This window comes from Nonomuraea sp. NPDC049141 (assembly GCF_040648415.1).
GTDB lineage: Bacteria > Actinomycetota > Actinomycetes > Streptosporangiales > Streptosporangiaceae > Nonomuraea.
This window is the reverse complement of sequence record NZ_JBEZDR010000001.1, coordinates 230,687-344,055: the sequence shown is the minus strand read 5'-3', so window position 1 is coordinate 344,055 and position 113,369 is coordinate 230,687. Positions and strand designations below refer to the sequence as shown.

Here is a 113,369-nt window from a genome sequence, read left to right as displayed (position 1 = left end):
GATCCTCGGGGCGGATCTTCTCCCCGGCCTGCGGGTCGGGGGCGCCGTCGGCGCTGCCGTCGTTCACGAAGATGTCGTTGAGCGCCTGCCGATACGTCCAGACGAAGTTCGCGCCCACCCCGAACGGCAGCACGACCACGACGGCGAGCAGTCCCGCGAAGGTGCCCGCCAGAATCTGGCCGCTCTGCGGCAGGCCGCCGGGCCGCAGCACGATGAACGAGTGGACGATCAGGGCGAACCATGCCACCCCGAGCACGGCGGCGCCGGCGGCCACCCCCGTCAGCCAGCTGTTCTCCTGCAGCTCGCCCAGCAGGTTGTCGGTGCTCAGCCGGACGGCGAGCAACGCGAGCAGACCGGCCGCGTAACAGCCGAGCAGTGTCAGCCCCGTCTTACGCCACCCGGCGCGCAGATGCGCCGCTCCCGGCGCGATCACGGCGAGCGCCAGCCAGCCGAGAACCGCCCATGCCCGCACCGGTTTAGTTGCCTGCCTCACGCCATCCCCGTTTCCCCGCGAACTTCACCGTAGGCCGAATCGAGGCGGCAGCCTATGGACAGAATACGAAATATGTCTCGAGGGGAGAGTGAACATTAGTAGCCGAATAAGATTCGGTACATGTCCTTCTCCCAGATCGAGTACGGCGTGACGGACCGGATCGCCACGATCACATTGAAGCGTCCCGAACGGCTCAACGCGTTCACCTTTACGATGCGCGGAGAGTTGGTAAAGGCTTTTGACCTCGCGGATGACGATGACGAGGTACGCGCCGTCGTGGTCACCGGCGCGGGCCGGGCCTTCTGCGCCGGGGCCGATCTGAGCGGCGGCGGTGACACCTTCAGTCACCGGGAGCCTGGCGAGCTGGTGGAGGGTTCACCGCGTGATGGTGGCGGCACGGTCGCGCTGCGTATCGCCCGATCGCTCAAGCCGGTCATCGGCGCCATCAACGGCCCCGCCGTGGGCGTGGGCGTCACGATGACGCTGCCGATGGACATCAGGCTCGCCGCCGACACCGCCAAGTTCGGCTTCGTCTTCGCCCGCAGGGGGATCGTCACCGAGGCCGCGTCGAGCTGGTTCCTGCCCAGGCTCGTCGGCATCGCGCAGGCCATGGAGTGGGCCGCCACCGGGCGGGTGTTCCCCGCGTCCGAGGCGCTGGCGGGAGGTCTCGTGTCCCGCGTGCTGCCCGCCGAGGAGCTGCTGCCCGCCGCCTACGCGCTCGGCCGGGAGATCGCCGGCAACACCTCCGCCGTGTCGGTCGCCGCGATCCGCCGGCTGATGTGGTCGGGGCTGTCGGCCTCGTCGCCGTGGGAGGCGCACGCGGCCGACTCCCGGCTGATGGCCGAGCTCGGGTCCGCGCCCGACACCGTGGAAGGGGTGACGGCGTTCCTGGAGAAACGGCCGGCCGAGTTCCCGATGAAGATCAGTGAGGACCTGCCAGACGGTGTGCCGACATGGCCGGTAAATCCTTATGGTGGCTAACATGTACGACACCACCGTTCTGGCCATGCCGCCCGACTTCGAAGGCGACGTCGTGGCGACGCTGATCTCCAGACGAGCCGGTTCCCGCAGGGCGGTGCTCTACCTCCATGGCTTCACCGACTACTTCTTCCAGGACCACCTCGCCGACCACTACGTCGGCCGCGGCGTCGACTTCTTCGCCCTCGACCTGCGGAAATACGGCAGGTCGCTGCTGCCGCACCAGACCAGGGGCCTGGTCAGGAGCGTCACCGAATACTTCCCCGAGATCGACGAAGCCGTCCGGGTCATCAGGCAGGACCACGACGAGCTGACCATCAACGCCCACTCGACCGGCGGCCTGGTCGCCTCCCTGTGGGCCGACCGCGTCCGCGGCCGGGGCCTGGTGCAGGGGCTCGTGCTCAACAGCCCGTTCTTCGACCTGAACGTGCCCGCGCCGCTCCGTCTCGCCGCCGACCTGCTCAAGACGCCGCTGTCGTACTCCAGCCGGGCGTTGCCGCTGGGTGTGAGCGTCGCGTACGGCCAGAGCCTGCACCGCACCGAACAGGGTGAATGGGACTACGACCTGGAGCTCAAGCCGCTCGGCGGCTTCTCCGTGCATGCCACCTGGCTGGCCGCCATCCGCAGGGCGCAGCGGCGGCTGCACGCCGGGCTGGCCGTGGACGTGCCGGTGCTCGTGCTCGCCTCGGCCACGGGACTACGGATCCGCGACTTCGTCCCGGAAGCCCGTTCGGCGGACACCGTACTCGATCCCCGCCATATCGCCCGCTGGGCCACCGCCGTCGGCCCGCACGTCACCTGCGTGCGCATCCCCGACGGCATGCACGACCTGGTGCTGTCGGCCGAGCCGGTGCGCGAGCGGGTCTTCGCCGAGATCGACCGCTGGCTGAACGCCTTCGTCTACCAGGATCACCAGGATCACCAGGGGAAGGCGAACAAGCCGTAATAGGCCGCGGCCACCAGCAGCAGCCCCGTACCACCGAGCACGCCCGCGATCGCCACGTGCTGCCAGCGACTCGGCCGCATGCCCTCACGCAGCCCCGCCACGACCGCCGCGACCGCCGTGACCTCCTGCACCAGCATGAGCACGGCCAGCAGGCGCACCACCAGCCAGCCGGCCAGCACGGCGGGCCAGGCCCCCGCCTGGTTCACCGAGAACAGCACCAGCACCGTGATGAACGCCACCACCGAGGCCAGCAACCCCAGCCCGGTCCACGCCATCCGGCGCAACCGGCGCCTGATCGGCGGCCAGAGCCGGGCGTTCGTGTCGGCGGGAGTCTGCCGACGGCCGCGCAGGCGCACGACCATCGCGGCGACGGGACCGGCCACGTAGCCGACGGCGGCCAGGCAGATCGTCAGCCCCAGCATCGTGCCGCCCGCGTACCACGGAGCGGCCGGGACGTCGCTGGCCTCGAAGCGCTGCACCGGCGTCGCGCCCGCCACGTGCACGGCGGGCCGCGCCGTGCCGGGCAGGCCGATGATCCAGTTCGCCAGCGTCTCCAGGTAGCCGTGCGCGAACGGGCCGCCGTTGATCCGCATGGCGTGGTCGGCCTTGTCCATGAAGCGGACCGTGTACTGGTCGTTGCCCGCCACCTTGAGCGAGGTGATCAGGGACTGGCTGGACTCCACGAACGGGATGGACGGGTCCATCGTCCCGTAGAACGCCAGCACCGGCTGCGTGATCTGACGCAGCGCGGGCCGCGCGTCATAACGCAGGAAGTCGAAGCCCACCCCGCCCATCGCCCTGGTCAGCAGGTCGCGCACGCCGATCGGCGCGTGCAGGCGCTGCAACTGCTCGTTCAGCGCCCAGGCCACCTGCCGGAGCGGGGACACGTTCGGCGAGGACACCAGCACCGTGAACCCCACGTCGAGGCTCTTGGCCGCCGCGATGGGCACCACCCAGCCGCCCTCGCTGACCCCCCACAGCCCGGTGCGCTGGGGGTCCACGTCGGGGCGCGTACGCAGGTACTCCACCATGCGCAGCGCGTCGTCCGCGAGCAGCCCGAAGTCCCGGTCGCGGAAGTTGTAGCCGACCGTCCGCTTGTCGAACGCCAGCGTCACCACGCCCGCCTTGGCCAGGAACTCCGCCTGCGGCGTGAACTCGGTCCGCGAGCCGTTGCCCGACCCCGACACGAACACCATGGCCGGATGCCGTCCCGGCGTCATCGGCGCGCGGACCGTTCCGAACAGTGTCTGGCCCTCCGCCGGGATCGAGATCTCCTGACGCCGTACGGGATCCACCGCGGCGACGGGTCGCAGCTCGCTCGCGGGCTGGGGCGGGAGTGCCTGCATCGTATGATCCGCCTGGAGCGGCGGAGGGTTGAACGCGGGTGGCAGAACGTAGCCGACCGACGCAAGGGCCACCAGGACCAAACCGGCGGCGACGCTCAAGGTGCCACGGCCAGTGCGCATCGGCCTCCCCATGTGGGTGATTTGCCCGCTGATCTTTCAGCCTACTCCCGTGTTCTGTGACCCAGGGGACCACATTTGTCGGTGGGAACTGTTAGCTTCCTGCGAATGCGGATCCTGCACACCTCCGACTGGCACCTGGGGCGATCGTTCCATCGCGAGAGCCTGCTCGAGGGCCAGGCCGCGTTCGTCGACCACCTGATCGAGACGGTGCGTGCCGAGCGGGTCGACGTGGTGGTGGTGTCGGGTGACGTCTACGACCGCGCTCTGCCGCCGGTCGACGCGGTCGCGCTGTGCGGCGACGCGCTGCGCCGCCTGATGGGCACCGGCGCCCGCACCGTGCTCATCAGCGGCAACCACGACTCGGCGCGGCGGCTCGGGTTCGGCGCCGACCTGATCGACGCCGCCGGAGTCCACCTGCGCACCGACCCGTCCCGCGCCTGGGAGCCGATCGTCGTGGACGACGTCGCCTTCTACGGCATCCCCTACCTGGAGCCCGAGCTGGTCCGCGGTCCCTGGGAGCTGCCCGATCGCAGCCACACCGCCGCGCTGTCCCACGCCATGGCACACGTACGAGCCGACGCCGTGCGACACCGCCAGTCCGTCGTCCTGGCCCACGCCTTCGTCACCGGGGGAGAGGCCAGCGACAGCGAGCGCGACATCAGCGTGGGCGGGGTGGCGCACGTGCCGCTGTCGGCGTTCGACGGGGTCGACTACGTCGCGCTCGGCCACCTGCACGGCCGCCAGCGGATGTCGGAGACGGTCCGCTACTCCGGCTCGCCCCTGGCCTACTCCTTCTCGGAGGTCAACCAGAAGAAGGGGTCGTGGCTGGTCACGCTCGGCTCGACCGCCTCCACCGTCGACTTCGTACCCGCGCCCGTGCCCCGCCCGGTCGGCCGCCTGCGTGGCCTGCTGGAGGATCTCCTGACATTTCCGGAATATGACGCCTTGGAAGACCATTGGCTCCAGGTCGTCCTGACCGACCCAATCCGCCCCAAATCCGCCATGGACCGGCTGCGCGCCCGCTTCCCCCACACCCTCGCCCTCTCCTTCGAGCCCGCAGGCGGCGCTCCCGCCGCCCAGCCCGCACGGCTCAGCGGGCGCCCCGAGGCGGACGTGGCGCTCGATTTCGTCCGGGAGGTACGCGGCGAGCCTGCCGCACCTGACGAGGAAGACCTGCTAAGACAGGCGATCGAGGCATCCCGGGTGAAGGAGACGATGGCGTAGATGCGGCCGCACCGGCTCTCGCTCACGGCCTTCGGGTCCTTCCCCGGTTCGGAGACGGTCGACTTCGACGCGCTGACCGAGGCGGGCCTCTTCCTCGTCCACGGACCGACGGGTGCGGGCAAGACCACGATCCTCGACGCCCTCTGCTTCGCCCTCTACGGCCAGGTTCCGGGCCAGCGCAACAGCGCCCGCGCGCTGCGCTGCGACCACGCCCCGCCGTCCGTCGGGCCCTCGGTCTCGCTCGAGGTGTCGGTGCGCGGCCGTTTACTGCGCATCCAGCGTTCGCCGGTGTGGCAGCGGCCCAAGCTGCGCGGGTCCGGATTCACCGAGGAGAAGGCCAAGGTCATCGTCGAGGAACGGGCCGGCTCCTCCTGGCACGGCCTGACGACCCGCTCCGACGAGGCAGGAGACCTGGTGGGCGGGCTGCTCGGCATGAACGCCGACCAGTTCTGCCAGGTCGCGATGCTGCCGCAGGGCGACTTCGCCAGGTTCCTGCGGGCCGATGGGGATGACCGGCGGCGGCTGCTGGAGCGGCTGTTCACCGTGAAGGTGTTCACCCAGACGGAGTCCTGGCTGGCCGAACACCGCAAGACGGCCTGGCGGGAGCAGCAGGAGCTGCGACAGCAGGTGGACTTCGCGATCCAGCGCCTGGAGGAGGCAGCGGGCGACCTCACGCCGACCGCCATCACCGCGCCGGACGCAGTCACGGAGGCTGCCGGCTCGGACGCTGCCGTCACCGGTGTTCCGGCACCGGGTGGTGCCGTGCCGGGTGCTGCCGCAATGGACGGTGCCGCGCCAAGCACTCCCACCCCGGGCGCCGCTCTGCCGTCTGCAGGCGCCCTTTTCGATCTGCCCGCAGACCCGTCCGCTGGCCCGGACACTCCCGGCAGCCATCGGTCGGAGCGGAGGGCAGCCGCCCCGTCGGCTCCCGACACCGGCTCGCCTGGCTCCGGCACCGTCCCGCCCGGTTCCGACGCAGAGCCGCCCGATGCGGACACCGACCCGCTCGGGTGGGCCGGAGCGCTGCTCGCTGCCGCCCGCGCCGTCGTCGTCCGTACCACCGACCAACACGAGGCGGCGGGGCTCGCGCTGCGTTCGGCGCGTTCCCGCTTCGAGCAGGCGACGTCGCTGGCCGACCGCCAACGCCGCCACGCCGAAGCCCTGACATTGCGCCGCACCCTCGACGAGCGAGCCGAAGAACGCGCCGAACTCCAGGCCATCCTCGACGACGCCGCCCGCGCGGACCGCGTACTCCCGCTCATCCGAGCCGCCCGCCAGCGCGCCGAAGCCGCCGCCAAGGCCCACGCCCTGGCCACCGACGCCGTCGCCCGCGCCCACCCCCTCCTGAAAACCACCCCAACGCCCGCATCTCGTTCTTCCTCTGCGCCCACCGCCCCCTCCGACGACGACGCGTCCACCATCTCCTCTGCCCAGGCCCCCGCCGCGCACGCCGCGTACCGCCTTGACCGGCCGCGCGAAGGGTCGCCCGCAGCCGCCTCCACCCCCACCGCAGACGTGCCCTACCCCGTGGATTGGCCAGTCACCGACCCCTCCCACACACCCTCAGACGAGGAGGGCGTGTGGGAGAGCGGCTCGCGGGCGCTGCCTCGGCGGGCGAATCTGGTCGGATGGGTCGAGCCCGAGCGGCTCCGCGCCATGGAACGCGACCGGCAGGCGGAGATCGCCCGCCTGTCGGAGCTGCTCACCGAGGAGGCCAGGCTGCTGGTGGTCCGGCGGGACCTCCAGCGCGTCGAGCAGGAGCTGACCGGCCTGGCCGCCGAGGACGAGTCCGCCGCCACCCGGCTCGCCGCCCTGCCCGCGCTCGTAGAAGAGGCCGAACGGAAGCTGGCCCAGGCCCGGCTGGACGCCGCCAGAATCCCGGCGGCCGAGGCCGTACGGACCGCGGCGGCCGAGCTGATCGGCGTCGACCGGGAGCTGTCCAGGCTGGCCACGGAGCTCGACGGACTGACCCAGCGGGAGGCCGAGGTGGCCGCCGCCGACGCGGAACTGCCCGCCCGGCTGGCCGACGTCAACACCCGCCTGTCCGAGGTACGGGCCGAGGCGGCCGCCATCCCCGCCGCCGTCGCGACACTGGAAGCCGCCAAGGCCGTACGAGATGCCGCCCACCGCGGTGAGACCCTCGCCGCCGAGCTGGAGTCGGCCGCCGCCGCGCACCAGTCCCTCGTGGACCGGGCGCAGGGCCTGCGCGAACACTGGCTGGACGTACGGCAGGCACGCATCGACGGCATGGCCGCCGAGCTGGCACGCGACCTGTCCGACGGCAGCCCGTGCGCCGTATGCGGCTCCGACCAGCACCCTCACCCGGCCTCACCCGCCCCCAGCGCCCCCAGCGCCGACGACGAGCAGGCGGCGGAGAGCGCCCACGAAGCGGCCCTGTCCGAACGAGAGGCGGCCGAACGCGCACTCGCCTCCCTCGAATCCCGCCACACCGACGCCGTGTCAGCCGCAGGCGGCCTCGACCCCGCCACGGCGGAGTCCGCGACGCTCCAGGCACAGGAACAACTGGCCCGACTGGAGGCGATCGCCGAACGCGAGCCCGCCCTGGCCGCCGAACTGGACCACATCGAAACGGAACGCGAACGCGTCCGCGACCAGTCCCGCGACCTCGGCGAACTCCTCACGGCCCACCGCACCCACCGCACTCACTTCCAGGCCGAACGCACCCGCCTCGTCACCCGCCTGATCCAGAGCGGCCTCCTCGACACCTACGTCCCCACCACCGACACCGGCCGCTTGGGCACCGCCACCGGTCGCCCCACGGGGTCCGCCCAGTCCGACTCCCGAGTCGATCTCCGGACAGAGGACGAAGCTGACGGCTCAGCGCAGGGCCGGACCGATCGGGGTGTGGCCTCTGGCGAGGCGGTTTCGGTCGGCGATGGCGGGGCGGAAGATGGGTCCGACGTCTCGGCGTGGGCTCGGGCCGAGCGAGGTGCCGCCTCTGAGGAGCCGGTTCCAGGTGACGGCAGGGGAACGGAGATCGGGCCCGAGCTGGCGCCCGCCGTGTTGGCGGTGACCGAGAAGGAGCTGGAGAGGCTGCGGGCGTCGGCTGGGTTGGAGGCCGGGCTGTCGCGGGAGGCCGCCGGGCTCGGCCAGGAGCGGGTGACGCTGGAAGAGCGAGTCCGCCGCCTGAGCGCCCGCCTCGCGGCCGGCCGTACCAGACAAGAGGAGCTCAGCGGCGACGCCGGACGCCTGACCGCGCGGCTCGACAGCGCGCGCGGCGACGACTCGACGCTCACAGCCCGCCTGTCCAGGCTGAACGACGAGGCAGAGCTGCTGCGGGAGGCCCTTGACGCCACGCAGGCAGCCGTCGCCGCCGAGGCTGAACGGGTCAGGGCGGTGGAGGCGGCCGGGCGGGCGGCTCTGGAGGCGGGGTTCGACGACGTCGCCGACGTGGAGAGCGCCGCCAGGAGCGAGTACGAGCGGGAGAGCAAGGCCGAGCTGCTGCGGCGACTCGACGCGCAGCACGCGGCCGTGACCAGCACGCTGGCCGATCCCGAGCTGGTCGCCGCCGCGCAGCAGGACGTACCCGACCTGGCCGTCGCCGAGGCGGCACGCGAGGAGGCGGAGCGGGCGCACACAGCGCTGGCATCGGCCCGGGACCAGGCCGAACAGCGTGAACGGCGAGTGGCCGAGCTGGGCGCCGAACTGGCGGCGTGCATCGACCGCTGGCAGCCCGCCGCAGACCGGCACCGGCTGGCCGAGCGGCTGGCGGCGCTGGCCAGCGGTACGTCGAGCGACAACCAGTGGAGCATGAGCCTGTCGTCGTTCGTGCTCGGCGAACGGCTCCGGCAGGTGGTCGACGCCGCCAACGAGCGCCTCGACCACATGTCGGCCGGACGTTACCTGCTCCGGCACGACCTGCGGAAGACGGCCGGGGCCAGAGGGCGTTCCGGGGGCGGGCTGGGGTTGCGGGTGGCCGACGGGTGGACGGGCGTCGATCGCGATCCGGCCACACTGTCGGGCGGGGAGAGCTTCATCACGTCCCTCGCCCTCGCGCTCGGCCTGGCCGACGTCGTCACCGCCGAAGCCGGCGGGGCGGAGATCGGCACGCTCTTCGTGGACGAAGGCTTCGGCACGCTCGACGAGGACACGCTGGACGGCGTACTGGACATCCTCGACGGGCTGCGTGACGGAGGCCGGGCGGTCGGCATCATCAGCCACGTCGCCGAGCTCCGCTCCCGGGTCCCGGCCCAGCTCAAGGTCTCCAAGACGCGTACCGGATCCACCCTGTCGACGGTCGGCGTGGGCTGACGACCTCCTGCTCCGCTTGTCTCAGCGGGGGATCGGCAGCACGCGGTCGGGGTGATCCTGCTGGTACGCCTCACCATCCGGATAGATGCGCCACGAGTCGCCCGACGCCAGCAGTATCGGGCTCCGCCACGCCTCGGTCGGGAGGGGAAGCTCAACGCGCCGCAGACGTTTCGACGCGTCCCAGATCAGCAGTCCGCGTACGTTACCGAGCAGATTGATCTTGGTCGGATCGTACCGCGGATGGTCCCACAGGCCGCCGATCTCGGTATGGACGAAGCGGTCGTCGAGCCATTCGGCGAACTGCTCGCACAGCGGGCCCATGTCCGGGTCACACGGCACCGGCACTGGCTCGCCGTCGACCCAGAGCAGGGCGCCGATCCAGTTCGGTCCCTGGAGCAGCAAGGCTTGATGCCGGAGGTCGGGGGAGAAAACGAGACGGATCGTGCTCTTACCCGTCTCGTCGAGGTAGTTGAACGCGCACCGCTCGTCCGAGAACTCGAAGCCGAGCTCCCGGTAGTCGGCGGACGTCATCCCTGCCGGCAGGTCCGGGTACGTCTGCGTCCATCCGTCCCGGCCGCGCGCCGCGATGCGCCCGGCCTCGCCCATCCACGCCCACATCGACAGGGCACGCGCCGGATCCTCCCCGTCGCCCAAGGTCCTTGTGGTGAAGCGGTGCTCCAGCCAGTGCGCCAAGGACGCGGTCTTGACGGCGCCGTCGAGAGCGACCGGCGTCGGCGCGCGGCGGCCGTCGATCCACAGCAGCGTCCCGCGCCGGCCGCGGCGCGCTTCGAGCAGCACGGCCTGGTGCCGCGTGTCCGCGGAGAAGTAGACGCGGAACGTGACGCCCGCGCGGGAACGCCTCAGGTATCTGCCGTACGAGCGAAAGCCCGCGCCCACGCAGTCCTCGACGGTCAGGCCGGTCGGCGGGGCGGCGGGCTCCGCCACGGCACCGTGTCCGTGACGTGTCGCGACGGGCCCGGCGTCGTCCACCCATCGCCTCAGCGCCTCAGGGCTCATCCCTGCCAGCCGCCGCTGTCCCCGCCGTCACACCACACATCCTGGATCTCTCTGACGCTGTGAGTCCAGTGGTTCGGTCGCGCAGCGCTGCCGTGCCTATATTTCGATCTATGCCGTCCTTTCTTACGCGAAAGTCCCTCGGTGGCACGTGGGGGACCGCTCTGCTGCCACTCCGTTCCGACGACTCCATCGACTTCGCCCGGCTGGCCGACGAACTGGACCGGCTGGCCGCCGCAGGCCTGGACGGCGTGTACGCCCACGGCACGGCGGGAGAGTTCCACGCGATAACCGACGAGGAATACCAGCAGGTCAACGAGCTGCTCGCGGAGCGTTGCGCCGGCCTGCCGAATCAGATAGGCGCCAGTCACATGAGCGCCACCACGTGCCTGCGACGGGTGGAGCTGGCCCGCGAGCTCCGGCCAGGGGCCATCCAGGTGATCCTGCCTGACTGGGCGCCACCATCGCGGGCCGAGGTGGTGGCCTTCCTGGAGCGGGTCGCCGAGGTCGCCGACCCCGTGCCGCTGGTGCTGTACAACCCGCCGCACGCCAAGACCCGCCTCACGCCCGCCGACTTCGGCATGCTGGCCGCCCAGGTCCCCGCGCTGGTCGGGGTGAAGGTCGCGGGCGGCGACGCGGGTTGGTATCGCCAGATGCGGACCGAGGCGGCCGGTCTGCCGCTGTTCGTGGCGGGGCACACCTTGGCCACCGGCATGGAACTGGGTGCGGCGGGGTCTTACTCCAACATCGCGGCGTTCAGCCCGAGCGGCGCCATGGCCTGGCAGCATCTGATGCGCACCGATCCGGTGGCGGCGCGCGAGGTGGAACGCCGGATCGGCCTGTTCTTCGCCGAGCATGTCCAGCCGCTCGCCTCCGAGGGCTACGCCAACCCGGCGCTCGACAAGTTCCTCGCCCACGTCGGCGGCTGGGCGGACATCGGCACCCGGGTTCGCTGGCCGTACCGCTCGGTAGAGGAGGAGCACGCCGAGCGGCTCCGCCCGCTCGCCAGAACCGCCCTACCGGAACTGTTCCCCGCGTCGTAGAGTCTTGGACGCCTGAATGCGCGCCCACCATCATCACTTCGATCTTCGAGGTGGATATGAGAATCCGGCAGCTGGCGCCCGTCATAGCGTCTCTCATCGTGGCCTGTACGGTGGCTGCCTGCACGCCCGTGCCTCCGGAGGCCCGGTCATCACCACGGAGCGCCGCCTCGCCGGGCGATCCATCCCAGACCGAAGCGAGTACATCTCCGCCGGCTGAGTCCGGTTCGCTGCGGGTGCCGAGTATGGAGGTGGGCACCACATCCCTGCTTACCGCCGGGCCGGCCAAGGGATCTCGCCAGGTCGGTGTCATCCCCGGCGGTAAGGGGAGCGTCTGGGTGCTGTTCGACTGCCGAGGGGCGGGAAAGGCGGAGATCATCGTGGAGTCGGTGGTGAACATGCCGTTGACCTGCTTGGCGAACTCGCTTACTCCGACCCTGAACAAGCTCGATCTCAAGTCCAAGAAGGCGCTGAGTATCCGTGTTCAGGCCCCCGACTCGGTCGAATGGGCCCTGCGGGTCACGCGGTGATGCTCCAGGGAGTCAGACGAGTGTGGGGTCCGCCGGTAGGTTGTCGCCGAACGGGGTCTCGGCCAAGGGGGCCGCGAGCTGGTGTTCGACGACTTCGGCCAGGTTGGTGTCCAGGTCTGGGCCGTAGAGCTCCTCGGCGAGGTCGAGGTGCCGTCGCATCGCCTCGCGGGCGCCGTCCGGGTCGCGGTCGAGGATGTGTTCCAGGATCACGGTGTGCAGGGGTTCGCCGGCGGCGCGGACCTCGCGGTCGCTGAGGCTGCGCAGCATCAGGCCGTAGGCGAGGTCCTGGATCGCGGTGAACATCATGTGGATGACCGGGTTGCCGGAGGCCCTGGCGATGGTCTCGTGGAAAGTGAGGTCGACGCGGGCCCTGGCGTGCAGGTTGCCCGGCTGGGCGAAGAGCTGGTGGATGCGCAGCAGGTCGGTGCGGTCCTGCTTGGTGGCGTTGGTCGCGGCCAGGCCGGCGGCCTCGGTCTCCAGCATGACGCGGGCGCGCATGAGCTGCCGGGCGGTGACGCCCGCCGCGCGGGCCGCGAGGTTCATCGGTCGCATCAGGTTCTCGGCCGTGTAGTGGCGGACGAAGCTGCCGCGTTTCGGCGAGACCTCGACGAGCCCGCGTTCCTGCAGAGCCTTGAGCGCCTCCCGGATGACGGGACGGCTGACGGCGAACTCGGTCGCCAGATCGCGTTCGGACGGCAGGCGGACCCCGGGGGCCCAGCCTCCGGTCAGGATCCGGTTCTCAAGGACGGCGATGAGCGTACTCAGGTTCGTCGCCGACGCGCGCCCAGCGGTCATGCCGACCACGGTAGCGGCTGGCCGTCGGCGGCGAGTTCGATGCCGTGCCAGCACGCCCGCCCATCCGGGCCGAAGAGGTGAAGATCGGTGAGCGGCACCTGGAAGGTCGCGGGCTCTCCGTCGCGCGGTCCGGTACGGGGCGGGAGGCGGGCGACGATGGCTCGTCCGGTGCTGTCGCGCAGGTGGAGGATGCTCTCGTTGCCGAGGTTCTCCCGGTACGACACGGTCGCCGCCAGCGGATAGGCGGGCGTCCCGTCGTCGACGCGCGTGTGGACCGACTCAGGCCGGAAGCCGATCCGCACCGACTCCGGCAGGTCCGCCGGCAGCCCCTTGCGCGGCAGCCGCCACTTCAGCTCGCCGCTGGTCAGCTCCACTTCCTCCTCGGACGGGTGCACGGTGGCGTCGAGCAGGTTCATCCGGGGGCTGCCGAGGAACGTGGCGACGAACACGGTGGCCGGTCTCTCGTAGATCTCGCTCGGGGTGCCGATCTGCGCGAACTCCCCCTCGTTGAGCACCGCCACCCGATCTCCCATGGTCATGGCCTCGACCTGGTCGTGCGTCACGTACAGGACCGTGCCCTCGGTGCGGCGGTGGAACTCGATGAGCTCCGCGCGCATCTGCACGCGCAACGCGGCGTCCAGGTTGGACAGCGGCTCGTCCATGAGGTACGCGGCCGGCTCCCGGATCATGGCGCGGCCGAGCGCGACCCGCTGGCGCTGACCGCCGGAGAGCTGCCCGGGCCGCTTCTTGAGCTGGTCGGTGAGCCCGAGGGCCGCGCCGGTGTCGGCGATCCGCTGCCGGATGACGTCCTTCGGCACGCGGTGGGCGCGCAGCCCGAACGCCAGGTTGCCCTCGACGCTCAGATGCGGGTAAAGGGCGTAGTCCTGGAAGACCATGCCGATCCCGCGGTCGCCGGGGTGGGCGTGGGTGACGTCCCGCCCGCCCACGGTCACCCGGCCGGAGCTGACCGGCTCGATGCCGGCGACGATGCGCATCAGCGTGGACTTCCCGCACCCGGACGGACCGACGATCACCAGGAACTCCCCGTCCTGGACGTGCAGGTCGATGTCGGCGAACAGCACCTGCTGGCCGTAGCGCTTGGTGACCTGCTCGACGCGGATGCCGTCGGTCATCTTTTGACTCCTCCGAGAGTGAGGCCCGAGACGTAGTAACGCTGCAGGAAAGAGAACAGGACGAGCGGGGGCAGGATCGAGATGAGCGCCGCCGCGGTCTGCAGGTGGTAGACGATCCCGTGCTCACCCTCGAAGGACGACAGCGCGAGCGGCAGTGTCCACAGGTCCTGCTCGCTGGCCGCGATCAGGGGCCAGATCAGGTTGTCCCACTGGGCGAGGAACTGCAGCAGCAGGACGGTGAGCAGCGCCGGTCGCAGCAGCGGTACGGCGATGCGGAGGAAGATGCGCAGTTCGCCGGCGCCGTCCACCCGCGCGGCGTGCAGCATCTGCACCGGGATGCCCAGCGCGAACTGCCGGACCAGGAAGACGCCGAGCGCGCTGGCGGCGAACGGCGCGATCAGGCCCTGATAGCTGTTGAGCCACCCGATCTCGCTGAGCATCACGAACACCGGGATCATGACGACCGCCGGGGTCAGGGACAGCGCGACGACCACCAGGTTGAGCAGGGCGGCCCGGCCGGGGAAGCGCAGCCGGGCCAGCGCGTACCCGGCGGCCGCCGAGATCGCCACGTCGAGCACGGAGACCGCCGACGCGATCAGCACGCTGTTCATCAGGTAGCGCGGGAAGCGGCCGTCGGTCATGATCTGGCCGATGTTGTCGAACAGGGCGAACCCGTGGAACCCGAGCCCGGACAGGTCGCCGTCGTCCGGCGCGGACGCGAGCACGACCATGGAGTAGAGCGGGAGCAGCATCAGCGCCACGAAGCCGACGAGCGCCACGGCGGTGAGCGACCGGCCGATTCTCATTCCTCGTCACTCCTGACCAACGTGAACTGGGTGAAGGCGAAGATCAGCAGCACCACCAGCAGGACGATCGCGATCGCGGAGGCGTAGCCGAACCGGGAGTAGGAGAACGCGTTGTTGTACAGGTACAACGGCAGCACCTGGGTGGCGTTGACCGGTCCGCCCTTGGTGAGCAGGTAGGCGGGCACGAAGGACTGCATGGCCCCGGTGACCGCCACCACGATCACGAAGGTGAAGGTGCGGCGCAGCAGCGGCACGGTGACCAGGAAGAAGGTACGCAGCGTGCGGGCGCCGTCGATGGCCGCGGCCTCGAAGACGTTGGCCGGCAGCGCCTGCAGCCCGGCGACGAAGATGATCACGTACAGGCCGACGTACTTCCAGATGACCATCACGAGCAGCGCCCAGATGGCGTAGTCGGAGTCCGTGAGCCACGGGCGGGCGCCGACCCCGGCCGCGCGGGCGAGCGCGTCGGCCAGGCCGCCGGTCGAGTAGATCACCTGCCACAGTACGGTGGCGCCGACCAGCGGCATCACCGCGGGAATGAAGATCAGCCCGCGCAGCCAGGCCCGGAACCGCCCGGGTTTGGCCAGCGGCACGGCCACGACCAGAGCGATCACGATCGTCGGGCCCACGGCGAAGACCGTGTACAGCAGGGTCACCCCCGCGCTGCTCCAGAACTCGTCGCTCGTCACCATCTCGCGGTAGTTGTCGAGCCCGACCCATTGAGGGGTGCCGGAGAGGTCGTAGGAGGTGAAGCTCAGGTACAGGGCGGCGAGCGCGGGCAGTGCCCAGAAGAGCACGAAGTACACGATCGCCGGGGCGGCGAGGCCCGCGCCGGCGCGGGCCTCGACCGTGGTCATGGAGCGGGCTCTCACTTGAGAATCCGCCCCACCGCGTCGTCGAACGCGGTCGCGGCTGTCTTGGCGTCCTGCTTCTTGTGGATCACCGATTCGAGCGAGTCGAGCAGCGCTTTGATCGTCTCGGTCCACTGCGGCAGCACCGGGCCGAAATCGGTGTACGGGATCTGCTCCTCAAGCTGCTGGCTGGCCTTGTCGCTCGCGCTGGGCAGCTTCTGCCAGCCGGCCGTCGGGGTGACCAGGCCGGTGGCGGACAGCTGCTGGTTCACGTTGTCGCCCTCGGTGAGCCAGTTGATGAAATGCCAGGCGGTGTACGGATTTTTCGCCTTCTTGGCCACGAACCAGCCCCAGGAGTAGCCGGCGGCCACCTTCTCCTTGCCCTCCCAGCTGGGCACGATGGCGCTGTCGAAAGTCTTGCCCAGCTTGGCCTCGGGGTTGATGGCCGGGATGAGGCTCGAGGTGAACCGGCCGGACATCAGCATGGCCGAGGTGCCCTTGGCGAACAGGCCGAACGCGCCGACCGGGTCGCTCAGCTTGGGGTTGCCGAGGCTGCCGTAGTATTCGAGCGCCTTGATGCCCTCCGGCGTGTTCAGCATGCCGCGCCGGGAGCTCTCGTCGATGATCTGCCCGCCCAGCCCGCGGATCAGCGGGATGAAGTTCAGCATCGCCCAGATGTTGTCGGCGAGCTGCCACTGGAGCCCCACCTTGGAGGCGTCGGCGTTGGTGAGCTTCTGGCTGTATTCGGCGATCTGCTCCCAGGTGGTGGGGGGCTTGTCGGGGTCGAGACCGGCCTGCTCGAAGCGGTCGCGGCGGTACCACAGGTGGACGGAGTTGAAGTCGATCGGCGTGCCGTAGACCTGGTTCTCGTAGGTCAGCGCGGCGAACGCGTTGGCCTCGAACCTGCTCTTGAGCTGGTCGAGCGAGCCGGCGCCGAAGTCCGCCGGCGCCAACGGCGCGAGCTGCCCCTTCGACGCCCGCTCGGCGAGCGTCCAGGCGCCGACCTTGATCAGGTCGGGCGGCGCGCCCGTGGTGAACGCCGTGGAGAGCTTGGTGTCGAGGTTGGCGATCGGGACGTACAGCGGCTTGATCGACACCTTCGGGTACTTCTTCTGATATTCGGCGATCTTGGCGTTGAAGTACTTGGTGTTCGCGGGCTCTTCATGCATCCAGACGACGACCTGGCCCTGTGGCCCGGCCTTGCTGGAGCCGACCGGCTGCTCGGCCGACCCGCACCCGGTCAGGGTCAGCTGGCTCACTGCGCCACCGAGGGTGAGCAGGGCGGCGCCACGCAGCAGGTCTCGACGGGGGATGGCACTCATGTGTGCGGTTCCTTCCAAAACACAGGCCGTTCAGGGAACGGCGGTGAACTCGGTTACCCCCGCGTGGATGGCGTCGGTCATGCTCCGGTGCCAGGCCACGTCCTTCCACATGCCGATGAACTGCGGCCCGCAGAAGTTGCTGGTCGCCAGCGCCTCCCAGCGGCCGGTGGCCAGCGCGGCACGTACCCCGGCCTCGCACAGCTCCTTGATCCAGGCCCAGTCGCGGCCCGGCCCGTCCTTGTAGTTCACGACCGCCCAGCACTCGGTCGTCACCAGCGGCTTGCCGGCCGACCGCGACCATTCGGCGACGCGCTCGATGTGGGCGGTGAGGCCGTCGGCCCAGCGCCGCGGGTCCGCCCGGTAGAGGCGTTCCGCCGGGCCGGACAGCGCCTGGTAGGCGTGCGGGTCGAACTGGGAGTGCTCCAGGTCGTAGCCGATCTCGGTGTAGAAGCCGGTGGCCTGCGGCGTCATCCAGATGTGCGGTTCGAGCAGGTCCAGCTCGGTGAGGTCCTCGCCGTCGGCGCCGGTGGTCTCGGTGGCGATGGACAGCGTGTAGCGGTAGCGCGGATGCGCCGCGCGCAGGGTGGCGATGGCCTCGCGCGTCCAGCCCCGCACCACCTCCTCGCCCCGCGACAGGATGACGGCGTCCGGGTCGTTCCCGTACAGGAACGGCGCCCACATCGGGATCGGCCACTCGTTGACCAGGTCGACGAAGTAGATCGCGTCGGCGAGACCGGCGTCCTCGATGGCCGACAGCGTGACGTCCCAGACGCGGGCCAGGTCGGCCGCGGTCCGGATCTGGGATCGGGTGTCGAGCTCGTCCCGGCGGAACCAGGAGGACAGCGCCACCCGTAGACCTCGGGTCGCACAGGCCTGGATGAACTCCAGCAGTTCGGGCAGCACGCGCACGGACACGGGCTCGGTCGCGCCCCACGCCTCGAAGTGCCAGACGGGCAGCAGACGCCAGGTCCGCCGCGGATCGGCCGCCACCAGATGGGGGAAGGCGTCGATGCGCACCGCGTCGTAGCCGCGCTCGACGAGCTCGTCGAGCGCGCGGTCCCAGTCCTCGTACCCGGCGCCGTCCCAGCGCCGTTCGAGCCAGGAGAAGTCCCACATGGTGATCGCCAGGGGTCTGTCGGTCAACGTCATAGCCTCAACATCCGTCCCGACTGTGGTCTTACCAGATTGCAAGAGCTTTGCTGGTAGGAGCATTACTGTCAAGGGTCGATTGTTTCTTGCGGATTACTGGTCTTACCAGATAACGTCCTGGAACCATGAGTACCCGAGCGGCCGTGCGCGGACTGGAGACCATCCGTTGTTCGATTCAGCCCAACGTGCTGCTGGTGCGGCTGCACACCGACGACGGGCACGCCGGCCTCGGCGAGTCGTTCTTCGGGGCCGAGGCGGTCGAGGCGTACCTGCATGAGACCGTCGCCCCACTCCTCGTCGGCGCGCCGCTGCCCGGCCCGGAGCGGCTGCGCCGACTGCTCACCGGCCATGTCGGCTTCCAGGGCAGCGGTGTGGAGACCCGGGGCAACGGCGCGGTCGACCTCGCCGTGTGGGACCTGCTCGGCAGGACCACGGGGCAGCCGGTGTCCACCCTGCTCGGCGGGCCGTACCAGGACAGCCTTCCCGTCTACAACACCTGCGCCGGACCCGCGTACGTCAAGAACGAGCCGCGCCAGGCCGTGTCCAACTGGGGGCTGGCGACCGCCTCGCCGTACGACGACCTCCAAGGCTTCCTGGAGCGGCCGGCGGAGCTGGCCAAGTCCCTGTGGGACGAGGGGTTCCGCGCGATGAAGGTGTGGCCGTTCGACCAGGCGGCCGAGCGCACCGGCGGCACCCGGCTGGACCGGGCGGAGCTGCGGGCCGGTCTGCGGGTGCTGGACGAGATCAAGAACGCCGTGCCGGAGATGGAGGTCATGGTCGAGCTGCACGGGCTCTGGAACCTGTACGCGGCCGCCGGCCTGATGCGGGAGCTGGAGAGGTTCGCCCCGTTCTGGGTGGAGGATCCGTTGCGGGCGGACAGCCACGGCTCCTACGCGACCCTGCAGGCGGGGACGTCCGTGCCGCTGGCCACCGGCGAGACCCTGACCGGGCAGCGGTCGTTCCGCGAGCTGCTGGCACGCTCGGCGATCCGGGTGGCGATCATCGACATGGGCTGGTCGGGCGGGCTCACGGAGGCGCGCAAGATCGCCGCGCTCGCCGACTCGTACGACATCCCGTTCGCGCCGCACGACTGCACCGGGCCGATCTCCTTCGCGGCCTGCGTCCACCTGGCCCTGAGCCAGCCCAACACGCTGGTCCAGGAGAGCGTCCGGGCGTTCCAGCACACCTGGTACCAGGAGCTCGCGACCGGCCTGCCGAAGGTGGAGAACGGCACGGTGACCCTGGACGGACGCCCGGGACTGGGGGTGGAGCTCGTCCCCGGCCTCACCGAACGCGCCGACGTCACCACCCGGCTGTCCGGGACCCGGTCGTGAGCCGGCCGCTGATGAGGGCGCTGCGCTGGTTCGGCCGCGGCGACGTGCGGCTGGTCGACGCCGAGGTGCCCGCGCCGGGTCCAGGAGAGGTCCTGATCGCGGTCACGCTGTGCGGCGTGTGCGGCAGCGACAGCGAGGAGTACCGGTTCGGGCCGGTCGTGGTGCCGGTCGAACCGCACCCGCTGACCGGCCGGGCCGCGCCGCTCACCCTGGGACACGAGGTCGTCGGCGTGGTGGCGGAGGCGGGGCCCGGCGTGGCCCTTGACCCCGGCACCCCGGTCGTGCCGGATGTCGTGCTCGGCTGCGGCCGGTGCTGGTGGTGCGCCCGCGGCGACTACCCGCTGTGCGAGCGTGGCGCGGCGCTCGGGCTGCAGGCCGACGGTGGGCTGGCGGAGTACCTGGTGGCGCCGGCCGCTCGCTGCGTCCCCCTGCCCGACGGCATGCCCGCCGCCGTGGCCGTCTTCGCCGAACCGGCGGCGGTCGCGGTCCGCGCTCTCGACAAGGCCGGCGACGTGTCCGGGGCGGTGGTCGCGGTCGTCGGCGCCGGAGCCGTCGGCCTGCTGGTCGCCCAGGTGGCCAGGGCCCGTGGGGCGGCGACGGTCGTCGCGGTCGACCCGGACCCGGGCCGCCGCGCGCTGGCCCGCTCGTGCGGCCTGGTCGGCGTGGCGCCCGGCTCCGCCGTCGACGCCGTACGCGAACTGACCGACGGCCGCGGCGCCGACGCGGTGGTGGAGTGCGCGGGGCCGGCGGCCGCGGTGGAGAGCGCGCTGTCGCTGTGCCGGCGCGGCGGGACCACGGTCCTGCTCGGCGTGTCGCCGGAGCCGGCCGCCCTTCCCACCCTGAACGTGGTGCTCGGCGAGAAGCGGATCGTGGGGTCGGCCTCCCACCGGTGGGACACCGACCTGCGGGCCGCGGTCGCCCTGCTGCACGGCGGGCACGTCCGCGTCGACCGGCTGCCCACCCAGACCGTCCCGCTCTCGCAGGCCGTGGCGCGCGGCCTGGCCGACCCGCCGCGCGACGTCGTGAAGACGATCGTCGACGTGGCCGCTGAACAGTGAAGGTTCACTTGCCGACGCCCTCCGTGAGGCCGCGCAGGAACTGGCGCTGACCGATGAGGAACAGCACGATCGTCGGCAGCGCGGCCATGCTCAGCCCCGCCAGCATCACCGGCCAGTCGGTGAGCAGGCGGCTCTGCATGGCCATCAGCCCGACCGGCAGCGTCTTCAGCGAGTCATCACTGACGAACACCAGCGCGAACGCGAACTCGTTCCACGCGAACAGCGCCTGCAGCAACGCCGCCGACACCAGGATCGGCCGCGACATCGGCAGGATGACCCGCCAGAAGATCTGCGTGCTGGAGGCCCCGTCGATGGTGGCCGCCTCGTCCACGGACCGCGGCAGCTCGATCATGTACGCCCGGATCAAAAAGATAGTGAAAGGCACCCGGAAAGCCGTATAAAGCACGATCAATGCCCAGTACGTGTCGAAGAGCCCGACAGACGTCAAGAGGCGGAAGAGCGGGATCAGCGCCACAGTCGGCGACAGCAGCAGCCCGCCCAGCACCAGCAACGCCACCCCGTTGCCGAACGGCAGCCGCAACCGGCACATCCCGTAAGCGGCCCACGCGCTGATCAACGTCGTGGCCACGATCGTCGCCGAGGTGACGATCACGCTGTTGGTGAAGTAGCGGACGACACCCAGGTCCCAGGCCCGCGCCCAGTTCTCCCAGCGCAGCTCGCCGGGCAGCCCCCACGGCTGGTTGAAGATCTCCTGGTTGTCCTTGAACCCGCTGAGCACCATCCACAGCACCGGATAGAGCACGGCCACCCCGAACCCGGCCAGCAGGCTCCACCCCAGCAGCCGCGCCACGATGGTCCGCATCCGCACGGGCGTCCCAGTGCGCACCCTGGTCCCGTGCGCCGAGCCCGCCGGGCGGGTCAGGCTGGTCGAGCTCATGCGTCGTACCTCCGTCGGCGGGAGACGGCCAGTTGCGCGGCCGCGATGGCGAACGTGATGACGAAGATCACCGTGGCGATCGTGGCCGCGTAGCCCATGTCGTCCTCCATGAACGCCTTGCGGTACAGCCACGTGCCGAGCACCTGGCTGGAGTTGTCCGGCCCGCCGGCCGTCATCACCATGACCTCGTTGAACACCAGGAAGGCACCCGAGATCGTGAGGATGACCACCAGCGTGGTCATCTCCCGGACCATCGGCAGCGTGATCGAGAAGAACATACGCACCGGGCCGCCGCCGTCGACCTTGGCGGCCTCGTAGTACTCGCGGGGGATGCGCTGGATCGCCACCACGAACAGCACGGCGGTGTAGCCGACCGACTGCCACTGGCTCATCGCGATGACGCTCCAGATGGCCGACCCCTCCTCGCCCAGCCAGGCCTTGGCCAGCCGGCCGAGGCCGACGCCCTTGAGCGCCTCGTTCAGCAGGCCGTACCGAGGGTTGTAGAGGAAGGAGAACAGCACGCCCACGACCGTGATCGACATCGCGGCCGGGATGAAGTAGAGCGTGCGCAGCACCCCGCGCATCCGCCGCCCGACGAGCTCCTCCAGCAGCGCGGCCAGCACCAGCGACAACCCGCCCTGGAAGATCAGCGAGATCACGGCATAGGCGGTGTTGTTGCCCAGCGCCCGCCAGAACACCGGGTCGCCGAACGCCTCGGCGTAGTTGTCCAGGCCCACGAACCGGGGCTCGGGCGAGAAGGCGTTCCAGGAGAACAGGCTCAACCGCAGGTTGTCGGCGATCGGGTAATAGACGAACACCAGCAGGAGGACGACGGCGGGCAGCACCCAGGCCCAGGTCCGCCACCGCCTCAGCACGGTCACCCGACGTCCTTCTTGGCCTTGGCCGCCGCCTTCTGGACGCCGGCCATGACCTGCTCGGCAGTGCGGGAGCCCGACAGCATGCCCTCGACCCCGGACAGGTACGCGCCGGCGACCTCGGCGTTCGTGATCGTGTCCAGCCAGACGGCGAAGCTGCCGGCCTTGTCGATGTCCTTCAGGGCGTCGGTGAGCTGCGGGTAGGAGTTCTCGGCGGTGGCCGAGCCCTTGACCGGGCTGAGCCAGCCGATGTCCTTGGTCATCGTGGCCGCGTTCTCCTTGCTGGACAGGAACTTCAGGAAGTCGACGGCCAGGCCCGCGTTCTTGCTCTGGCCGTTGACCAGGAAGCCGTCGGGGGCGCCGGTCAGCGCGCCGGTGTCGCCGGGAGCGCTCGCCGGGGCGGGCAGGCGCAGGAAGCTCCAGTCGAGCTTCGACTTGTCGAGCACGTCGAACTCGACCGACTCCAGGTAGTGCATGGCCGCCTTCCCGTCCAGGAACTGCGCCTGCGCGGTCTCGTGCGACAGGCCGTTGGCGTCCTTGGTGCCGCAGCGGGACACCAGGTCGGCGAACTGCTTGAGCGCCGTGACGTAGCCCGGGTCGGTGAAGGCCCCGGTCGCCGGGGCGTAGTCGGTGGCCAGCGTCTTGGCGGGCACGTCATAGGCGTTCAGCTGGGTGATGAAGTGGATGGCCGCCCAGCCGTACTGGTTGCCGAAGGCGATGGGCTGCGTGCCCGCGGCCTTGAGCGTGTCGCAGGCGGTCAGCAGCTCCTCGAACGACTTGGGCACCTGCACGCCGGCCTTGGTGAAGACGGCCTTGTTGTAGGCGAGGTACTTGGCGTCGAGGTCGATCGGCATGCCGTAGTACTTGCCGCCGTACTGGAACGTCTTCAGCGCGGCCGGCGCGAACGTCGAGCCCCACGGGGTGTCCGGGCCGATGACACCGGTCAGGTCGGCGGCGAGCCCGGCCCGGACGAACTTGTTGGCGAAGTCGCCCGCCCACGAGAAGTAGATGTCCGGCAGGTCCTTCGACGCCGTGAGCACCCGGATCTTGTCCTTGTACGGCTGGTCGCCGACCTGTTCGAGCTTGATGTCGACCTTCGGGTTGGCCGCCTTGTAGGCCGCCACGACCTTCTCGAAGTAGGGCGCGTACTTCGGATCGGCGAACTTGGTGACCATCGTCAGCGTGCCCGACTTCTCCTTGGGCGCCGACAGGTCGGCCTTCGCGGGCGCTCCGGCGGAACCGCCGCCGCAACCCGCGGTGACCAGCGCGGTACCGAGGAGCAGCGCGGTCCAGCGATGCGTGTTCATGGGGTCTCCTTGGTGCTTGGCAGGGGGGCTTCGTGCCCGAAGGCGCCGTAGGAGGTGCAGGCGTGGGAGGCGTAGGCGGTGGCCGCGACGGCGAGCGCGGGCAGGTCCTCGCCGCGGGCGAGGCCGACCAGCAGGCGGGCGATGAACGCGTCCCCGGCCCCGAGCGTGTCCACCACGGCGACGGGCTCGGCCGCGCCCCAGACGACCACGTCCTCAGCGACCGCCAGGACGTCGGCTGCCCCGACGGCGGCTCCGACGGCGGTCTCGGCGGCGGTCCCGACGGCGGTCCCGGCAGATCCGGCGGCTTGGGAGACGAGGACGGCGCCGTGGGCGCCGAGGGTCACCGCCACCGTGGCCGGGCCGAGCGCCCGCACCCTCCGGGCCAGCGCGAGCGCCTCGTCCCGTGAGCCGGACGGGCTGGACAGGATCGCGATCCCGGCGTGCCGGGCATGCGCCTCGACGTACTCCCACGGGCGTTCGGAGAAGTCGAACGACAGCCGCCTGGCGTGCGCGGCCAGCTGGTCGAGCTGGCCCTCCAGGAACGAGCACTCGCCGGTGTGCACGATGTCGGCCTCCGCCAGCCGTACCAGATCGGCGGGGGAGAGGCGGAAGCGCGAGACGCCCTCGCGTCCGCCGGTGAACTTGCGCTCGCCCGCGACGAGACGGACGGTGGCGACGGCGTTCGGCCCGTCCACCGTCCGGAGTAGTGACAGGTCCACGCCCTCGGCGACCAGCGCGTCGCGCACCACGCGCCCGGCCGCGTCGGTGCCGACCGCGCCCAGGTAGCCCGACTCGGCACCCGTACGGCGGGCGTGCACGGCGACGTTGACGGCGTTGCCGCCCGGATACATGACGCCGAGGTCGGGATAGCAGTCGACGACGTTGTCCCCGACGGCCACCAGGCGAATCAAGCGTGGCTCCACACGTTCTCCTGTGACTGGGAAGGTTCTCACTCGCTTGAGTGAGAACGTTCTCAATCGCTGAGACGCATGTCAATAGCCCTCGTGAAATCCGCTACGGTGATCGCCTCTCGTCAGTGAGAGCATGATGGTCTGGACACGATCTAGCAGCCCGGGGGTGCGGATGAGCGGCAGCGCTCGGCGGAGCATGCCGTCGATCGAGGTCGTCGCCAAGGAGGCGGGGGTCTCCACCGCGACGGCCGGGCGGGCGCTCGGCGGCTACGGCTCGGTGAGCGGCAAGAGCCGCGAGGCGGTGCTGGCCGCCGCCGAACGGCTCGGCTACCGGCCCAACAGCCTGGCCCGCAGCATGATCACCGGGCTGACCCACACGCTCGGCGTCCTCGTACCCGACATCGAGAACCCGTTCTTCTCCCGCGCCCTGCGCGGCGTCGCCGACGTGGCGCACGAGCGCGGCTGGGAGGTGCTGCTGGTCAACACCGACGAGGACCTCTCGCTCGAACGCAAGGCGCTGGGCGTGCTCACCGAGCGGCGCGTCGACGGCCTCATCGTCGCGCCCACCGACACCGCCGACCGCGACGCCCTGCAGGGCGTCATCGACGCCGGGATCCCGATCGTGCTGCTCGACCGGCGCGTCCCGGGTCTCGACGCCGACACGGTCGGCATCGACAACCGCGCCGCCGCCAAGGACGCCACCGAACGCCTGCTCGCGCTGGGACACCGCTCCATCGCCTTACTGACCGGCGGCGATGAGAAGCTGCGGCCCCGGCTCGCCCGCCCGGGGCTGCGCGGCGTCGAACGCCTGGGCGCCACCACGGTCGGCGCCCGCGCGGCCGGATACCGCGACGCGTTGCTCGAGAAGGGCATCGAACCCCGGCCCGAGCTGGTCAGCGCCGAGGGTTTCCGCAGGGAGGACGCCGCCGCGGCCACCACCCGCCTGCTCGCGCTGCCCGACCCGCCGACCGCGATACTCGCCCTGGACAGCCTGCTCGCGCTGGGGGTGCTGCAGGCGCTCAAGCGGCTGGGGCTGCGCTGTCCCGCCGACGTGTCGCTGGTGGGCTTCGACGACGCCGACTGGGCCGAGGCGATCTCCCCGCCGCTCAGCGTGGTGGCCCAGCCGGTGTACGAGCTGGGGGCGGAGGCGGGCCGCCTGCTCCTGGACCGCGTCCACGGCACCGACCGCCGCCCCGTACACCGCCGCCTGCCCACCCGGTTCATCGAACGCGACTCGGCCGAGTCCGTCGGGACGAGCCCTTGAGCTCCTGAGCCACGGCGCTGCCGCTTCCATCCTCCCGACCACCGGGTTAACCTGCTGACTGAACGTCCGGTAGGTAATTCATCCAGGAGGGACCCCGCGGTGACTCCGCTACACAGCTACGTGTCCGGCCGGTGGCAGGTCCCGCCGGACGAGGGTGTGCCGTTGAAGGACGCCGTGACGGGCGAGGAGGTGGCCCGCGTCTCCGCGACCGGCGTCGACCGGGCGGCGGCGCTGGCGTACGGCCGCCGGGTGGGCGGTCCCGCGCTGCGGGAGCTGACCTTCCACCAGCGCGCCGCGCTGCTGAAGGCGCTGGCGCTGCACCTGCGCGAGCACCGCGAGGAGCTGTACGCGCTGTCCGCCCACACCGGCGCCACGCTCGCCGACTCGCGCTTCGACGTGGACGGCGGCCTCGGCGTGCTGTTCTCCTACGCGAGCAAGGCCAAGCGCGAGCTGCCCAACGACACCATCCTGGTCGAAGGCCCCGCCGAGCCGCTGAGCAAGGGCGGCACCTTCCTCGGACAGCACATCTGCACGCCGCTGCCCGGCGTCGCGGTGCAGATCAACGCCTTCAACTTCCCCGTCTGGGGGCCGCTGGAGAAGCTCGCGCCCGCGTTCGTGGCCGGGATGCCCAGCCTGATCAAACCGGCCAGTCAGACGGCCTACCTGACCACTCGCCTGGTGGAGCTGATCGCCGAGTCCGGCATCCTGCCCGAAGGGACCGTGCAACTGCTCTGCGGGGAGGCCGGTGACCTGCTCGACCACCTGACTGAGCAGGACCTGGTGGCCTTCACCGGATCGGCGTCCACCGCGCTGCGGCTGCGCCACCACCCGGCGGTGACCGGCCGCTCGGTGCGCTTCAACGCCGAGGCCGACTCACTGAACTGCTCGATCCTCGGGCCCGACGCCCGTCCGAGCACGGCCGAGTTCGACCTGTTTGTCAAGCAGCTCGTCACCGAGATGACCGTCAAAGCCGGGCAGAAGTGCACCGCGATCCGCCGCGCGCTGGTCCCCGCCGAGGTGATCGACGACGTCGCCGAGGCGACCGCGGAGCGGCTGGCGCGGGTGAAGGTGGGCAACCCCGCCAACCCGGACGTACGCATGGGCGCGCTGGCCGGCCTGGAGCAGCGCGAGGAGGTCCGGCGCGCGCTCAAGGCACTGCTGGACGCGAGCCGCCTCGTCTATGGCAGCCCCGACCGGGTGGACGTGATCGACGCGGACGCCGAACGCGGTGCGTTCCTGTCACCGATCCTGCTGCGCGCCGACGACCCAGAACGCGGCGAACCGCACGAGGTGGAGGCGTTCGGACCGGTCAGCACGCTGCTGCCCTACCGCACGGCCGAGCAGGCCGTCGAGCTGGCCGCGCGGGGACAGGGCAGCCTGGTCGGGTCGATCGTCACCGCGGACCCGGCCTTCGCCCGGCAGGTGATCATCGGCGCCGCCCCCTGGCACGGGCGGCTGCTGGTGCTGAACGAGGAGGACGCCAAGGAGTCCACCGGGCACGGCTCCCCGTTGCCCGCCCTCATCCACGGCGGCCCCGGCCGGGCCGGCGGGGGTGAGGAGATGGGCGGCGTCCGGGGCGTACTCCACCACATGCAGCGCACCGCGGTGCAGGCCGGGCCGTCCATGCTCAGCGCGTTGACCGGCCGCTGGGTGCCCGGCGCGCCCAGGGCCGACGGCGAGCACCCGTTCCGCAAGCACCTGGGAGAGCTGAAGGTGGGGGACACGGTGGTGGCGGGGCCGCGCACCGTGACCCTCGAGGACATCGAGCACTTCGCCGAGTTCACCGGCGACACCTTCTACGCTCACATGGACGAGGAGGCGGCCCGCGCCAACCCGTTCTTCGGCGGGCGGGTCGCGCACGGCTACCTCGTGCTGTCGTTCGCGGCCGGGCTGTTCGTCTCGCCCGACCCCGGCCCCGTGCTGGCCAACTACGGGCTGGAGAACCTGCGCTTCCTCACCCCGACCTTCCCCGGCGACGCGCTGACCGTGACCCTCACCGCCAAGCAGATCACCCCTCGCGAGGATGCTGACTACGGCGAGGTGCGCTGGGACACCGAGGTCACCAACCAGGACGGCGCCGTGGTCGCCAAGTACGACGTGCTCACCTTGGTGGCCAAGGGCTGACCGCGCCGGTTCAGCCGCGTCCCGACCAGCAGGCCGTGGCGCGGCTGACCGCACTGCTTGAGCCGCGTCCCGACCAGCCCGGGACGCGGCTGACTATCCGGCTTCAGCCGCGTCCGGACCAGTAGGCCGCCGCACGCTGCCACGCCGCGCTGCCGACCGCCCGGCCGAGGGCCCGGCCCTGCAGGTCGCCGGCGCGGAAGTGGATGCCGCCGTACCTGCGCGACAGCCCGGCCTCGTCGGCTGCGTCGCTGAAGGTACGCCAGCGCAGCGTCACGTCGTTCGCGGGGGTCACACCCGGCTCCACCTGCGACGAGCCCTTCGCGATCACCGTCGAGCCGCCGAACGCGTCGCCGCCGGTGAAGCGCCGCAGCACCTCGGCCGCGGCCGCGCTGAACGTGCTGTGGCCGGAGACGTACTCGGCGAACGGCGGCGTCGGGAACGTCGGCACCTGGTAGGGCACCCACGTCGCGCCGTCGATCACCCGGCCGCCCCAGGTCGCGATCTGCTGCCCCTGGTACAGGAAGCGGACCGCGGTGATCGGGCGTACCGAGTCGTAGTGCCGCTTGACCTCCCACGAGGCGATCCCGGCGTCCTGCACCGAGTTGGCCAGCGCGAAGAACATCTTCACGTCCTGGTCGAGGCTGTGCCCGTCACGCAGGGAGATCTGCTGGGCGAACAGGCACCAGTGTCCCGGCGGCGTCTCGCTGTTGGGGCCGTCGGCCCAGTATTCCGCGATCGCCTTCTGGCGGTCGGTCAGCGCGGCGGTGCCCGCCACGATCTCGGCGGCCTGCGCACGGTAGGCGGCCGTGCCGTACGTGGCGGGCGCGGGCACACCGCCGGCCAGATCGCGCGCGCGACCGCTGAAGGAGGCGACCCCGCCCCAGTGCGGCGCCAGGAACGGCGGCGTCACCACCACCCCCGCTTTGTTGCGGTACGTGAGCGGCTGCCACCGGCTCGGATCGTTGACCGTGGTCAGCGGGTCGGCGACCACCATCGGGGCATTGACCGGCGCGTAGCCGGTGGTGTCGGCGTAGCCGCCGAGCTGGTTGGCGCCGTCGGCGTGCCGGTAGTCGAGCACCGCCGTGCAGGCGGCCAGACCGGTTTGGGCCGGTTGGCTGGACTGGTCGGCCGGGTCGTAGCCCAGCTCGGTCATCAGGGCGTCGAACCCGGCCCGCTGCGCCGGATAGAGATCGACGGCCGCCTGATGGGCCGCGTAGCTGATCGCCTGCGCGCGGTTCGCCTCAGTACGCTCGGCCGCGGGCCGCCGCAGCGACCCGCCCAGCCGGGTGCCGACGGCGACCGGGTCGTAGGCGGCCCACGCGTCATAGGCGCAGGTGTGCACGGTGGCCAGCGCCCTGGCCACCAACGGCGGCCCCAGCGTGCCGCCGCGCACCGCCGCGAGCAGCGCGGTGTTCCACCTGACCACCACGTTGGGCTGCGCCGTCGTCGCCGCCTCCGGATGCGCGGGTAAGGCGGGCAGGACGAGCGCGGTGGCGGTCACCAGGGTGAGCGCGATCGCGCGTAAGGACGTCGGGACGGGCATGACAAAGTCTCCTCGCGTTGCGGGCCCCCGTGTGCCCGGTAGGGAGAGGCTTCCATGCTCGAACGCGCTTTCGAACTATCCCACCGGTAAGAGCTGCCTTCCCCTGCCTCAGGGAACCCGTCTGCCCCGGGTGATCGCGAAGTGTACGGCGTTTGACACCCCTGACGGCTAACCGCTATCTATTGGCTAACCGTTAGGGGGTGGAGCGTAAGGCGCAGCGCTGTATCGCCTTGACGACCCCAGCGACGGCTTGACGGAAAGGGAGCATGAAGTGGCATCCGGCATTCGGCGATTCATGGTGGACACGGGGGAGCCCCGTGGGTGGGTGTCCCCCAGGACAGATCTGGTGACGGCGCTGCTCGGCATCTGGTTCGGGGTCGGATTGATGATCGACGCCTGGGCGCACAGCAACCTGGCGGAGCTGGAGACCTTCTTCACTCCATGGCACGCGGTGTTCTATTCCGGCTTCGCCGTGGTCTCCGGCTGGATCATCTGGCAGGTCTGGCGCAACGTGCGTGCCGGGCGGCAGGGGTTGGCGGCCGTCCCCACCGGTTATCTCGCCGGGTTGGTAGCGATTCCCGCGTTCGCCGCCTTCGGGCTCGCCGACATGATGTGGCACACCATTCTCGGCATCGAGACGACCATCAACATCTTTTTCAGCCCGTCCCACCTCGGCCTCGTCGTGACGATGATGCTCATCATCACGACACCGCTGCGCTCGGTGTGGAACGCCCCCGACATCGGCGCCCGGCCGGCACTCGGCCGCCTGCTGCCCGCGCTGATCGGGCTCGCGTTCGCCACCACGCTGGTGTTGCTGTTCCTGTCGTACGGCGACGCCATGCAGTACCGCCCCGCGGGCATCGTCCAGGCGTTCTCCATGCTGCAGGACTCGGGCGCCGGGCCGCAGGGCGCCGGGCCGGGGGGTGTCGGCCCCGCACCGGTGGGCCCAAGCGCCGAGCGGATGGCCGCCGCGATGGTCATTACCAACGTCATCATGCTCAGCCCGGTGCTGTTCCTGGTGCGCCGCTGGCTGCTGCCGTTCGGCTCGGTGACCGTCATGTACGCGATCATGGTGCTGATGCCGGGTGCCCAGACGGGGTTCCGCAACGTGCCGATCCTGTTGTCGTTCGTGGCCGCCGGGTTCGTGAGCGACCTGCTGATCCGCCGGCTGCGGCCGTCGGGTGAGCGGCGCGCCTCCTACTGGGCCTTCGCCGGACTGTCGGCCTTCGCCACCTGGTCGCTGTACATCGGGGTCGCCTCGGCCGTGGGGGGTGGCCTGCCCACCGTGCCCGAGTTGTGGACCGGCGCGCCGGTCATCGCCGGGCTGATCGGGCTGGCACTCGGGGCACTGCTCCTGCCCAGCGCGGTCACCGCCGGGCCGGTTTCGCCCTGGGCGGCCGGCGCAGAGCGGGCATGATCCGAGGTCTGTGCCTTGCCGCCGCCCTCGTGCCGGGGTGACCGCCCCCGGCCGCACAACCTCACGGGCGCACGTATCGGCGGCTCGCCCCGTGCGGGTTCAGCGGGCGTATTCCTGGAGGCCCTCAGCCACGTGCGGTGGGTGGGGCCGGCCCATGCTTGCCGTACAGGAAGATCGCCTTTCGCATGAAACGGGAAGCTACGCGATCAGGGACGGCAGCAGGGCGGCATCGGAGATCAGGGTGGCGGGGGAGAGGCGTGACGTCGGAACCAGGCCGTTGACCAGCGCCAGGCAGCGCATGCCCGCAGCCTCCGCCGCCATCACCCCGTAAGCGCTGTCCTCCACCACCACGCACCGCTCGGCCGGCACCCCCACCGCACGCGCCGCGAACAGGAACAGATCGGGCGCGGGCTTCCCCCGCGCCACATCCTCGGCGCTGAACACGTTCCCGCCGAACCGCTCCGCCAGCCCTGTGAGCTCAAGACTGCGGCGGATCTTCGCGTGGCTCCCGTTGGACGCCACACACACCGGCACGCTGAGCTGGTCCAGGGCCGCCACGATCCCCGGCACGGGAACGAGCTCCGCCGCCAGCGCCGCCTCGTGCGACGCCGTCAGCCGCTCACGCCACCCCGGCGGGACGTCCCCGACGACCCGATCCCACTCCTCGTCGCTGCACCCGACGAACCGGGCGGCGTACTCCTCCTCATCGATCGACCACCCCAGCTCCCGCAGCGCCGCCGTGCCCACGCGCACGGAGATGCGCTCGCTGTCCACGAGCACCCCGTCACAGTCGAAGATGACGAGCTCGACCGACAAACCGCCTCCTTTCCGAGAGGTATCGCCGGGCGGCGAATCGCTCTGAGAGGGGTCGCCGCCCGGCGAGGGGATCAGTAATCCACCTGGAACATGTAGTTGCGCTTGTCCAGGTCGTGGCCGCGCACGGCCTCGTAGTGGCGGGCCAGCCGGTCCATGAGCACGGCGATCGCCAGCGCGGACACCTCGCCGCGCAGCGCCGTCGGGATGCCGGGCAGCGTGAGGTCCGCCGTGTCGATGTGGAAGGTCTTCTTGGTCGCGTACGTGTCGAGGAAGCGCTTCGCCCGTTCGGCCATGGCCCGCGACGGGTCCTCGCCGAGCAGGTTGATCACCGCCACGTCGTCGTTGATCACCTCGAACGCGCCCTGGAAGAACTCGCCCGAGTTGAAGCCCGCCGCGTGCTTCCACTGCATCTCCTGCAGGAAGCACATGGCCAGCCCGTACGCCCAGCCATAACTGGGGCCCGACCCGAGCACATAGGTGATCGGCTCGTCCTTCAGCGCCTCGGCGATGACCCGCGCCCGCTCCTCACCCTCGTGCGCGGTGGCGACCATGGCCTCCGGGAGCGCGTCGAGGGCCCGGTCGAGCAGTGCCCAGTCGCGTTCCACCCCTGACCTGCGCAGCAGGGCGTAGGCCGCCAACTGCATGAACAGGTCGCTCTTGCCGGTGAAGGCCACGTCGGCCGCCTCGGCGAGCGGGCCACCCTCCTTGGTCACCACGGCCACGGTCGCGCCGGTGCTCTTGGCGTACTGCGCGGCGGCGACGGTCTCCTTGGTCTTGCCGGTGTACGAGGCGAGGAACACCAGCGAGCCGTCGCCCAGGCGCCGCGGGCGGCCGGTGTTGAGCTCGTCGCTCTGCAGCTTGTAGACGGGCCAGGTGCCTTCGTTCTCGAGCAGGTAGTGGCCCGGGTAGGCGGCGATGAGTGAGCCGCCGGCGCCCACGAAGAACACGTTGCGCAGGCCCCTGTCGATGGCGCCCGAGACGAGCTCGTCCAGCCGGGCGCGCTGGTCGAGCGTCTCGCGGGTCTTCTCGGCCAGGTCGGACTCGATCGGTTTGAGCGGCAGCAGGTCGGTCACGGATGTCTCCCAGTCCGTTTGAGAACGTTCTCAGTCATGCGTTGATAACGTTCTCACTCGTACCGAGAATGAGTCAAGGGGTCGCTCGATTACCCAGGTGGCAGCGTCTTCGCACCACTGCACAAGACGCTCTTCCACATAGCGAGAGAACGCGGTGCCTAGCCGTTCGAGGGTCGCGGTCACCAGTCGAGTTCTACGACTTCTACATCTACGGCACGGCCGCCGCGCTGGTGTTCAACACCGCGTTCTTCCCCGGCATGGCCCCGCGCCCACAGCCTCGGCGGCGTGCTGGGCGGAGCGGTGCCGCCGCTGGTCGCCACCGGCCTGCAAGTCGGCGGTCTTGTCACCCGGAGCGCCCCTCCAGCCGGTAGTACACCGTGAGGCGGTACCGAGCTGGAGGACACGATGGCGGATGGGTTCGCCGAGTATGTCGGGCAACGACATGAGCGGTTGTGCCGTACGGCGTATCTGCTGACCAGGGACTGGGCGACAGCCGAGGACCTGGTGCAGACCGCGCTGGTCAAGGCGTGGGGGGTGTGGCGCAGGATCGAGGCCGACCCCGACCGGTACGTGTACCGGATCCTCGTCAACACGCACGCCTCGTGGTGGCGGCGGCGCTGGCGGAACGAGGTGCCGACCGAAGTGCTGCCCGAGGGCCTGATCGAGCCGGGCTTCGAGACGAGTGTCGCGGAACGCTCGGCCCTCTGGGTGGCGGTCGGCGACCTGCCGCCCCGGCAACGGGCGGTCCTCGTCCTGCGCTACTTCGAGGATCTGACCCCGCAGCAGGTGGCCGACGCGCTCGGCTGTTCGGAGGGCAGCGTGAAGAAGCAGCTCAGCAGGGCGCTGGCGCGGCTTCGGGTGGATCCCGCACTGCACGAGCTGAAGATGGAGGCGCTTCCATGACCCAGTACACCGAGGACGACCTGCGGATGGTGTTCGCCGAGCACAGCGCCCGCGACGACGGGCGGGCGCCCCTGGTGAGCGAGATCAGGCGGCGGGGAGCCAGGACGCGGCTGCGCAGGCGGGTGACGACGGGAGCGGCGCTGGCGGGGGCCGCCGCGGCGGTCGTGGCCTTCGCCGGGGTGATGGTGCCGTCGCTCGGCGCTCCGATCGCGGGCTCCACGGCACACGTCCTGACGGCGACCGGACTCCCGCCGACCGTGACGAGCCCGCAGGGGCCGCTGTCGCTGCTCTTCGACCAGACCTACCGGGCCGTGGGGGAGAGGGTGCGGGTCACGTTCCAGCCGACCAGCGTCTACACCGGCTTCGCGATCAAGTGCGCCGATCCGAAGGTGTGGCTGCTGGTGCGGGACGCGAAGGCCACATGGAGCACTTTCGGCCGATGCGGTGTACGGGGGAGCGGCCTCGACATCCAGAACGACGAGAAGTCCGTGACACCGGACTGGCTGTGGGCACAGCAGACCCTGGAGATCTGGGTCTTCCCCGCCGACACGCCGATCATGGGCTCGCCCAGTTGCACGCTTGCCGACCGGCGGGAGGGGAGATGCGATCGACCGTGGGATCGCGAGGCGGTCCCCAAGATGCCGGAACGGCTGGCGGCCGAGCTCGGCCCTCAGAAGGGCAGCACCTGGACGCTGGGGATCTATGACAAGGCCGGCTCATGACCCGCGCCCCGTCTCTAGTCGAGCCAGATCCGGGCGAGGCGGCGGCGGGCGCGCGGGTCTTCGGTGAACGCGGTACGGCCGTGCAGGACCACGTCATTGTTGACGAGCAGGAGATCGCCCGGCCGTAGCGAGAAGCGCAGCACCAGGCCCTGATCGGTGAGGATCTCGTCGAAAGCGTCCAGGGCGGCCACAGCGCCTGGCGTCAGTGGTTTCCCGGCGGCTTCCTGGCCGCGTTCGATCCAGTGGCGGTTGTACTGGACCCGGACCCGGCCCGCCCGTCGCTCGAAGACCGGATAGACGCGGTCGAAGTCGGTGATCGTGCCCGCGCCGAAGTGGAAGTCCTCGTAGAGCTCCGGCAGCAGGTCGGGACGCTCTTCCAGAAGCCGGTCATGTACGGAGTGGCCGCTCACCATCAGCGACTCTCCGCCGCGAACGGCCGCGCGGAGGCAGAGCAGGCCGACCAGATGCGGCGGGCCGGGCGGGCCGCCCCGGTCGGTGTGGAAGGCGAGCCCCTGGTCGTCCATGCCTCTGCGCGGCTGATTCTCGCCGGTGGTCACCAGGCCGGTCTTCTGGGCGCGTGGCGTGCCGATGAGCGAGCCGAACGTGTAGCACAGCTGGTCGATCTGCTCCTCAGACCAGCCCTCGACCGGCCACCCCCGGATCACCATCAGACCGGGACCCTCTTCGAGGGCGGCCTTGGCCTTCTTGGCCGGCAGCGTCAGCGCTGAGGCGTGGAAGAGCGGTTGGTCGATGTGGTGCAGCCAGTCCGGTTCGCGCAGGGTGGACCTGGTCCATGCCATCGGGCCGCCTATCGGTGTCGCGTCGATCAACATCGTGGTGTCTCCCGGTGATCGTGCCGCCTGTACTACGGCGTACCCGGTTCACCGGTCTGATGCCGCCGCTGGGCCTTCACTCGATGAGCGGGCCAACGGTCAGCACGCCCCTGTACGCCCACGTCAGCCGATGGCCGGTTCGTCGTTCTGGTCGCCCTGCGATTTGACGGGCACGCGGGTCGCCATTTATCTTCATCGTTCAGATACTTAACTGAGAAGCTAATATGTCACTCCTGAGGGCCTGATTTCCGGGGCGTCCCCCCATGGGAAGGAGTCCTGCCATGGACGACTGGTATGTGGACGACCGCTGCATGAACTGCGATGCCGCCCGGCAACTCGCGCCCGACCTGATCGGCGAGGTCGGCGGAAGGTCGCAGGTCCTGCGCCCGCCGAGCGACGAGGCGGAGATACAGCGCCTCCACGCGGCCGCCTTCGCCTGCCCCACCCGCTCGATCCGCCCGGCATCCGGGCCGCTGGACCAGGCGCTCGACCCATTTCCGATGGCCTTGGGCGACGACGTACTGCTGTGCGGACACAACTCCCAGCAGACCGCCGGCGCCAACTCCTACCTGCTGCTGCGGCCTTCCGGCACGGTCATGATGATCGACACACCGCGCTGGAGCCGTGAACTCGCCGCGCGTTACGCGGCCTCGGGCCAGGTCACCGATGTACTGCTCACACACCGAGACCACGCCGCACACGGCCGCCGCTACGCGGACCATTTCGGCGCCCACCTGTGGATCCACGAGGGCGACCTCGACGCGGCACCGAACGCGGACAAGGTGATCCGAGGCCTGGAACCTCTGGAGATCGGCGAGGGCGTCACCGCCCATCCGCTGCCCGGCCACACCCCGGGCAGCGTGCTCTATCTCGCGGACGACCGATACTGCTTCAGCGGAGACAGCTTCTACTGGTCACGCACCACCTGCGATCTGGAAGTCGCGGACAGCGTGACCTGGTACTCCATCGAGGAACTGGCCGCCTCCCTGGCCAGGACGGCCGGGCGGCTGCGATTCCAATGGATCCTGCCAGGCCACGGTGACCGCCACCGCCTGACCGCCGACGAGATGTCCCGGCGGCTGCGAGCGCTGGCAGAACGTACGCGACTACTACGGCCCGGCCCGATCGACTTCACGGCAGTTCGCTGGTGAGGGACGATACACCATGACGATTCTGGGAACCCTGCTCAAGAACAAGCGCGCCGGCGAAGCTCATCTGGCCTGGAACCTCCCCGCCTTGGCCGGACCTGAGGTGCTGGGCCTGAACAGCTCCGATTTCGAACACGAGGGTGTGATCCCCAAGGCCCACGCCGGCAAGCGCGCCGGTGGCGAGAACCGCTCTCCCGCTCTTGCCTGGAGTGGCACACCCGAAGGCACAGCCCAGCTGCTGCTGGTCGTCCAGGACATCGACTCTCCCACCCGCATCCCGTTCGTCCACTGCGTCGCCCTACTCGAACCCGATCTCGTCGCGCTGTCCACCGGAGCCTTGAACGCGGGGAGTCTGGTCCAGGGAGTGCGGGTCCTTCGCTCGGGAATGGGGCGCGGCTACCTGGGCCCCGAACCGATCAAGGGACACGGCCCGCACCGGTACGTCTTCCAGCTGTTCGCCCTGCCCACCGCCATCACCTCGGCGGAAGGCGACGCGCCGCTCGACACCGCCAAGCCCAGGGCGGTGCTCGTCACCGCAATCGGCCCAGCCTTGGCCCGCGGCCGCCTCGACGGCCTCTACACGCGCTGAGTGGGTGTCACCGCATCACGGCCGGATCATCTCCGTGGTTACCGCGGGGTCCGGTCGCCCTTCGGTGCCGGGCCTCAGTGCTTTCTCATAGCAGCGGGTCAACGGCTGATTCGTGTACATCCCATAGCGCTCGCCAAGCACGTATCCGCTGTCTTCGTACAGAGCGATCGCCTCAGGCTGCTTGACGCCTGTCGCCAAGCGCACGGTCTGGTATCCCATCTCCCGGGCCAGGTCCTCCAGCGCCGCCAGAAGCATGCGGGCGATTCCCCGCCCACGGAATTCGGGCGCGACGTACATGCGCTTGAGCTCACCCATGTCCGCACCCGCCGGCTGAATGGCGCCACACCCGGCAGCACAGGTCCCGACGTAGGCGACGAGATAGCGAGCTCCCGCCTTGACAACAGACCGACCCTCGGCACCGTAACGGCGCACCAGCTCGGCGAACGCCGCATCGAGCAACCCGGCCAGGTCGGCATCGGCAACGGTCCGCTCCTCGATCAGCATGCACACATGTTATGAGCTGATTAATCCGCCGGCTGAACCGCTATCGGGACTCGGTGATCGGCACCACCTCCGCGCACCGGCGGCGATGGCGCAGTCAGCCTCTTGGGCCTGCTTTTGACACCCTTCGCTGTCCGGGACGGGAGTCCGAGCAAGCGCTGAGGCCTGTGGAGTCGGCTTCGACCTAAGCGGAGGCGATCGCCAGCCCGAAACTCAGCGGATGAAGCAGACGGAAAGCTTGCCCGTGACGGGGTCCTCGCCATAGTCGGACCAGTCCGCGTCGCCCGCGAACCGAGTCCAGTCCGCCTTACTGATGGTCTTCTGGTCAGCCATGCTCCCGCACATGGTTTCCACTGGATCCGCGACGATCTCCCGCAGATCGGCGAGGTTCCACACGGACAACCCCCTGTCGGGACTGGCCATCAGGGCGACTCCGCCATCAGCGTCTAGCGCCACGCTGTTGATCTCCTGCGTGTATCCCTTCAGGTTGGCCAGCCGGACAGGGCGGGCCGGATCGGAAAGGTCCCACAGAAAACCCGTGCCACTGCCACCGGCCATGAGGGCGGTCTTGCCGTCTGGAGTCAAGGCCACGTCGTACATGTCGGTTGCGGGCAGGGCCAGCATGGCGGCGTGAGTCGGATGCGTCCGGTCGTCGAGCCTCCAGACATCAGCCCGGTCCCGGTTCGCAACGACGATCGTACGCCCGTCCGCGCTCATGGCCGTCGCCTCGGCGAAGCCGGCAGGAAGCGCTAGATCGGCCCGTTTGACCGGCCGCACGGGATCAGCCAGGTCCCAGACGCTCACCGAATGGTCCTCGCCGGTGACGGCGGTCCGGCCATCCGCGCTCAGTCTCACATCTCCTATGTGGGAACCGTGGGCTTTGGTGATCGACAGGCGCACCGGACGAGAGGGTTTGGCCAGGTCCCACACGATGATATTGCCGCTGAAATCGGCCGTCATGGCGATGCGCGCGTCACGGGTCAATGCCACAGCCTGCACGCTGTTCGCGAAATCGTCTTCCGGCTCGCCCGGCAAAGTGGCGAGCCGGACTGGATGTGCCGGGTCCGTCAGATTCCACACGATCGTGGCGCCATCGTCGCCGCCGATCAACGCGGTGCGGCCGTCGAATGACAACTCCAGTGTGCTGACGCCTTTCTTGTTTCCCGTCAGGACGGCGAGCCGATCGGCTTTGTCGGTGAATGCGACCTCGGGATCAAGCCAGGTTTTGAGGTCCCACACGCCCACCCCATCGGTGTCCCCGGTGAGAGCGATCCGTCCGTTGCCGCTGAGAGCCACCCCATCGACGCCGCTACTGGCGAGCGAGTAGACGTCCGTACGACGCCACATGACGAGAGTGTCTATCAACCCTGCCCGGGTCTGCTCATCCGCGTGGATTTTGACCGCGGCCAATCCGAGGTCCTGTGCTTTGACCGGGTCGTCATCGCGGAGTTCCGCGGCATGCAGCGCGAGCCCGCGGGCCACCGCGACACGCTCCTGCGCCGATGCCCGCTCGTGCTCGCGCCACACCGCCGACCCCATGACCGCCAGGCATAAGACCAGCGAGGCGGCGAGCGCGACAGGGAGCATTCTCCCGAGCGGCCGGCCGCGTCCCGGCGCTTCGGCCGTGTCGTTCAACGTCTCTCCTTCAGAAACCTCGGCAGGCCGTGAGGCACGTCAGCTCGGACGATCGGTGAACTTCCTCAGGTCAGAGCGGCATGTACTTCATGCGATGAACGTACATATAGCTTGACCCACACGCAGAACCTACTACGCCATATTGATAAATTGAAGTTGGCTGATGCGGGAGAGGCTCTGGACATCGAGAGACTTGGCATAAGCGAATGGGCTGTGGGTGAGAGGCGGGCGATCGCTGATGTGGATCGAATTATTGGGGATATTCCGTAGCAGCCTTTTAGACGACAGTTGTCAATTCAGCCGAGCAGTTCGCGGGTGGCGGCGTTTTCGAGCCAGGCGGCGTATCGCTCGACCGGCCAGCCGCGGTGCCGGCGCAGTAGCTGGTGCATGTGGGGTGAGGCGAGCGCGTAGAGGGTGTCGGCCGCGGTAGTGGGATCGAGGCCGTCGCGGAGTGCGCCACGCTGGTGCAGCGCCGTCGTGAGGGCGAGATGCACCCGGTGGGTGGCATCAGCCCCGGCGTCGGCGGCGGCGCGCATGTCGGGGTCCGCGCCGGCCGCTTCGACGCTGACCATGATCAGGTCGCCGGCGCGTTCGAGTAGATGGGTGCTGTAGGTGATCAGTTGCGCGATCGTGGCCCGCGGGTCGACCTGGTGGCGAGCGGCGGTCATTTCGGGACGGTCGAAGACCCGTACCGGTTCCTCGTCGCCCACCGTGGCCACGCTCAGCGTATGGGTGAACAGCGCCGCCTTGGTCGGGAACGCATCGTAGAGCGTTCGTTCGCCGACACCCGCCGCGGAGGCGACCTCCCGCATCGTGGTGGCGACGTACCCGCGCTCGACGAAAAGCCGTGCGGCGGCGTCTCGGATGCGCGCACGAGTGGCCGCTGCCGACGCGGCGCGCGCCGCGGATCGATATGCCCTCTTGACGTCGCCGCCCATGCCCTTCATCCTACAGATATTAGCCGCAGTTGCACTGCGCCCAATATGGGGGTCCGATGACCAGCCCGATCCTGTCCGGCATCCATCACGTGAAGATCCCGGTTTCCGACCTCACTCGGTCCGTGCAGTGGTACGGGCAGGTCTTCGGTTTCGCCGTGACCACGGAGTTCCCAGAGGCCGACGGCACGGTGCTCGGTGTCGCCGGCACCGTGCCCGGTCTCGGCGACACCCAACTCACGCTGCGCGTCAACCGAGACGCCGCACAGGGATGTGTCGGGTTCGACCCGGTCAGCTTCGCCGTTGACGACCTCGCCGACGTCCATGCCTGGGCGGCCCACCTCGACACCCTCGGCGTCGCCCACTCACCGGTGATCGAGGCAACGGTCGGCTGGCTCCTGGTCTTCGACGACCCCGACGGGATCAGCCTTCATCTGTACAGCTGGGCGGGGCACGGCGTCGACCATTCTGACCGGCCCGGCTACGGACGAGCAGTTACCACTGCATGACCAGCGCATACGACGCCCAGTCGCAGGCCGGTCGCGCCGGCGGCCAGTACGCACTGACCACGATCACTGGAAGCTTGCCGTGGACGCGGCGGAGCGGAACGCCGGATGGTACGCCGGCGAGATCATCGCAGCCGGGGAGTGCTCAGGCGCGACCGCTGGGCTTGGAGGGTGCTCAGTCCTGTCCGGGGAACAGCAGTGACAGCTCCCGCGGATAAGCCGCGATCAGCCGCAGCTCGTCGTCCGTGAGCGGCCGTCCGGTCATCGCGTTGCAGAGCTGGACCAGCCGGAACGCCAGATCCTCCTCCCGCACCTCGACGCCGAGCCCGTCCATGACGTGCCTGAACCCGGCCTTCCCGCCGTACTCACCGGTCAGCACGACCCGCCCGCTGCGCGCGTGCCAGTCCTCGGGGAACGGCCCGAGCGTCGCCTCGTCGTACAACTCGTAGTTGCCGTGATCCTTCAGCGCCCCGTCCGCGTGAATGCCCGACTCGTGCGCGAACGCGTTCCGCCCCACCCCCACCTGGTTGTACGGCAGAGCCTGCCCGAACGCGTAACTCGCCCACAGCCCGAACCTGCGCGCCCATGACAGATCGATGGCGTCACCGATCTCCGCCTCCAGCCCGAAGCCGTGCTCGAAGGCGAGGATGGTGGACAGCAGGTCGGCGTTGCCGGAGCGTTCGCCGATGCCGTTCACGCAGGTGTTGATCCACGCGTCCTGCCCGGCCTCCAGGTCGCCGAGCGCGCCCGAGATGGAGTTGGCCACGGCCAGGCCGAGGTCGTTGTGGCAGTGCGTCTCGACCGGCATCCCGACGGCCGAGGCCAGCTTGGCGAAGCGCTCGCGGATCCGGTCGGGCGTGTCGCCGCCGATGGTGTCGCAGTAGCGGACCCGGTCGGCGCCCGCCTCCTTGGCCGCCAGCGCGAACTCCAGCAGGAACCCGTCATCGGTCCGCGACCCGTCCTCCGCGTTGACGCCCACGGTCAGCGCGCCCGCCGACTTGGCCGCCCGCACGGCCGCCGTCATCTCCCTGATGATCGCGTCGCGGTCGAGCCGGCCGCGGAACTTGTTCTGGATCATGTAGTCCGACGTGGAGATGGACAGGTTGTAGTGCTTCAGGCCGAGCGGCGCCGCCTTCTCCACGTCCTGCGGCACGCCGCGGCACCAGCCCGACAGTCGCAGCTCGCCGAACGCGCCCGCCTCGGCCAGCGCCGTCTGCGCCCGTACGTAGGGGACCTCATGGAACAGGAAGGGGAAACCGATCTCGGACTGAGCCACACCGAGTTTGGCCAGGTAGAAGTTGACCATGGTCTTGCCGAACTTCGAGAGGCCGGTGCGCGCGGTCTGCACGCCGTCCCGGTTGGTCACATCGAGGAAATGAACTTTGGGCATGCCCACACGTTGACACGCACATTCAATGTGTATCAATATTGATTTTCATCAACGTGGGAGGCTGGGCGTGGAGTGGATCGACGCGGCGACGGCGGCCGAGCGGCTCGGTGTGAAGCCCGCCACCCTCTACGCGTACGTGAGCCGCGGGGTGCTCAAGCGCCGCCACGGTGATGATCGGCGCAGCCTGTTCGACGCGGGGGAGATCGAGCAGCTGGCCCGGCGCGGGCGGCCGCGCAACCAGCCGCCGGAGCTGGTCATCGAGTCGGGCATCACCGCACTCGGCCTCGACCGCCCGTACTATCGCGGTCTCGACGCCCTCGACCTGGCCAGAACCACCGACTTCGAGACGGTGGCCGAGTGGCTGTGGACGGGAGACCCCGAGGTCTTCACCCCCGCCTCCGAGCACCACTCCGATACGGTCCACGGATCCGAGCACCGCTCCGGTACGGCCCTCGCCCCCGAGCACCGCTCCGGTATGGCCCTCGCCCCCGAGCACCGCTCCGGTACGGCGGACGGCTCCGGCTCAGCGCGCATGCCGCGTGGGCCTGGCGGAATGCCTGGCCGGATGCCCGGTCGAGTGCACGGCTGGGTGCGCGATCCCGAGACGTCGCAGGCCGCCGTCGCAGCTCAGCGCGGCCTGCCCGAAGGACTGCTGCCCCTGGACCGCCTCCAGGTGATCACCACGGTGCTCGGCGCCACCGACTCGCTCCGCTACCAGCTCGATCCCGCCTCCGTCGCCGCCACCGGCCGTCGCCTCATCTCCGGCCTGGTCGACGCCCTGCCGGCCCTCCACACCCCCGGCGGCGAGTCGATCGCCGAGCGGCTGTGGTCCCGCCTGTCTCCGCACTCCGCCAGCCCGCCCCTCCTCGCCGCCCTGCGGGCCGCGCTCGTGCTGCTCGCCGACCACGAACTGGCCGCCTCCACCCTGGCCGCCCGGGTGGCCGCCTCCGCTCGGGCCGACCCGTACGCCGTGGTGCTGACCGGCCTCGGCGTGCTCGGCGGCCCGCTGCACGGCGGCGCGTGCTACGCGGCCGAACGGCTGCTGACCGAGGTCAACGAGCCCGGCCAGGCCACCCGCGTGATCGCCGAGCGGGTACGCAGGGGCGAGCGCATCCCCGGCTTCGGCCACAGCGTCTACAAGAACGGCGACGCCCGCGGCAGCTTCCTGCTCGACCTGGTGGCGGAGGCCGCACCGGACCACGAACGCGTCGCCGTGGCGCGGGCCGTACTGGCCGAAGTCCGCCGGCGACGCCTGCCCGACCGGAACGTCGACTTCGCGCTCGCCACCCTCGTGGGCGTCGCCGGGATGCTGCCTGGGTCCGGCGAGGCGATCTTCGCGGTGGCCAGGGTGGCGGGATGGCTGGCCCACGCGATGGAGGAGTACGCCAAGGGCTCCCTACTCCGCCTCCGCGCCTCGTACGTCGGCCCGCTGATCAGGTGACGGCCCTGGACGTGCCCACCGATCAGACGACGGCCCGCAGCCGTGGAGCACGTCCGCGCTCATATAGCAGCACCGCAAACACGTGAGTCACGTCCGCGCTCATGTAGCAGCACCGCAAACACATGAGTCACGTCCGCGCTCAGATAGCAGCCCCGCACACACGTGGGGCGGGTCGCCGATCACGTAGGCCCCGCACAGGCGAGGCGCTTCCGCCGATCAAACACTCCTGTCCACATAGGCGGCCAACGCCCGTACCCGCTCCGCGTGCTCGTCGTGTCCGACGATCACCGGCGGCTCGTTGTACGGCATGGCGTCCGACGAACGCCTGAGCTTGATGTACTGCCCACAGGCGTCGATCGCGTACGGCTCCATGTCGTCCTGGAGCGCCCCGATCACCGTGATCCCGTACGTCTCGCCGATCCGGCGGAACAGCGCCACCGCCTCCCGCCGGTGCTCCTTGCCCAGGTTGCGGCCCAGTTCGTCGAGCACCAGGCACAGATGCCCGCCGCCGGACGACGCGATCGCCGCCGCGCACACCAGCTTGACCGCCTTCTCGTCCATGAGCGCGGTGTTGGCCCGCCGGTTGTACGGGACGTAGCCCTGGCCCTCGCCACGCCGCCACTTCGGGGTGACGCGCCATTGCCAGCGCTGTTCGGGGTCCGCGGGCGCCGGTGGCACCGGGAACTCCAGCGTCGCCCCATAACCTCCGTACGACGTGTCGAGCTGCTCGAACTCTTCCGCCACCCGCGTGAGCCTGGACTTGATCGCCGCCGTCAGCGCCGCCCGATGCACGGCCGTCGAGCTGGCCGCCTCCTCCGCGCCCTTGTCGGCGGCGGCCAGGTCGCGCTGCCGCGACACGACCTGCGCCTCGATCTGGCGGCGCTGATGCTTCTCGTACTCCTCCTGCCCGCGCAGATAGGAGGCCAGCGAGCCGCACACCGCCGTGAACGTCGCCTGCTCCCTCGCCGTGCTCCCCCCACGCTCGGACAGCAGGAACCGCAGCTCCTCCGGGATCTCCGCGTCCTCCTCGGGGAACGTGTCACGCAGCGCCTGATCGAAATGGCGTTCGGCCATGCGCCACCATTCCTCGGCGGTACGCGATCGTTCGTCCTCGGGCAGCGCCTTCAGCCACTCACGCGCCCCCTCGGCGGTGCCGCCCCAGTCGGCGGTCAGCGCCTCGACCTTGAGCGCCTCCCGCTCGCCGCTCACCCTGGTCTCGTCCTGACGCGACCGGGCCCGCTCGCCCTCGTGCCGCTGCCGCCGCCCCTCCAGGCGTTCGATCTCCATGTCCTTCGTACGGGCCCGGAAGTCGAGCGCGCCCGCCTGCCGCTCGGCCTCCGCCACCGCGGGCGCCAGCTCCTCCAGCGCCGCCGTCAGCTCGCCCAGCCGCGCCCGCCGCCCGGCCAGCTTCGTCTCCAGCTCGGTGAGCCGCACACCCGCTTCGGCCCCCTCCAGCCGCCGCTGACCCTCCGCGACGCCTTCCTCCCCATCTCGTACGGCCTGCGCAGCCGTCTCCTGGATGTCCCTGGCCCGGTTGAGCCGGTGCTCGGCGGCCTTGATCCGCGCCTCCCGGCCGGTCGCCTCCCCGTCGAACGCCCCCACCACGCTCACCCCGGCAGCGCTCACCAGCACCGACCCGGGCAGACCGGCCAGCGCGGCCACCGCGGCCTCAAGCTGACCGGCGTCGACGATCACCGCATGCTCATGCGGCCAACCCCGCAACTCCTCCAGCCCAAGCCCGCTCGCTCCGTTGGCCCCGACCGGTCCGCTCGGCTCAATCGCCCCAAGCTCACTTGCTTCGACCGCTCCTCGGGCGCCCTCGTGAGGCGCTTTACCAGCGGATCCGTTCTCGGGGCCGTGGGTGCGGGCGTAGTCGCGCGCCTGCTCGGCCACGTCCAGCGCGTCCAGGAGGCCGGTCGCCCCGACGCCGGCCGCGGCGAGCGCGTTGAGCTGCGCCGCGGCCGGACCGCCCTCGGCGTCGTCCAGCGCCGCCTGGGCGGAGGCCACCTCGCGATCGGCCACCCCCAGCGCCTTCAGTGCCTCGTTGAGCCGCAGCCGCGCCTCCCGCAGCTCCCGCTCGGCCGTGGGCACATCACGGCCGTCGGCGAACCTGCGCGTCTCCTCCAGCGCCGGAATCAGGCCGCGCAACTCGTCGGCGGAGTTCTCCGCCACGGCCCGGTCGGCGTCGAGCTTGGCGGCCCGCGCCTGCATCACGGCCAGCTCCTTGCGCGCCTCCGCCACCCGCCGGTCGAGCGTGTCGTCCTTCAGCGTGGCGATCTCGGCCTTCACCATGGAGATCGCCTCGGCCGCCGCCTCACCCGCGCCCCGGTGCCGTTCGAGCTCGGCCACCAGCAGCTCGTCCTTGGCCGCCGCGTCGTCCAGCTTGCGAGCCTGCCGCCCACGCCAGCAGCGCAGCGCGTCGGCCAGCCGGATCCGCGCTTGATCGCGCCGGTCGAACGTGGTCAGCAACGCCCTCGACTCCGCCTCGAACTCGGCCAGCCGATCACCCGCCTGCGCCGCCCGCACCCGCTTGGCGTGCTCGTCCCTGCGGGCCTCACGCTCCTGCTCAAGCTCGGCGTCGAGCCCGGTGAGGGCCGCGATGGCCTCGAACACGCGCTCCGGCGAGATCTCGTTGAGCGGCTGGGAGAGCAGGTTGGTGGCGACCTTGCTCCGGACCGAGGTCGACAGGAACGACACGCAGCGGATGCGGTCGCCGTACAGCACCTTGGTCAGGTCGCGGGCCACCACGTCGCGGCGCCCGGCGGACTTGGGCAGCGTCGCCCACATCTCGTCGGCGCGCACCACGCGCTCGGCCTCGGATGCCGCGGAGGCCAGGTGTACGCCGTCACGCCAGCGGATCTCCAGGTGGGGTGCCTCCTGGTTGACCTTGAGCCACACGGTGACGGCCCCGCCGGACGTGTCGGGCACGGCGAACAGCTCACCGCTCTCGGGGCCGGACTCCGCGGCTTCCGGCCCCGCGCCGAGTCGGGGAGACCCGGCCCCGGGAGCCGCGGAGCCGGGGGAAACCGAGGCCAGCGCCTCGACGAGGTCGGTCGGCACCGCCTCCGCAGGGGTCGTGGGCTGTTCGGTGGGGTGCGACGGGAGGTCGAAGGAGGCGCCCGGCGGGCCGAAGACACCGACGATGTAGCCGTGGTCGGCGCTGGCCCACTGGCGGGCCCCGGCGCCGCTGGCCAGTTCGGCGTTGAACAGCAGCTCCGACACCGCCTTGGCGCCCGAGGCGAAACGCCACTGCTCGTCACCCAGCAGCGCCGTGATCGACGCGATGAACGACGACTTGCCCGCACCGTTGGAGTCCTTGGGCCCGGCGCCCGCGACGACGATGAGCGTGCCGGGGACGGTCGGCACCGGATGGGTCGAGAGCCGTGAGATGTTGACCGCCTGCATGGCGATCAGCACCCGGTCCCCGACGACGTTCTCCACCTGCGCCACCTGTGACCCCCGTAGCCCTTCCGTTTCTCCGCGCCGTCCCCGGCTGGGGTTGGTGCTTGTTGCTTGCATTGCGCCGCCCCTGGTGGGGGCTGACGTTCGTGGCCTGTGCCGCGTCGCCCCCGGCAGGGGCCCACCCTCGTTGCCTGCCAGGTCCGGGCGGCTACCCGGCCGATCTTCGAGCTCGTACGGCCGCGGCCAGCGGGCTGTGCGGTCCGGCCGCCAGGATCAGCTCCTCCTGCAGCCGTCGCCGCGCCGCCGGAGTGAGCCGGTGGAACTGCGGCCCCGGCGCGTAGCCGCCCGCCTCCTCGCCCGCTTTCACCTGCGTCAGCAGCCCGGCGTGTCGCAGCACCCGCAGCGCCGCCTCCAGCTCGCCGATCGGTAGCTGGGTGTGGCGGCGCAGCTCATCGACTGGAGTGGGATGCGGCGACAGCCAGGTGTCGTCGGGCAGCAGCCCCTCCGCTCGCGGGATCGCCACCGAATGCACCAGCACCAGCGTCAACACCGCCCGCTCACTCTCACCAAGCCCCGACGCGGCCCCTGACCCGACCACAGACTCCGGGGCGAGTTCGTCGCGGTAGACGTCGTCGTAGCCGGAGGTCCATCGCTCGCGGTGCTGGATCAGTGTCCGGCCGCGCCGGGCGAGCATCTCGCCCAGCGTGTGACGGAGCGCGGGGTCGCGGAGCCCGCCGAACCTGGCCTCCAGCACCGGCTCGGCCCCATGCTCCACCGCCATGAACGCCGCCACCAACTCGGCCCGCCGCCGCTCGTCATAACCGCCCAGCAGATCGTCGAACTCCGCCTCGCCCCCCTCGACCCGACCCGCCGACATCGCGGGATCCGCCGTTCGCATAGGCTCTTCCGCGGTCGCCACCGATGGCTCTTCCGTGCTGGCCGTCACCGGCGGTCTTTCCGCGGCCGCCACCGACAACTGATCTGTGTCGGTCGTCGGCGAGGCTTCTTCCGCGGCTGCAGAAGAGGGCTCTTCTATGGCGGCTGCCACGATGTCGGCGTCCGCCACCACCTTGAGGTCGCGGTGTTCCGGCACGGGGATGCGCCGGACCAGTTCCTTGAGCTGGGCGTGCGACTCGACCGGCCACAGGGCACAGCGGGGGCCCAGCGAGACCACGCCGTCGGACATGACGATCCACGCCGAGTCGTGCAACCGGCGCAGTGCCCCGACGGCCCAGTTACGCATCAGGTCGTCGGAGCGGCCGATCAACGCCCGGTAGGTGTCGAGGATCAGCTCAGCCGGCGCCGGAGTGCCCGGCCATGGATCGACGGACAGGTCGCTCCAGCAGCACTTGAGCGTCGCCGCCAGCACCCGCCGGGTCTCGCCCGCGCGCTCGACCGGGACCGGGGGCACCTGGTATTCGTCGAGGAGCGAAGGGGTGGCCGAATCGGGCCACACGGGCAGTGCCTGACCGGTGGAGTCGGGGCGCGTGAGCCGTACCATTCCGGGAGGCGCGGCGACACCGGCCCCCAGCCGCAGTGGCCCGCCCGACCGCGCTCGCGCGTGAGCGACCGCGCCGTCGCCCAGCGGGCGACGAGCACCGGCACCCGCCGAAGCGCGGCCCGCATCAACACCGCCCGAAGAGCGGCCCGCATCATCAGACGCCGCAGATTGACGAGTGCCGCTCATGAGATGCGCTCCAGGTAGCCGTGCGACAGCCAGGCCGGTTCTTCCCCTGGCGAGATCGTGAGATCGTCGGCCCACACCAGCCGATAAGGCAGCTCCGGCCGCAGATCGACCGTCGTCAGATCGGCCAGCAGCCGCCGCGCCGACGGCCAGTCGGACCGCAGCACGCCGGCCAGCGCCACCCGCGACGACGACCCCAGCAGCGACTCCGCCACCTCGGTCAGCCGCTCGATCGCCGCGCTCGGTGAGGAGCCGAGCGAGTCCTCCGGGCCTTGGTCGGGAAGAGTGGAGCGCGGGGGAGTGGGCTGGGCCGGGGCAGGGCGGGGCGCCTCGTCGACCGCGCGGGCGATCGCCGCCGGGTCGTGCCAGGGCGCCGGAGCGTCGAACACGAAGCCGTCGAGCACCGCCGCGAGCCGCTCGCGCGAAGCGGTCTGCGAGAACGTGCGCCACGTCTCGGTGGGCAGCAGGGTCAGGTTGCGGGTCGTGCCCGCCGAGTCGGCCAGGCGTCCCGCCGCCCGCCGGGAGGCGTCGCTGTAGGCGTAGATGGCCGCCCGCAGGTCGGTGCAGACCCGGTCGAGCACCGGCCAGCGGGTCAGGATCGTGCCGTGCAGGCTCTGTGCCCGGCGCGCGATCTCCTCGGTCCCCCACAGCTTGGGCGCCTGCTCGCGCAGCTCCTCGATCGTGCCGGTGGTGAGCGTGATCAGCTCCAGCGCCCACAGCCGGAACGCCCTGGCCAGGTTGGCGGCGCTCTGCCTGGCCTCCTCCATGGTGGTGCGCGGGTCGGCGACGTTGAGGTCTTCGAGCGCGAGCAGCCGGTGCATCTCGGACTGGCCGCCGTCGTCCATCATCCGCCTGATGAACATCAGCCCGACCACGCTGGTGAACGACGCCCGATAACGCAACTGGTTGGGCTTGGGGAACACCTCGCGGATCGCGCCCAGCCCCTTGAGCACGCGCAGCCGGTTGTCGAACTGGTCGCCGGGGTAGGCGCGGCAGGCGAAGCGCATCTGCTCGTGCGTCAGCCACTCCTCGCCCGCCTCCGCGAACGCCGCGAACAGCGTCTCGGCGATGTCGACCAGGGCCGGGTCGTCGACGACCGCGCCGCTGTCGCGGGCCAGCGCCGCGAACATCCGGCGGTAGGTCGACAGCACCGCCTCCTCCGAGAGCGCGGCGTCGAGAGTCAAGAGCTGTTCGGGCACGGGCACTAAGGTACGGCTTCCGACCGACAATCTTGGCCTGACCTGACGCGCTTACCTGCGGGTAGTCAGGGCCGCACGCTAGTGTGCTTCAGGGTAATACGGGGGCAAACGTTAAGTAATCGTACGTACGGGGTGAGTGACGCATTGCGTATCCACGTACTGCGTGGAGACCGCGCTACGGCCGTGATCGCCGGTGTGGTGGCCGCGATCCTGGTAGCCGTGGCGGCCGTCTTCGGCGTGGGCGTCTCCAGCGCCAATCCCAAACTGGCCGACGTCGGCGCCTGGCTCTGGACCAAGGCCCGAGGTAAGATCGTGCACGTCAACGGCCTGTCCGGCGAGGTCGACGGCTATCTGAACAAGAAGTCGGCCACGCAGCTGCGCGTCGTTCAGGACGGCTCGAACGTGCTGCTCGTCGACGACGGCAGCGGCTACGTCAGCCGGATCGAGCCCAGCCAGCTCAGCGTCGCGCAGACCCGTAACTTCGGTACGGCCGGACTGCAGATCGTCGTCTCGGGCGACGCCGGGTACGCCGTGGATCCGGCGGGCAAGGTTCAGCCGATCGACCCCGCCACACTCAACTCGGTCGGTGCGCCGCTGTCGCTGCCGGGCCCGCTCGGCTCGGCCCGGATCGACGGCGGCGGGCGGCTCTGGGTGCCGGTGACCGCGAAAGGCGAGGTCGTACCGGTGACCAAGGGCGTCGCCGCGACCGCCCTCAAGGTCGGCGAACCGGGCGAGGAGCTGGCCGTCACGATCGCGGGCGGTCTGCCGGTGATCGTCAACACCCGCGCCGCGACCGCCACGGTCGTCGGCGCCGACGGCGGAGTCGGCGAGATCACACTGCCCAAGGAGGTCGCCCAGGCCGCCAAGGGCGGCGTGCTGGCGCCGGCCTCGACCGAGGGCTCACTGGTGCCGCTGCTCACGCCCGGCGACTCCGGGCTCCTCGTGGTGGTCGACACGGCGTCGAACTCGGTGCTCAACACCAAGTTCGCGGTGAAGGACCCGGCCGCGCTCGGCGTGCCGCAGGTGCTCGGCTCGAAGGTGTACGTCCCGGACCGCAGTACGGGCGGCCTGATCGTGTGGGACAGCGCGGCGGGCGGCCGGCCCACCACGCTCCAGGTGGCTCAGGGGCCCGGTCAGGTCGACGTGTTCGTCAAGGACGGCCTGCTCTGGGCGAACGACGAGGACGGCGACAAGGCCGTCGTCATCGACACCGAAGGTCGCAAGCACGACGTCGACAAGGACGACTCGGACGTACCAGGACCCACCAACACGCCCAAGCCCAAGCAGACCCCGCGGCCCGACCCGACGAACACCGACACCCGGCCCGACCCGACCAGGACGGCGGAACCGACCAGGACGGCCGACCCGCGCCCGACGCAGACGGACGCCCCCGAGCCATCCCACAAGCCCACCAAGACGCCGACACCAACGCCGACACCAACGCCGACACCAACGCCGACACCAACGCCCAGCGCGCCCACCAAACCGGGCGCCGTCAGCGCCAAGTCGGGCCCCGGTCACGTCAGCGTGAACTTCAGCCCGTCCAGCGGCGGCAAGGTCGACCGGTACACGCTCAAGGTGTCCGGCGGCGACGGCAGGACCACGCCGCAGTCGGTGGACGGCGACGGGCCGTTCCAGTTCGAGTTCTCCGGGGGGAGCTGTGACGGCGAGTACACCTTCACGGTCGTCGCCCACTGGTCCGGCGGCGAGGTCGAGTCGGAGCCCAGCGCCGGGGTCAAGCCCTGTGTGGCCCCCGGCAAGCCGGCCAACTTCGCGGCCAAGCCCAAGAACCGCGGCGCCGAGCTGACCTGGGACGCCCCGGCGAACGGCGCCGAAGGCGTCACGTACGTGCTCTCCGGCGCGGCTGCCAATGACAGCATCAAGGGCACGTCGTTCACCGCCGAAGGGCTCAAGAACAACCAGAAGCACGAGTTCACGCTCAAGGCCAAGAACGACGCGGGGGAGAGCCAGGACGCCGCCACGACCGACGTGGACCTGGCCTATCCGAAACAGCAGTACCAGAACGTCAGCAACAACGACACCAACACGCTCATCCGCCCCGGTCCGTCGACCGGCGGCACTGAGACGGGGAAGATCCCGCAGGGGCAGTACATCACGCTGACGGTGATCTGCCAGGTCAAGGGCGCGGCCTACACCGACAGGTCCACCGGCAAGTCCAGCGACATCTGGAACCGGATCGAGTCGTCAGCGGGCAACGGCTACCTCAACGACACACTGGTGGCCACACCGGACGGGGGCGGGTTCCCGGAGGCTCCGCTCTACGAATGCACCGACTGAGATAGGGGAACCTCAGTTGTACAACGAGCAGACGCAGCAACCGCAACAGCTGGCGGCACAGTTCGCCCAGCGCTTCCAGATGCTGGCCCAGAACATCGAGCGCATCATCCGCGGCAAGCACGAAGCCATCGAGCTGGCCCTGATCTGCCTGTTCTCCGAGGGTCACCTGCTGATCGAGGACGTGCCCGGCACCGGCAAGACCACGCTGGCCAGGTCCATCGCGGCCAGTGTCGACGCCGAGTGGCGGCGCATCCAGTTCACGCCCGACCTGTTGCCCAGCGACATCACCGGCGTGTCCATCTTCAATCAGGCGCACCAGAAGTTCGAGTTCCACCAGGGCCCGGTGTTCGCCAACATCGTGCTCGCCGACGAGATCAACCGCGCCTCGCCGAAGACGCAGTCCGCGCTGCTGGAGGTCATGGAGGAGCGCCGGGTCACGGTCGACGCCGAGCCGCACCCCGTACCCAGGCCGTTCCTGGTGGTCGCCACGCAGAACCCGGTCGACATGGACGGCACGTACCCGCTGCCGGAGGCGCAGCTCGACCGGTTCCTCATGCAGATCTCCGTCGGCTATCCCGACCACGTGTCGGAGGTCGAGGTGCTCAAGGGCATGCCCACCGGACCACAGGTCGAACGGCTGCCCGTGGTGGCCCGCGCGTCGGACGTGGCCGGGATGATCGACTTCGCCACCCGCATCCACGTCGCCGACCCCGTCTACGACTACATCGTCGCCCTCTGCGCCGCCACGCGCACCAACCCCAACCTGCGGCTCGGCGCCTCCCCGCGCGGCAGCCTCGCGCTGCTGCGGGCCGCCCGCGTCAAGGCCGCCGCCGCCGGACGCCACTATGTCGTGCCGGAGGACGTCAAGGCCCTGGCCGTCCCGGTGATCGCGCACCGGCTGATCCTCACCCCCGAGGCCGAACTACGCGAGGTCACCGCGGCGAACGTGCTCGGCGAGCTCCTCGCCGGGATGCCGGTGCCGCAGGCGGCCTAGGTGCTGACACCGCTGGGCTGGGGCACGCTCGCCGGTTCGGCGATCCTGTACGCGGCGGGGTTCGGGCTCGGCTACCCCGAACCCGTCGTGCTGGCCACCGGCGGGCTGCTCGCGCTCACCGCCGCCCTCGCCTGGACCGCCCCCAGCCCGAAGCTGGAGGTGCACCGCGAGGTCACGCCGCTCAAGGTGGCGCGCGGTGACGCGGCCGTCGCGGTCCTTCACGTACGCAATCTCGGCCGCCGGGGCCTGTCGGGGCTGCGCGCGCAGGACCGGATCGGTACGGCCGAGCACACGGTCGACCTGCCCCGCCTGCCCAGACGCGCCGCCAGGACGGTGTCGTACCCGCTGCCCACCGGCGTGCGCGGCGAGATCCCCGTCGGCCCGCTCCAGCTCGTCCGCGCCGACCCGCTCGGCCTCACCCGCAGGATCAGGCAGTACGGCCAGGCGGCCACGCTCCTGGTCCGCCCCCGCACGGTCGCGCTGCCGGTGCCCCCGTCGGGCCGGGCCCACCACCTGGAGGGCCCCACCAGCGACAACGCGCCCAGCGGCACGGTCACCTTCCACACCCTGCGCGAGTACGTCGTCGGCGACGACCTGCGCCACATCCACTGGAAGTCCAGCGCGCGCACCGGCACGCTCATGGTGCGCCAGCTCATCGACGCCAGCCTGCCCACCACGACGGTCGTCCTCGACACCCGCGACCTCACCGAACTGGCCGTGGACGCCGCCGCCTCGGCCGCCGTCGCCGCCGCCAGGTCCGGCTTCCCGGTGCGGGTGCTCACAGGCGAGGGCCCTCTCGCTGAGACCAAGTCCGATCCCGAGCTCGTGCTGGACCGCCTCGCCCTTGTCGGGTCCGCCGGTACGGCCGGCATCGGTGAGGCGGTGCGACTGGCCCGGGGCGGCTCGTTGGTCGTGGTCACCGGAGACCCCGCCGAGGCCGCTCGGGCTTCGGGGGCACGGCGGCGGTTCGACCGGATCATCTGCGTGTATCTCGGCACAGGTCCGCTCAGCGCCCCCGGCGTGACGGTCGTCCCCATCGCGGAACTGGCCACGCTACCGCTGGCCTGGGGCACACGATGAAGCGCCGCCGAGCAGAGCCCGGCGACGGCCCTCAGCCGGGCCCTGGCCCGACCCCGGCCTCCCCACCTCCGCCGCCTCTGCCGCTGCCTTCGATGCCGGCGCCGCCTTCATCGGCCGCGCCTTGGACGCCCGCGTCAATGGCGCCCCCGTCGGCCATGCCGCCCATGCCCGCAGCACCCACGATGGCGTCATCTCCGATGGGGCCCCCGCAGATGGGTCTCCCGTCGGCGACGCCACCGACGCCACCGACGTCGGCGACGTCGGCGCAGTCCCGGATGCCCGTACCCCCGCGGACCGCTGCCTCTCCGGCCGGTGGGGCACGACGTGACGGTGGCCCCGTATGGCGGCGGCTCGCGGGGTTGGTCGTCGTGGCCGCCGTCACCGGGGTCGGTGGGTGGGGGTTCCATCGGGTCTTTCCCGGCACCGAACTGCTTCTGGCCGTCGTGCCGGCCGCGACCGTGCCCGCCGTCGTGGCCGCGCTCATCTGGCGGCGGCCCCTCTGGCTGGCGCTGGTGCTCAACCTGGTCCTGTGGTTCGCGGGGACCGTACCGCTGTACAAGGGCGTCGCCCCCGGCCTGCTCGCGGACCTGGCCGACTCGTGGCGGGCGCTGCTCACCACGCTCCTCCCCGCCCAGCCGGAGCCGCGGCTGCTCATCCTCGTGCACACGCTCGTCTGGGCCGCCGCCGTGGTTGCCGCCGAGACACTGACCCGCACCAGGACCCGCCTCAACGCCGCGCTGCCCGCGCTCGTCGTGTACGGGGTGGCGCTCCTGTTCGGCGTGGACGGCGAAGGCTCGAACCTGCCCTTGGCCGCGGCGATCGTGGTGCTCATGGCGGCCCTGGCTCTGATCCGGGACGACCGCTCGCCGCTGTGGCTGCTCGCGGGCATCCCGGCCGCCGCCGCGCTGGCCGCCGTCGCCCTGGTCGCCGGGCCGCTGCTGCCCATCGCCGCCGAGCCGTACAACCCGAGGGACGACGCCGAGCTCCCACCCCCGATGCGCGTCGACAGCGTCAGCCCGCTCGATCGCGTGTCGGCCTGGCTGCAGCTCCCCGACCGGGACCTGTTCACCGTCAAGGCGGCCAAGCCGCTCAACTGGCGGCTGGCCGTACTCGATCGCTATGACGGCGTCCGCTGGACGTCCGGCGCCCGCTTCCAGCCGACGGGCGGCCGGGTGCCCGCGGGGGACTGGACGGGCAAGGCGCAGACCGTACGCCAGACGATCACGTTCAGCGGCCTGCCCGGCACGTGGCTGCCCGGCGCGGAACGTCCCGTCGAGGTCGACGGCGTGCGCGGGCTGGCGGTGGATCCGGGGAGCGGGGCGCTGCTGGCCGCGAGCAGGCCGGACAAGGGGTTCACGTACGAGGTGACGTCGCGGGTGGCGGAGCCGTCCAAGGCCGACCTGCTCGCGGCCACGCCGGTCGGTGATCCCGCGCTGACCGCGTTCCCGGCCGGGCCTCAGGAGGCGCTGTTCCGCAAGCTCGCCCAGCAGGCCACCAAGGGCGCGGACGTGCCGATCAAGCAGGCGTACCGGCTGCAGAACTACCTGCGCACCAACGCCACGTACGACGTCACCGCGCCGCCGGGGCACTCGCTCAAGGGCCTGGAGTTCTTCCTGGAGACCACGCACAGGGGGACGTCGGAACAGTTCGCGTCGACGTTCGCGCTCATGGCCAGGACGCTCGGGCTGCCGTCGAGGGTGGTGGTCGGGTTCCGGCCGGGGCAGGCGTCCGGCGGGGTTTATCACGTTAAATCGGGCCACGTCATGGCGTGGGCGGAGATCAAGTTCGACCGGCTCGGCTGGCGGCCGTTCTACCCCACGCCCGGCCGTGGCGGCGCGAAGGACGACCACGACGTGGTGTCCTCCGCGATCAAGGAGAGCGAGGAGTTGGAGGGCGAGTTCACCCAGGGCACCGTGAACAAGCCGAAGCCCGGCCAGAAGACAACGGAGGGGGACAAGCCCTCCGCTGGGCCGACGCTGTGGGTGATCGTCCCGGCGGTGGGTGCAGGGATCCTGGTGGTGTACGCGGGCACGGCGATGGTGCTGCCGTGGTGGCGCAGGCGGGCGCGCAGGAGAGTGGCGGGTGCGGAGCGGCGCGTGCTCGGCGCCTGGTGGCAGACCTGCGACGACCTCGGCCTGAAGGGGGAGCGGGCACTGACCGCCGAGGACGTGGTGGCCCGGCATCCCGCCGACATATCCGCCCATCTCCGGCCACTCGCCGATATTTCCAACTTCGTCCGCTACGCCCCCGACGCCGTCGCCCACGAGGCCGCCGACGCGGCCTGGCGCCACAGCGACGCCGTCCGCCAGGCCGTACGCGTCAGAACGCCCCTAAAAACCCGCCTCCGCAAGCGACTGCTCCTGCGCTGACAAATCAGCGTCATTTGACCCAAGCGCGATTCCGTGACATTGAAGAGTCTGGGACTGTCACTCCTTCGGGGAATCGAAAAGGGGCAGTGATGCCGAAGCTCTCACGTAGCGACTGGTATGACCTATCACGCGACACCAATTGGACCTTCCGCTATGTCACCGAAGAAGAGGTCTTCCCGGAGGAGTTATCCGGCTCCCATCGGGTTTCCGGTGAGGCATGGACGCGGTGGGACGAACCGTACAAGATCAGCTACCGCGAGTACGTCCACAACCAGGTCACCAAAGACACCGCCACTTACTCGCTGAAGAACGCGATCAGCCGCTCCAAGCTGTTCGACCAACTGGATCCCGGCTGGAAGTCGGTGATTCTCGCGCACTACGGGGCCATCACGATGCCGGAGTACCTGGCCGCCATCGGAGAGGCGCGCATGGCGCGTTTCGGCAGGTCGGCGGCCTGGCGCAACACGGCGACCTTCGGCGCGCTGGACGAGATGCGGCACGGCCAGATCCAGGCGTTCTTCCCGTACGGGCTGCTGGACAAGGAGCCGCGCGCGGACTGGGCGTTGAAGGCGTTCCACACGAACAACTGGGTGGTGCTCGCCGTCCGGCATCTTTTCGACGACATGTTCGTCGCCAACGACGCGGTCTCCATCGCGCTGCAACTTACCTTCACCCTGGAGACGGGCTTCACGAACCTGCAGTTCCTCGGCATGGCGGCCGATGCGATGGATGTCGGCGACCTGGAATTCGGGGCGCTGATCTCCAGTATCCAGACCGATGAGGCGCGCCATTCCCAGCAGGGCGAGCCGACCATCAAGGTGCTCATCGACAACGGGCACAAGGAATGGGGACAGTTTCTGATCGACCACATGTTCTGGCGTTCCTGGAGAGCGTTCGCGGTGCTCACGGGGCTGTCGATGGATTACTACACGCCGCTGGAAAGCCGCCGGATGTCGTTCAAGGAATTCATCGAGGACTGGGTCGTCAAGCAGTTCGCCGAGCAGTTCCGCGACTTCGGCCTGGACTATCCCTGGTACTGGGACCAGTTCATCGACGAACTCACCTGGTACCACCACGCCATCCACCTCGGCGTCTGGAACTACCGGCCCACCGTGTGGTGGAACCCGGACGCGGGTGTCTCCGCCGACGAACGCGAATGGCTGGAGGAGAAGTACCCGGGCTGGAACAGCACGTTCGGCCGCAACTGGGACGTCATCCAGGACAACCTGCGCAGCGGGAACACCGCGGCGACCTTCCCCCAGACGCTGCCGATCACCTGCAACCTCTGCCAGATCCCGATCGTCCGCGCGGCGGGCGTCATGGCGGGCGCGCTCGACTCGGCCGCCCCGCTGCGGCACACCCACAACGGCCGGACGTACCTGTTCTGCTCGGAGCCGTGCAAGTGGATCTTCACCCGACGGCCGGAACGGTTCGCCGGGCACAAGTCGCTCATCGACCGCTTCCTGGCCGGCGACATCGTTCCGCCCGATCTGGCCGGAGCGCTCGCCTACATGGGCCTGTCCGAGGCCGAGCAGGGCCGCGACGCCACCGACTACGCCTGGGCGTTCGGCCCGGCCGCCGAATGAGGGGGATCTGATGGCGTTGCTACCGCTGAGCGCGAATTTCGAGAACGACGTCTTCGCGATGCTCGTCCCCGTCGATGATCAGGACACGGCGCGGGTCGTCGGCCAGAAGATCGCCGAGCTCGCGGTCGGCCACCGGGTGGCGGCCAGGTCGGCCCCGATCCGCGTTCGCCATGAGGGCCGCGTGCTGCCGCCCGAGCAGCGCATCGGCGAGGCGGGGGTGGGGCCGCTCGATCACGTGGAGGCGTTCTTCGATGAATCCTGAGGAGCTGTCCTGGACGGGCGTCTGCACCCTCGACGAGCTGTGGGAGGGCGACATCGCCGAGGTCACGGTGGGGGAGGACCAGGTGCTGCTGGCCCATCTGCCGGGCGGCGAGTTACGGGCCTACCAGGGGATGTGCCCGCATTCGGAGTTCCCGCTGGCCGAAGGCGAGTTCGACGGCGAGGTGCTCACCTGCTCGGGCCACGGGTGGGAGTTCGATCTGACGACCGGCCAGGGGAACAACCCGGACACCTGCCGGCTGTACACCTTCCCGGTCCGCCTGGACGGCGAGCGGATCTACGTAGCCGTGCCGGCCGACGGCAGGCGCCACCACAACCGATGCCGGGGATGAGGAGCACCGTCGTGGCCGATGACCGCGAACAACTGGTGGGACCCGTGGCCAGGGGATTCGATCCCGAGGTCGTGGAGGCGCTGGTGACCGCGCTGGAGAAGGACAATCCAGACAAGGAACTCCGCGTCGAGGACCACGGCGGCTACGTCCGCATCCACGCTCCCCACCTGCTGCGCCTGACCCGCGCCAGCCTGGAGGAAGCCGCGGGGCACCCCTTCCCGCTGGCAGGACTCGAACCCGCGATCGCGAGCTTCGCGGGCCGCATGCGCTACATCGGTGACGACGAACTCGTCTGGTACCTGACCAGGGAGGATTGACCATGGCCACGACCCGGCGGCGTACCTGGAGCCTGTTCGACGGCGAACGCCGCAGACCCACCGAGTACGACATCGTCACCCGTGGCTTCCACTACCACTTCGGCCGCCGACCGGCCCCGTTCGACCTCGACCCCGGCAGCGCGATCAACCAGTGGTACCTGCGGCACCGGGAGGGATCGCCCCTGCAGGCCCCCGACTGGGAGGGTTTCCGCGACCCCGCGCAGCTCAACTACCGGCGCTACATCGCGCTGCAGCACGAACGCGAGATCTATGCCGAGGGCGTCGTCGACAGCTTCGAGGCCGAGGACCACGACGCCCGCCTCGACCCCGCCTGGGTCGCCGTACTCGGCCGCCTGTACCTACCGGCCCGTTTCGCCTTCCACGTCCTGCAGATCACCAGCGAGTACGTAGGCCAGCTCGCCCCGAGCACCGCCATCATGAACGCGGCACTGTTCCAGGGCGCCGACGAACTACGCGCGCTGCAATGGATCGCCTACCGGGCCAAGTCACTGTCACGCACCCACGGAGCCGCACTCGCCGACGGGAGGACGGCCCGCGCCCTCTGGGAGGACGACCCGGCCTGGCAGCCCGCCCGGGAGACCCTGGAGCGGCTCCTGCTCGCCTACGACTGGGGCGAGGCGTTCACCGCGCTCAACCTCGTCGTCAAACCCGCCTTGGACACCCTGCTCAAGCAGTGCTTCGCCGATCTCGCCCTGGCCAACGGCGACGGCCTGACCACGCGACTCCTGCGCGACTCCGGGGCCGACACCGCCCGCAGCCAGGACTGGAGCTCGGCGCTGACCCAGTACGCCATCGCCGCCCGCCCGGAGAACCTGAAAACCCTCACCGAATGGGAGGACACCTGGCGACCCCGTGCGATGGCCGCCGTCGAGGGCCTGGCCACACCGTTCTCCACAGCCCCGAACCCCGCCGACCCCGGCGAGGTGGTGACCGCCGTCAGCGCGGCGGTCGACCGATTCCGCGCGCGCTGAGGCTTGTCGAGCAAGGTTTGCGGGTGCTGCTCGATCCGTCATGGGGACGACGGCAGCACCCGTATCGGAAGAACGCCTCAGTTCACGTACGCCCACAGGTCGTAGGTGTAGAACATCGGGTTCTCGGGCTGGTGGGTGCTGCACCACCAGGTCTGCCAGCGTCCGGTCTCCTGGCCCGATCGGCCGAAGCTGATGCAGACGTCATAGGGCAGGTTGGTGTAGACGACTTGGAGCGTGGACGAGGCGTGCGCTGGCGTGCTCGTGACCAGGGCGGGCGCCAGGGCGGTGACCGCGAGAAGCGACAAGGCGGTGATTCGGCGACGCACCAGTTCTCTCCTCAGGAAGAGCCGGAAATCGCGAAGAGCGATCACCGTGAATTGGACGACAAGGACCGCACCGCCGCAAGATCCGCCCCCTCCCGGCCCCGACGACCAGCGCGAACACGATGAAAGGTTCATCCCGGAGGAGTTCGGCGTTCCGGGAAGATCGAGGGCATGAGAAGCGTCGAAGCCCAGCTGCTGCACCGCCCGCCGGTCCTGAGCGTGGCTGAGATCGTCCGCCACCTGCTCGCCGTACAGGCTCAGGACGTCACCGCCGCCTACCTCGCCTTCCGCGCGCGGTCGGCCACGGTCACGGTGGCGGACGTCGAGGCGGCGTGGCGGGACCGCGAGATCGTCCGCACCTGGGGCCCGCGCGGCACCCTGCACTTCGTCCACACCGATGACCTGCCGTGGATCCACGCGCTCACCCGGAACGCCACGAACACCACCCGCCGCCTCCACCAGGAGGGTGTGACGGGCGACGACCTGCTCCCCCTGATCGACCGCGCCCTCGCGGGCCAGGGCCCACTCACCAAGGCCGAGCTGGCGGAACGGCTGGCGGGAAGGGCGAGCGGCCAGGGCATCGTGCACCTCGTCGCCCTGGCCGCCCACCACGGCCTGGCCGTGCTCGGCCCTGCACGCGGCGGCAAGCCCACGTACGTGCACGCCGCCGACTGGCTCGGCGCCCCCGTCGTCCCCGAACCGGACAGGGACCGCGCGCTGGCGGAACTGGCCCACCGCTACCGTCGCGCCCACCACCCGTCGGCCCCCGAGGACCTGGCCGCCTGGTCGGGCCTGTCCCTGGGCGCCGCCCGCACCGCCTGGTCCCTCGCCGGACCGCCCGCGGGCGTCGATCTTTCCGCGTCCACCCAGCTCGTACGCCTGGCACCCGCCTTCGACGAATACCTGCTGGGCTGGAAGAGCCGGGACCCCATCCTGCCCGCCGAACACTCCCGCAAGGTGTTCCCCGGCGGCGGGATCCTCCGCCCTGTCGTGCTCGTCGACGGGATGATCGCCGGGGTGTGGGGGCGGAAGGGGAGCGAGGTGACGGTGTCCCCGTTCGGCGAGCCGGCGCCGGGGCCGCAACTCGACGCCGAGATCGCGGATGTCCGACGGTTCCTCGGCTGAGCGTGGACCAATCCGTCGCTCATGCCCGCAGTGCAGGACCGGCCACGTCCGCGTAGCGGATGATCTGGGCCGCCAGGACCACCACTGCGGCTAGCGCGGCAGCCGAGCCGAGCAGGACCATGGGAGTGTGTGGGCCCAGCAGCCAAAGCAGGGTGAGAGCGGTCAGCGAGGGCACGCAGAACGCAGCCAGGTCCACCGCCAGTTGTAGCCGCTTGCGAGAGGGGCGAAGTGGATCCTCGCGGTGGTATTTCTCCCACGTGAACAGGTCGATGTCATTGGAGCCGTCGTCGACGAGGCCGGCCAAGCGCGGTCCCAGATGGCCGCGGACGTACCGCCCAATGGCGGTGATCTTGTGATCGTTGGTCACGTAGCCCCAGCCCAGCACCGTGGCGGCCAGCGGTAGCAGCAACAGCAACTCCAGCTGGCCCACGGTCGCGGTGACAGTGCTGATACCGGCGACCGCCGTGAGCGTGGCGTACAGCAACTGGCCGCGCACGCCGATGCGCTGCCGCTCCTCCGCCTTCAGGGCGTCGTATTCATTCAGCATTGCTGATGATTTCGTCATTTATGAAAAGTATCGTCAGTCGTGTAACGATTCGCCAAAGCAGTAGTGAGGATTCCGTCACTCTTGACGGATTCCACTACAGTGAAGGGCGCACCACAGCCCGACAGGAGACAGACAGATGGCCGACGCCGCACCGAGCCGCCTGGACCGGCGTAAGGCGCGCACCCGCGCCGCGCTCATCCACGCGGCCCAGACCTTCATCGCCGACGGCAACACCACCATGGCGATACTGGACCTCACCCAGGCCGCCGACGTCGGCATGGGTTCGTTCTACAACCACTTCTCCAGCAAGGACGAACTCTTGCGAGCCGCCGTGGACGACGCCCTCGACCGCCACGGCGCAGCACTGGACGAACTGACCCGCGACATGAACGACCCCGCCGAAGTCTTCGCCTACAGCTTCCGGCTCACCGGCCGCCTGCACCGCCGCAACCCCCAGCTCAGCAAGGTCCTGCTCAACACCGGCCTCACCATCACCACCTCCCAGCACGGCATCGCCCCACGCGTCCGACGCGACATCCACGCCGCCATCCAAACCGGCCGCTTCACCATCAACGACCCCGAACTCGCCTTCGTCATCGCCACAGGCAGCGCACTATGCCTCGGCCAACTCCTGCACACCCAACCCGACCGCGACGACACCCACGCCACCGACCAGATCACCGAAGACCTCCTACGCACCTTCGGCATCCCCACCGACGAAGCCCACGAAATCTGCCAACGCCCCCTCCCCGACCTCGACCGGCTTCTCCCCGACGCCACCGTGTAGCAGTCCGGTTCCACCGTCACCGCGCACGCCGCCCGTGTCGGCCGGAACGCCCGGCATGGAGCATGTTTTCACTGGTAGTGGTTGTGGTGATGAAACCCGGGAGCGGAAAATCGTCTTGTGGGGGGTCGGCCGGGGCACACCTCCGTGCCGACGTCACCTGACGCTCACTGGCAATGATGGGGGGCTGTCCAGCTGGGTCACCTGGCGGAAGGCTGGGTGACCGCGTAGCCGAATGACCGCTTCGATGGTCGGGCAAGCGAAGACGGAAGGGGGCGGCCCATGCGTATTGTCGTGGACCTGAACCGGTGCCAGGGATACGCACAATGCGTGTATCTGGCCCACGAGATCTTCAAGCTGAACGGTGCGGAGGCGCTTACCTACGAGCCGAACCCCGACGACGCGCGGCGCCTGCAGGTTCAGCGAGCGGCCGCGGCCTGCCCGGTGCGAGCGATCATGATTGACCGCTTGGACGGTGCGGAGCGGGGTGCGCCGTCATGACCATGTCGGCAACGCTCGCCGAGTTGGTGCGCGACTTCAAGGCCAACGGCCGGATCGTCATCGTCGGTGCCTCCCTGGCGGGACTGCGGGCCGCCGAAACCTTGCGTGAGGAGGGCTTCAGCGGGTCTTTGACCATCATCGGAGACGAGCCGTACGAGCCCTACGACCGTCCCCCGCTGTCCAAACAGGTGCTCAAGGGCTGGGTGCCGGCTGACCACACTCTGCTGCCCCGCTTTCGAGAACTGGACGCGCAGTGGCGGCTCGGCGTGGCCGCCACCGGATTGGACCGGGCCACCAGGCAGGTGCGCCTGGCCGACGGCGACCAGGTCCCGTACCACCGGTTGCTGATCGCCACGGGCACCCGCGCGCGGCAGTGGCCCAACCCGGCCGAGGCCGCCCTGGAGGGGGTGTTCTCGCTCCGCTCGCGTGATGACGCCGCACGGTTGCGACAGGCGCTGGCCGAGCGGCCATCGCGGGTGCTGGTCATCGGCGGTGGGTTCATCGGCTCGGAGGCGGCCTCCGTCTGCCGGGAACTCGACATCCCGGTGACCCTCACCGAGCGGGGCTCGGCCCCCCTGGTGGGCGCGCTGGGCGGGGTGATCGGCGAGATCGCCGCGGAGATGCAGCGCGACCACGGCGTGGACCTGCGCTGCGGGGTCGGCGTGTCGTCGCTGGAGGGCGACGCGGGCGGACATGTACGGCGTGCTCGGCTCTCGGACGGGGCCACCATCGAGGCCGACGTGGTGCTGGCCGCGCTGGGGTCGATCCGTAACGTGGAATGGCTGGAAGGCTCCGGGCTGGCGGCCGGCTTCTGGGGTGTCGGCTGCGACGCCGGTGGTCGCGCTTTCGACATCAACGGCGTGGTGACCGACACCGTCTACGTGGCGGGGGACGTGGCGCGTGCGCCCCACGTGCTGTACGAGTACCAGTTTCTCGCGATGGAGCACTGGGACAATGCCGTCTTCGGTGCCGAGGTCGCGGCCCACAACATGGTGAACCTCGAGCCCGACTACCGCCCGAATCTGTTGCTGCCCGGCTTCTGGTCCGGTCAGTTCGGCGTCAACATCAAGTCCGTCGGCGTACCACCGTTCGGCGACGAGATCGTCTTCACGCAGGGATCCGTGAAGGAGCGCTGCTTTGCCGCCGCCTACGGTCGCCGGGGACGCGTCGTCGCCGCCGTCAGCTTCGATCATGGGAAGTGGCTGGAGTACTACGCGCGGCTGATCGAGCAATCGGCTCCGTTCCCGCCCCCGCCGCCGGGCTGGGATCGGCCGGACGTCATGAAGCCGGTCCCGGCGGAGTTCCCGGCACCGGGTGCCCCGACGGCGATACCCGACGTTGTCCTGACCGGCCACGACCCGAGCGGGCGGAGCGCCGAGTTCCGGCCTCGAGGCCAGTGACGCGCCTTTCATGATCGCGGATAGCCCGGTCGGCAAGCAGGAAGGAGAGGGACAGCATGGGCGAGGAAACACCCTGGCAGCAGGCGCTCCGCTACGCCAACCGCGCCAATCCGTACCCCTTCTACGCCGAGCTCCGCAAGACTCCGGTGGCGCGGCAGCCGGACGGCATCTACGTCGTCAGCACCTACCGAGAGATCGTCGCGCTTCTCCACGATCCCCGGGTCAGCTCGGATGTCAGGAAGATCCCCGCGCCCGCCCATGCCCCAGCGGCGGGCGCGGCGGAGCCGGGGGCCGAGCCGATCACGGAAGCCGTCATCAATCTGGAGCCGAACATCATCACCTGCGACCCGCCCGAACACGATCGGGATCGCCGCATGATGACGCGGCACTTCTTCGGTCCGCCCCATTCCCCTCACCTGATCTCTGACCTGGAGCCCGATATCCGGCGCATCGTCGCCGACCTCCTGGACAGGATGCGGGGCAAGACCCGGATCGACGTCGTGGACGAGTTCGCCTACCCCCTGCCGGTAGCCCTGATCTGCAAGGTCCTGGGTGTGCCGCTGGAAGACGAACGGCGCTTCCACGCCTGGATCGAGACGGCCCTGGACGCTCTGGATTTCGGTCCGGAGGCGGCCTCCGAGGAGATGCGGCGCCGGCTGGAGGGCGGGCGCCGGAGCGTGAAGGAGTTCGAGCAGTTCCTGGCCGGGCTGCTCGACCAGTACGCCAAGCAGCCCGGCCCGGGCATGCTCTCGGCGATGGTTCACGACGACGGCCCGGACGGGCGCATGTCCGAGGGCGTACTCGCCAGCAATGCCGTGCTCCTGCTCTTCGCCGGGCATGAAACCACGGTCAATCTGATCGCCCACAGCGTGCTCACCCTGCTGAGGCACCCTGAGGCGCTCGAGGAGCTGCGCCGCCGCCCCGACCTGATCGTGCCCGCGGTCGAAGAGTTGCTGCGGTTCGAGTCGTCGGTCCAGTTCTGGCACACCCGCTCGGCCGTCGAGGACATCGAGATCGCGGGCACCACCATCCCGAAGGGTGCGCCGATCTTCCTGGTGTACGGCTCGGCGAACCGCGACCCGGAACGGTTCGCCCACCCTGACCAGCTCGATCTCGAACGCCCCGACAACCAGCACCTCGGCTTCAGCCAGGGCATCCACTTCTGCTTCGGCGCTCCGCTCGCCCGGCTCGAGGTCCAGGCCGCGGTCGGGGAGTTCGTCCGCCGGGTGGAGAATCCACGGCTCGTCGTCGACCCGCCGCCATACCGCCACAACCAGATCTTCCGCGGTCCGCGGCACGTCCTGGTCGACATCGACGGGATCCGCGACTGACCTGCCTTGCGGACGGCTGCTCAGGCGGCCCGGGTGCTCGGCCACCTGACTGGTCGAGCACTTCCCCTTGAAGCGCATCAAGGCGACCGGTTGGCCTCCTGAGGCGCCGGAGCAGGACCTTGCTGAGCTGGGGGTTGCGGCGGTGCAGGAGGCCGGTGAGCCGGAAGCTGTAGGCGAAGACTTCGGCGGGGTCGTTCATGTCGCGGGTCAGTTCGTCCAGTGCTGCGCCGTGGCGGTCGGTCTTTCTCCTGTCGGGCTGTGGTGCGCCTTCACTGTAGTGGGATCCGTCAAGAGTGACGGAATCCTCACTACTGCTTTGGTGAACCATTACACGACTGACGATACTGTTCATAAATGACGAAATCGTCAGATATGAGGGGCGCCCGGAGCGACCGCCTGCTGCCGCAGCATGCGAAGGAGAAATTCATGACCACCACGCAGTCCGTCACCGGCCTTCGTCCCATTCGATCCCCGCGCGAGATCAGCGAGGGCCTGACCTTCAACTACATGGGCAAGCAGGTACGCGGCCACTACGGCGGCTTCCCCGAGTCCGTCTCCGAGCTGGTGCGGCCGGCTTCCGACGGCCGGCTCGACCTGGCTCCCTCCATCGCCGACCCGTACGTCTTCCGGGGAGAGCGCAGCCCCGACTCTGCCGAATCTGATCGAGAGAAGGGATCGTCGGCGATGACGCCGCTGAAAGCCCGGTGCCCCGGTGAGGAACCACACTCGCGCTATGAGGGCCGAGCCGCGACGACGATCCCGGTCGTCCCTGACATGCGGAGAGAGATGGAGCAGGAGCTTCAGAAGAACCAGCAGTTCGCCTGCGACGCCTCGCACGAGATGCGCACGGCCGTCGCGGGATTGCGCGCTGAGCTAGAGGAGGCCCGCCTGCATCCCGACCAGACCGATCTCCACGACCTGCTCGCCAAGGCGCTGAGAGGCGTCGACCGGTTGGATGCGATTCTCACCGACCTGCGAGTCATCGGCGAATTGGAGGCAGGTCCGGCCGTGGAGCCGCAGCAGGTCGACCTCGCAGATCTGGTTCAGGACGAGATCTCCCGCCGGGTCGATCGCCTCACGGTCCAGCTCCGGCTTGAACGGGGCGTTACTGTCCAGGCAGTCCCGATCCGGATAGCCCGGCTGCTCACCAACCTGCTCGACAACGCCCAACGGCACGCCCAGCGGATGGTCGAGGTCCGGGTGAGCCGCATGGGCGACAGCGCCGAGATGGCGGTAGCCGACGACGGAGACGGAATCGCGGAGTCCGAGCGGGAACGGATCTTCCAACGCTTCACCCGCCTGGGCGCCGCCCGCCGCCTCGACCACAAAGGCGCCGGCCTCGGTCTGGCGATCGCCCGCGACATCGCCCAGGCACACATGGGCACCCTCCACGCCAGGGAGTCCGCAACCGGTGGCGCTTGCTTCGTGCTGCGGCTTCCCCTCAGCACAACGGTCGGCTGAAAGCCGGAGTCGTTGGCCGGCAGGCCCTGAGGCGCTGACCTGGGTGTCACGGCCCTCGCCGCGCATATCCCGAGCTGGTCGAACGCAACGGATATGACGATCTCCGTGTTGCTCATCTGATCCTCGGGTCTCCAGCTCAGCGATCGAGCGAACGATCACCGCAGTGCGGGCGTCACTGCCTGCCGCTAACGTGGCCGCGTTCGATGTCGAACTCGCGGGCGGACGTGGTGGACCTGGCCGCGCTGGACGACTTTCTCACCGGGTGGTGGCATATCGCCGAGCGGGTCGCGGTGCCGCGCGTGGACCGTCACCCGATCTAGCCGTTCTTGGCGACCGCGCCCCTGATGCAGACCGGCTTGGACCAGGCGACCTTGCTGGTCTTCGAGATCTGCAGGGGGACGCCGACCAGGAAGCAGTAGCCGGTGTCCGGGTCCAGGCCCGCCACGCGGGCTGAGGTGGTGCCGGGCTGGAGGGCGGTGATCGCCTGCTCGCCCTGCTTGGCCGGGGAGTGCTGGACCACGACCGGGTAGCGGGCGGACTCCTTGGGCAGTGCCCACCGTAACTCCACGAGTCGGCTCCGGTCGGCCACCACCTGTACCTTGCGCGGGGCCAGCGCGGCCAGGGCGTCCTTGTCGATGGTGCCGGTGTTCTCGGATGACTTGGGGACGGTCGACGGGAGCTGGGACGCCTGTGGGTCGGCCACGGGGGTGGCGTTCTGTCGCGACAGGTAGACAGCGAACCCGGCGCCCGCGAGCGCCACGATCGTGGCGGCGGCTCCGATCGCCGCCACCCGCGTTCCCCCACGCCCCGGCGGGAGTCCGGCCGCCGCGTGCGCCGGACCGCCCGCTGACGGACCGCCCCACGGGCCGCCCGCCGACAGGGCACCTGCCGACGGACCGCCTGCCGACGGACCGCCTGCCGACGGACCGCCTGCCGACGGACCGCCTGCTGACGGGACGCCCGGCGAGGGATAGGCGCCGCTGGGGGAATACGCCGGTTGCGATGGGTGTGCGGCTCCGAACGAGGCACCGGTCTGCGCCGGATGCGGAGGTGGGATCGTGGCGGGAGTGGCCGACCCGTCCATGCCGAGCTGGGAACCGGTCGGCTGAGGCCCGCCGAACTGCGGCTCCGACGGCTGGAGCCCAGCGGGGTGGTACCCGGACTGCTGCGCGCCGGCGGGCGGCGGCTCGAAAGGGCTGTACCCCGGCGGCTGCGCGCCGGACGGTCGCGGCTCGAAGGGGCTGTACCCGAACTGCTGCGGGCCCACCTGCTGCGGACCCGACGGCTGCGGGCCCGCCTGCTGTGGACCCGTCTGCTGACGACCGGCCTGCTGAGGACCCACCTGCTGTGGACCTGACGGCTGGCGACCGGCCTGCTGTGGACCCGACGGCTGTGGCTCGAACGGGCTGTATCCGGCCGCCTGCGGCCCGCCACTCCCCGGCGCGGCCACCGGGCCAGGTGCGTACGCCCCGGTCACCGGCGCCCCGGCCAGGTGCGCACCCGTCGAGGGACCGGCCGCGGGAGACTCGCCGGTGTCCGGCCGCCGGGGCACCGTCGACGTGGCGGGCCCAGGACCGGGATCCTGCCCGACCAGGTCCGTCACCGACAGTCCCAGCTCCGCCTGCACCTCCCGCAGCCGTTGCGCGAACTCGCGCGCCGACCCGTACCGCACATCAGGCTGCTTCGCCATCGCCCGCAGCACCATCTCGAACACCACCGGCGGCACGTCGGCCCGGTTGATCGGCGGCGGCTCCGCGCTCAGCACCCGGTACATCAGCGGCGCGATCGACGGATCCGTCGGGCTGTGGAAGGCGGGCTGCCCGGCGAGTAAGTGATAGAGCGTCGAACCGAGCGAGTAGATGTCGGACGAGGCGGAGTGCGGCTGCCCGGTCAGCACCTCCGGCGCCGCGTGCAACGGCGTGAACGCCTGCGCCGTGGCCGAGATCTCCGAGGAGTCGACGACCCTGGCCACGCCGAAGTCGGCCACGGCCGGCTCGCCGTACCGGGAGATGAGGATGTTCTGGGGTTTGATGTCGCCGTGCAGGACCCCCGCCTCGTGTACGGCGGCCAGCGCCCCGGCCAGCTTCACGCCCGCGCGCAGCACGTCGGGCACCCGCAGCGGGCCCTCGTTGCGGACCTTGTCGCGCAGCGAGCCGTTCTCGAAGAAGTCCATGGCGATGTACGGCTTGCCGGAGCGCGTCACCCCGGTGTCGAACACGGTCACCACGTTCGGATGGCCGGTGAGCCGGCCGGTGAGCTGGAGTTCGCGCTGGAACCGGCGCATCGTCCGCTGGTCGACCCGGTCCACGGACAGGACTTTCAGCGCCACGATCCGGTCGAGGCGCTCCTGGTAGGCGCGGTAGACGATGGCGAAACCGCCCTGGCCGGCCTGATCGAGTACCCGGTAGCCGGGCGCGTCCTCGACTGGCAGCACAGTACTCCCCCCTGTCACGGGCGAGTTTAATGTGATTTGCCGGACCTGGAGGGATTGTCGCTAGAGGGGATTCATGAGATAGGCGCCGCCCACCACTGAGGCGCCCGCCACGAGCAGGAAGAAGAACACGTAGAAGCCGCCGGGCAGGAAGGTCAACCTGGCGAGCTGGTCGGCGTCGGAGTCACGTGCCTGCCGCCTGCGCCGCTTGCGCTGTAACTCGATGATCGGCCGCACCCCGCCGAACAGCAGGAACCAGACCGCCACCAGGGCCACGACCTGTTGCACGTTGTCCGGGGCGTACATCGACAGGGCGAACACCGCGCCGCCCGTCGCGAGCAGGATCAGCGCGCCGTACAGGTTGCGGATCAGCAGCAGCATGCAGACCAGGAACAGCAGCACGGTCCACATCAGCAGCGTGATGCGCCCCTGCTCGGTCAGCCACGCGGCGGCCAGGCCGAGCAGCGACGGCGCCAGATAGCCCGCGAGCGCGGTCAGCACCATGCCGGGGCCGGTGGGCCGGCCCCTGGTCAGCGTCACGCCGGAGGTGTCCGAATGCAGCCGGATGCCTTCGAGCTTGCGGCGGGTGGCCAGCGCCATCAGCGCGTGGCCGCCTTCGTGGGCGATCGTGATCAGGCCCCTGGACAGTTGCCAGGACATGCCGAAGCTGACGATCGCGAACGCGACGAGTGCCGAGACCACCACGACCCACGGGTCGGGGGCAGGCTGAACCTCGATCAGGTGGGCCCAGAGCTTGTCCATCGAGGTATGACCCTATCCAGCTAAAGTCTCAGTCGTGCTCACAGAACGGGATTCTGATGCCGAGGTTCCGGAATGGTGGCGAGAACTGGGATTGCCGGGGCTGATCGACCTGCATGTGCACTTCCTGCCAGAGCGCATGGAACGCCGGGTCTGGCACCATTTCACCCACGGCGGGCCACTCATGGGGAACGGCTGGAAGATCCAGTACCTGTGGCCGGTGGAGGAGCGGGTCGCCCGGCTGCGCGAGCTGGGCGTGCGGGCCTTCCCCGCTCTCGCCTATGCCCATAAGCCGGACATGGCCGCTGAGCTCAACGACTGGACGCTCGACTTCGCCCGTCGTACCCCGGGCTGCCTGCCGTCCGCGACCTTCTACCCGGAGCCGGGCGCGACCGGCTACGTCCGGCGGGCGCTGGAGCTCGGCGCGCGGATCTTCAAGGTGCACCTCCAAGTGGGCGGGTTCGACCCGAGGGCGCCCGAACTGGACGAGATCTGGGGCCTGCTCGCCGAGGCGGGCGTGCCGGTGATCGTGCACGCCAGCTCGGTGCCGGTCGACAGCGGCTTCCTGGGGGTTGAGCCGATCGGCGCGGTGCTCCGCCGGCATCCCCGGCTGCGGGTGGTGATCGCGCACCTGGGCATGCCCGAGTACGACCCGTTCTTCGAGCTGGCTGCCCGCTACGAGCGGGTGGCGCTCGACACGACCATGGCCTTCACCGACTTCACCCAGGTCAGGATGCCTTTTCCAGACAGGTTGCGGCCCGCGCTGCTTGATCTTGGTGTGGCGGGGAAGGTGGTGCTTGGCACCGATTTCCCGACAATTCCATATTCGTACGCGCACCAGCTGCGTGCTCTTCACCGGCTCGACCTGGGAGAAGACTGGTTGAGGGCCGTATGCTGGCATAACGCGATAAACATGGTCTGATAGGCAGGGTGAACGACCAGCACGTGGCGCTGATCCGCGCTTTCTACAAGGCACTCGGCCGCGCCGACTACGCGGCGATGGAAAGGTGCTATCACCCCGAGGTGAGCTTCGGTGACCCCGTCTTCCTGGAGGTGGAGGGCCGGCGCAGGGTGATGGCGATGTGGCGGCTGCAACTGGGTGTACGCGACGGCCTGAAGTCGGAGCTCAGCGGCGTGACGGCCGACGAGTTCACCGGCACGGCGCACTGGTCCTCCCGCTACACCTTCTCCAGCACGGGCCGCGAGGTGGTCAACGAGATCGACGCGCTGTTCAGGTTCGAGGACGGCGTGATCGTCAGGCATCACGACGACTTCGACTTCAGGCGTTGGTCCCGGATGGCGCTGGGCAGGCCGCATGGGCTGCTGTTCGGCTGGACGCCCATGTGGCGCAAGTCCATCCGAGACCGGGCGACGCGGGCACTCGACGAGCTTGCGGCAGATTTCCAGTAAGGGGCACACATGGCACGGCTGAAGGGGTTCGGACGAGGTAACGGAGGCGGCGCCCGCGAGGCGGCTCCCGAACACTCGATGGACCCGCGCGCCGGCGAACAGGCGCCCTACCAGCCGACCGTCATCGACAACGCCATCTACCAGGACGGCAAGCGGGTCGACAACCCCGGCTCGCTGGCCGACGCCTTCGAACGCCTCAAGGAGCTGCCCGACAGCCTCGCCTGGATCGGCCTCTACCGGCCGAAGGACTGGGAGCTGGCCAAGCTCGCCGAGGAGTTCCAGCTGCACCCGCTGGCCATCGAGGACGCCATCGTGGGCTCCCAGCGGCCCAAGGCCGACCGCTACGGCGACATGCTGTTCGTCGTCCTGCGCGCCGCCCGCTACCTCGACGACGTCGAGGAGGTCGCGTTCGGCGAGCTGCACGTCTTCGTCGGGGCCAACTTCGTGATCACCGTACGGCATGCGGAGGCGCCCGACCTGCAGGCCGTACGCAAGCGCATGGAGTCGGACCCCGAGCTGCTCCGCCAGGGCCCGCAGGCGGTGCTGTACGCCATCCTCGACGCCGTGGTCGACGGCTACGCCCCGGTGGTCGCCGGGCTGCAGAAGGACATCGAGGAGATCGAGGGCCAGGTGTTCGGCGGCGACCCGTCCGTGTCCCGGCGCGTCTACGAGCTGTCGGGCGAGGTCATCGAGTTCCAGCGGGCCACCGTGCCGCTGGTGCGGATGATCGACGGGTTCATCGCCGGGGCGGCCAAGTACGGCGTCAACGACGAACTGCAGAGCTACCTGCGTGACGTGGCCGACCACACCATCACGGTCAACGAGCGGGTGGTCTCCTTCCGGCAGATGCTCCAGGACATCCTGCTGGTCAACTCGACGCTGGTGACGCAGGCGCAGAACGACGAGATCGCCAGGATGACCGAGGCCAGCATCCGGCAGGGCGAGGAGGTGAAGAAGATCTCCGCCTGGGCGGCCATCCTCTTCGCCCCGACGCTGGTCGGCACCATCTACGGGATGAACTTCGACTTCATGCCCGAGACGCACTGGGCGTTCGGCTACCCGTTCGCGATGCTGCTGATGGGTGTGGTCTGCCTGGTCCTCTATACGGTCTTCAAGCGCCGCGACTGGCTCTAAGGCCTTTTACGCCTATGTCTTCTTCTCGAAGGCAGGGTCAGTCGTCGAGTGCCTGGTAGAGCGTGGTCCAGAAGTCGTGGATGAGCCGGGCTGAATTCGGGACGGACATGCCGACCTGGGTGAGCAGGAGTCCGGTGAGCTGGTTGCTCGGGTCGGCGTAGGTGGAGGTGCCGCTGCCGCCGTCCCAGCCGAACTGGCCGATGGGGGCGTAGTCGCCGCGGTAGGTGTGTACCGCCATGCCCATGCCCCAGCCGCCGTGCTGGCCCTGGCCGTAGGAGAGGTGGACGTTGTCGGTGGCCATGGCGGTGCGGGCGGCGTTCTGTTCGGGGGTGAGGCGGTTGGTGGTCATCAGTTCGACGGCGGGCCGGGACAGGATCCGCCGGCCGTCGTGCGTCCCGCCGTTGAGGAGCATCTGGAAGTAGGCGTGGTAGTCGTCGACGGTGGAGACCAGTCCGCCGCCGCTGCCCTGGAAGGCCGGCGGGCGGCTCCAGCGTCCGCCTTCGGCCTCGTCCCACACGTGGAACTCGCCGGTCTGCGGGTCGGGGGCGTACAGGGTCGGCAGCCGGTCGATCTTGTCGGCGGGTACGTGGAAGGCGGTGTCGGTCATGCCCAGCGGGTCGAAGACGCGTTCGCGCAGGAACGTCTCCAACGGCTGGCCGGTGACCCTGGCCACCAGCACGCTGAGCACGTCGTGGCTGATCTGGTACTGCCAGCGCTCGCCGGGCTGGTACATCAGCGGCAGCGTGCCGAGACGGCGTATCCACTCATCCGGTCCGGGCATCGGCTCCGGCAGGTCGGGGGTGAGCCCCTGCTCGAAGATCGCGCCCATGATCGGGGTGCCCAGTGCCGTCATGTCCATCCCCGAGCGCCTCGACGTGCGTCTCACCGCCCCGGCCGACCAGGGCGACAAGCCCGGGAATCTTCCCGGAATCGACATGCCGGGCCAGCACCTCACGAAGCCTGCGCAACCCCGCCTCGGGGAAGCCGCCCTTGCCAGTTTCCATCATCAATCTCCTTGCATACAGTGTTCGATCTTGCGAGACCCGGCGTGACACCTGCGCGGGTCGATATTTGATCAAGCGGCGTCGAGGGCCGCGGTGATCTTGCGGGCCATCTCGGCCATGGTGGGACTGGGCTTGCCGGTGGCTGCTTCGATGGCGACGATGACGGTGCGGCGGAAGGTGTCGGCCTCGGCCGGGTCCTGCTTGTTGAGCAGGCTCATGGCCGCGGTCAGGCTCGGCAACACATGGTCGGCCAACTCGGCCACCGACTTGCCGTACAGGTTGATGTCCTTGCTCTTCGCGGCGAGTACGTGCCCGGTCAGGCCGGTCGCCGAGGCCAGGGCGATGGAGCCGGCGGTGGCGATCTTGTGGGGCGAGCCGGCGGCACCAGCGGCGGCCATCAGCGAGACGGCGCCGTACGCGGCGGTGCGCAGGGTGGCCTTGTCCTGGTCGGTCAGGGTGATGGACATGGTGGTGTGCTCCTTCGAATCTGTTACGCCCGAGGGGATCTCGCCCGGCCTTGGGGCCGCGATCGCTGAACTGTTCATGGCGTCCACCATCGCCGTTCTGCCTGATACCGGGCCGTTGCCGTGCTGACGCGGCAGCTGACATGAGGGCAGGTCAGCTGCGTCGTCGTCTCAAAGGTGTCAGGGTGCGCCGAACCAGCTGGTGAGTGCTTCTCGCAGTGCGGGCGCGGCGGTGTCGGCGGGTTCGTCGATGGTCGCGGCCCAGGCGATGTGGGCGTCCGGGCGGATCAGCAGGGCGTCGGCCGGTCGGTCATCGGTTTTGGCGGTGTGAAGGTCGACACGATGCTGCCAGTCTCCGGCGGTCTGGCGCAGGTCCGGGCGGTCGGCGAGGACGAGGAGGATGGGCCGGGCGGGGTGCAGGAGGTCGGCGACGCTGGTCATGCCCTGGTCGGTGTGCAGGGTGAGGTCGGGGGCGAAGGTGCCGGCCAGCCGGTGATGGCTGGAGCCGGGCATCGGGTAGCGGATGTCGGTGCCGGCGACCAGCGCTCCCATGCGGCGCAGCGGCTGTTCGTCGGTGAGCAGTTCGGAGAAGACTTCCCGCAGTGCTTCGGCGGCTACGTCGTGCCCGCGCCGCAGGGCCACCTGGGCTCGGGCGTGCAGCATCGTACGGGCGCCGGCGAGGTGGCGTTCGTCGTGGTAGGTGTCCAGCAGGCCGGCCGGGGCGTGGCCGTGGAGGTCGGCGGCCAGCTTCCAGGCCAGGTTGACCGCGTCCAGCATGCCGGCGTTGATGGCCACCCCGGTGGCCGGGAACAGATGCGCCGCGTCACCGGCCAGCAGGATCCGCTCGTGCCGGTAGCGTTCGGCCTGGCGGGCCTTGCGCGATGCGTCGGTTACGGTGGAGGTCGGGGTGCTGAGGATGCCGTCGAACGCGTCGAGGACAGGGGTGTGCAGGTAGGCGCTCTGGATCCGGATGCGGTCGGGGCCGAGGCCGGCAGCCTCCGTACGTGCCTGGCGGAGATCGGCGAGGCTGAGTCCCAGGTCGGCGTCGGCGAAGGCGGCTTCGACGCTGCCCGGCTCGGGCGCCTCCAGCGCGGTGTTGTCGATGGCGAAACCGAAGCGCGCGCTCTCGGCGGGGCGCATGTCGGCGGTGTACCCGGTGATGCTGGTCAGCGCGAGGGCGACGTAGTCATCGCCCAGGGAGCGACCCGGCCATGTAGACGTCCCGGGCCGAGGTGTCGGCGGTCAGGCCGTTTCCGGCGTACAGGCCGGCCATGGCGCGGAAGCCGTAGTCGGCGTGGCAGGCCGCCTCGAGGCGATGCCGGGCGATGTCATAGCTGTGCCGGTCGGCGCGGGAGACGTACAGCACCTCGACGGCACGGAACCGGATGAGCAGGCGCATCAGGATCGCGCTGAGAGCGTCCTGCTCGGCGGTGGCCAGACGGGTCCAGGCCGGTGCGGCCGAGGCGGCGGAGGCGCCGGCGAACGATTCGGCGACCCGCATGGCCTGCTGGATCGCCGGTAGGACTTCGGGGTCGACCCGGCGCAGGTAGTCGGCGACGGGGGCCAGAGCGGGAAGTAAGGACCCACCGGCCGCCGGGATGTCGATCCCGGCGAAACGCACCGGCACCGCGGCTGTGGCGTTGCGCCGGCGCATCCAGCGCAGTGGCTCGTCGACCCCCACCGGCGCGGCGGGCCCGACGTACCCCTACACCTGCGCAGCCGCGGCCCTCTGCAGGTCGTCGATGCTGCTGGACATGATCGTACGGATGTGCTCGGTGATGTGCTGGAGCGGCCAGTCCCACCACGCCAAGGCCAGGAGCCGATCGATGTCGGCGTCGCTGTAGCGGCGGCGGATGAGCCTGGCCGGGTTGCCCCCGACGATGCCGTAGTCGGGCACGTCGTCGACGACGACGGAGCCGGAGGCGATGATCGCTCCGTGGCCGATGCGGACGCCGGGCATCACCATGGACCGGTAGCCGAGCCAGACGTCATGTCCCACACGGTGTCACCCCGTCCGGGCAGACCGGTGACGAGGTCGAAGTGCTCGGCCCAGGAAATGCCCATGATCGGGAAAGGGAACGTCGAGGGCCGTCCATGCGATGGTTGGCGCCGTTCATGATGAACCGCACCCCCTCGCCCAACGCGCAGCACTTCCCGATGACCAGCTTTTCCGGCCCGTAGTGGTACAGCACGTTGCGTGTCTCGAAGGCGGTCGGATCATCGGGATCGTCGTAATAGGAGGTGGTGTCATGAACGCCCGCCGCCAATCCGCCGTCCATCTCAGCTCGCGAACCGCGGGCCTGGAGCATCCCTACACCGGCGACATCGTGGCCGATCTGCGTGTGGTTATGACCCGGGCCGCTGACCTACTGGGTCGGCCGCCGTGGGGACCGCTGTACCGGGACCTGATAGGGGAGGCGCAGCACAATCCCGAGGTCGCCGCCGCCCTCAACGAGCGCTTCATCCGGCCACAGACCGCCGACACCCTGGCCCGCCTCAAGGCCGCGAAAGAGCAGGGGCAACTCGCCCCCGATTTCGACCTGGACCTGGCCTTCGACGTCCTGTCAGGACCGCTGTACTACAGGCTACTGATCACACACGAGCCGCTGACGCCTGACTATCTCGACCGTGTGCTCCAAGCGGTCTTCGCCGGCATGGGGCCTCGACCACAACCCTGAGACACGAGTAGTCGAGCACAGTACGCAGCCGGCCGATACGGGCGCGGCGTGGATCCATCCGGCACACAGCCGCGACTCGCGCAGTGCGGCACATTCAACCTGTTTACAACCGGGCACAATTCCCGACACGACTCCGGCAATTAAGGTGCTATCGAGTGCGAAGCCTCATCGTGCCAGGCGTCGGTCACGGACTATGCGCTTGGCTCGAGTTAATCGACCCGCGAGTGTTGCGCTTCATCGGACCTGAGGGCGGCTCGGACGGCTCGGCGCCAAATCCAGCACCTCGACCAATAATCGCCACCCGCCAACGTGTTGGCGGGTGGCGATTATTGTCAAGCGGTACGCGATTAACGATGATTACTGCCAGAGTTGCCAGGCGCCCGTTCTGACCACGCGATAGTTGCCGCCCCCTTGCGCGACGACCGACTGGGCGTTGGGGAAGTTCGTGGTGCAGTAGTCGGTATACCGCTGAAGATCGTTCGATGAGAGTGACTGGGGACTGAAGCAGCCGATGATGCGAGTGCCCGCTGCGTTCGGAACCGCGTTGAACAGCGAAGGAAAGTCGATGGCCTGGAATCCGCCGGAGCCGTGGTAGCCACGGACATTCTGGTAGTTGGGCCCGACCTGGTTCCAGAGCACGATTACGGAGACGCAGTCTCCCATGGCTCCGGTGATGACCTCGTTGTCTCCCGCGGGCAGGGTCTGCGCCGGCGCCGGCGTAGATTGCTGGGTCAGATTCATCGATTTCCCCTCCGTGTCCCCGTGGGCCTTGGATGCCCCGTAACTGCCTCTCCCGCCTGATTACCGTACCCGCCAAGGGACGCTTTGGCTAGAATAAAGAATTCATGATCTTTAAGAGATGATTTTGCGCTGATAAAACAAATGGGGCACGCATAAAAGTTTACGGCGATGCGATTGAAATAATTAGGGGCCGCCGCTCCCGAGTGCATGAAGGGATGCTCCGATCGATGTCAAGCGATCGATTCAAGCCGAGCACTGGCAGGACGAGACGGCGGAGATCATCGACTTGGACGCACTCCTGACTGCCATGGTCAAGCAGGCCCTTCCGGGCCGGAATGCCGTCCGAGATCCTTCCTGGCCGATGCGGAGGCACACTCATCCGGCCTTAGAGCTCACGCGCATAGGCAGGTTCGCTGCCCGCCCGGCGATTGATGTCGATCAGTATCCTCTGGTGCCGTGACCGATTCGACAGCGCCGCCATGGGTTGACGACCTCTTCTCGTTTCCCACTCCGCCCGCGCTCCGCATGCTGATCGACATCGCCTGGCAGGCCGCGTACGACTTCTGCAAAGAGAACGAGACCTACGATTACACCCTGCTGATGTCTCACTACGACTTCATGTTCGACCTGGCCACGATTCCCCGCCCGCCCGATGGCTGCGACGCCTACCCGGAGTTCGAGAACCTGGATCGGCAGCTATCGGTACCGCACTTCGCCACGCCGGAGTTCGTGCCCTTCGGCTCCCTTGGCGACGGCGGCGACGTCGGCTGGTTGGTACCCGCTCCGGAACTTGGCCGGCTGGACCATCCGGTTGTCCTGGCCAACGGTCATGACCACGGCGTGACCCTGATCGGCGCGGACACCCGTACCGGCCTGGAGTTCATGCTGTCGTGGACCCTGCGGCAGTGGCGCGAGAACCCGGTCCCGGAGCCTCCGGCGGGGCGCGACCCAGACGTGTGGCTCGCCCAAAACCAGTACCGCATCGACGCGCGCGCCAAGGACCAGAGACTTGTCGACCGATTGGCCGCCGAACTCCGCATAGACCCAGCCCCGGACCGGACCTTTCCCGGTTCATGGTGGGAAGGCACGACCGTCCGGGAGGACACCGAGTGCGACATCGTGTTTGACGTACCGGAGGGGTGGCGGCACGAGCCCGGCGCGGACGGCATCGGCGTGCTCGCGCCAGCCGACGCGTACGCCGATCGGAGGCCGGTGGTCGCGGACCGCCCACTGCTCGAACCAGAGCTGCTCGCCGCCACATGCTGGCTCGATGCCGGATACCCGGCGACAGCGTTGCTCGCGCTCAAAGACACTTTCGTCAGCGGACCGAGCTGCTACTTCGCTGATCTCAAGCCGTTGTGGGCGCGCGCGTACCGAGATCTCGGCCGACCCGAATACGCGAACCGCCTCGACCTGATGGCGCCGAGCTACCAGGATTCGTGCTACTGCCCAACTCCGCACTGAACAAAGAGATACCTACGTGCTCTCTCAGGTGGCGTGGAGGATCCGAAAGCGATCGGGTTCCGCCGGATCTCGATCAACGACTTGGATGGGTGTCCAAGCCCACTGCCACACGCTGATGCCCGGCGTACGGGAGAACCGGATCTGCCCGCGGGTGCCTTCGACCGCGACGCGCGGCCAGGATTCGGCGGTGCGCGCCCGGTCCGCGCCGTGAGAACGCAGCACGTCGGCGAGGACGGCGACCGTGTCGTAGCCCTCGAAGGCGACGAAGGAGGGCGCTTCGGCCAGCCGCTCGCGGAGGGCTGACTCGACTCGGGCACCGAGTGGGCTGAGGCGCTCGGGCAGGTACCGCAAGAACGGGATCGCGGCGCCGTCGTCGCCCAGCAACGTGGCCCATTCGGCGAACTCCGGTTGCCCGGCCGGAGCACCGATCATGATCTCGGCGAGGCGCTGGTCGTGGCGGACGGACTTGACGATCGACACGGCCGGTTCCGGGTGGCCGACCAGAAGCAGGAGGGCTGTCGCGCGATTGCCGACGAGTTCGTCGCACACCGCCGTGGGGGCGAGCGCGCTCATGTCGAGGTCGATGACGGTGCCGCCGCGTGGGGCGAGGTAGTCCCGCAGAATGCGGGCCCCAGAGGCCCAGTAGACACTCGACTGGGCTGCTAGGGCGATTCGCCTGTGGCCCGCGCTGAGGAGGAAGTCCGCGTAGATCCGCCAGCCGTGGGACTGCGCCGGGGCGAGGCGCGCGACCCATTCCGTCGGCTGTTCGGTGAGCGCGTCGAGAACCGCTGACGAGCAGAGGAACGGCAGGCCGAGGGCGTCGGCCCGGGCGGCGGCGGCACGGGCGACGACGCTGTGATACTCACCCGCCAAGGCGGCCACGCCCAGGCGAGCCAGTTCGTCCACGGCCGCCGCGGCCCTCTGCGGATCAGCCGCGGTGTCGCGGACCATCAGCTCGAGCGGTCTTCCGGCGATCCCGCCGGCGTCATTGACTTCGCGAACGGCCAGTTCGAGTCCGGCGAGCAGGTGCCGGCCCGCCTCGACCCAGCCAGGCCGAGTCAGCGGAACGAGAGCGCCGATCTGGACGGCTGAAAGGAAGTCCACGAGCCCTCAAGCCTGCCTCTGCTCCCGCAGGGGCGGCAGGCAATCGGTGGCGGCGATCTCAGCTGTCACGCGAGGCGCATCACGACATGGATCCGTGACAGTCGCTTCGGCGTCTGGATGGGATGGATTCCAGAGCTCATCGGCTTGGCCGCGGGCGACATGCTCCGCGTAAATCCTGGCCTTGTATCGGATCACGTCCAAGCATTCCTGCAGCTCACGCATGTGCGCCTCGACCTGCTTCTCATGATCGCGCAGCAACGCCAGACGCTCGTGCTCGTTGCCGGGCCCCTGCCGGGTCAGCTCGACGTATCGCCGTATCGCCGCCAGCGACATCCCCGATGAACGCAGTTTGGTGCAGCTCGCCAGCCATTCAAGGTCTTCCTCGTGGTAGATCCGTCGCCCGTTGTGCGTGCGGCGTACGGGGTTGGCGAACAGCCCCTCCTTCTCGTAGAAGCGCAGCGTGTGGACGCTCAGCCCACTCTGCTTGGACACCTCACCGATGCTCAGATCCACGAGCGACTCCCGTCACACCCGACACCGCTTGATCTAGAGCCGACTCTAGCTAATAGCGTCGAGACGTAACCGATCGAACGGATGGGGAAAGATCATGAGTGTTTGGTTCGTCACCGGAGCGTCGCGGGGACTCGGGGCGGAAATCGTGCGCGAAGCACTGTCTCGGGGGCACCGTGTCATTGCCACGGCTCGGGATGCGGAGGCGGTGCTCACGGCATACCCGGACAAGCCTGCCGGACTGCTGGCCGTGACCGCGGATGTCACTTCTCAGGAGCACCTGCGAGCCGCGGTCGATGCGGGACTGGCTGAGTTCGGCCGGATCGACGTTGTGGTCAACAACGCCGGGTATGGGCTCGTGGGCGCGGTCGAGGAGGTGTCCGACAAGGCGGCACGCGACGTGTTCGACGTCAACGTCTTCGGCGTGCTGAACACCTTGCGCGCGACGCTGCCCACGCTGCGTGCCCAGCGATCCGGGTGCGTCCTGAACATCGGTTCGGTGGCCGGGTTCGCGACGCTTCCGGGCACGGGCCTGTACGGCGCGACGAAGTTCGCCCTTGAGGGCATTTCCGAAGCGCTGTACGGCGAACTGGCACCACTCGGTGTGCGGGTCATCATCGTCGAGCCGGGCGGCTTCCGCACAGACTTCCTCAATGGCGCAAGCCTTCAAGTCCAGCCCGCATCCATTTCGGATTATGACGCCGGTGCGGGCCCGACTCGCGCGGCCCTGGCCGCCAACGACGGCCGTCAGCCAGGCGATCCGGCGAAGGCCGCCTCCGCGATCGTGGACGTCGTGGAGGCCGGCGAGCCTCCGCTGCGCCTGCAACTCGGCGCGGACGCGGTCGCGCGTGTGGAGGCCAAGCTTGATCTCGTCCGCCGCGAGCTGGACCAATGGCGGCCCATCGCCCACTCGACCAGCTGAACGCCCTACGGCTGGACCCGCAGGTCGGCGAAGACCGCCCGATGGTCCGATCCGGGAATGTCGTACACATGTACGCCGGCCGCCCCCGCACGGCTGTCGGTCAGCACATGGTCGAGGGTCAGCAGCGGCGGCAACCTGCGCGGCCCCCAGGTGGGCGCCAGGCCCTGCCCGGTGGACGCCGCCGCGTCGGTGTAGCCGGTGGCCAGCAAGCGCCGGAACACGGCATGGTCCAACGAGGCGTTGAAGTCGCCCGCCAGGATCCGTGGCAGGCCGGTGGCCGGAGCAGCGGGCGGCAGCGTGGCGACCCCGGCCTCCCACTCCGCCACCGTGGAGGGCACCGGCGCCACCGGATGCACGACCACGACCTGCACCGCCGACCCGCCCGGCAGCGCCACCTCCACCACGGGCATGTGGTGCCCGACCGGTTGGAACACTCCGGTCCGCTCCCGCAGGGGGAGGCGGGCGTACACGCCGCTGCCGTCCGCCCCCCAGTTCTCCGGTTGGACCACCTGGTACGGCAGCAGCTTCGCCAGCCCGGCCGCTTCCAGCCTGTCACGTTCCAACCAGGTCAGCTCCTGCAGGCTGAGCACGTCCACGTTCAGCCGGCGCGCCAGGTCGACGATCGTCCCCGCGTCTCCGCGTCCGCCGGCGAGGTTCGCGGTCAGCACCCGAAACGGCCGCCCCGTGGCCGCGGCCGTACCGCTGACCGCCCGCGGGACCACGCACCAGGCAAGACAGACGCACACCGCCAGCATGATCACGATCGCGACCCGGTTCCGCGCGATGATCACCAGTCCCAGCACGACCAGCGCCGCGAGCGCGAAATAGGGCGTGAGGGAGACCAGCGGCACCAGCAGGGCTCCGGCCTCCAGGCCGCCCAGCCGCACCGTCGTTCCCAGCGCGAACAGCACCGCGACCCCGACGGCCGGCCACGCTCTCCAGCGTCGTCGTGGCCGAGCCGGCACTGTCACGCTGGAGACCTTGTCCACTAGCACAACCACGAACTTAGGTGGCCATCCTTAAAATCAGATGAAGTCGTTCAGAGCCTGCTCGACCTCGGCGACCGCGCGTCTCAGCTCCGCCGCGAGCACCCCCACCCGATCCCCGCCGAACCGGGCGGAGGGCACCGCGATCGACAGCGCGGCCACGGCCGACCCCCGGCCGTCGCGCACGGCGCAGCCGATGGCCGAGACGCCCTGCTCGGTGCCGTCGATGTTCAGCGCGTAGCCGCGTACCCGGATCTCGTCGAGCTCGCGCGTCAACGCGGCCCGCTCCGCGTCCGGTAGATCGGGATAGAGCTCCCACAGCCGCTCGCGGGGCAGCGCGGCCAGCAGCACCTTGCCGCCGGACGCGCGATCGGCGGGCAGGATCGTGCCCCGGCGGTCGCCCACGTGCAGGATCTGCGCGGACTCCGCGCTGTGCAGGAAACGCACTTCCGTGCCGACCCGCACCATGAGGTTGACGGTCTCCCGCACCCGCGCGCACAGCGCCTCCATCGCCGGCCTGGCCCTGGCCCGCAATTCGCGCAGCGCGGAGCCGCTCGCGGCGCCCGGCGCGGAGGCGAGGAAGGGGCCCGGCAGGTACGTGTGATGCTCGTCCTGTACGGCGAAGTCCCGATAGACCAGCATCGCCAGCAGCCGGTGCGCGGTCGAGCGGGCGATGCCGAGCTCGCGCGCCACGTCGGCGACCTTGAGCCGTCCCTGGTCGCGCAGCATGTGCAGGAGGAGGAGCACGTTGTCGACCGACCCGAGCGCGTACGGAGGACGATTCTTCACAGCAGAATGCTAGTGCAGTATGCAGAATCTCGTCCTAACGTGGTCGCCATGACCCCAGAAGAGCGGCTTTATGCCGACTTCACGGCAGAGCACCTGATCCCGCTCTGGACCCAGGTCGGCGATCTGATGCCGGCCCACCCCAAGCCGAAGGCCAGGCCACACGTGTGGGCCTGGAAGACGCTGCACCCGCTGGCCGAGCGGGCCGGCGATCTGGTGCCCGTCGGCCGGGGCGGCGAGCGTCGCGCGATCGCGCTGGCCAACCCCGGGCTGAACGGCCTGCCGTACGCGACGCCGACCCTGTGGGCGGCCATCCAGTACCTGGGCCCGCGCGAGGTCGCCCCCGAGCACCGGCACACCCAGAACGCCTTCCGCTTCGTCGTCGAGGGCGAAGGCGTGTGGACCGTGGTCAACGGCGACCCGGTGGCCATGCGGCGCGGCGACTTCCTCCTCACCCCCGGCTGGCACTTCCACGGCCACCACAACACCACGGACGCGCCGATGGCGTGGATCGACGGGCTGGACATCCCGTTCGTCCACCACACCGACACCTCGTTCTTCGAGTTCGGCCCCGACCAGGTCACCGACACCACGACCCCGCACGTGTCCCGTTCGGAGCGGCTGTGGGCGCACCCGGGGCTGCGGCCGCTCTCGGCTCTGGGCGCCACGCCCAGCTCGCCGATCGCCGCCTACCGCTGGGAGCACACCGACCGCGCGCTCGACGAGCAGCTGGCGCTGGAGGACGAGGGTCATCCCGGGCCGGTCGAGCCGGGCCACGCCGCTGTCCGTTACACCAACCCGACCACCGGCGGCGATGTCATGCCGACGATCAGGGCCGAGTTCCACCGGCTGCGTCCCGGTGCCGTCACCGCCCCGCGCAGGGAGGTGGGGTCGTCGGTCTACCAGGTGTTCGACGGTGAGGGCACGGTCACCCTCGACGGCGTGGAGCGTACCCTGACCAGGGGCGATCTCGTCGTGGTGCCGTCCTGGTGCGCGTGGTCGTTCCGGGCCGGCAGCCGCTTCGACCTGTTCCGCTTCGCCGACACGCCCGTCTTCGAGGGCCTGCACCAGTATCGAGAGGAGCTTCTGTGAAGCTCCCGTTCCACCGAGAGGAAAACGCGTGAAGCTCGCGACCCTGCGACTGCCCCGCGGCACCACCGCCGCCCGTGTCGACGGCGAGTACGCCGTGGAGATCGGGGCACCCGACGTCGGGGCGCTGCTCGCCCAGCCCGGCTGGCCCGAGCTGGCCGCCGCCGCGGACGGCCCGAGGCACCCGCTCGCCGGCGCGGACCTCGCCCCCGTGGTGCCGCGTCCTGGAAAGATCATTTGTGTCGGGCTCAACTACCGCAACCACATCCTGGAGATGGGCCGCGAGTTGCCCGCGTATCCCACGCTGTTCGCCAAGTTCGCCGACGCCCTGATCGGCCCGTACGACGACATCGTGCTCCCCGCCGTCTCGGAGGCCGTGGACTGGGAGGCCGAGCTCGCCGTCGTCATCGGCACGGAGGTACGGCACGCCTCGCCCGAACAGGCCCAGGCCGCCATCGCGGGCTACTCGGTGCTCAACGACGTGACGGCCCGCGACTACCAGAACCGCACGCTGCAGTGGCTCCAGGGCAAGACGTTCGAGTCCACCACCCCGTTCGGCCCCTACCTCGTCACGCCCGACGAACTCGACGGCGCGCTGACCATGCGGTGCGAGATCAACGGGGAGGTGGTGCAGGAGGCGGACACGGCCGACCTGGTGTTCCCGCCGGCCGAGCTGATCGCGTACCTGTCGGAGATCCTCACCCTGCGCCCCGGCGACGTGATCGCGACCGGCACTCCGGGCGGGGTGGGGCACGCCCGCAAGCCGCCGCGCTACCTCGCCGACGGCGACAAGGTCGTGACCCGGATCGCGGGCGTCGGCGAGCTGGTCAACGTGGCGCGCCGCGATGGCTGACCTGGCCTGGCTCGACTCCGGCACCGCGTACTTCGCCGCCCGCCTCGACGGAGCCGACCTCGACCGGCCCAGCCGCCTCCCTGGCTGGACCGGGCGGCACCTGGTGGCCCACGTCGCCTGCAACGCGTCGGCGCTCGGGCGGCTCGCCCATTGGGCACGGACCGGCGAGGAGACGCCGATGTACGCGAGCGCGGAGGCGCGGGAGGCCGAGATCGAGGAGCGGGCGCGGCTCTCGCCCGCCGAACTCCTCGTCCTGGCCGAAGAGAGCGCCGCACGGCTGCGGGCGGCGCTGGAGGACCTGTCGGCTCAGCAGTGGGAGACGCGGGTACGCACCGCGCAGGGCCGCATGGTGCCCGCCTCGGAGATCCCCTGGATGCGGGCCCGCGAGATGTGGATCCACGCGGTGGACCTGGGGACGGGCGGGCGGTTCGAGGACTTCCCGCCCGGGTTCGTGGACGCGCTGCTCACGGACGTGACCGAGCTGTGGGCACGGCGGGGGCAGGGCCCCGCCGTGGTGCTCGCACCGACCGACAGGCAACGGGTCTGGCGAGTGACCACCGAGCCGGCGGACGCGCCGGACGCGGACCGGGTGAGCGGGACGGCCGCCGAGCTGGCCGCCTGGGTCACCGGCCGAGGCCCGGCCCCCGACCCTGCGGCGCCCGCGCTCGGCCGCTGGCTCTAGGAAGGCCCTCGCTTTCAAGTACGGCTCTGGCGACGATGTCGGCCATGGCCTCGGCTCCCGCGTCGTTGGGATGGATGTGATCGCCGCTGTCGTAGTCGGACCGCAGGACAGCCGGCGCGGCCGGGTCGCGCAGCGCGCGATCCAGGTCCGCGACGGCGTCGACGTGGGCGCGGATCCACTGGTTGACGCGCTGCCGGGTCCGTTCCCCCTCGGGGGTGTCGAATCCGGGGCTGACACCGTCCGCTCCGCCGAAGGGCGTCAGGGTCGCGACGACCGCCGTCAGCCCCGCTCGCGCGGCTTGCCGGGCGAGCGAGCCGAGCCCGTCGATGAGCTCGTCCGCCGGTACGGCGGGCAGACCCAGCATGCCCGGCAGGCCGATGTCGTTGAGCCCCAGCTCCACGACGACGTGCGTCACCCCCGGCGCGGCGAGCACGTCGCGCTCGAACCGCGCGATGCCGCGTTCGCCGAAGACGTCACTGAGCAGCCTGTTGCCGGCGATGCCGAGGTTGATCACGGAGGTGTCGGCGAGTCTGCCGGCCAAGAGGTCGGGATAACGATGGTGGGTACCGTGGCTGGTGCCCACTCCGTCGGTGAGTGAGTCGCCGAAGGCCGCGACCACCCGGCGGCCCTCGGGCGCCCCGATGTCGATGCCGCCCAGGTGAAACCGGGATTCCACCTCTTCGGCACCCGTCAGGTGCGTCCGGGAGACGGCGTCACCCGCTACCACGTAACCGGTCTGCAGGGCGAAGGGATGGTAGGTGGCCGGCCCGGCAGCTGAGGCGTGATAGGTGCTGACCGCCAGGTCGCTCTCGCCCGCTATGGCGAAGTCGACGGGATCGCTCACGGCTTCGGCCCCGGCGTCGATCGTCACCTGCGCTGTCCCCTCGAAGGTGACCGCGGTGTCGGTGCCCGCCCTGATCGAGGATCGGGTGTCGTGCGTGGCCACGCTGGTCCGGGTGATGGTGAGGGGTTGCTTGCCGTACTGGTTGCTGAGGCGTATCCGCAGCCGATCACCGGCCCCGCGGACGCGCACGACCTGACGCAGCGTCTGGTCGTTGAAGGCACGCGAGGGGTGGATGAGCGTCATCGACTCGTACGCGCTGACCGGGGCTGACCTGAAGGCCGCCGTCCAGGTGGTCATGTGTTCAGCCCTCCAGAGAGCGCAGCAGGTGGCGGGTGATGTCGCCGAGCCGCGCGGCGGCCTCGGACGAGAACGACGGGTGGTCCAGACTGATCGGCTCGTTCCGCATGAAGGCGCTGAGCGGGGCGGCAGGCGGGTCGTCGACGCGGGCGATGAGGGGTTTGACGCCTTCGGCGACCGGCGCGCCGTACCTCTTGAGCGACTCGACGTGGGCGGCGGTCGCGGCGTCGTACTCGCCGCGGAAGGCGGTGGACACGGGCCCGGGATTGATCAGGACATATCGGGTAAGGGCGCTCGGCCGCCCGGCGGCGAAGGCGGTGCCGAGCAGGTCATTGGCCCGCCCGGCCTGCATCTGGGCCGCCACCCCGTCATATCCGCGCGCCAGCATCAGGTCGTCCCAGTGGACGCGGCCCATGGGGACGCCCGGGCCGGACACGTTGACGATGACGCCGGGATCGGTCAGGCCGTGGCTGAGGAGGTAGCGGCTCAGGTACTCCAGCGCGAAGGTGCCCTCCAATCCCTCGGCGGTGACGAACCGGGTGGAGCGGAAGTACCTGGCGCACAGCACGAGCGCGTCGACGGCCGGGTAGGCGGTGTTGATCTCGTCGATGACCCGCCTGTTCTCGCTGACCAGGCTCAGGTCGGCGGCGATGAGACGGGCGCCGGGAAGGGCCTTGTCCTTGTCGCGGCCGACGATGACGACGGTGTCGCCGCGGCGGAGGTAGGTGCGGGCGAGCTCTTTGCCCATCCCGTCGGTGCCACCTGTGATCACCAAGGTCTTCAAAGGGAGGCCTTTCCGGTCAGAACGGGTTCAGGAGCGGTCGACGGACGGCCGGGCAGGAGCGGGATGACGGCCAGGACGATCGCGATCATGGCGAGGGCGAACCAGAAGACGCCGTGGAAGCCGGTGATCGGGTCACCGGCGGTCTGCAGGACGAGCGTGACCAGGGCGACGCCCAGCGCGGCGCCGAGCTGGTTGAGCATGTAGAGCACGGAGCTGCCCTGCGCCACCAGCGGGCCGGGCAGGCTGCGATAGAGCGAGCCCATGGTCGGGGCGCTGAAGCAGCCCATGCCGAGCCCGATCGCCAACGCGGCCAGCACCGGCCAGACCTCGGCGGTGCCGGCGCCGATCCGGGTGAAGGCCAGCGCGCTGAGCCCGGCGACGACCGCGCCCGCTACCGCCAGGCCGCGAGCGCCGAACCGGTCCGACAGCCGTCCGGCCAGCGGCATGGCGATCGCCCCACCCAGGCCCGCGGGAGCCATCAGCAGTCCGGCGGCGAGCACGTCGTGCCCGTGCGCCTGCTGGTAGTACAGCGGCAGGGCGAACAGCGTTGCGAAGTTGGCCAGGCCGCCGAGCCCCATGATGGTGACACTGGCGACGAAGCCGCGACTGGCGAACAGCCTGAGTTCGATCAGGGCCGGCGTGTCGCGGGCCCGCAACGCGTGCACGGCATAGCCGGCGAGCAGCGCCGCGCCTGAGACCAGCGGCAGCACGATGCGCCCGCCCTGCTCGGCCGACTGCGACAACGCGAGCACCAGAGCCGCGAAACCGGGCGCGAGCAGGGCCAGGCCCAGGACGTCGAGCCGGGTCCGTGTCCGGTCCGCCGACTGGTCGGCGGGCACCACGCGCCACGCGAGCAGGTAGGCGAGCACGCCGACGGGCACGCTGAGCAGGAACATCCAGCGCCAGCCCAGGGCGTCGAGCACCGCGCCGCCCGCGACCGGCCCCAGGACGGGCCCGAGCGACAGTACCACTCCCATCAACCCCATCACCCGTCCCGCGTGGCGCGGTCCCGCGGCGCGGGCCAGCAGGATCAGCACCAGTGGGTCGAGGATCCCGGCGCCGACCCCCTGGGCGGCGCGGAAGACGATCAGGCTGCCGACGTTCCAGGCCAGCCCGGCGGCCAGCGAGCCCGCCACGAACACCGTCAGGCCCGCCAGCCAGAGCCGTTTGCCGCCGAACCGGTCGACCGCCCAGGTGGTGAACGGGATGGTGGCGGTGACGGCCAGCAGGAAGCCGGTCGAGGCCCAGCCGACGGTGCTCAGCGAGGTGCCGAACGCGGTGGCCAGCGTGCCGGTGGCCACGGCCGCCATCGTGCTGTTGAGAATGCCCAGCAGCCCGCCGAGCAGGATCACGGCGATCCTCGCCAATAATTTTGAACTCATGGGTTCAACATAGTTATCCAGCGCGTTTATTCGCAACTAGACAGTTCATGCTGTTGAACCCGCTGGTATAGTCCACGCATGACCACATCGCACGGGCGGATCGACAAGCGGCAGGCGATCTTGCGGGGCGCGTTCGCGGTGTTCGCCCGGCAGGGCTACGCCCAGGCCTGCGTCCAGGAGATCGCCGACGAGGCGGGAGTGGCCAAGCCGACGGTCTACAACCACCTCACCGACAAAGCCACCCTGTTCAAGCACGCCGTCCAGGAGGCGGCGCAGCTCGCTCTCCAACAGCGACTGGCCGCGCTGGAGCCGCTCGCCGCACCCGGTGACGACCTGCGCGCCACGATCGAGGGCGTCGGCCACGAACTGCTGCGCCTCCACTGCGACGAGCGCTCCTGCGCGCTGCGACGACTCCTCTACTCGGAGATCACCCGTTTCCCTGACATCCTCGACGTCGTCCTCGAGTCCGGTCCGCACCGGCTCACCCAGGCGCTGGCCGACCGGCTGGCCCGCCTCACCCTCTCCGGCCGCCTGCGCGCCGCCGACCCCGAACGGGCAGCCGAGCAGCTACTCGCCCTGCTCGTCGGCCCCTTGGAGGCCCGCTCTCGTATGGGCACCCGCCCCATCGACGACGATGAGCTGTGGGAGGTGACCCGTGCCGCCGTCGACACATTCCTCCAGGTCTACGGCGCCGCCGACCGGATCACTGCAGTCGTGACCCCCTGAACGTGACCGGTCCGCCGGGCGTACGCACCGTGATCAGGTCGCCCTCCGCCGAGACCGCCGGGTCCACGCCGCCCGGCACGATCACGGTGAGCAGCCGGGAAGCCTCCGGCGACGACACCGTCACGGTCTCCGCCGTCCGGAGGTAGCCCGGTGAGACCGTGCCTCGCTGTACCGTCTGACCGCCCACCGGCCTGCCGTCGGTCGTGAGCTGCAGGAGCGTCACGCGGCGGGCATCGTCACCCAGCACCACGACGCCGTCACGTTGATCGACCAGCCGGAGCGACGGGTCGAAGTGCCACAAACCGCGCACCGCGTACCCCTCCGGAACCGAGTCCAGCACCGCCATCAGGTCTGATCCATGGCTGACCAGGACCTCGCGCGTACGGCGCACGCCATAGGCGTCGTCGCTGAGCCGGAACGACTGCCGCGACGCGCCGATGTCAGCGGCGTCCAGGCGCGTCGCCGTACCCGCTCGGAAGCCGGCGCCAACCACGGCGGGTACGTTGTGCGCGTCGGGCGAGCTGGTCCACGCCACGTAGTCCGTCTTCTCGTATGAGTGGAAACCGGCCTCGACCAGCACCGGACGACCCTGCGCGTGATAGGTGACGCCGAGGTGGTCCTCATGCCCGTGCAGCCGCCGCCCCGGCCCGAACCTGATCGAGTAGAACGCCGACTCCGGGTCGCCCCACGCGGTCCTGCCGAAGACGTACCCGCCGTCGAAGACCCGCACCGCCACCCCGTCGTGCGCGAACCCGGCCGCCCTCGTGTCAGCCGGACTGTCCCCGAGAGGTGCCAGGAAGCCGTCGGGCTGCGTGGCATGGGCAATGTACGCTTCGAGGGCGCTCCGGCGCGCCGCCAGCCGTTCCGGGATCCCGGCCCCGCTCTCCTCGATCGCCCGTAAGGCCACCCCCAGCCGCCGGTGCACGTACAGCCCGTACCTCGGTGCCTGCTCGTGCAGCACACCCTGCTCGTCGATGGCGAGCTCGGCCGAGGCGAGCATCCGGCGGATCGCCAGGTCACGCCAGCCGTCCCGGCCCAGGCGGCAGCCCACCACCAGCAGCGCGATGTCCTGGTCGAGGCCGTGGTTGTGGCCCTGACGGTAGAGCGCCGGGTCGGACAGGATCCCGCCGTGCTCGGCGAGGCTGTCCAGCAGGCGGGGGCTGTCCACGTGGGCGCTGAGGCACACCAGCGCGGGGGCGCGCAGCGCCACGGCGTGCTCGGCCCAGGCCCAGGGGCTGACGTCGGCGCCGCCGCGCGGGTTCTTGCGCATCCAGTTGTCGGCCACGATTTCGGCCTGGTCGAGGCAGGCCCGGTCGCCCGAACGCTCGTACTCGGCGACCAGGCGGCCCATCCAGCGCAGGGTGTGCAGGTTCAGGGCCCAGGAGCGGTTGCCGTGCGGGTTCAGCCGCCAGTCGATGTCCTGGCCGAGGTCCACCGGGGGCAGGCTGACGAAGGTCACCCGCCCGGCCATCACCTCCGGCACCTTGATCGTGGGGAACTGGTCGGCCAGGCAGATCGCCGGGCCGAGCGCCTTACGGGCACGCCAGAACATGTGATGGCTCCTGATTTCGGGCGCGCGAAACCCAACGCGCGGCGCAGTCGGCGAAGCGCGAGGTTCACGTGCGATGGAAGGCGCGCGAGGTCCACGCGCGGCACAGTGCGTGGCGCGGGGGTCCGCGCGGGACGGTGTGTGGCGCGGGGGAGTGCGCGGTGGTCGGTGGGGTGCGGGTGGATCCCCGCAGGTGGGAGCGCCGAGGCCAGGAGGTCAGGGCACGGACGTGCCCTGACTTATGGGGTTACGGCCGTGTGCTCGCGGTTTCGGATACGGCCGGGCCCTTGTCGGTCCAACCGGCACCCAGCACCACCTCGGAGCGCTGCGTACCCCCGCCGTACACCCCCGCGCTGTCGATGCAGGACAGCACCTGCGAGCTGGCCACGTCGATGATCAGCGTCCGCTCGACAGCCGGGTCGCCGTCCAGCTCGAACGCGAAGGCGTCCCCGGTCCGGCCCCGCTGGTCCGTGCTCCGCCCCAGGTAGTGGACGTTCGGCAGGTCGCCGAGCAGCCGATAGGCCGCCGCCCGGACGCCCGGCGGCGACGGCTTGCTCCACAGCAGCCCGCTGACCGCGTCCGCCAGGACACCGTCGCCGGACCCGGCGGGCAGCATCCCGACCACCCATTCCTTCAGCGCGGCCGGATCGGTCGGCAGCCGCTGGATCTGCTCGTACGTCAGATCCTTCCCGGCCATGCTGAACGGCGCCCTCTTGCCCGAGAACACGACGACCTTCCCGGACCGGCCCGCCATCCGCTCGCCCGTCCAAGCCTTCCCGTCGCGGGTGGCCCAGAGGTCGGTGACCTTCGTGCCGTCGTGGAGCTTCTCGATGTGCCAGTACGTCCCCTTGCCGGCCGGGCCCGACGCCGCCGTGGTCGCGGCGGCCAGCAGGATCGACCGTCCGGAGACGGTTTCGCCCGCCGTACGAGGCGAAGCGAGCGCCACCACGGCCGCCACAGCGACCGCCGCCGCCGCGAGACCGCTCACGGTCGCCCGCCAGGAGAACAGCCACGAGGTACGCGAGGAGGATCGCGACTCGGTCTCCAGCCGCTCGCGGACCCTGGCCTTGAGCGCCGGGTCGGCCGGCTGCTCGCCGTACAGTTCGCGGATCGACGACAGCTCATCCATGGTCGGCCTCCTCGAGGACGAGCATCGGATTGGCGCCGCCCAGGGAGCCACGCAGCTTCTTCCTGGCCCGGCTCAGCCGGGAGCCGACCGTGCCGTACGGGATGCCGAGCGCCGTGGCGATCTCCTCATGGCTCAGCCCGGCCAGCGCGACGAGCAGGATGACGTCGCGATCCCGCTGCTCCAGCCCCGCCAGCGCGGACGCCAGACTCGGCTGCAGACTCTGGGCGCTGACCCGCGCGGACACCCGGTCCTCGTGACCAGGCGCGTCGCCGTCGGGACCGTACCGTCCCAGCGCGCGCAGCGTCCGCGCCTCCAGGCGGCGATGCTTGCCGATGAGCTTGGTCGCGATGCCGAACAGCCAGGACCGCACGGTCGCGCGCGCCGGGTCGTACTGCGCGCGCTTCCTGAACGCGATCAGGAAGGTGTCGGAGACGACGTCCTCGGCATGGTCCACGCCGAGCCGCTGGGCGACATAGCCGTGAATGTCGCCGAAATAGGCGTCGAACACCTCCCCGAACACCTCGGCGTCGACCAGTGACCCCGGAATGGCCTCGCCCCGGTCGACCGGCCCCCGGGCGGCGCGGCCGGAGATCCAGGGCAGCGCCGTCACCACGGCCGCCCTTTCACGATGCTTGCCCCGTCATGTGCCACCCTTCGAACGATCAGCGGATACCTCTTATCCCCCGATCCGCCCGATCGCTTTCACGGGCAGACGTCGTGTCTCCGGCAAGAAGCGCCTCGGCGACGGCCGTACGGGCATAGAGCACGTATCTTCCCGTACGGTGCGCACTGGCCAGTCCGGCTTTGCGGAGCGCGGTGAGATGCTGGTTCGCGCCTGGATCTGACAGGTCGAGGCGGGTGGCCAGCTCCCTGGTCGAGGCGGGCTGGTCGAGTTCGGCCAGCAGCCGGGCGCGGGTCCGGCCGAGCACGGCGGCCAGCGCTTCTGGCGGATCGCTCTCGCGGCGCTCCCAGAGCGTCGCGACGCCGCGCGGCGGGTAGCGGATCGTGGGCTGCCAGGGCGGGGTCGTGACGGAGAAGACCCGCGGCCAGGTGAACACCGACGGCACGAGCAACAGCCCCAGCCCGCGCAGCGGGCGCACTCCTTCGCAGACCGTCTTCGGCAGGCGGAGCGTCTCTCCCTCCCAGGTCACGGCCGCGTCGAGGTCGCTGAGCATGCGCCGCAGCCCACCCTCGGCCAGTGACCTGGCCCGGTAGAGCACGTCGCCTTCGAGCAGGGTGCCGATCCGGGGCCAGAACGGCGCGATGGCCGCTTCCCAGTAGCCGCGGATCTCCCCGGCCAGCCGCTCGAGGCCGCCCACGGGGTCGTCGTGCAGCGCCTGGAGCGCTCTGGTGCGCGGACCGTCCCAGACATCGAGATCCTCCTGGACCCGGGGCGCCATCGCCGCCATCGTGGCAAGCTCCACCTCCAGATCGGGCACGGAGGTCGAGGGCGGCGGGCAGACGAAGCAGACGATCGAGGTCGTCGGCACGGGCACCAGGTCGGACAGCAACCGCCAGTCGACATCGGCGAGCGGCCGTCGTACCCGCTCCACCCAGGGTTTGAGTGCGGCATGCGCGGCCGGGTTCTTCACCACTCGGACGCTGGCGACGACCTCCCACAGAGGAGAAACGGCGAAGCGGACATTAGCCGCATCCTGCGCGGTGAATGTCAGTTCAAGACTCATTCCATTAACCCTCTGCTTAATCAATGGCCGCCAGATCCACTATCGCATCATCTAGGGGCATGACAGCTGTTGCCGAGACCCCGCTCCTGCGTGAACCCTCCTTCAGAAACCTCTACTTGGCGTCGGCGGTCAGCCAGTTCGGCACCCAGGTCGGCTACGTGGCGATGCCCCTGCTCGCGGTGACCGCCCTCAACGCGGGACCCGGCGAAGTGGGCCTGCTCAGCGCGCTCACCACGATCACCGTGCTCGTGCTGGGCCTGCCCGCCGGGGCCTGGGTGGACCGGGTCAGGCGCCGCCCCGTGATGATCGCGACGGACCTCGTCCGCGCTGTGCTCCTGGTGTCGGTGCCGGTCGCATGGTGGCTGGGCGCGCTCACCATGGCCCAGTTGTACGGCGTCGCGATCGCGTCGGGAGTCGGCACGCTCTTCTTCGATGTCGCCTCCCAGAGCACGGTCCCGCACCTGGTCGGCCGCGACCGGCTCACCGCCGCCAACTCGGTGCTCGTGGGCACGAACGCGGCGATGGACGTGAGCGGCAGAAGCGCCGCCGGAGTGCTGGTGACCTTCGCGGGCGCGCCGGTGGCGATCCTGCTCGACGCGCTCACCTACCTGTGGTCGGCCCTGTGGCTGCGGCGGATCAGCACACCCGAACCTCCACCGGCCCCCGTCCCCGGCGAGCGGCTCGGACGGCAGATCGGCGAGGGGGTACGGTACCTGTTCGGCAACCGCATCCTCGTCGCCGTCGCGGTACAGGGCGGTCTGTCGAACCTCGGGTTCCCGCTCTGCTCGACGCTGCTGCCCGTGCTCCTCGTGAATGACCTCGGGCAGCCCGCCTGGGTGCTCGGGGCCTACCTCGCCGTCGGTGGGCTGGGCACGCTGGCCGGTTCCTCGACGGCGCACCTGATCGGTCGTCGGCTCGGTCGCGGGCGTGGCGTGTGCGTCGTCGGCCTGGCTACCGCGCCGTTCGCGTTCCTGGTGCCGTTGGTCGGCTGGAGCGTCTGGATCTCGGCGGCCGCGTGGAGCCTCCTGTGCTTCCGGACAGGGATGAACAACGTGCTGCTCGTCAGCTTCAGGCAGCAGGTCACGCCCGACCCGATGCTCGGCCGGATGAACGCCACCATGCGCCTGATCCTGATGGGCGCGGTCGGCGTCGGCGGCCTGCTGGCGGGGCTCCTCGGCGAGATCTGGGGCTCCGGGGCCGCCATGTGGGCGGGCGCGTCGATCATGGCGCTCAGCTGGATCCCGATCTGGCTCAGCCCACTCCGCCGCGAAACCTGAAGCGAGATGTGCCGGTGGGCTGGTGTTCTAGCGGAGCGAGATGTGCAGCGCCTCGCCCACCTTCCGGTAGCCGACGCGGGCGTAGACCCGCGCGGCGCCGTCGTCGGCGGGGGTGAGGAACGGCATCGTGATCCCGGCGTCCGTGCCCGCGCGGGTCAGCAGCGCCGTGACCGCTCCCGCGATGCCCCGCCGCCGGTGTGAGGCACGCACCGCGATACCCGCGACCTCGGCGACCCCCTGATGCGGGCTGCCGATCTGCCCGGCGCCGAGCACCTCGCCGGTGATGGTGTCCACGGCGGCGGCCACGAGCCCACCGCCGTTCAGGACCCGCCGAAGCCGCGCGACGTCGTGCTCGTTGGCCTCCGGCGCCTCGAACGTCTCGTTCATCACCCGCGCGACGCGCCAGAGGCCGGCTTCATCCGTCACGAGCACGACCCGGACGGCTGAGTCGACGGGCGCGTCCACCGCCTCGTCCGGCGAGCACACCAGGACCGGGTAGCGGCCTTCCTCGGTGAACCCGGCCACGAGCAGCGCGTCCTCCACCTTCGGCGCCGCCTGCGGCAGGTACTCCAACCGTGGTGTCCGCGCCCGCTCACGGAACACCGCGACCAGCGCGGCGACCTCGTCCGCCGTGGGGGCGCTGTGGTCGTCGGGTACGGCGTAGTTGAACGGGAGCGCGTCGTCATGCTCATCGAACCGGATCACGAACGGCCCGGCCCGATGCGCCCGAGCCCCCGCCACCGACCTGAGATAAGCGTGTACGGCGGCATCCAGCACGTAAGGGTCCTCTCCGCAGAACGATGATCACTACAAATTAGGTCCCGGCGGGTGCCCAGACAACTGATTTGGGGCGCTGTTGACGTTACGTCCAGTTCGGGAGACGGTCATTTATAAGGCCAGGTAGACCGGAGGCTTGAGGTGCGGTTCGGAATCTTCTACGAGCATCAGCTGCCCCGCCCCTGGGAGCCGGACAGCGAGCAGCGCCTGTACGCCGACGCGCTGGAGCAGGTCGAGATCGCCGACCGGGTGGGGTTCGACTACGTGTGGGAGGTCGAGCACCACTTCCTGGAGGAGTACTCGCACTCGGCGGCGCCCGAGGTGTTCCTCGCCGCCGCCTCGCAGCGCACCAGGAACATCCGGCTCGGTCACGGCATCGTGCAGGTGCCGCCGCCGGTCAACCACCCGGCCAGGGTCGCGGAACGGGTCGCCACGCTCGACCTCGTCTCAGGTGGCCGGGTCGACTTCGGCACCGGGGAGGCGAGTTCGGCGGCCGAGCTGGGCGGGTTCGGCGTGGACCGGGAGCGCAAGCGGGCCATGTGGCAGGACTCGCTCGACGCGATCACCCGGATGTTCGTCGAGGAGCCGTTCGCCGGGTGGCATTCGCCGTACCTGCGGATGCCGCCGCGCAACGTGATCCCGAAGACCGTGCAGAAGCCGCACCCGCCGCTGTGGGTGGCCTGTTCGCGGCGGGAGACGATCCACCTGGCGGCGCGGAACGGGATCGGGGCGCTGTCGTTCGCGTTCGTGCATCCGGAGGACGCGGAGAAGTGGTCGCGGGACTACTACCGGTTGCTGGAGTCGGAGGAGTGTGTGCCGGCGGGGTTCGCGGTCAACGCCAACCTGGCGATCGTGTTGCCGATGATGTGCCACGAGGATCCCGCCGAGGCCCGGCGCCGGGGCGCTCTCGGGGCCGGGTTCTTCGCCTACGCTCTGGCGCACTATTACGGGCCGTCGAAACACACTCCCGGCCACAGCAGCATTTGGGGAAATTTCACGAAAGATGGCCCTAAGGTGGGGCCGCAAGGGACGGATCCGCTCGCGGGCGCATTGGGTAGTCCGCAGCAACTCATCGACCTCATTGCCCGGTACGAGGCGGCCGGCGTCGATCAAATGATCTTCGTACTCCAGGCCGGGCCCAATCGCCACGACCATATTTGCGAAAGCCTGGAATTGTTCGGGAAAAAGGTCCTTCCCGCATTCACCGAAGGCCGCGAAGACCGCGAGCGTGACAAGTCCTCGCGCCTCGCCCCCGCCATTGAAGCCGCCCTCTCCAGACGGTCCCCGGCCAGGACGCTGCCCCAGCCGTACATGATCGACGAGGACGCGGAGCTGTCCCGCCTCACCCACCGCCCGGCCCCCACCCCGGCGGACCTCCTCACCGCGACCCGCAAACGAGCCCGCCTCACGGCCCGGCACCTCCTGTCCCGCTTGGTCGCGGGCCGCTCGGACGAGAACCTGGCCCGCTGGCTCACCCCTGGCCGGCAGCGCCTCCTGTTCACCCTCATGGCCCGCTCCTTCCAGCCGGACAAGGCGTTCGGCTTCCACGGCACCCTCGAATTCCGCCTCCAACCCCACTCCACCTGGACCATCGCCATCCGAGGCCCCCGAGCCCGCGCCTTCCCCGGCCCGGCCCGCGCCCCGTCCCTCACACTCACCCTCCCGGCCGCAGACCTCCTCCGCATCCTCGCGGGCACGGCCAACCCGGCCGCCCTGCTGGTGTCCGGCCGCCTGGAGATAACGGGCGACGTGGCACTGGCTTCCCGGGTAGCGGAAATGTTCGGCGGCCCTTCGCCGTACTAGCCGGGGCCCGGGGGAGCGCCCAGCCGCCCAGCCGTCCGAGCGCCCGGGCGTCCGAGAGACCGGGGGCCGGGATCTGAGGAGCCGCAGGTCCGGGAGGCAGGAGGTGCGGGGACCGGGAGGCAGGGGGTTCGGGGAGTCCGTGAGCCGAGATGTCCGTGAGCGGCGGAGTCCGGGGGCTGGGCTCCAGAAGTCCGCGAGCCCATCCGAGCGCCGCGTCGGCGAGAGCGGGTACGGCGGAACCCGGCGCCTGTCAACGCCGCCCAGCTCAATGCCGAAGAACACGGCCAATCATGCGCACGTCACGGCGCCAAGCCACCTCCACCAGAGGAGCGTGCCCCTGGACAGCCCCCAACCCCGGTCGGCGCTTGGGGCTCACCGTGCTTAGCCGTACAAAAGACCGAAAAAAGCAGGCTCACCGCGCAGCCGCACGAAAAATCATCCTAGGAGCTTCCGCGCCGCCTGTTCGATCTCCTCCTCGGACATCAGCACATGGCCGGCCGCGTCTCCCAGCGGAATGAAGCTGTCCGCCGACGTCACCCGCGCCACCTGCCCGGAGAATCCCGCGTCCATCAGCTCGGCCACGATCCCCTCGGACACCCCGCCCGTGTGCCGGGTCTCGTCGGCGATCAGTACCTTGCCCGTCAGCTCCGCCGCCCGTACCAGGTCCTCCACCGGCAGCGGCGCCAGCCACCGCAGGTCCAGCACCCGGCAGCCGAAGCCCTCCTGCGTGAGACGGACGGCGGCCCGCAGGCTCATCCGCAGCCCGTTGCCGAACGTGACGATCGTGAGATCGCGCCCGTCCCCATAGGATCGCGCCCGCCCGATCGGGACGTGCGTCTCGGGCCAGCGCGACGGCGGCGCGTACGACGCCAGCCAGCCCCCGTCACCCTCCTCGAACAGGTCGCGCGTGTGATAGAGCGCGATCGGCTCCAGGAACACGCACACGGACCCCTCCGTGCGCGCGGCCGCGAGGCAGGTGCGCAGCATGGCCGCCGCGTCGTCGGGACGCGACGGCGAGGCGATGACCAGGCCGGGGATGTCGCGCAGCGCGCCGACCGCGTTGTCGTTGTGGAAGTGGCCGCCGAACCCCTTCTGGTAGGCGTAACCGGCCACCCGCACCACCATCGGGTTGAGGTAGGCGCCCCGCGAGAAGAACGACAGCGTGGACGCCTCGCCCCTGAGCTGGTCGAGCGCGTTGTGCAGGTACGCAAGATACTGGATCTCGGGGACGGGCAGCAGCTTCGACACCCCCGACCCGAGCGCGAGCCCCAGGATGGACTGCTCGTCGAGGTGCGTGTCGAACACCCGCCCGGCGCCGAACCGCTTCTGCAGCCCCCGGGTGACGCCGTAGACGCCGCCCTTCTTGGCGACGTCCTCGCCGAAGACCATCATCTCCGGGTGGACGGCCAGCGCGTCGGTCAGCGTGCGGTTGATGGCCTGGGAGAGCGTCAGTGGCTTCTCGGCCTCGGGCAGCGAGCCGGCGAACGCGCGTTCCCTGACCGAGGCCTCGGCCGCCACCGGGCTGATCCTGGCGATCATCTCGGCGCGGCGCGGTGCGAGCGGCTCCATGATCTCCTTGGCCGAGCCGAGGCGCGGGCCGCGGCTGGTCTCCAGGGCGATCCGCAGCACGTGCTCGCGGGACGACTCGTAGTGCGTGAGCAGCTCCTCGGGCGTCATCAACCCCGCCTCGACCAGCAGCCGGGCGGTGGTGAGGAGCGGGTCGCGCTCCATGTCGGCGCGGATCTCCCGCTGGGTGCGGTACGCGGACTCGACGTCGGACCCGGCGTGGCCCATGAGCCGGACCGTGCTGAGGTGCAGGAACGCGGGGGAGCGGTTGGCCCGTACGTGCTGGACCGCCCGCGTGGCCGCGTCGTAGGCGTCGGCCAGGTCACAGCCGTCGGCGGCGAAGTATTCGATGCCGGGACGCCGCGCGCTCGCCGCCACCCAGCCCTTGGGCGTGCGGACGCTGATGCCGATGCCGTTGTCCTCGCACACGAACAGGATCGGCAGCGCCTGCCCCTGATGCGTGGCATAGGCGGCGGTGTTGAACCCCGTCAGCGCCGTGGCGTGGTTGACGGACGCGTCGCCGAAGCTGCACACGGTGATCGCGTCACGCGGCCACGGCGAGGGGACGTCCAGCGCGCGGGCCCGCTCGATCGCGAAGGCGACGCCCACCGCGCGTGGCAGGTGGCTGGCGATCGTCGAAGTCTGCGGGATGATCGCCAGGTCGGGATGGCCGAACACCTTGTGCCGGCCGCCCGCGATCGGCTCCTCCGCCGAGGCGGTCAGCCCCATGAGCACGTCGCGGATGCCCTGCTCGGGCAGCCGCCCGGCCTGCTCGGACCTGGTCAGGTAGAAGGCGCCGGAGCGGTAGTGCAGCAGCGCGGGGTCGTCCGCACGCAGCGCCGTGGCGACCGCCGCGTTGCCTTCGTGGCCGGCCGAGCCGATCGTGTAGAAACTCTCGTTCTGCTCGCGCAGCCAGCGGGCCGCGATGTCGAGCAGGCGGCTGTCGAGCTGGCGCTGGAAGAGGGTACGGCACTGCTCGCCGGTCAGCGACGTGCCCTCGCGTACAGGCAGGCCGGGATCACGGGCCGCGCCCGTCCTCAGCGTCGTAACCGCTTGGGTGAAATGGGTCTCAACAGTGTCGCGCGCCACAAGGCGATTATGTCGTCCCGATACCGGGTTCGTCTGCCTGTCGGGAGGGACATGTTGTGGACCGGTCCGATTGACCCCGATCTATAACAGATTGTCAGATTGAGCGACTTTGTGGCCAACCTGAATGTTTACTGGGAACGATATGCGTGGCACCCTCAATGCCGCGTTGAACACAGGGATCCAGAAAGGAACCCGCATGTTACAACGCATCCGTGTCGCCGCCGTCGCGCTCGCGACGGCCGCCGGGGTTCTCGCCCTGGCACCGTCGGCGTCGGCCGCGGCCAAGGCCCCCTCCATCTCCGACGTGGACCTCAGCCCGGGCTCCCCGGTCGTGGTCTTCGACAAGCCGGTCACGGTGACGTTCACGTTCACCACCGGGGACGCCAAGACGGCCGAACTCCAGCTCAAGCCGCCCGGCCTGAGCGTCGGCACGCCCGTCGAGCTCAAGCCGGCCCCGTTCGGCCTCCGGACCAAGTGGACCGGTACGAAGAGCTTCGAGGCGAAGGACGCCGGCAAGTGGAGCTTCCTCGCCGTCGCCCACGGTGACGGCGAGAAGTCCGTCAGCGGCACCTTCGACATCCAGAAGGCCCTCGTCACCAAGATCGTCGACTTCGGCGCCAGCCCCGGCGAGGTGGACCGCGGTGACCTGATCAGGGTCTCCGGCCGGCTCCTGGCCGACGGCAAGGGATACGCCGGGCAGTCCGTGGCGATCACTTTCCGTGAGAAGGGCGCCGACGCCTACCGCGGTGTCACCACGGTCGCCACCGGCCGCGACGGCTGGTTCGCCACCAAGGTACGGGCCAGGGCCACCGGCTACTGGCGGGCCGAGTTCGGCGGGAACAAGGAAGCCAGGGCGTCGGTCAGCGACAGCGACCGGGTCGACGTCCGGGTCAGGCACGATCGCGACAGCAGGATCGCCGGCTTCGACGCCTCACCCGAGCCCGTCGACAAGGGCGCCCGGCTGAACTTCACCGGCACCCTGCAGACCGAAGGCTGGCGCGCGCTGCCCGGCCAGCGGGTCTCGATCTTCTTCAGGGCCGATGGGTCGCGCCGGTGGGAGTACGTCACCAGCGACGTGACGAACCGCGACGGCCGCTTCTGGGCCAATGCGACCGCTGAGTCGTCGGGCTGGTGGCGGGCCGCGTTCGCCGGCACCGAGGGCGTCAGGGGCTCGGTCAGCGACGCCGACCAGGTCACGGTCGTCGAGCCCACCCCGCCGCCGACGGCGGAGAAGTCGGTCAGCCGCGTGATCAAGTTCAACGCCTACCCGGAGCCGGTCAAGCGCGGTAAGTACCTGAAGTTCAGGGGCAAGCTGCAGATCGACGACAGCGGATCCTGGGAGGGGTACGCGGGCAAGGTCGCGCTGTACTTCAAGCCGGTCGGCGCGCACAAGTGGCAGTACGTGAAGACCACGTCATCCGGTGACAGCGGCAAGCTGTATGCCAGGGTCAAGGCGTGGAAGTCGGGCTCGTGGAAGTTCGTGTTCGGCGGGGATGACGATTTCTACGGCGACAGCAGCCGTAGGGACTATGTCCGCGTGACGCGGTAACCAGGCCGGAACGGCACGATTGAGGCCCGGGGCTGCACGCTCCGGGCCTCAAGCGTCGGTGCTACGACTCGGGCTCGGGAGACTTCGCACCGATGCTGATGAGCATCAACTTGAGCTCACCGAACCCGGCCTTGAGCTCGGCTATGTCCTTGTCGACCTTGTCGATCCTTGCCTCGACCTTGCCGATGCGCAGGTCGACGCTGGCTATATCCCGATTTACCCGGTCGAAGCCATTCTCCGTGTCCTTGCTGAGCATGAAGACCTTCTCGTAGAGAAAGTCGGTTCGTGCGTCGATCCTCTTTTCGAGTTGATCCGCTCGTGTCTCGATCTTCTTGTCGAGATCTTTTGTCCGCTTGTCGATCCTGTCGAGGACGTTCTTCCCGACGATGTCCACGCGGTCGTGCAGGCTAGTGAACCGTTGTTCGATCGAGGTACCAGGCACGCCACTCACCGTATCGGTCTGGAGGGCAGAGACCTTCTCTTGCAGGTCGATGACTGCCAAGTGCAAATCCAAGGCTGGTTCTCCTTTGGGGAAGGGGGATGGGTTGAGAACCCATCGGGAAAGCTACCCTCCGTAACGAGATCGTCGCAGTCGGATGCGAAAACCTGTGCGACCTACTCCGCCCGCCTGAACTGCGCGATCCCCACCCCCAGTAGAACCGCCCCCAGAAGAGCCACCACCCCCAGCTCCAGCCCCACCGGCACCTGGAAGTCGAACCACCGAACCCCCGGGTTGAGCACCGCGTTCACCTGCGCCGGAACGTCGAGATGGGAGAACACCGCCTGCCGCATCGGATCCACCGCGTACGTCATCGGGTTGACCACCGTCAGCAGGTGCAGCCACGACGGCAGGTTCGCCAGCGGGAACATCGCCCCCGACAGGAACATCATCGGCATGATCGCCATCTGCATCAGCCCGAAGAAGGTCTGCATGTTGCGCATCCGCGCCGCCAGCATCACCCCGAACGCCGTGATCGTGAACGCCGCGAGGAACATCTCCGCCAGCAGCGTGACGATCAGGGCCGGCGAGTACGGTACGCCGACCAACCCGGCCATCGCCAGGATGACGACGCCCTGCCCGGTGGCCACCAGGGCCCCGCCCAGGCACTTGCCGACCACGATCGCCCCGCGTGAGACCGGGGCGACGAGCATCTCGCGCAGGAAGCCGAACTCGCGGTCCCACACGATGGACCCGGCCGAGAACATACCGGTCATGATCACGGTCATCGAGATCATGCCGGGATACATGAAGGTGCGGTAGTCGATGCCCGGGATGGTGCCGCGCACCAGCGAGCCCAGTCCGGTGCCCATCACGAACAGCCACAGCACCGGCTGCAGCAGCATCGACAGCATGCGGGTGCGGTCGTTGACGAACCGCAGCAGCTCCCGGTGCAGGACCACCTTGATCGCCCGGAGGTCGTGCCCGGTGCTGTGCACCGGCACCCGGACGCTGATCGCCTCTGTCGCCATGACTATCGCCTCGCCATCGCTCTCATCCACGCCCTGCCGCCCGACTCGGCGCCTTCCTCGGCGTCGCGGATCGTGGAACCGGTGTAGTTCATGAACACGTCGTCGAGTGAGGGCCGTGAGACGCTCACCGACCTGATCGGCATGCCGAGCTCGGCGAACAGCCGGGGCACGAACTCCTCGCCCGACGCGACGGCGAACGTCACCGCGCCCTCGCGCACGGCCGCGTCCAGGTCGAACTTCTCGCGGAGCGCCTTGATCGCGGCCTCGTCGTCGCCCGTCTGGATCTGCACCCGGTCCTTGCCGATGCTGGCCTTGAGCGCCTCCGGCGAGTCGATGACGACGAGCTCGCCGTGGTCGATGATCGCGATCCGGTCGCAGTACTCGGCCTCGTCCATGTAGTGGGTGGTCATGAAGATGGTGATGTCCTCCAGGTGCCGCAGCTGGTTGATGTAGCCCCAGATGGCCGAGCGGGTCTGCGGGTCGAGGCCGACCGTGGGCTCGTCCAGGAACAGCACCCGGGGCGAGTGCAGGAGCCCGCGGGCGATCTCCAGCCGCCGCTTCATGCCGCCGGAGAACGTCATGACCTTGGCGTCCTTGCGGTCCCAGAGTGCGACCATCTCCATGACCTGCTTGATCCGGTCGCCGACGATGCTCTTCGGCACGCCGTACAGCTCGGCGTGGAAGCGCAGGTTCTGCTCGGCGCTCAGGTAGCCGTCGAGCGTCGGGTCCTGGAAGACCAGCCCGATGTTCCTGCGTACCTCGTCGCGCTCCCGCACCACGTCGTACCCGGCGACCGTGGCGCTGCCGCCGGTCGGGTTGACGAGCGTGCAGAGCATGCTGATCGTGGTGGTCTTGCCGGCGCCGTTCGGGCCGAGGAAGCCGAAGACCTCGCCGGGTGCCACCTCTAAGTCGACGCCCTTGACGGCCTCGATCTTGCCGTAGTTCTTCTTCAGGCCGTGTACGGCCACCGCCGCCGCTGTCATCGTCAGTCCTCCGCGAGGATCTGGAAAACGGACTTACGTGTCTGCCTGAGCAGCTTCTTGGCCTGGGCGACCTGCTGGTCGTTGGCCGTCCGCGCCAGGTGGCTGAACGCCTCGTTGAGCTGGGCCCACAGCAGCCGCAGCTCGTGCCGGTCCTCGGGCACCGAGCGCGCCACCTCGTCCCAGGGCGGCTCGCCGTCGAGGTGCCGTTCGGCCTGCTCGCGGCCCTGCTCGGTCAGGCTGTAGATCCGGGAGCCGCCGCTCTCGTCGCTGGCGACCAAGGCCTCGTCCTCCAGTTGCTGGAGGGACGGATAGACCGAGCCGGGGCTGGGCCGCCACACTCCGCGGCTGCGCTCCTCGATGTCCTGGATCATCTGGTAGCCGTTCTTCGGCCCTTCGCTGAGCAGGCTCAGCAGCGCGGCCCTGACGTCGCCCCGCCGTACGCGCGGAGCACCGCCCTCCCAGCCCATCGGCGGCGCGCCGGGCAGGCCGCCCATCCCCGGCCCGCCGCCCGGGATGGGCGGCATTCTGAGGCCCATCCCGGGCGGTGGTGGTGCGCCGGGCGGGAACGGTGGATCCGGCGGGAAGTGGGGGTGTGGGGGTTCTGGAGCCGCTTGCGGGATGTCATCCCACAGGTGGGGATCACGCATGATGCCTCCAACTATCGAGATACCTTGACGATATATCTAGATAGTTGGCATGAAAAGCCCATGTTTTGCGGTTGTGGCACTCTGTTAGTGAGCGTTAACCGAGGCCGCGATGGCCGCCCTGGCCATCGCGTGCAGGAGGGGGCGCATGGCCTGCGCGGGCAGTTCGCCGGCGCTGTGCGGGGTGGAGTTGAGCAGCCCGAAGACGGCGTGCGTGGCGGCCCGCAGCCGCGGGGGCGGGCACGACGGGTGCAGCTCGGCCAGCACGGTCACCCATTCCTCGACGTACAGCCGCTGCAGCCGCCTGATCTGCCGCCGCTCCCGCTCGGGCACGTTGCCCAGCTCTCTGTCGTGCACGGTGATCAGTGCGGGCTGTTCGAGTGCGAAGGTGATCTGCACGTTCAGCAGCGCGTTGAGGGTCTCCTCCGGCCCGCCGGGCGAGGTGACCGCCGCCGCGGCCGACTCGCGCAGCCGCGAGCTGATGCCCAGGAGCATCTCGGCGAGCAGCGCCTCCTTGCCGCTGAAGTGGCGGTAGAGCGCCGGGCCCGAGACGCCGACCGCGCCGCCGATGTCCTCGATCGAGACGCCGTGGAAGCCGCGCGCGGCGAACAGGTTCGCGGCCGCGCCGAGGATCTCCAGGCGCCGGCTGCCACGGCTCCGCGTCGTCGTCACGTCTCACATGGTAGACGGTTACGTTAATGATGACTAACATCTGCCTCATAACGGAAGGGGGCACATGAGCGACTGGCCGGTGCTGAACTCGGCCGCGGACCCCGGCAGCGAGGCGTTCAAGCAGAACGCCGCGCTCAACGAGCGGCTCGCCGCCGACCTGCTGGAGCGCCTCGCCGTGGCCGCCGCGGGCGGTCCCGAGCGGTCGCGGCAGCGTCACGTGGAACGCGGCAAGCTGCTGCCGCGCGACCGCGTCGACGGCCTGCTCGACCCCGGCTCCCGCTTCCTGGAGCTGTCGCCGCTGGCCGCCAACGGCCTCTACGACGACCAGGCGCCGGCCGCCGGGATCATCACCGGCGTCGGCAGGATCGCCGGGCGCGAGTGCGTGGTCGTGGCCAACGACGCCACCGTGAAGGGCGGCACGTACTACCCGATCACCGTCAAGAAGCACCTGCGCGCGCAGGAGGTGGCGCTGCACAACCACCTGCCGTGCGTGTACCTGGTCGACTCCGGCGGCGCGTTCCTCCCCAAACAGGACGAGGTCTTCCCCGACCGGGAGCACTTCGGCCGCATCTTCTACAACCAGGCCACCATGTCCGCGCGCGGCATCCCGCAGATCGCCGCCGTCCTCGGCTCCTGTACGGCGGGCGGCGCGTACGTCCCGGCCATGAGCGACGAGGCCGTCATCGTGCGCGACCAGGGCACCATCTTCCTCGGCGGCCCGCCGCTGGTGAAGGCGGCCACCGGCGAGGAGGTCACGGCCGAGGAACTGGGCGGCGGCGACCTGCACGCCCGGGTCAGCGGCGTCACCGACCACCTGGCCGACGACGACGCGCACGCGCTGGCCATCGTCCGCGACATCGTCTCCACGCTGGCCCCGAGAGCCGAGCGGCCCTGGGACCGGGCCGAGCCCGAGGAGCCCCGGCACGATCCCCGCGACCTCTACGGCATCGTGCCCGCCGACACCCGCCGGCCGTACGAGGTGCGGGAGGTCATCGCCCGGCTCGTCGACGGCTCGCGGTTCCTGGAGTTCAAGGCCGAATACGGTTCGACGCTGGTCACCGGCTTCGCCCACCTGCACGGGCACCCGGTCGGGATCATCGCGAACAACGGCATCCTGTTCAGCGAGTCCGCGCTGAAGGGCGCGCACTTCATCGAGTTGTGCGACCGCAGGCGCATCCCGCTGGTCTTCCTGCAGAACATCAGCGGCTTCATGGTCGGCAAGGCCTACGAGGCGGGCGGCATCGCCAAGCACGGCGCCAAGATGGTCACCGCGGTCTCCTGTGCCAGGGTGCCGAAGTTCACGGTGGTGATCGGCGGCTCGTTCGGCGCGGGCAACTACGCCATGGCCGGGCGGGCGTACTCGCCCAGGTTCCTATGGATGTGGCCGAACGCCCGCATCTCGGTCATGGGCGGCGAGCAGGCCGCGAACGTGCTCACCACCGTCGGCAACGCCGACGCGGACGCCATCAGGGCGCAGTACGAGCACCAGGGCAACCCCTACTACTCCACGGCCCGGCTGTGGGACGACGGCGTGATCGACCCGCTCGACACCCGTACGGTCCTCGGCCTGGCACTCTCCGCGGCGGCCAACGCCCCGCTCGACCCCGTCGGCTACGGCGTCTTCCGGATGTGACTGTGCTCATGGCCCCATCGCTACCTTCGCAGGCGATGTTCCGTCGCGTGCTCATCGCCAACCGGGGTGAGATCGCGGTCCGCGTCATCCGTACGCTGCGTGCGCTCGGCATCATGTCGGTGGCCGTCCACACCGCCTCGGACGCGGACGCCCGCCATGTCCGCGAGGCAGACATGGCCCTCCAGGTCCCGAAATATCTGGACATGGGGGCGATTGTGGCGGCGGCCGAGGCGTCCGGTGCGCAGGCCGTCCATCCCGGATACGGGTTCCTCGCGGAGAACGCCGAGTTCGCCCGCCGCTGCGCCGCGGCCGGGCTGGTCTTCATCGGCCCGCCGCCCGAGGCCATCGACGCCATGGGCGACAAGATCCGCGCCAAGGCCACCGTCTCGGCCGCCGGGGTCCCGGTGGTGCCGGGCGGCGCCGAGCCCGGCGACTCGCTGCTGTCCTGGACGGACTTCCCCGCCCTGATCAAGCCGTCGGCGGGCGGGGGCGGCAAGGGCATGGTGCTGGTCCGCTCGGCCGCCGAACTGCCTGACGCGCTGGAGTCGGCCCGCCGTACGGCCCGCGCCGCGTTCGGCGACGAGACCCTGCTGATCGAGCGCTACGTCGCGAACCCCCGCCACATCGAGATCCAGGTCCTGGCCGACACCCACGGCAACATCGTCCACCTGGGCGAACGCGAGTGCAGCCTGCAGCGCCGCCACCAGAAGATCATCGAAGAGGCCCCGTCGCCCTTCGTCGACGCGGCGATGCGCGAGCGGATGGGCGTCGCGGCGGTGGAGGCCGCCCGCGCGGTGGGTTATGTGAGCGCGGGCACGGTCGAGTTCATCGTCGACGGCACGACCGGCGCGTACCACTTCATGGAGATGAACACCCGCCTCCAGGTGGAGCACCCGGTCACCGAGCTGGTGACCGACCTCGACCTGGTGGAGCTCCAGCTCCGGGTGGCGGCGGGCGAGCCGCTGCCCATCACCCAGGACGGGGTACGGCTGCGCGGCCACGCCGTCGAGGCCCGCGTCTACGCCGAGGACCCGTCGCGCGGCTTCCTGCCCACCGGCGGCCGGGTGCTGCGCCTGGCCGAGCCCGACCGCGCCCGGATCGACTCCGGGCTGGTCGAGGATGGTGTCGTGGGCAGCGAGTTCGACCCGATGCTGGCCAAGATCATCGCCTGGGCCCCCACGCGGGAGGCGGCCTTCGGCCGGCTCGACAAAGCGCTGGCCGAGACCGCCGTGCTCGGCGTGATCACGAACGTGCCGTTCCTGCGGGCGCTCGCGGCGCACCCGGCCGTGCGGGCGGGCGAGCTCGACACCGGGCTGGTCGAGCGGGTCCTGCCCACTCTGATCCCCGACGCCGGCCCGCCCGACGAGGTGCTGGCCGCCGCCGCGCTGGCCTTCCACGCCGCGCCGGTGGCTTCGGATCCCTGGGAGGTCGCGGACGGCTGGCGGGTCGGCGAGCGCGCGTGGACGTCCTGGCGGCTGGAGTCACGGGACGGCGTCCACACGATCCAGGTACGCGGCCTGCCAGAAAAATCCGCAGAAATCCGCATAAATGAACCGGGCGGTGGCGGTGTGGCCGTTCCGGCCAGGATCCTCGTCAATGACGCCGAGCTGACCGTCACCCTTGACGGCCGTACCTCCCACTACACCCACGCCCGCCACGACGACACCCTCTGGCTGGGCAGGGACGGCCAGTCCTGGGCCCTGACCCGCCACCGCATCGGCGACCCCGGCGACCGCCCCGGCGCCGCGCACGCCGGCGACGGCGTGGTCAGAAGCCCCATGCCCGGCACCGTCCTGGTCGTCAAGGTCCAGCCGGGCGACCGGGTGAGCGCGGGCCAGCCGCTCCTCATCGTGGAGGCCATGAAGATGGAACACACCGTCACCGCCCCCTGCGACGGACAGGTCACCGAGCTGCCCGTACAGGCGGGCCGACCGGTCGACATGGACGCCGTCCTGGCCGTCGTCACGGCAGTCTCGGCGGGGGAGTCATGATGCGCGGGCCGTACCCGATGGAAGGTCTTCCGCACCAGGTCACCGTCTACGAGGTGGGCCCGCGCGACGGCCTGCAGAACGAGTCCGCGATCGTCCCGGTCGAGGTCAAGGCCGAGTTCATCGACCGGCTCGCCGACGCCGGCCACCGGGTGATCGAGGCCACCAGCTTCGTCCACCCCAAGTGGGTGCCGCAGCTCGCCGACGCGCAGGACCTGCTCACCAGGCTCGACCGGCGGCCGGGCGTCCGCTACCCGGTGCTCGTCCCGAACGAGCGCGGGCTGGACCGGGCGCTGGCGAACGGCGTCGAGGAGATCGCCATCTTCGCCAGCGCCACCGAGACGTTCGCCGCCAAGAACCTGAACCGCGGCCTGGAGAGCCAGTTCGACATGTTCGAGCCGGTCGTGGCCAGGGCGCTCGACAACGGCGTCAAGGTACGCGCGTACGTGTCGATGTGCTTCGGCGACCCGTGGGAGGGCCCGACGCCGATCGCGCAGGTCGTCGCGGTCGGTGAGCGGCTGCTCGGCCTGGGCTGCCACGAACTGTCGCTCGGCGACACGATCGGCGTCGGCACCCCCGGACACGTGACCGCGCTGATCGAGTCGTTCCGCGATCCCGACCGGTTGGCCGTGCACTTCCACGACACCTACGGCCAGGCTCTGGCCAACACGCTGGCCGCGCTCCGGTCGGGCGTGCACGTCGTCGACGCCTCGACCGGCGGCATCGGGGGCTGCCCCTACGCCGAGTCCGCCACCGGCAACCTCGCCACCGAGGACCTCGTGTGGATGCTGCACGGGCTCGGCATCGACACCGGCCTCGACCTCGACAAGCTCGTGGCCACGAGCATCTGGCTGGCCGAACGGCTCGGCCGTCCCAGCCCGTCCCGCGTCGTCCAGGCTCTTGCGAAAGGCTGACCCACCATGCTCACCGACGAATACGAAGAGCTGCGCAAGACCGTCGAGGCGTTCGCCCGCGACGTGGTGGCGCCGGTGATCGGCGACTTCTACGAGCGGGAGGAGTTCCCGTACGACATCGTGCGCCGGATGGGCGCCATGGGCCTGTTCGGTCTGCCGTTCCCCGAGGAGTACGGCGGCATGGGCGGCGACTACTTCGCGCTCTGCCTGGCCCTGGAGGAGCTGGCCCGCGCCGACTCCAGCGTGGCGATCACGCTGGAGGCCGCGGTGTCGCTCGGCGCCATGCCGATCTACCGATTCGGTACGCCCGAGCAGCGGGCGACCTGGCTGCCGGCGATGGCGGCGGGCGAGACCCTCGGCGCGTTCGGCCTGACCGAGCCCGGCGGCGGCTCCGACGTGCCCGGCGGCATGCGCACCACGGCCACGCTCGACGGCGCCGAATGGGTGATCAACGGGACCAAGGCGTTCATCACCAATTCGGGCACCGACATCACCGGCGTGGTCGGCGTCGCCGCGCTCACCGGCGAGCGGCAGATCTCCACCATCCTCGTGCCGTCGGGGACGCCCGGCTTCACGGTCTCGAAGAAGTACTCCAAGGTCGGCTGGAACGCCTCCGACACCAGGGAGCTGTCCTTCTCCGACTGCCGCGTCCCCGCCGCGAACCTGCTCGGCGAGCGCGGCCGCGGCTACGCCCAGTTCCTGCAGACGCTCGACGAGGGCCGCATCGCCATCGCCGCCGTCGGCGTCGGCCTGGCCCAGGGCTGCGTGGACGAATGCCTGCGCTACGTCAGGGACCGGCACGCGTTCGGCCACGCGATCGGCCACTACCAGGCCATCCAGTTCAAGATCGCCGACATGGAGGCCCGCGTCCACACCGCCCGCCTGGCCTACTACCACGCGGCCGAGAAGATGCTGGCCGGCGTGCCGTTCAAGAAGGAGGCGGCGATCGCGAAGCTCGTCTCCTCCAACGCCGCCATGGACAACTCCCGCGACGCGACGCAGATCTTCGGCGGGTACGGGTTCATGAACGAGTTCCCGGTGGGCCGCTTCTACCGCGACGCCAAGATCCTGGAGATCGGCGAGGGCACCAGCGAGGTCCAGCGGATGCTGATCGCCCGCCAGCTGGGGCTGGGTGACCTCTAAAGGAGCGCGAAACTCTGTAACCGTGACGACCAGTTACAGGACTCGGTGCCCAGTATGGAGACGCCGTTGACGTAGGCGTAGACGCATCTGTTCGTGCTCCTGTTGGAAATGCCCCAGCCGCCACCCTTCCAGTTGCTGAAGTACCACATCTGATTTGCGGCGCCGGTGCAGCGGTTGGCCCGGATGCCTTTGGCGGCGTCCTCGACGCATCGGCCGGTGGACCGGTTCACCAGGAAATGAGTACCGTTTGGGTTATTGTAGACGTCGAATTTCTGATAAATGAGGTTGTTGCACGGGAAGATCCGCAGGCCGTAGCCGGAGCTGTCGTCGAGACATCTGCCGGTCGCGTTGCTTTTGATGACGCGCACGTACGGGGCGTAGGCCGAGGATTCGGTGGTGGAAGTCGGCGTAGCCGTGGCGCTCGTGGCCGAAATGCCCAGGGCGAGGACGCCGACGGCGGTGCCGACTCCGAGAAGGCGGAAGGTGCGATTCACTGGGGCTCCTTGGGTGATGGACTTTTCCTCCCCAGTGATAGGCCGGTCCGCCTGCAATGTGCTTTCAGCCGTCCAACAATTAGTTCGACGTGCCGATCTTCTCGGCGACCGATCTGGCCACGTCCAGGGCGCCCTTGGCCAGCCTGCCCGCCGGGTCCTCGGTGACGTGCCGCTGGTAGGCGACCTGGATCACCGCGTTGCTGACCCGGACGCCGACGGTCGCGGTGGTCGGTCCCTTGCCCGTGTCGCCGGGCAGCGTGTACAGGGTGGTCCAGGAGGCGTCGCCGATGGGCGGTTCGGCGGGGGCGGAGGTTCTGGCGAGCAGGACGGCCTCCTGCCGCAGTCCCAGGAACTGCTCGTGCGCCGCCGTCAGATCCCCCGGGAAGACCTTCACGTACACCTGGAGTCGGAACTGCATGTTGCCCGGCATGCCCGCGCCGGGCGCGAGCGTCGACCACTCGCACTCCTCGGCCTTGATCTGCGACTTGTCCGGGAACAGCGTCAGCTTCTTGACCAGGTCCTCGTCGGTGACCGCGCAGGGGTCGACGGTCTTGGTGAACGTGGCGGTCCCGGTCGGCGCGGGCTCGCTCGTGGTGGCCTGCTCGGTGGGCGAAGCCTCGGTGGGTGCGGGCTCGGCCGTCCGCGTGGTCGCGACGGCCACGGGTACGGCCGTCTTGTCCGGCTGGCGGGTGAGCAGGAACAGGACCG

Annotated in this window: 104 protein-coding genes (2 of these 104 running past the window's edge); 50 read left to right on the top strand and 54 right to left on the bottom strand. The window is 70.0% G+C overall.

The genetic code is table 11. From position 1 onward, the window contains the following. Positions 1–493, bottom strand: partial view of an LCP family protein gene (locus tag AB0B91_RS01545; protein ID WP_358313511.1) — the start only. The gene continues 971 nt to the left of window position 1, outside the view; 493 of the gene's 1,464 nt are visible here — the first part of the coding sequence; the start codon lies at positions 491–493; the stop codon falls past the left edge of the window. A gap of 120 nt (positions 494–613) precedes the next feature. Between AB0B91_RS01545 and AB0B91_RS01540 the strand changes: the two genes are divergently transcribed. Continuing rightward, a complete protein-coding gene (locus AB0B91_RS01540; RefSeq protein WP_358313508.1) occupies positions 614–1,474 on the top strand; it encodes a crotonase/enoyl-CoA hydratase family protein in 861 nt (286 codons plus the stop codon). Position 1,475: 1 nt separating this feature from the next. Beyond that, positions 1,476–2,417 (top strand): alpha/beta hydrolase, encoded by a 942-nt coding sequence (locus tag AB0B91_RS01535; RefSeq protein ID WP_358313505.1) that lies wholly within the window; start codon positions 1,476–1,478, stop codon positions 2,415–2,417. On the opposite strand, the gene AB0B91_RS01530 is transcribed toward AB0B91_RS01535, so the two are convergent. Continuing rightward, positions 2,390–3,883, bottom strand: a complete 1,494-nt coding sequence (locus AB0B91_RS01530; RefSeq protein WP_358313502.1) for a prolyl oligopeptidase family serine peptidase — start codon at positions 3,881–3,883, stop codon at positions 2,390–2,392. The genes AB0B91_RS01535 and AB0B91_RS01530 overlap by 28 nt on opposite strands. A gap of 105 nt (positions 3,884–3,988) precedes the next feature. Between AB0B91_RS01530 and AB0B91_RS01525 the strand changes: the two genes are divergently transcribed. Both AB0B91_RS01525 and AB0B91_RS01520 read left to right on the top strand, forming a co-directional pair. After that, complete coding sequence (locus AB0B91_RS01525) at positions 3,989–5,107, top strand: exonuclease SbcCD subunit D (protein ID WP_358313499.1); 1,119 nt, start codon at positions 3,989–3,991, stop codon at positions 5,105–5,107. After that, positions 5,108–9,379, top strand: a complete 4,272-nt coding sequence (locus AB0B91_RS01520) for an AAA family ATPase (protein ID WP_358313495.1) — start codon at positions 5,108–5,110, stop codon at positions 9,377–9,379. Between the two features lie 21 nt (positions 9,380–9,400). Here the strand turns inward: AB0B91_RS01520 and AB0B91_RS01515 are convergent, their stop codons facing one another. Beyond that, positions 9,401–10,324, bottom strand: coding sequence for a hypothetical protein (locus tag AB0B91_RS01515; RefSeq protein WP_358313492.1), 924 nt, complete (start codon positions 10,322–10,324; stop codon positions 9,401–9,403). Positions 10,325–10,506: 182 nt separating this feature from the next. Between AB0B91_RS01515 and AB0B91_RS01510 the strand changes: the two genes are divergently transcribed. Continuing rightward, positions 10,507–11,436, top strand: coding sequence for a dihydrodipicolinate synthase family protein (locus AB0B91_RS01510; RefSeq protein WP_358313489.1), 930 nt, complete (start codon positions 10,507–10,509; stop codon positions 11,434–11,436). 248 nt (positions 11,437–11,684) lie between these two features. Continuing rightward, entirely contained in the window at positions 11,685–11,963 is a 279-nt protein-coding gene (locus AB0B91_RS01505; RefSeq protein ID WP_358313486.1) for a hypothetical protein, read from the top strand. A gap of 12 nt (positions 11,964–11,975) precedes the next feature. Here the strand turns inward: AB0B91_RS01505 and AB0B91_RS01500 are convergent, their stop codons facing one another. Genes AB0B91_RS01500 through AB0B91_RS01475 form a run of 6 tightly spaced genes read right to left on the bottom strand, consistent with a single transcriptional unit; the run spans position 11,976 to position 18,013 of the window. Beyond that, complete coding sequence (locus AB0B91_RS01500; RefSeq protein WP_358313484.1) at positions 11,976–12,758, bottom strand: FadR/GntR family transcriptional regulator; 783 nt, start codon at positions 12,756–12,758, stop codon at positions 11,976–11,978. Further along, the gene (locus AB0B91_RS01495; RefSeq protein WP_358313481.1) at positions 12,755–13,891 is read right to left on the bottom strand and encodes an ABC transporter ATP-binding protein; all 1,137 of its coding nucleotides are present in this window, start codon (positions 13,889–13,891) and stop codon (positions 12,755–12,757) included. The genes AB0B91_RS01500 and AB0B91_RS01495 overlap by 4 nt, the downstream gene beginning before the upstream one ends. Beyond that, complete coding sequence (locus AB0B91_RS01490; protein ID WP_358313478.1) at positions 13,888–14,697, bottom strand: carbohydrate ABC transporter permease; 810 nt, start codon at positions 14,695–14,697, stop codon at positions 13,888–13,890. Before AB0B91_RS01490 ends, AB0B91_RS01495 begins: the two co-directional genes overlap by 4 nt. Then, positions 14,694–15,554, bottom strand: a complete 861-nt coding sequence (locus AB0B91_RS01485; RefSeq protein WP_219536305.1) for a sugar ABC transporter permease — start codon at positions 15,552–15,554, stop codon at positions 14,694–14,696. Before AB0B91_RS01485 ends, AB0B91_RS01490 begins: the two co-directional genes overlap by 4 nt. A gap of 11 nt (positions 15,555–15,565) precedes the next feature. Further along, positions 15,566–16,870: an extracellular solute-binding protein gene (locus AB0B91_RS01480; protein ID WP_358313475.1), complete on the bottom strand. Its 1,305-nt coding sequence runs from the start codon at positions 16,868–16,870 to the stop codon at positions 15,566–15,568. Between the two features lie 30 nt (positions 16,871–16,900). Continuing rightward, entirely contained in the window at positions 16,901–18,013 is a 1,113-nt protein-coding gene (locus tag AB0B91_RS01475) for a cellulase-like family protein (RefSeq protein ID WP_358313472.1), read from the bottom strand. A 131-nt stretch (positions 18,014–18,144) separates the two neighbouring features. Here AB0B91_RS01475 and AB0B91_RS01470 point away from each other — a divergent pair, with 131 nt between their 5' ends. Both AB0B91_RS01470 and AB0B91_RS01465 read left to right on the top strand, forming a co-directional pair. Next, positions 18,145–19,353, top strand: a complete 1,209-nt coding sequence (locus AB0B91_RS01470) for a mandelate racemase/muconate lactonizing enzyme family protein (protein WP_358313469.1) — start codon at positions 18,145–18,147, stop codon at positions 19,351–19,353. Continuing rightward, entirely contained in the window at positions 19,350–20,411 is a 1,062-nt protein-coding gene (locus AB0B91_RS01465) for an alcohol dehydrogenase catalytic domain-containing protein (protein ID WP_358313466.1), read from the top strand. Before AB0B91_RS01470 ends, AB0B91_RS01465 begins: the two co-directional genes overlap by 4 nt. 4 nt (positions 20,412–20,415) lie before the next feature. Here the strand turns inward: AB0B91_RS01465 and AB0B91_RS01460 are convergent, their stop codons facing one another. The 4 genes from AB0B91_RS01460 to AB0B91_RS01445 are packed head-to-tail and all read right to left on the bottom strand — an operon-like array spanning position 20,416 to position 24,414. Beyond that, a complete protein-coding gene (locus tag AB0B91_RS01460) occupies positions 20,416–21,309 on the bottom strand; it encodes a carbohydrate ABC transporter permease (protein WP_358313463.1) in 894 nt (297 codons plus the stop codon). Further along, positions 21,306–22,190: a sugar ABC transporter permease gene (locus tag AB0B91_RS01455; RefSeq protein WP_358313460.1), complete on the bottom strand. Its 885-nt coding sequence runs from the start codon at positions 22,188–22,190 to the stop codon at positions 21,306–21,308. The genes AB0B91_RS01460 and AB0B91_RS01455 overlap by 4 nt, the downstream gene beginning before the upstream one ends. Further along, positions 22,187–23,491 carry an extracellular solute-binding protein gene (locus AB0B91_RS01450; RefSeq protein ID WP_358313457.1) on the bottom strand — a complete coding sequence of 435 codons (1,305 nt, stop codon included), beginning with the start codon at positions 23,489–23,491 and terminating at the stop codon, positions 22,187–22,189. The genes AB0B91_RS01455 and AB0B91_RS01450 overlap by 4 nt, the downstream gene beginning before the upstream one ends. Further along, entirely contained in the window at positions 23,488–24,414 is a 927-nt protein-coding gene (locus AB0B91_RS01445; RefSeq protein WP_358313454.1) for a PfkB family carbohydrate kinase, read from the bottom strand. The genes AB0B91_RS01450 and AB0B91_RS01445 overlap by 4 nt, the downstream gene beginning before the upstream one ends. Before the next feature lie 160 nt (positions 24,415–24,574). Between AB0B91_RS01445 and AB0B91_RS01440 the strand changes: the two genes are divergently transcribed. Beyond that, the gene (locus AB0B91_RS01440; protein ID WP_358313451.1) at positions 24,575–25,666 is read left to right on the top strand and encodes a LacI family DNA-binding transcriptional regulator; all 1,092 of its coding nucleotides are present in this window, start codon (positions 24,575–24,577) and stop codon (positions 25,664–25,666) included. Between the two features lie 99 nt (positions 25,667–25,765). Next, positions 25,766–27,790 carry a phenylacetic acid degradation bifunctional protein PaaZ gene (gene paaZ, locus AB0B91_RS01435; RefSeq protein WP_358313448.1) on the top strand — a complete coding sequence of 675 codons (2,025 nt, stop codon included), beginning with the start codon at positions 25,766–25,768 and terminating at the stop codon, positions 27,788–27,790. A gap of 103 nt (positions 27,791–27,893) precedes the next feature. Here paaZ and AB0B91_RS01430 read toward each other — a convergent pair whose 3' ends face one another. Then, positions 27,894–29,333, bottom strand: a complete 1,440-nt coding sequence (locus tag AB0B91_RS01430) for a vanadium-dependent haloperoxidase (protein ID WP_358313445.1) — start codon at positions 29,331–29,333, stop codon at positions 27,894–27,896. 325 nt (positions 29,334–29,658) lie between these two features. On the opposite strand from AB0B91_RS01430, the gene AB0B91_RS01425 reads away from it, so the two are divergent. Continuing rightward, on the top strand, positions 29,659–30,750 hold the full coding sequence (locus AB0B91_RS01425; RefSeq protein WP_358313442.1) for a hypothetical protein: 1,092 nt from the start codon (positions 29,659–29,661) through the stop codon (positions 30,748–30,750). Between the two features lie 198 nt (positions 30,751–30,948). On the opposite strand, the gene AB0B91_RS01420 is transcribed toward AB0B91_RS01425, so the two are convergent. Continuing rightward, positions 30,949–31,566 carry an HAD family hydrolase gene (locus tag AB0B91_RS01420; RefSeq protein ID WP_358313439.1) on the bottom strand — a complete coding sequence of 206 codons (618 nt, stop codon included), beginning with the start codon at positions 31,564–31,566 and terminating at the stop codon, positions 30,949–30,951. 71 nt (positions 31,567–31,637) lie between these two features. After that, positions 31,638–32,639 (bottom strand): SIS domain-containing protein, encoded by a 1,002-nt coding sequence (locus AB0B91_RS01415; protein ID WP_358313436.1) that lies wholly within the window; start codon positions 32,637–32,639, stop codon positions 31,638–31,640. A 405-nt stretch (positions 32,640–33,044) separates the two neighbouring features. Between AB0B91_RS01415 and AB0B91_RS01410 the strand changes: the two genes are divergently transcribed. Further along, positions 33,045–33,542, top strand: a complete 498-nt coding sequence (locus AB0B91_RS01410) for a SigE family RNA polymerase sigma factor (protein WP_358313432.1) — start codon at positions 33,045–33,047, stop codon at positions 33,540–33,542. Beyond that, positions 33,539–34,264, top strand: a complete 726-nt coding sequence (locus AB0B91_RS01405) for a hypothetical protein (RefSeq protein ID WP_358313430.1) — start codon at positions 33,539–33,541, stop codon at positions 34,262–34,264. Before AB0B91_RS01410 ends, AB0B91_RS01405 begins: the two co-directional genes overlap by 4 nt. A 14-nt stretch (positions 34,265–34,278) precedes the next feature. Here the strand turns inward: AB0B91_RS01405 and AB0B91_RS01400 are convergent, their stop codons facing one another. After that, a complete protein-coding gene (locus AB0B91_RS01400) occupies positions 34,279–35,097 on the bottom strand; it encodes a TauD/TfdA family dioxygenase (RefSeq protein ID WP_358313427.1) in 819 nt (272 codons plus the stop codon). 281 nt (positions 35,098–35,378) lie between these two features. Between AB0B91_RS01400 and AB0B91_RS01395 the strand changes: the two genes are divergently transcribed. Both AB0B91_RS01395 and AB0B91_RS01390 read left to right on the top strand, forming a co-directional pair. After that, the gene (locus tag AB0B91_RS01395) at positions 35,379–36,248 is read left to right on the top strand and encodes a ferredoxin (protein ID WP_358313424.1); all 870 of its coding nucleotides are present in this window, start codon (positions 35,379–35,381) and stop codon (positions 36,246–36,248) included. A 13-nt stretch (positions 36,249–36,261) separates the two neighbouring features. Continuing rightward, positions 36,262–36,834 (top strand): YbhB/YbcL family Raf kinase inhibitor-like protein, encoded by a 573-nt coding sequence (locus AB0B91_RS01390; protein ID WP_358313421.1) that lies wholly within the window; start codon positions 36,262–36,264, stop codon positions 36,832–36,834. Between the two features lie 15 nt (positions 36,835–36,849). Here the strand turns inward: AB0B91_RS01390 and AB0B91_RS01385 are convergent, their stop codons facing one another. The 3 genes from AB0B91_RS01385 to AB0B91_RS01375 all read right to left on the bottom strand — a co-directional run bounded on the left by AB0B91_RS01385 (position 36,850) and on the right by AB0B91_RS01375 (position 39,917). Next, positions 36,850–37,338: a GNAT family N-acetyltransferase gene (locus AB0B91_RS01385; protein ID WP_358313418.1), complete on the bottom strand. Its 489-nt coding sequence runs from the start codon at positions 37,336–37,338 to the stop codon at positions 36,850–36,852. Between the two features lie 210 nt (positions 37,339–37,548). Then, the gene (locus AB0B91_RS01380) at positions 37,549–38,970 is read right to left on the bottom strand and encodes a WD40 repeat domain-containing protein (protein ID WP_358313415.1); all 1,422 of its coding nucleotides are present in this window, start codon (positions 38,968–38,970) and stop codon (positions 37,549–37,551) included. Positions 38,971–39,266: 296 nt separating this feature from the next. Then, positions 39,267–39,917 (bottom strand): helix-turn-helix domain-containing protein, encoded by a 651-nt coding sequence (locus AB0B91_RS01375; RefSeq protein ID WP_358313352.1) that lies wholly within the window; start codon positions 39,915–39,917, stop codon positions 39,267–39,269. A gap of 47 nt (positions 39,918–39,964) precedes the next feature. Between AB0B91_RS01375 and AB0B91_RS01370 the strand changes: the two genes are divergently transcribed. Beyond that, complete coding sequence (locus AB0B91_RS01370) at positions 39,965–40,414, top strand: VOC family protein (protein WP_358313349.1); 450 nt, start codon at positions 39,965–39,967, stop codon at positions 40,412–40,414. Positions 40,415–40,586: 172 nt separating this feature from the next. Here the strand turns inward: AB0B91_RS01370 and AB0B91_RS01365 are convergent, their stop codons facing one another. Continuing rightward, positions 40,587–41,801: a hypothetical protein gene (locus AB0B91_RS01365; RefSeq protein WP_358313346.1), complete on the bottom strand. Its 1,215-nt coding sequence runs from the start codon at positions 41,799–41,801 to the stop codon at positions 40,587–40,589. Positions 41,802–41,868: 67 nt separating this feature from the next. Between AB0B91_RS01365 and AB0B91_RS01360 the strand changes: the two genes are divergently transcribed. Further along, on the top strand, positions 41,869–43,242 hold the full coding sequence (locus AB0B91_RS01360) for a citrate synthase (protein WP_358313343.1): 1,374 nt from the start codon (positions 41,869–41,871) through the stop codon (positions 43,240–43,242). A 216-nt stretch (positions 43,243–43,458) separates the two neighbouring features. On the opposite strand, the gene AB0B91_RS01355 is transcribed toward AB0B91_RS01360, so the two are convergent. The 3 genes from AB0B91_RS01355 to AB0B91_RS01345 all read right to left on the bottom strand — a co-directional run bounded on the left by AB0B91_RS01355 (position 43,459) and on the right by AB0B91_RS01345 (position 49,527). Continuing rightward, positions 43,459–46,683 (bottom strand): chromosome partitioning protein ParA, encoded by a 3,225-nt coding sequence (locus AB0B91_RS01355; protein ID WP_358313340.1) that lies wholly within the window; start codon positions 46,681–46,683, stop codon positions 43,459–43,461. A 169-nt stretch (positions 46,684–46,852) separates the two neighbouring features. Further along, the gene (locus AB0B91_RS01350; protein ID WP_358313337.1) at positions 46,853–48,145 is read right to left on the bottom strand and encodes a hypothetical protein; all 1,293 of its coding nucleotides are present in this window, start codon (positions 48,143–48,145) and stop codon (positions 46,853–46,855) included. A 182-nt stretch (positions 48,146–48,327) separates the two neighbouring features. Beyond that, complete coding sequence (locus AB0B91_RS01345; RefSeq protein ID WP_358313323.1) at positions 48,328–49,527, bottom strand: hypothetical protein; 1,200 nt, start codon at positions 49,525–49,527, stop codon at positions 48,328–48,330. Between the two features lie 132 nt (positions 49,528–49,659). On the opposite strand from AB0B91_RS01345, the gene AB0B91_RS01340 reads away from it, so the two are divergent. The 9 genes from AB0B91_RS01340 to AB0B91_RS01300 all read left to right on the top strand — a co-directional run bounded on the left by AB0B91_RS01340 (position 49,660) and on the right by AB0B91_RS01300 (position 59,774). Further along, on the top strand, positions 49,660–51,825 hold the full coding sequence (locus AB0B91_RS01340; protein ID WP_358313321.1) for a hypothetical protein: 2,166 nt from the start codon (positions 49,660–49,662) through the stop codon (positions 51,823–51,825). Between the two features lie 16 nt (positions 51,826–51,841). After that, entirely contained in the window at positions 51,842–52,819 is a 978-nt protein-coding gene (locus AB0B91_RS01335) for a MoxR family ATPase (protein ID WP_358313319.1), read from the top strand. Continuing rightward, positions 52,820–53,899: a DUF58 domain-containing protein gene (locus AB0B91_RS01330; protein WP_358313316.1), complete on the top strand. Its 1,080-nt coding sequence runs from the start codon at positions 52,820–52,822 to the stop codon at positions 53,897–53,899. A 368-nt stretch (positions 53,900–54,267) separates the two neighbouring features. Continuing rightward, a complete protein-coding gene (locus AB0B91_RS01325) occupies positions 54,268–56,268 on the top strand; it encodes a DUF3488 and transglutaminase-like domain-containing protein (RefSeq protein ID WP_358313313.1) in 2,001 nt (666 codons plus the stop codon). 89 nt (positions 56,269–56,357) lie between these two features. After that, positions 56,358–57,854, top strand: coding sequence for an aromatic/alkene/methane monooxygenase hydroxylase/oxygenase subunit alpha (locus AB0B91_RS01320; RefSeq protein ID WP_358313310.1), 1,497 nt, complete (start codon positions 56,358–56,360; stop codon positions 57,852–57,854). A gap of 10 nt (positions 57,855–57,864) precedes the next feature. Continuing rightward, entirely contained in the window at positions 57,865–58,116 is a 252-nt protein-coding gene (locus AB0B91_RS01315) for a toluene-4-monooxygenase system B family protein (protein ID WP_358313307.1), read from the top strand. After that, entirely contained in the window at positions 58,106–58,465 is a 360-nt protein-coding gene (locus AB0B91_RS01310) for a Rieske 2Fe-2S domain-containing protein (RefSeq protein ID WP_358313304.1), read from the top strand. The genes AB0B91_RS01315 and AB0B91_RS01310 overlap by 11 nt, the downstream gene beginning before the upstream one ends. Positions 58,466–58,476: 11 nt before the next feature. Continuing rightward, positions 58,477–58,782 carry an MmoB/DmpM family protein gene (locus AB0B91_RS01305; RefSeq protein WP_358313301.1) on the top strand — a complete coding sequence of 102 codons (306 nt, stop codon included), beginning with the start codon at positions 58,477–58,479 and terminating at the stop codon, positions 58,780–58,782. 2 nt (positions 58,783–58,784) lie between these two features. Next, positions 58,785–59,774, top strand: coding sequence for an aromatic/alkene monooxygenase hydroxylase subunit beta (locus AB0B91_RS01300; RefSeq protein ID WP_358313298.1), 990 nt, complete (start codon positions 58,785–58,787; stop codon positions 59,772–59,774). Between the two features lie 77 nt (positions 59,775–59,851). Here AB0B91_RS01300 and AB0B91_RS01295 read toward each other — a convergent pair whose 3' ends face one another. Next, positions 59,852–60,100 (bottom strand): hypothetical protein, encoded by a 249-nt coding sequence (locus tag AB0B91_RS01295; RefSeq protein ID WP_358313295.1) that lies wholly within the window; start codon positions 60,098–60,100, stop codon positions 59,852–59,854. 168 nt (positions 60,101–60,268) lie between these two features. Between AB0B91_RS01295 and AB0B91_RS01290 the strand changes: the two genes are divergently transcribed. Then, a complete protein-coding gene (locus AB0B91_RS01290) occupies positions 60,269–61,222 on the top strand; it encodes a winged helix DNA-binding domain-containing protein (RefSeq protein ID WP_358313260.1) in 954 nt (317 codons plus the stop codon). 19 nt (positions 61,223–61,241) lie between these two features. Here AB0B91_RS01290 and AB0B91_RS01285 read toward each other — a convergent pair whose 3' ends face one another. After that, positions 61,242–61,787, bottom strand: a complete 546-nt coding sequence (locus tag AB0B91_RS01285) for a hypothetical protein (protein ID WP_358313257.1) — start codon at positions 61,785–61,787, stop codon at positions 61,242–61,244. Positions 61,788–61,905: 118 nt separating this feature from the next. Here AB0B91_RS01285 and AB0B91_RS01280 point away from each other — a divergent pair, with 118 nt between their 5' ends. The 6 genes from AB0B91_RS01280 (at position 61,906) to AB0B91_RS01255 (ending at position 67,246) form a co-directional block, all read left to right on the top strand. Next, positions 61,906–62,556, top strand: coding sequence for a TetR/AcrR family transcriptional regulator (locus AB0B91_RS01280; RefSeq protein WP_358313253.1), 651 nt, complete (start codon positions 61,906–61,908; stop codon positions 62,554–62,556). A 279-nt stretch (positions 62,557–62,835) separates the two neighbouring features. After that, positions 62,836–63,054, top strand: coding sequence for a ferredoxin (locus AB0B91_RS01275; RefSeq protein ID WP_358313250.1), 219 nt, complete (start codon positions 62,836–62,838; stop codon positions 63,052–63,054). Further along, complete coding sequence (locus AB0B91_RS01270) at positions 63,051–64,454, top strand: FAD-dependent oxidoreductase (protein ID WP_358313247.1); 1,404 nt, start codon at positions 63,051–63,053, stop codon at positions 64,452–64,454. The genes AB0B91_RS01275 and AB0B91_RS01270 overlap by 4 nt, the downstream gene beginning before the upstream one ends. A gap of 56 nt (positions 64,455–64,510) precedes the next feature. Beyond that, a complete protein-coding gene (locus tag AB0B91_RS01265) occupies positions 64,511–65,785 on the top strand; it encodes a cytochrome P450 (protein ID WP_358313244.1) in 1,275 nt (424 codons plus the stop codon). 67 nt (positions 65,786–65,852) lie between these two features. Then, entirely contained in the window at positions 65,853–66,143 is a 291-nt protein-coding gene (locus tag AB0B91_RS01260) for a hypothetical protein (protein ID WP_358313241.1), read from the top strand. Positions 66,144–66,211: 68 nt separating this feature from the next. Then, a complete protein-coding gene (locus tag AB0B91_RS01255) occupies positions 66,212–67,246 on the top strand; it encodes a HAMP domain-containing sensor histidine kinase (protein WP_358313238.1) in 1,035 nt (344 codons plus the stop codon). Positions 67,247–67,562: 316 nt separating this feature from the next. Here AB0B91_RS01255 and AB0B91_RS01250 read toward each other — a convergent pair whose 3' ends face one another. Further along, a complete protein-coding gene (locus tag AB0B91_RS01250; RefSeq protein WP_358313235.1) occupies positions 67,563–69,680 on the bottom strand; it encodes a protein kinase in 2,118 nt (705 codons plus the stop codon). Between the two features lie 60 nt (positions 69,681–69,740). After that, positions 69,741–70,439 carry a M50 family metallopeptidase gene (locus AB0B91_RS01245; protein ID WP_358313232.1) on the bottom strand — a complete coding sequence of 233 codons (699 nt, stop codon included), beginning with the start codon at positions 70,437–70,439 and terminating at the stop codon, positions 69,741–69,743. Between the two features lie 34 nt (positions 70,440–70,473). Here AB0B91_RS01245 and AB0B91_RS01240 point away from each other — a divergent pair, with 34 nt between their 5' ends. From AB0B91_RS01240 to corA, 3 genes are read left to right on the top strand one after another with little or no spacing between them, the layout of a single operon-like run. Continuing rightward, positions 70,474–71,358 carry an amidohydrolase family protein gene (locus AB0B91_RS01240; protein WP_358313174.1) on the top strand — a complete coding sequence of 295 codons (885 nt, stop codon included), beginning with the start codon at positions 70,474–70,476 and terminating at the stop codon, positions 71,356–71,358. An 8-nt stretch (positions 71,359–71,366) separates the two neighbouring features. Next, positions 71,367–71,846 (top strand): nuclear transport factor 2 family protein, encoded by a 480-nt coding sequence (locus tag AB0B91_RS01235; RefSeq protein ID WP_358313171.1) that lies wholly within the window; start codon positions 71,367–71,369, stop codon positions 71,844–71,846. Positions 71,847–71,855: 9 nt separating this feature from the next. Further along, a complete protein-coding gene (corA, locus tag AB0B91_RS01230; protein WP_358313168.1) occupies positions 71,856–72,980 on the top strand; it encodes a magnesium/cobalt transporter CorA in 1,125 nt (374 codons plus the stop codon). A gap of 37 nt (positions 72,981–73,017) precedes the next feature. Here the strand turns inward: corA and AB0B91_RS01225 are convergent, their stop codons facing one another. The 5 genes from AB0B91_RS01225 to AB0B91_RS01205 form a co-directional block, all read right to left on the bottom strand. Beyond that, positions 73,018–73,839: a serine hydrolase domain-containing protein gene (locus tag AB0B91_RS01225; protein WP_358313166.1), complete on the bottom strand. Its 822-nt coding sequence runs from the start codon at positions 73,837–73,839 to the stop codon at positions 73,018–73,020. Between the two features lie 216 nt (positions 73,840–74,055). Further along, positions 74,056–74,451: a hypothetical protein gene (locus AB0B91_RS01220; protein ID WP_358313163.1), complete on the bottom strand. Its 396-nt coding sequence runs from the start codon at positions 74,449–74,451 to the stop codon at positions 74,056–74,058. 177 nt (positions 74,452–74,628) lie between these two features. Further along, complete coding sequence (locus AB0B91_RS01215) at positions 74,629–75,588, bottom strand: FAD-dependent monooxygenase (RefSeq protein ID WP_358313160.1); 960 nt, start codon at positions 75,586–75,588, stop codon at positions 74,629–74,631. Between the two features lie 46 nt (positions 75,589–75,634). Beyond that, entirely contained in the window at positions 75,635–76,102 is a 468-nt protein-coding gene (locus AB0B91_RS01210) for an erythromycin esterase family protein (protein ID WP_358313157.1), read from the bottom strand. A 51-nt stretch (positions 76,103–76,153) separates the two neighbouring features. Continuing rightward, positions 76,154–76,447, bottom strand: coding sequence for a CatB-related O-acetyltransferase (locus AB0B91_RS01205; protein WP_358313154.1), 294 nt, complete (start codon positions 76,445–76,447; stop codon positions 76,154–76,156). Between the two features lie 250 nt (positions 76,448–76,697). Here AB0B91_RS01205 and AB0B91_RS01200 point away from each other — a divergent pair, with 250 nt between their 5' ends. Further along, positions 76,698–77,126, top strand: a complete 429-nt coding sequence (locus AB0B91_RS01200) for a TetR-like C-terminal domain-containing protein (RefSeq protein WP_358313151.1) — start codon at positions 76,698–76,700, stop codon at positions 77,124–77,126. A gap of 357 nt (positions 77,127–77,483) precedes the next feature. Here AB0B91_RS01200 and AB0B91_RS01195 read toward each other — a convergent pair whose 3' ends face one another. Continuing rightward, positions 77,484–77,867 (bottom strand): hypothetical protein, encoded by a 384-nt coding sequence (locus AB0B91_RS01195; protein ID WP_358313148.1) that lies wholly within the window; start codon positions 77,865–77,867, stop codon positions 77,484–77,486. Between the two features lie 525 nt (positions 77,868–78,392). On the opposite strand from AB0B91_RS01195, the gene AB0B91_RS01190 reads away from it, so the two are divergent. Beyond that, the gene (locus AB0B91_RS01190) at positions 78,393–79,331 is read left to right on the top strand and encodes a hypothetical protein (RefSeq protein ID WP_358313145.1); all 939 of its coding nucleotides are present in this window, start codon (positions 78,393–78,395) and stop codon (positions 79,329–79,331) included. 24 nt (positions 79,332–79,355) lie between these two features. On the opposite strand, the gene AB0B91_RS01185 is transcribed toward AB0B91_RS01190, so the two are convergent. Together AB0B91_RS01185 and AB0B91_RS01180 are read right to left on the bottom strand one after the other, a co-directional pair. After that, positions 79,356–80,435, bottom strand: a complete 1,080-nt coding sequence (locus tag AB0B91_RS01185; protein WP_358313141.1) for an ABC transporter substrate-binding protein — start codon at positions 80,433–80,435, stop codon at positions 79,356–79,358. A 6-nt stretch (positions 80,436–80,441) separates the two neighbouring features. Next, the gene (locus AB0B91_RS01180; protein ID WP_358313138.1) at positions 80,442–80,948 is read right to left on the bottom strand and encodes a MerR family transcriptional regulator; all 507 of its coding nucleotides are present in this window, start codon (positions 80,946–80,948) and stop codon (positions 80,442–80,444) included. Positions 80,949–81,042: 94 nt separating this feature from the next. On the opposite strand from AB0B91_RS01180, the gene AB0B91_RS01175 reads away from it, so the two are divergent. Then, a complete protein-coding gene (locus tag AB0B91_RS01175) occupies positions 81,043–81,867 on the top strand; it encodes an oxidoreductase (protein ID WP_358313135.1) in 825 nt (274 codons plus the stop codon). 5 nt (positions 81,868–81,872) lie between these two features. On the opposite strand, the gene AB0B91_RS01170 is transcribed toward AB0B91_RS01175, so the two are convergent. Beyond that, positions 81,873–82,838: an endonuclease/exonuclease/phosphatase family protein gene (locus tag AB0B91_RS01170; protein WP_358313132.1), complete on the bottom strand. Its 966-nt coding sequence runs from the start codon at positions 82,836–82,838 to the stop codon at positions 81,873–81,875. 54 nt (positions 82,839–82,892) lie between these two features. Further along, entirely contained in the window at positions 82,893–83,642 is a 750-nt protein-coding gene (locus tag AB0B91_RS01165) for an IclR family transcriptional regulator (RefSeq protein ID WP_358313129.1), read from the bottom strand. Between the two features lie 6 nt (positions 83,643–83,648). Here AB0B91_RS01165 and AB0B91_RS01160 point away from each other — a divergent pair, with 6 nt between their 5' ends. The 3 genes from AB0B91_RS01160 to AB0B91_RS01150 are packed head-to-tail and all read left to right on the top strand — an operon-like array spanning position 83,649 to position 86,263. Continuing rightward, the gene (locus tag AB0B91_RS01160) at positions 83,649–84,731 is read left to right on the top strand and encodes a cupin domain-containing protein (protein ID WP_358313126.1); all 1,083 of its coding nucleotides are present in this window, start codon (positions 83,649–83,651) and stop codon (positions 84,729–84,731) included. Between the two features lie 28 nt (positions 84,732–84,759). Then, positions 84,760–85,581 carry a fumarylacetoacetate hydrolase family protein gene (locus AB0B91_RS01155; RefSeq protein ID WP_358313123.1) on the top strand — a complete coding sequence of 274 codons (822 nt, stop codon included), beginning with the start codon at positions 84,760–84,762 and terminating at the stop codon, positions 85,579–85,581. Further along, positions 85,574–86,263 carry a maleylpyruvate isomerase family mycothiol-dependent enzyme gene (locus AB0B91_RS01150; RefSeq protein WP_358313120.1) on the top strand — a complete coding sequence of 230 codons (690 nt, stop codon included), beginning with the start codon at positions 85,574–85,576 and terminating at the stop codon, positions 86,261–86,263. The genes AB0B91_RS01155 and AB0B91_RS01150 overlap by 8 nt, the downstream gene beginning before the upstream one ends. Here the strand turns inward: AB0B91_RS01150 and AB0B91_RS01145 are convergent. From AB0B91_RS01145 to AB0B91_RS01135, 3 genes are read right to left on the bottom strand one after another with little or no spacing between them, the layout of a single operon-like run. After that, complete coding sequence (locus AB0B91_RS01145) at positions 86,205–87,404, bottom strand: GDSL-type esterase/lipase family protein (protein WP_358313117.1); 1,200 nt, start codon at positions 87,402–87,404, stop codon at positions 86,205–86,207. The two genes, AB0B91_RS01150 and AB0B91_RS01145, sit on opposite strands and share 59 nt — an antisense overlap. Positions 87,405–87,408: 4 nt before the next feature. Further along, positions 87,409–88,176 (bottom strand): SDR family NAD(P)-dependent oxidoreductase, encoded by a 768-nt coding sequence (locus AB0B91_RS01140; protein ID WP_358313114.1) that lies wholly within the window; start codon positions 88,174–88,176, stop codon positions 87,409–87,411. Between the two features lie 8 nt (positions 88,177–88,184). Further along, on the bottom strand, positions 88,185–89,570 hold the full coding sequence (locus AB0B91_RS01135; RefSeq protein ID WP_358313112.1) for a DHA2 family efflux MFS transporter permease subunit: 1,386 nt from the start codon (positions 89,568–89,570) through the stop codon (positions 88,185–88,187). Between the two features lie 78 nt (positions 89,571–89,648). Between AB0B91_RS01135 and AB0B91_RS01130 the strand changes: the two genes are divergently transcribed. Continuing rightward, positions 89,649–90,296: a TetR/AcrR family transcriptional regulator gene (locus AB0B91_RS01130; RefSeq protein ID WP_358313109.1), complete on the top strand. Its 648-nt coding sequence runs from the start codon at positions 89,649–89,651 to the stop codon at positions 90,294–90,296. Here the strand turns inward: AB0B91_RS01130 and AB0B91_RS01125 are convergent. The 4 genes from AB0B91_RS01125 to AB0B91_RS01110 all read right to left on the bottom strand — a co-directional run bounded on the left by AB0B91_RS01125 (position 90,274) and on the right by AB0B91_RS01110 (position 94,659). Then, positions 90,274–91,848 carry a heparinase II/III family protein gene (locus AB0B91_RS01125; RefSeq protein ID WP_358313106.1) on the bottom strand — a complete coding sequence of 525 codons (1,575 nt, stop codon included), beginning with the start codon at positions 91,846–91,848 and terminating at the stop codon, positions 90,274–90,276. The two genes, AB0B91_RS01130 and AB0B91_RS01125, sit on opposite strands and share 23 nt — an antisense overlap. Positions 91,849–92,092: 244 nt before the next feature. After that, positions 92,093–92,974, bottom strand: coding sequence for a CU044_5270 family protein (locus AB0B91_RS01120; RefSeq protein WP_358313103.1), 882 nt, complete (start codon positions 92,972–92,974; stop codon positions 92,093–92,095). Further along, on the bottom strand, positions 92,967–93,584 hold the full coding sequence (locus tag AB0B91_RS01115; RefSeq protein WP_358313100.1) for an RNA polymerase sigma factor: 618 nt from the start codon (positions 93,582–93,584) through the stop codon (positions 92,967–92,969). The genes AB0B91_RS01120 and AB0B91_RS01115 overlap by 8 nt, the downstream gene beginning before the upstream one ends. Before the next feature lie 52 nt (positions 93,585–93,636). Then, positions 93,637–94,659 carry a DUF5937 family protein gene (locus tag AB0B91_RS01110; RefSeq protein WP_358313097.1) on the bottom strand — a complete coding sequence of 341 codons (1,023 nt, stop codon included), beginning with the start codon at positions 94,657–94,659 and terminating at the stop codon, positions 93,637–93,639. Between the two features lie 59 nt (positions 94,660–94,718). Between AB0B91_RS01110 and AB0B91_RS01105 the strand changes: the two genes are divergently transcribed. Further along, positions 94,719–95,936: an MFS transporter gene (locus AB0B91_RS01105; RefSeq protein WP_358313094.1), complete on the top strand. Its 1,218-nt coding sequence runs from the start codon at positions 94,719–94,721 to the stop codon at positions 95,934–95,936. A 27-nt stretch (positions 95,937–95,963) separates the two neighbouring features. Here the strand turns inward: AB0B91_RS01105 and AB0B91_RS01100 are convergent, their stop codons facing one another. Then, on the bottom strand, positions 95,964–96,713 hold the full coding sequence (locus AB0B91_RS01100) for a GNAT family N-acetyltransferase (protein ID WP_358313091.1): 750 nt from the start codon (positions 96,711–96,713) through the stop codon (positions 95,964–95,966). A gap of 141 nt (positions 96,714–96,854) precedes the next feature. Between AB0B91_RS01100 and AB0B91_RS01095 the strand changes: the two genes are divergently transcribed. Continuing rightward, on the top strand, positions 96,855–98,516 hold the full coding sequence (locus tag AB0B91_RS01095; RefSeq protein WP_358313088.1) for an LLM class flavin-dependent oxidoreductase: 1,662 nt from the start codon (positions 96,855–96,857) through the stop codon (positions 98,514–98,516). 435 nt (positions 98,517–98,951) lie between these two features. On the opposite strand, the gene AB0B91_RS01090 is transcribed toward AB0B91_RS01095, so the two are convergent. Beyond that, positions 98,952–101,171, bottom strand: coding sequence for a thiamine pyrophosphate-dependent enzyme (locus AB0B91_RS01090; RefSeq protein ID WP_358313086.1), 2,220 nt, complete (start codon positions 101,169–101,171; stop codon positions 98,952–98,954). Positions 101,172–101,367: 196 nt separating this feature from the next. On the opposite strand from AB0B91_RS01090, the gene AB0B91_RS01085 reads away from it, so the two are divergent. Further along, entirely contained in the window at positions 101,368–102,720 is a 1,353-nt protein-coding gene (locus AB0B91_RS01085) for a hypothetical protein (protein WP_358313083.1), read from the top strand. 61 nt (positions 102,721–102,781) lie between these two features. On the opposite strand, the gene AB0B91_RS01080 is transcribed toward AB0B91_RS01085, so the two are convergent. The 5 genes from AB0B91_RS01080 to AB0B91_RS01060 form a co-directional block, all read right to left on the bottom strand. Next, complete coding sequence (locus AB0B91_RS01080) at positions 102,782–103,222, bottom strand: hypothetical protein (RefSeq protein ID WP_358313081.1); 441 nt, start codon at positions 103,220–103,222, stop codon at positions 102,782–102,784. A gap of 113 nt (positions 103,223–103,335) precedes the next feature. Beyond that, on the bottom strand, positions 103,336–104,190 hold the full coding sequence (locus AB0B91_RS01075) for an ABC transporter permease (protein WP_358313079.1): 855 nt from the start codon (positions 104,188–104,190) through the stop codon (positions 103,336–103,338). Positions 104,191–104,192: 2 nt separating this feature from the next. Then, positions 104,193–105,173, bottom strand: coding sequence for an ATP-binding cassette domain-containing protein (locus tag AB0B91_RS01070; protein WP_358313076.1), 981 nt, complete (start codon positions 105,171–105,173; stop codon positions 104,193–104,195). 2 nt (positions 105,174–105,175) lie between these two features. After that, on the bottom strand, positions 105,176–105,820 hold the full coding sequence (locus AB0B91_RS01065) for a PadR family transcriptional regulator (RefSeq protein ID WP_358313073.1): 645 nt from the start codon (positions 105,818–105,820) through the stop codon (positions 105,176–105,178). Between the two features lie 84 nt (positions 105,821–105,904). Beyond that, positions 105,905–106,489, bottom strand: coding sequence for a helix-turn-helix domain-containing protein (locus tag AB0B91_RS01060; RefSeq protein ID WP_358313070.1), 585 nt, complete (start codon positions 106,487–106,489; stop codon positions 105,905–105,907). Between the two features lie 64 nt (positions 106,490–106,553). Between AB0B91_RS01060 and AB0B91_RS01055 the strand changes: the two genes are divergently transcribed. From AB0B91_RS01055 to AB0B91_RS01040, 4 genes are read left to right on the top strand one after another with little or no spacing between them, the layout of a single operon-like run. Then, on the top strand, positions 106,554–108,122 hold the full coding sequence (locus AB0B91_RS01055) for a carboxyl transferase domain-containing protein (RefSeq protein WP_358029328.1): 1,569 nt from the start codon (positions 106,554–106,556) through the stop codon (positions 108,120–108,122). Positions 108,123–108,157: 35 nt separating this feature from the next. Further along, the gene (locus AB0B91_RS01050; protein WP_358313067.1) at positions 108,158–110,113 is read left to right on the top strand and encodes a biotin carboxylase N-terminal domain-containing protein; all 1,956 of its coding nucleotides are present in this window, start codon (positions 108,158–108,160) and stop codon (positions 110,111–110,113) included. Next, positions 110,110–111,024: a hydroxymethylglutaryl-CoA lyase gene (locus AB0B91_RS01045; protein WP_358313038.1), complete on the top strand. Its 915-nt coding sequence runs from the start codon at positions 110,110–110,112 to the stop codon at positions 111,022–111,024. The genes AB0B91_RS01050 and AB0B91_RS01045 overlap by 4 nt, the downstream gene beginning before the upstream one ends. Positions 111,025–111,030: 6 nt before the next feature. After that, positions 111,031–112,167: an acyl-CoA dehydrogenase family protein gene (locus AB0B91_RS01040; protein ID WP_358313035.1), complete on the top strand. Its 1,137-nt coding sequence runs from the start codon at positions 111,031–111,033 to the stop codon at positions 112,165–112,167. Here the strand turns inward: AB0B91_RS01040 and AB0B91_RS01035 are convergent. Next, positions 112,164–112,661: an RICIN domain-containing protein gene (locus AB0B91_RS01035; protein WP_358313032.1), complete on the bottom strand. Its 498-nt coding sequence runs from the start codon at positions 112,659–112,661 to the stop codon at positions 112,164–112,166. The two genes, AB0B91_RS01040 and AB0B91_RS01035, sit on opposite strands and share 4 nt — an antisense overlap. Before the next feature lie 79 nt (positions 112,662–112,740). Continuing rightward, on the bottom strand, positions 112,741–113,369 hold the 3' portion of the coding sequence (locus AB0B91_RS01030; RefSeq protein WP_358313029.1) for a hypothetical protein. It continues 190 nt past the right edge of the window; 629 of the gene's 819 nt are visible here — the last part of the coding sequence; its start codon lies beyond the right edge, outside the window; it ends in the stop codon at positions 112,741–112,743.

Excerpts from the sequence above, each read along its gene's own strand:
- AB0B91_RS01375 (WP_358313352.1), bottom strand. The coding sequence starts at position 39,917 with ATGAAGGGCATGGGCGGCGACGTCAAGAGGGCATATCGATCCGCGGCG.
- AB0B91_RS01385 (WP_358313418.1), bottom strand. The coding sequence starts at position 37,338 with ATGCTGATCGAGGAGCGGACCGTTGCCGATGCCGACCTGGCCGGGTTG.
- AB0B91_RS01110 (WP_358313097.1), bottom strand. The coding sequence starts at position 94,659 with ATGAGTCTTGAACTGACATTCACCGCGCAGGATGCGGCTAATGTCCGC.
- AB0B91_RS01130 (WP_358313109.1), top strand. The coding sequence starts at position 89,649 with ATGACCACATCGCACGGGCGGATCGACAAGCGGCAGGCGATCTTGCGG.
- AB0B91_RS01225 (WP_358313166.1), bottom strand. The coding sequence starts at position 73,839 with ATGGACATGACGGCACTGGGCACCCCGATCATGGGCGCGATCTTCGAG.
- AB0B91_RS01120 (WP_358313103.1), bottom strand. The coding sequence starts at position 92,974 with ATGGATGAGCTGTCGTCGATCCGCGAACTGTACGGCGAGCAGCCGGCC.
- AB0B91_RS01270 (WP_358313247.1), top strand. The coding sequence starts at position 63,051 with ATGACCATGTCGGCAACGCTCGCCGAGTTGGTGCGCGACTTCAAGGCC.
- AB0B91_RS01275 (WP_358313250.1), top strand. The coding sequence starts at position 62,836 with ATGCGTATTGTCGTGGACCTGAACCGGTGCCAGGGATACGCACAATGC.
- AB0B91_RS01210 (WP_358313157.1), bottom strand. The coding sequence starts at position 76,102 with ATGCGCCGGCGCAACGCCACAGCCGCGGTGCCGGTGCGTTTCGCCGGG.
- AB0B91_RS01290 (WP_358313260.1), top strand. The coding sequence starts at position 60,269 with ATGAGAAGCGTCGAAGCCCAGCTGCTGCACCGCCCGCCGGTCCTGAGC.
- AB0B91_RS01535 (WP_358313505.1), top strand. The coding sequence starts at position 1,476 with ATGTACGACACCACCGTTCTGGCCATGCCGCCCGACTTCGAAGGCGAC.
- AB0B91_RS01125 (WP_358313106.1), bottom strand. The coding sequence starts at position 91,848 with ATGTTCTGGCGTGCCCGTAAGGCGCTCGGCCCGGCGATCTGCCTGGCC.
- AB0B91_RS01500 (WP_358313484.1), bottom strand. The coding sequence starts at position 12,758 with ATGACCGCTGGGCGCGCGTCGGCGACGAACCTGAGTACGCTCATCGCC.
- AB0B91_RS01160 (WP_358313126.1), top strand. The coding sequence starts at position 83,649 with ATGCTAGTGCAGTATGCAGAATCTCGTCCTAACGTGGTCGCCATGACC.
- AB0B91_RS01300 (WP_358313298.1), top strand. The coding sequence starts at position 58,785 with ATGGCCACGACCCGGCGGCGTACCTGGAGCCTGTTCGACGGCGAACGC.
- AB0B91_RS01150 (WP_358313120.1), top strand. The coding sequence starts at position 85,574 with ATGGCTGACCTGGCCTGGCTCGACTCCGGCACCGCGTACTTCGCCGCC.
- AB0B91_RS01245 (WP_358313232.1), bottom strand. The coding sequence starts at position 70,439 with ATGGACAAGCTCTGGGCCCACCTGATCGAGGTTCAGCCTGCCCCCGAC.
- AB0B91_RS01045 (WP_358313038.1), top strand. The coding sequence starts at position 110,110 with ATGATGCGCGGGCCGTACCCGATGGAAGGTCTTCCGCACCAGGTCACC.
- AB0B91_RS01190 (WP_358313145.1), top strand. The coding sequence starts at position 78,393 with ATGCTGATCGACATCGCCTGGCAGGCCGCGTACGACTTCTGCAAAGAG.
- AB0B91_RS01040 (WP_358313035.1), top strand. The coding sequence starts at position 111,031 with ATGCTCACCGACGAATACGAAGAGCTGCGCAAGACCGTCGAGGCGTTC.
- AB0B91_RS01175 (WP_358313135.1), top strand. The coding sequence starts at position 81,043 with ATGAGTGTTTGGTTCGTCACCGGAGCGTCGCGGGGACTCGGGGCGGAA.
- AB0B91_RS01200 (WP_358313151.1), top strand. The coding sequence starts at position 76,698 with ATGAACGCCCGCCGCCAATCCGCCGTCCATCTCAGCTCGCGAACCGCG.
- AB0B91_RS01255 (WP_358313238.1), top strand. The coding sequence starts at position 66,212 with ATGACCACCACGCAGTCCGTCACCGGCCTTCGTCCCATTCGATCCCCG.
- AB0B91_RS01495 (WP_358313481.1), bottom strand. The coding sequence starts at position 13,891 with ATGACCGACGGCATCCGCGTCGAGCAGGTCACCAAGCGCTACGGCCAG.
- AB0B91_RS01395 (WP_358313424.1), top strand. The coding sequence starts at position 35,379 with ATGGACGACTGGTATGTGGACGACCGCTGCATGAACTGCGATGCCGCC.
- AB0B91_RS01490 (WP_358313478.1), bottom strand. The coding sequence starts at position 14,697 with ATGAGAATCGGCCGGTCGCTCACCGCCGTGGCGCTCGTCGGCTTCGTG.
- corA (WP_358313168.1), top strand. The coding sequence starts at position 71,856 with ATGGCACGGCTGAAGGGGTTCGGACGAGGTAACGGAGGCGGCGCCCGC.
- AB0B91_RS01430 (WP_358313445.1), bottom strand. The coding sequence starts at position 29,333 with ATGCCCGTCCCGACGTCCTTACGCGCGATCGCGCTCACCCTGGTGACC.
- AB0B91_RS01405 (WP_358313430.1), top strand. The coding sequence starts at position 33,539 with ATGACCCAGTACACCGAGGACGACCTGCGGATGGTGTTCGCCGAGCAC.
- AB0B91_RS01065 (WP_358313073.1), bottom strand. The coding sequence starts at position 105,820 with ATGCGTGATCCCCACCTGTGGGATGACATCCCGCAAGCGGCTCCAGAA.
- AB0B91_RS01470 (WP_358313469.1), top strand. The coding sequence starts at position 18,145 with ATGAGTACCCGAGCGGCCGTGCGCGGACTGGAGACCATCCGTTGTTCG.
- AB0B91_RS01265 (WP_358313244.1), top strand. The coding sequence starts at position 64,511 with ATGGGCGAGGAAACACCCTGGCAGCAGGCGCTCCGCTACGCCAACCGC.
- AB0B91_RS01400 (WP_358313427.1), bottom strand. The coding sequence starts at position 35,097 with ATGTTGATCGACGCGACACCGATAGGCGGCCCGATGGCATGGACCAGG.
- AB0B91_RS01055 (WP_358029328.1), top strand. The coding sequence starts at position 106,554 with ATGAGCGACTGGCCGGTGCTGAACTCGGCCGCGGACCCCGGCAGCGAG.
- AB0B91_RS01450 (WP_358313457.1), bottom strand. The coding sequence starts at position 23,491 with ATGAACACGCATCGCTGGACCGCGCTGCTCCTCGGTACCGCGCTGGTC.
- AB0B91_RS01310 (WP_358313304.1), top strand. The coding sequence starts at position 58,106 with ATGAATCCTGAGGAGCTGTCCTGGACGGGCGTCTGCACCCTCGACGAG.
- AB0B91_RS01365 (WP_358313346.1), bottom strand. The coding sequence starts at position 41,801 with ATGCCCAAAGTTCATTTCCTCGATGTGACCAACCGGGACGGCGTGCAG.
- AB0B91_RS01145 (WP_358313117.1), bottom strand. The coding sequence starts at position 87,404 with ATGACCACCTGGACGGCGGCCTTCAGGTCAGCCCCGGTCAGCGCGTAC.
- AB0B91_RS01525 (WP_358313499.1), top strand. The coding sequence starts at position 3,989 with ATGCGGATCCTGCACACCTCCGACTGGCACCTGGGGCGATCGTTCCAT.
- AB0B91_RS01085 (WP_358313083.1), top strand. The coding sequence starts at position 101,368 with ATGTTACAACGCATCCGTGTCGCCGCCGTCGCGCTCGCGACGGCCGCC.
- AB0B91_RS01315 (WP_358313307.1), top strand. The coding sequence starts at position 57,865 with ATGGCGTTGCTACCGCTGAGCGCGAATTTCGAGAACGACGTCTTCGCG.
- AB0B91_RS01370 (WP_358313349.1), top strand. The coding sequence starts at position 39,965 with ATGACCAGCCCGATCCTGTCCGGCATCCATCACGTGAAGATCCCGGTT.
- AB0B91_RS01485 (WP_219536305.1), bottom strand. The coding sequence starts at position 15,554 with ATGACCACGGTCGAGGCCCGCGCCGGCGCGGGCCTCGCCGCCCCGGCG.
- AB0B91_RS01480 (WP_358313475.1), bottom strand. The coding sequence starts at position 16,870 with ATGAGTGCCATCCCCCGTCGAGACCTGCTGCGTGGCGCCGCCCTGCTC.
- AB0B91_RS01510 (WP_358313489.1), top strand. The coding sequence starts at position 10,507 with ATGCCGTCCTTTCTTACGCGAAAGTCCCTCGGTGGCACGTGGGGGACC.
- AB0B91_RS01460 (WP_358313463.1), bottom strand. The coding sequence starts at position 21,309 with ATGAGCTCGACCAGCCTGACCCGCCCGGCGGGCTCGGCGCACGGGACC.
- AB0B91_RS01220 (WP_358313163.1), bottom strand. The coding sequence starts at position 74,451 with ATGTCCATCACCCTGACCGACCAGGACAAGGCCACCCTGCGCACCGCC.
- AB0B91_RS01520 (WP_358313495.1), top strand. The coding sequence starts at position 5,108 with ATGCGGCCGCACCGGCTCTCGCTCACGGCCTTCGGGTCCTTCCCCGGT.
- AB0B91_RS01530 (WP_358313502.1), bottom strand. The coding sequence starts at position 3,883 with ATGCGCACTGGCCGTGGCACCTTGAGCGTCGCCGCCGGTTTGGTCCTG.
- AB0B91_RS01390 (WP_358313421.1), top strand. The coding sequence starts at position 36,262 with ATGACGATTCTGGGAACCCTGCTCAAGAACAAGCGCGCCGGCGAAGCT.
- AB0B91_RS01215 (WP_358313160.1), bottom strand. The coding sequence starts at position 75,588 with ATGCGCCCCGCCGAGAGCGCGCGCTTCGGTTTCGCCATCGACAACACC.
- AB0B91_RS01410 (WP_358313432.1), top strand. The coding sequence starts at position 33,045 with ATGGCGGATGGGTTCGCCGAGTATGTCGGGCAACGACATGAGCGGTTG.
- AB0B91_RS01540 (WP_358313508.1), top strand. The coding sequence starts at position 614 with ATGTCCTTCTCCCAGATCGAGTACGGCGTGACGGACCGGATCGCCACG.
- AB0B91_RS01285 (WP_358313257.1), bottom strand. The coding sequence starts at position 61,787 with ATGACGAAATCATCAGCAATGCTGAATGAATACGACGCCCTGAAGGCG.
- AB0B91_RS01050 (WP_358313067.1), top strand. The coding sequence starts at position 108,158 with ATGTTCCGTCGCGTGCTCATCGCCAACCGGGGTGAGATCGCGGTCCGC.
- AB0B91_RS01195 (WP_358313148.1), bottom strand. The coding sequence starts at position 77,867 with ATGAATCTGACCCAGCAATCTACGCCGGCGCCGGCGCAGACCCTGCCC.
- AB0B91_RS01280 (WP_358313253.1), top strand. The coding sequence starts at position 61,906 with ATGGCCGACGCCGCACCGAGCCGCCTGGACCGGCGTAAGGCGCGCACC.
- AB0B91_RS01135 (WP_358313112.1), bottom strand. The coding sequence starts at position 89,570 with ATGAGTTCAAAATTATTGGCGAGGATCGCCGTGATCCTGCTCGGCGGG.
- AB0B91_RS01350 (WP_358313337.1), bottom strand. The coding sequence starts at position 48,145 with ATGGTACGGCTCACGCGCCCCGACTCCACCGGTCAGGCACTGCCCGTG.
- AB0B91_RS01105 (WP_358313094.1), top strand. The coding sequence starts at position 94,719 with ATGACAGCTGTTGCCGAGACCCCGCTCCTGCGTGAACCCTCCTTCAGA.
- AB0B91_RS01320 (WP_358313310.1), top strand. The coding sequence starts at position 56,358 with ATGCCGAAGCTCTCACGTAGCGACTGGTATGACCTATCACGCGACACC.
- AB0B91_RS01070 (WP_358313076.1), bottom strand. The coding sequence starts at position 105,173 with ATGACAGCGGCGGCGGTGGCCGTACACGGCCTGAAGAAGAACTACGGC.
- AB0B91_RS01075 (WP_358313079.1), bottom strand. The coding sequence starts at position 104,190 with ATGGCGACAGAGGCGATCAGCGTCCGGGTGCCGGTGCACAGCACCGGG.
- AB0B91_RS01440 (WP_358313451.1), top strand. The coding sequence starts at position 24,575 with ATGAGCGGCAGCGCTCGGCGGAGCATGCCGTCGATCGAGGTCGTCGCC.